119 protein-coding genes and 4 tRNA genes (1 of these 123 only partly in view) are annotated in these 108,488 nt (G+C 26.7%); 38 read left to right on the forward strand and 85 right to left on the reverse strand.

Annotated elements, in window-relative coordinates; all coding sequences use genetic code 11:
* The 3 genes in view from NY022_RS05285 to NY022_RS05295 are tightly spaced (at most 16 nt apart) and all read right to left on the reverse strand, a layout consistent with a single transcriptional unit that may run on beyond the window.
* Positions 1–1,489: the 5' portion of a UvrD-helicase domain-containing protein gene (locus NY022_RS05285; protein ID WP_267524165.1), read on the reverse strand. Its footprint begins 1,169 nt before the window's first position; only the first 1,489 of its 2,658 coding nucleotides appear in the window; its start codon is at positions 1,487–1,489; the stop codon falls past the left edge of the window.
* Positions 1,486–3,723 (reverse strand): PD-(D/E)XK nuclease family protein, encoded by a 2,238-nt coding sequence (locus NY022_RS05290; protein WP_267524167.1) that lies wholly within the window; start codon positions 3,721–3,723, stop codon positions 1,486–1,488. The genes NY022_RS05285 and NY022_RS05290 overlap by 4 nt, the downstream gene beginning before the upstream one ends.
* A gap of 16 nt (positions 3,724–3,739) precedes the next feature.
* Complete coding sequence (locus tag NY022_RS05295) at positions 3,740–4,570, reverse strand: universal stress protein (protein ID WP_267524169.1); 831 nt, start codon at positions 4,568–4,570, stop codon at positions 3,740–3,742.
* A 104-nt stretch (positions 4,571–4,674) separates the two neighbouring features.
* Between NY022_RS05295 and NY022_RS05300 the strand changes: the two genes are divergently transcribed.
* Positions 4,675–5,001, forward strand: a complete 327-nt coding sequence (locus tag NY022_RS05300; RefSeq protein ID WP_267524171.1) for a rhodanese-like domain-containing protein — start codon at positions 4,675–4,677, stop codon at positions 4,999–5,001.
* A gap of 16 nt (positions 5,002–5,017) precedes the next feature.
* Complete coding sequence (gene dcd / locus NY022_RS05305; protein WP_214116378.1) at positions 5,018–5,578, forward strand: dCTP deaminase; 561 nt, start codon at positions 5,018–5,020, stop codon at positions 5,576–5,578.
* A 381-nt stretch (positions 5,579–5,959) separates the two neighbouring features.
* Here dcd and trxB read toward each other — a convergent pair whose 3' ends face one another.
* The 16 genes from trxB to NY022_RS05385 all read right to left on the reverse strand — a co-directional run bounded on the left by trxB (position 5,960) and on the right by NY022_RS05385 (position 20,814).
* Positions 5,960–6,892, reverse strand: a complete 933-nt coding sequence (gene trxB / locus NY022_RS05310) for a thioredoxin-disulfide reductase (protein ID WP_267524174.1) — start codon at positions 6,890–6,892, stop codon at positions 5,960–5,962.
* Between the two features lie 71 nt (positions 6,893–6,963).
* Positions 6,964–9,705, reverse strand: coding sequence for a TadE/TadG family type IV pilus assembly protein (locus NY022_RS05315; protein WP_267524176.1), 2,742 nt, complete (start codon positions 9,703–9,705; stop codon positions 6,964–6,966).
* 1 nt (position 9,706) lies between these two features.
* Positions 9,707–10,237, reverse strand: coding sequence for a tight adherence pilus pseudopilin TadF (gene tadF / locus NY022_RS05320; RefSeq protein WP_267524178.1), 531 nt, complete (start codon positions 10,235–10,237; stop codon positions 9,707–9,709).
* The gene (locus NY022_RS05325) at positions 10,230–10,694 is read right to left on the reverse strand and encodes a TadE/TadG family type IV pilus assembly protein (protein ID WP_267524180.1); all 465 of its coding nucleotides are present in this window, start codon (positions 10,692–10,694) and stop codon (positions 10,230–10,232) included. Before NY022_RS05325 ends, tadF begins: the two co-directional genes overlap by 8 nt.
* Positions 10,675–11,415 carry a tetratricopeptide repeat protein gene (locus NY022_RS05330; protein WP_267524182.1) on the reverse strand — a complete coding sequence of 247 codons (741 nt, stop codon included), beginning with the start codon at positions 11,413–11,415 and terminating at the stop codon, positions 10,675–10,677. Before NY022_RS05330 ends, NY022_RS05325 begins: the two co-directional genes overlap by 20 nt.
* Positions 11,412–12,239, reverse strand: coding sequence for a type II secretion system F family protein (locus tag NY022_RS05335; RefSeq protein WP_267524184.1), 828 nt, complete (start codon positions 12,237–12,239; stop codon positions 11,412–11,414). The genes NY022_RS05330 and NY022_RS05335 overlap by 4 nt, the downstream gene beginning before the upstream one ends.
* On the reverse strand, positions 12,239–13,126 hold the full coding sequence (locus NY022_RS05340; RefSeq protein WP_267524186.1) for a type II secretion system F family protein: 888 nt from the start codon (positions 13,124–13,126) through the stop codon (positions 12,239–12,241). The genes NY022_RS05335 and NY022_RS05340 overlap by 1 nt, the downstream gene beginning before the upstream one ends.
* 1 nt (position 13,127) lies before the next feature.
* Complete coding sequence (locus NY022_RS05345; protein ID WP_267524188.1) at positions 13,128–14,414, reverse strand: CpaF family protein; 1,287 nt, start codon at positions 14,412–14,414, stop codon at positions 13,128–13,130.
* Positions 14,411–15,478: a hypothetical protein gene (locus NY022_RS05350; RefSeq protein ID WP_267524190.1), complete on the reverse strand. Its 1,068-nt coding sequence runs from the start codon at positions 15,476–15,478 to the stop codon at positions 14,411–14,413. Before NY022_RS05350 ends, NY022_RS05345 begins: the two co-directional genes overlap by 4 nt.
* Positions 15,479–15,488: 10 nt before the next feature.
* Positions 15,489–16,904 (reverse strand): type II and III secretion system protein family protein, encoded by a 1,416-nt coding sequence (locus tag NY022_RS05355; RefSeq protein ID WP_267524192.1) that lies wholly within the window; start codon positions 16,902–16,904, stop codon positions 15,489–15,491.
* Entirely contained in the window at positions 16,901–17,677 is a 777-nt protein-coding gene (locus NY022_RS05360; RefSeq protein WP_267524195.1) for a hypothetical protein, read from the reverse strand. The genes NY022_RS05355 and NY022_RS05360 overlap by 4 nt, the downstream gene beginning before the upstream one ends.
* A 2-nt stretch (positions 17,678–17,679) precedes the next feature.
* The gene (locus NY022_RS05365; RefSeq protein WP_267524197.1) at positions 17,680–18,099 is read right to left on the reverse strand and encodes a prepilin peptidase; all 420 of its coding nucleotides are present in this window, start codon (positions 18,097–18,099) and stop codon (positions 17,680–17,682) included.
* Complete coding sequence (locus NY022_RS05370; RefSeq protein WP_267524199.1) at positions 18,089–18,310, reverse strand: Flp family type IVb pilin; 222 nt, start codon at positions 18,308–18,310, stop codon at positions 18,089–18,091. The genes NY022_RS05365 and NY022_RS05370 overlap by 11 nt, the downstream gene beginning before the upstream one ends.
* Before the next feature lie 147 nt (positions 18,311–18,457).
* The gene (locus tag NY022_RS05375; protein WP_267524201.1) at positions 18,458–19,894 is read right to left on the reverse strand and encodes a phosphoethanolamine transferase; all 1,437 of its coding nucleotides are present in this window, start codon (positions 19,892–19,894) and stop codon (positions 18,458–18,460) included.
* Positions 19,854–20,111 (reverse strand): hypothetical protein, encoded by a 258-nt coding sequence (locus tag NY022_RS05380; RefSeq protein WP_267524202.1) that lies wholly within the window; start codon positions 20,109–20,111, stop codon positions 19,854–19,856. The genes NY022_RS05375 and NY022_RS05380 overlap by 41 nt, the downstream gene beginning before the upstream one ends.
* Entirely contained in the window at positions 20,101–20,814 is a 714-nt protein-coding gene (locus tag NY022_RS05385; protein WP_267524204.1) for a TerC family protein, read from the reverse strand. Before NY022_RS05385 ends, NY022_RS05380 begins: the two co-directional genes overlap by 11 nt.
* Positions 20,815–20,912: 98 nt before the next feature.
* On the opposite strand from NY022_RS05385, the gene aspA reads away from it, so the two are divergent.
* The 4 genes from aspA to NY022_RS05405 all read left to right on the forward strand — a co-directional run bounded on the left by aspA (position 20,913) and on the right by NY022_RS05405 (position 25,341).
* On the forward strand, positions 20,913–22,313 hold the full coding sequence (gene aspA, locus NY022_RS05390; protein ID WP_267524206.1) for an aspartate ammonia-lyase: 1,401 nt from the start codon (positions 20,913–20,915) through the stop codon (positions 22,311–22,313).
* Between the two features lie 140 nt (positions 22,314–22,453).
* Complete coding sequence (locus tag NY022_RS05395) at positions 22,454–22,711, forward strand: heavy-metal-associated domain-containing protein (RefSeq protein ID WP_267524208.1); 258 nt, start codon at positions 22,454–22,456, stop codon at positions 22,709–22,711.
* Positions 22,708–22,950, forward strand: a complete 243-nt coding sequence (locus NY022_RS05400) for a hypothetical protein (RefSeq protein ID WP_267524210.1) — start codon at positions 22,708–22,710, stop codon at positions 22,948–22,950. The genes NY022_RS05395 and NY022_RS05400 overlap by 4 nt, the downstream gene beginning before the upstream one ends.
* A gap of 33 nt (positions 22,951–22,983) precedes the next feature.
* Positions 22,984–25,341: a TonB-dependent receptor plug domain-containing protein gene (locus NY022_RS05405; protein WP_267524212.1), complete on the forward strand. Its 2,358-nt coding sequence runs from the start codon at positions 22,984–22,986 to the stop codon at positions 25,339–25,341.
* Between the two features lie 19 nt (positions 25,342–25,360).
* Here NY022_RS05405 and NY022_RS05410 read toward each other — a convergent pair whose 3' ends face one another.
* From NY022_RS05410 to NY022_RS05435, 6 genes are read right to left on the reverse strand one after another with little or no spacing between them, the layout of a single operon-like run.
* Entirely contained in the window at positions 25,361–27,196 is a 1,836-nt protein-coding gene (locus NY022_RS05410) for an aryl-sulfate sulfotransferase (protein WP_267524213.1), read from the reverse strand.
* A gap of 25 nt (positions 27,197–27,221) precedes the next feature.
* The gene (locus NY022_RS05415) at positions 27,222–29,060 is read right to left on the reverse strand and encodes an aryl-sulfate sulfotransferase (RefSeq protein ID WP_267524215.1); all 1,839 of its coding nucleotides are present in this window, start codon (positions 29,058–29,060) and stop codon (positions 27,222–27,224) included.
* Between the two features lie 39 nt (positions 29,061–29,099).
* Entirely contained in the window at positions 29,100–30,932 is a 1,833-nt protein-coding gene (locus tag NY022_RS05420) for an aryl-sulfate sulfotransferase (protein ID WP_267524217.1), read from the reverse strand.
* An 8-nt stretch (positions 30,933–30,940) separates the two neighbouring features.
* A complete protein-coding gene (gene dsbI, locus NY022_RS05425; protein ID WP_267524219.1) occupies positions 30,941–31,699 on the reverse strand; it encodes a protein-disulfide oxidoreductase DsbI in 759 nt (252 codons plus the stop codon).
* A gap of 11 nt (positions 31,700–31,710) precedes the next feature.
* A complete protein-coding gene (locus tag NY022_RS05430; protein WP_214116882.1) occupies positions 31,711–32,373 on the reverse strand; it encodes a thiol:disulfide interchange protein DsbA/DsbL in 663 nt (220 codons plus the stop codon).
* A 59-nt stretch (positions 32,374–32,432) separates the two neighbouring features.
* On the reverse strand, positions 32,433–33,143 hold the full coding sequence (locus tag NY022_RS05435) for a disulfide bond formation protein B (protein WP_267524222.1): 711 nt from the start codon (positions 33,141–33,143) through the stop codon (positions 32,433–32,435).
* A 72-nt stretch (positions 33,144–33,215) separates the two neighbouring features.
* Here NY022_RS05435 and NY022_RS05440 point away from each other — a divergent pair, with 72 nt between their 5' ends.
* The 4 genes from NY022_RS05440 (at position 33,216) to NY022_RS05455 (ending at position 35,624) form a co-directional block, all read left to right on the forward strand.
* A complete protein-coding gene (locus NY022_RS05440; protein WP_267524224.1) occupies positions 33,216–34,100 on the forward strand; it encodes a DMT family transporter in 885 nt (294 codons plus the stop codon).
* A 51-nt stretch (positions 34,101–34,151) separates the two neighbouring features.
* Positions 34,152–34,316 carry a hypothetical protein gene (locus tag NY022_RS05445; protein WP_267524226.1) on the forward strand — a complete coding sequence of 55 codons (165 nt, stop codon included), beginning with the start codon at positions 34,152–34,154 and terminating at the stop codon, positions 34,314–34,316.
* A 1-nt stretch (position 34,317) separates the two neighbouring features.
* A complete protein-coding gene (locus tag NY022_RS05450; protein ID WP_267524228.1) occupies positions 34,318–34,929 on the forward strand; it encodes a DUF5710 domain-containing protein in 612 nt (203 codons plus the stop codon).
* A 113-nt stretch (positions 34,930–35,042) separates the two neighbouring features.
* A complete protein-coding gene (locus NY022_RS05455) occupies positions 35,043–35,624 on the forward strand; it encodes a hypothetical protein (protein WP_267524230.1) in 582 nt (193 codons plus the stop codon).
* A gap of 237 nt (positions 35,625–35,861) precedes the next feature.
* Here the strand turns inward: NY022_RS05455 and NY022_RS05460 are convergent, their stop codons facing one another.
* Positions 35,862–36,401, reverse strand: a complete 540-nt coding sequence (locus NY022_RS05460) for a YagU family protein (protein WP_267524232.1) — start codon at positions 36,399–36,401, stop codon at positions 35,862–35,864.
* 160 nt (positions 36,402–36,561) lie between these two features.
* Between NY022_RS05460 and NY022_RS05465 the strand changes: the two genes are divergently transcribed.
* Positions 36,562–37,419 (forward strand): hypothetical protein, encoded by an 858-nt coding sequence (locus tag NY022_RS05465; RefSeq protein WP_267524234.1) that lies wholly within the window; start codon positions 36,562–36,564, stop codon positions 37,417–37,419.
* Between the two features lie 127 nt (positions 37,420–37,546).
* Here the strand turns inward: NY022_RS05465 and NY022_RS05470 are convergent, their stop codons facing one another.
* The 16 genes from NY022_RS05470 to NY022_RS05545 form a co-directional block, all read right to left on the reverse strand.
* Positions 37,547–38,515: an iron-sulfur cluster assembly scaffold protein gene (locus tag NY022_RS05470; RefSeq protein WP_267524236.1), complete on the reverse strand. Its 969-nt coding sequence runs from the start codon at positions 38,513–38,515 to the stop codon at positions 37,547–37,549.
* The gene (locus tag NY022_RS05475; protein WP_267524238.1) at positions 38,515–39,711 is read right to left on the reverse strand and encodes a NifS family cysteine desulfurase; all 1,197 of its coding nucleotides are present in this window, start codon (positions 39,709–39,711) and stop codon (positions 38,515–38,517) included. The genes NY022_RS05470 and NY022_RS05475 overlap by 1 nt, the downstream gene beginning before the upstream one ends.
* 94 nt (positions 39,712–39,805) lie before the next feature.
* Positions 39,806–41,050 carry a homoserine dehydrogenase gene (locus tag NY022_RS05480; RefSeq protein WP_267524240.1) on the reverse strand — a complete coding sequence of 415 codons (1,245 nt, stop codon included), beginning with the start codon at positions 41,048–41,050 and terminating at the stop codon, positions 39,806–39,808.
* Positions 41,050–41,844, reverse strand: coding sequence for a hypothetical protein (locus tag NY022_RS05485; RefSeq protein ID WP_267524243.1), 795 nt, complete (start codon positions 41,842–41,844; stop codon positions 41,050–41,052). The genes NY022_RS05480 and NY022_RS05485 overlap by 1 nt, the downstream gene beginning before the upstream one ends.
* Positions 41,844–42,764 (reverse strand): hypothetical protein, encoded by a 921-nt coding sequence (locus NY022_RS05490; protein ID WP_267524246.1) that lies wholly within the window; start codon positions 42,762–42,764, stop codon positions 41,844–41,846. The genes NY022_RS05485 and NY022_RS05490 overlap by 1 nt, the downstream gene beginning before the upstream one ends.
* Positions 42,757–43,443, reverse strand: a complete 687-nt coding sequence (locus tag NY022_RS05495) for a TrmH family RNA methyltransferase (protein ID WP_214116899.1) — start codon at positions 43,441–43,443, stop codon at positions 42,757–42,759. The genes NY022_RS05490 and NY022_RS05495 overlap by 8 nt, the downstream gene beginning before the upstream one ends.
* Positions 43,440–44,252: a 16S rRNA (cytidine(1402)-2'-O)-methyltransferase gene (rsmI, locus tag NY022_RS05500; protein WP_267524248.1), complete on the reverse strand. Its 813-nt coding sequence runs from the start codon at positions 44,250–44,252 to the stop codon at positions 43,440–43,442. The genes NY022_RS05495 and rsmI overlap by 4 nt, the downstream gene beginning before the upstream one ends.
* Positions 44,252–44,452 carry a 50S ribosomal protein L31 gene (rpmE, locus tag NY022_RS05505; protein ID WP_214116903.1) on the reverse strand — a complete coding sequence of 67 codons (201 nt, stop codon included), beginning with the start codon at positions 44,450–44,452 and terminating at the stop codon, positions 44,252–44,254. The genes rsmI and rpmE overlap by 1 nt, the downstream gene beginning before the upstream one ends.
* A 57-nt stretch (positions 44,453–44,509) precedes the next feature.
* Positions 44,510–45,169 carry a 16S rRNA (uracil(1498)-N(3))-methyltransferase gene (locus tag NY022_RS05510; RefSeq protein ID WP_267524251.1) on the reverse strand — a complete coding sequence of 220 codons (660 nt, stop codon included), beginning with the start codon at positions 45,167–45,169 and terminating at the stop codon, positions 44,510–44,512.
* Positions 45,153–45,542 carry a hypothetical protein gene (locus NY022_RS05515; RefSeq protein ID WP_214116907.1) on the reverse strand — a complete coding sequence of 130 codons (390 nt, stop codon included), beginning with the start codon at positions 45,540–45,542 and terminating at the stop codon, positions 45,153–45,155. Before NY022_RS05515 ends, NY022_RS05510 begins: the two co-directional genes overlap by 17 nt.
* 12 nt (positions 45,543–45,554) lie before the next feature.
* Complete coding sequence (locus tag NY022_RS05520) at positions 45,555–45,941, reverse strand: hypothetical protein (protein ID WP_267524253.1); 387 nt, start codon at positions 45,939–45,941, stop codon at positions 45,555–45,557.
* Positions 45,941–46,519 (reverse strand): 6-pyruvoyl trahydropterin synthase family protein, encoded by a 579-nt coding sequence (locus tag NY022_RS05525; RefSeq protein ID WP_214116911.1) that lies wholly within the window; start codon positions 46,517–46,519, stop codon positions 45,941–45,943. Before NY022_RS05525 ends, NY022_RS05520 begins: the two co-directional genes overlap by 1 nt.
* The gene (locus NY022_RS05530; RefSeq protein ID WP_267524256.1) at positions 46,516–47,247 is read right to left on the reverse strand and encodes a 7-carboxy-7-deazaguanine synthase QueE; all 732 of its coding nucleotides are present in this window, start codon (positions 47,245–47,247) and stop codon (positions 46,516–46,518) included. Before NY022_RS05530 ends, NY022_RS05525 begins: the two co-directional genes overlap by 4 nt.
* Positions 47,247–48,215 (reverse strand): GTP 3',8-cyclase MoaA, encoded by a 969-nt coding sequence (gene moaA, locus NY022_RS05535; RefSeq protein ID WP_267524258.1) that lies wholly within the window; start codon positions 48,213–48,215, stop codon positions 47,247–47,249. Before moaA ends, NY022_RS05530 begins: the two co-directional genes overlap by 1 nt.
* 9 nt (positions 48,216–48,224) lie before the next feature.
* Entirely contained in the window at positions 48,225–48,716 is a 492-nt protein-coding gene (locus tag NY022_RS05540) for a hypothetical protein (protein ID WP_267524260.1), read from the reverse strand.
* A 2-nt stretch (positions 48,717–48,718) separates the two neighbouring features.
* Positions 48,719–49,588: a UbiA-like polyprenyltransferase gene (locus tag NY022_RS05545; protein ID WP_267524262.1), complete on the reverse strand. Its 870-nt coding sequence runs from the start codon at positions 49,586–49,588 to the stop codon at positions 48,719–48,721.
* A gap of 62 nt (positions 49,589–49,650) precedes the next feature.
* On the opposite strand from NY022_RS05545, the gene miaA reads away from it, so the two are divergent.
* The gene (miaA, locus tag NY022_RS05550) at positions 49,651–50,526 is read left to right on the forward strand and encodes a tRNA (adenosine(37)-N6)-dimethylallyltransferase MiaA (RefSeq protein WP_267524264.1); all 876 of its coding nucleotides are present in this window, start codon (positions 49,651–49,653) and stop codon (positions 50,524–50,526) included.
* Positions 50,527–50,557: 31 nt separating this feature from the next.
* On the opposite strand, the gene NY022_RS05555 is transcribed toward miaA, so the two are convergent.
* The 11 genes from NY022_RS05555 to NY022_RS05605 all read right to left on the reverse strand — a co-directional run bounded on the left by NY022_RS05555 (position 50,558) and on the right by NY022_RS05605 (position 58,743).
* Complete coding sequence (locus tag NY022_RS05555; protein WP_267524266.1) at positions 50,558–51,079, reverse strand: hypothetical protein; 522 nt, start codon at positions 51,077–51,079, stop codon at positions 50,558–50,560.
* 485 nt (positions 51,080–51,564) lie between these two features.
* Complete coding sequence (locus NY022_RS05560; RefSeq protein WP_267524268.1) at positions 51,565–52,131, reverse strand: YceI family protein; 567 nt, start codon at positions 52,129–52,131, stop codon at positions 51,565–51,567.
* 103 nt (positions 52,132–52,234) lie between these two features.
* Positions 52,235–52,319 (reverse strand) — tRNA-Leu (locus NY022_RS05565).
* A gap of 4 nt (positions 52,320–52,323) precedes the next feature.
* Positions 52,324–52,400: transfer RNA gene (locus NY022_RS05570), tRNA-Arg, on the reverse strand.
* 56 nt (positions 52,401–52,456) lie between these two features.
* Positions 52,457–53,521 carry a GGDEF domain-containing protein gene (locus NY022_RS05575; RefSeq protein ID WP_267524270.1) on the reverse strand — a complete coding sequence of 355 codons (1,065 nt, stop codon included), beginning with the start codon at positions 53,519–53,521 and terminating at the stop codon, positions 52,457–52,459.
* On the reverse strand, positions 53,518–54,588 hold the full coding sequence (locus tag NY022_RS05580) for a GGDEF domain-containing protein (RefSeq protein ID WP_267524271.1): 1,071 nt from the start codon (positions 54,586–54,588) through the stop codon (positions 53,518–53,520). The genes NY022_RS05575 and NY022_RS05580 overlap by 4 nt, the downstream gene beginning before the upstream one ends.
* A complete protein-coding gene (locus NY022_RS05585; protein ID WP_267524274.1) occupies positions 54,581–55,663 on the reverse strand; it encodes a GGDEF domain-containing protein in 1,083 nt (360 codons plus the stop codon). The genes NY022_RS05580 and NY022_RS05585 overlap by 8 nt, the downstream gene beginning before the upstream one ends.
* A 1-nt stretch (position 55,664) precedes the next feature.
* Positions 55,665–56,729 carry a GGDEF domain-containing protein gene (locus NY022_RS05590; protein ID WP_267524275.1) on the reverse strand — a complete coding sequence of 355 codons (1,065 nt, stop codon included), beginning with the start codon at positions 56,727–56,729 and terminating at the stop codon, positions 55,665–55,667.
* 60 nt (positions 56,730–56,789) lie between these two features.
* A tRNA-Sec gene (locus NY022_RS05595) sits at positions 56,790–56,888 on the reverse strand.
* Positions 56,889–56,918: 30 nt separating this feature from the next.
* Complete coding sequence (locus NY022_RS05600) at positions 56,919–57,500, reverse strand: molybdenum cofactor guanylyltransferase (RefSeq protein WP_267524277.1); 582 nt, start codon at positions 57,498–57,500, stop codon at positions 56,919–56,921.
* Positions 57,490–58,743, reverse strand: coding sequence for a 3-isopropylmalate dehydratase large subunit (locus tag NY022_RS05605; RefSeq protein WP_267524280.1), 1,254 nt, complete (start codon positions 58,741–58,743; stop codon positions 57,490–57,492). Before NY022_RS05605 ends, NY022_RS05600 begins: the two co-directional genes overlap by 11 nt.
* 62 nt (positions 58,744–58,805) lie before the next feature.
* Here NY022_RS05605 and NY022_RS05610 point away from each other — a divergent pair, with 62 nt between their 5' ends.
* Genes NY022_RS05610 through NY022_RS05630 form a run of 5 tightly spaced genes read left to right on the forward strand, consistent with a single transcriptional unit; the run spans position 58,806 to position 63,496 of the window.
* A complete protein-coding gene (locus tag NY022_RS05610; protein ID WP_267524282.1) occupies positions 58,806–60,086 on the forward strand; it encodes an NFACT RNA binding domain-containing protein in 1,281 nt (426 codons plus the stop codon).
* Complete coding sequence (locus tag NY022_RS05615) at positions 60,083–60,397, forward strand: hypothetical protein (RefSeq protein WP_267524284.1); 315 nt, start codon at positions 60,083–60,085, stop codon at positions 60,395–60,397. The genes NY022_RS05610 and NY022_RS05615 overlap by 4 nt, the downstream gene beginning before the upstream one ends.
* A 9-nt stretch (positions 60,398–60,406) precedes the next feature.
* Positions 60,407–61,135: a phosphatidate cytidylyltransferase gene (locus NY022_RS05620; RefSeq protein ID WP_267524286.1), complete on the forward strand. Its 729-nt coding sequence runs from the start codon at positions 60,407–60,409 to the stop codon at positions 61,133–61,135.
* Between the two features lie 32 nt (positions 61,136–61,167).
* On the forward strand, positions 61,168–62,226 hold the full coding sequence (locus NY022_RS05625; protein WP_214119727.1) for a 1-deoxy-D-xylulose-5-phosphate reductoisomerase: 1,059 nt from the start codon (positions 61,168–61,170) through the stop codon (positions 62,224–62,226).
* Complete coding sequence (locus NY022_RS05630; protein ID WP_267524288.1) at positions 62,219–63,496, forward strand: M99 family carboxypeptidase catalytic domain-containing protein; 1,278 nt, start codon at positions 62,219–62,221, stop codon at positions 63,494–63,496. The genes NY022_RS05625 and NY022_RS05630 overlap by 8 nt, the downstream gene beginning before the upstream one ends.
* A gap of 10 nt (positions 63,497–63,506) precedes the next feature.
* Here NY022_RS05630 and NY022_RS05635 read toward each other — a convergent pair whose 3' ends face one another.
* The 16 genes from NY022_RS05635 to rpmJ all read right to left on the reverse strand — a co-directional run bounded on the left by NY022_RS05635 (position 63,507) and on the right by rpmJ (position 76,286).
* Positions 63,507–63,947: a hydrogenase maturation protease gene (locus tag NY022_RS05635; RefSeq protein ID WP_267524290.1), complete on the reverse strand. Its 441-nt coding sequence runs from the start codon at positions 63,945–63,947 to the stop codon at positions 63,507–63,509.
* Positions 63,947–64,294: a formate hydrogenlyase maturation HycH family protein gene (locus NY022_RS05640; RefSeq protein ID WP_267524291.1), complete on the reverse strand. Its 348-nt coding sequence runs from the start codon at positions 64,292–64,294 to the stop codon at positions 63,947–63,949. Before NY022_RS05640 ends, NY022_RS05635 begins: the two co-directional genes overlap by 1 nt.
* Position 64,295: 1 nt before the next feature.
* On the reverse strand, positions 64,296–65,102 hold the full coding sequence (locus tag NY022_RS05645; protein WP_267524293.1) for an NADH-quinone oxidoreductase subunit B family protein: 807 nt from the start codon (positions 65,100–65,102) through the stop codon (positions 64,296–64,298).
* Complete coding sequence (locus NY022_RS05650; RefSeq protein ID WP_267524294.1) at positions 65,099–65,629, reverse strand: formate hydrogenlyase complex iron-sulfur subunit; 531 nt, start codon at positions 65,627–65,629, stop codon at positions 65,099–65,101. The genes NY022_RS05645 and NY022_RS05650 overlap by 4 nt, the downstream gene beginning before the upstream one ends.
* A 3-nt stretch (positions 65,630–65,632) precedes the next feature.
* A complete protein-coding gene (locus NY022_RS05655) occupies positions 65,633–67,345 on the reverse strand; it encodes an NADH-quinone oxidoreductase subunit C (RefSeq protein WP_267524297.1) in 1,713 nt (570 codons plus the stop codon).
* A complete protein-coding gene (locus tag NY022_RS05660) occupies positions 67,342–68,820 on the reverse strand; it encodes a proton-conducting transporter membrane subunit (protein WP_267524299.1) in 1,479 nt (492 codons plus the stop codon). Before NY022_RS05660 ends, NY022_RS05655 begins: the two co-directional genes overlap by 4 nt.
* 1 nt (position 68,821) lies before the next feature.
* Positions 68,822–69,460 (reverse strand): hydrogenase 4 membrane subunit, encoded by a 639-nt coding sequence (hyfE, locus tag NY022_RS05665; RefSeq protein WP_267524301.1) that lies wholly within the window; start codon positions 69,458–69,460, stop codon positions 68,822–68,824.
* A 1-nt stretch (position 69,461) separates the two neighbouring features.
* Entirely contained in the window at positions 69,462–70,382 is a 921-nt protein-coding gene (locus tag NY022_RS05670; RefSeq protein WP_267524303.1) for a respiratory chain complex I subunit 1 family protein, read from the reverse strand.
* Positions 70,383–70,392: 10 nt separating this feature from the next.
* On the reverse strand, positions 70,393–72,327 hold the full coding sequence (locus NY022_RS05675; RefSeq protein WP_267524305.1) for a proton-conducting transporter membrane subunit: 1,935 nt from the start codon (positions 72,325–72,327) through the stop codon (positions 70,393–70,395).
* On the reverse strand, positions 72,327–72,869 hold the full coding sequence (locus NY022_RS05680; protein ID WP_267524307.1) for a 4Fe-4S dicluster domain-containing protein: 543 nt from the start codon (positions 72,867–72,869) through the stop codon (positions 72,327–72,329). The genes NY022_RS05675 and NY022_RS05680 overlap by 1 nt, the downstream gene beginning before the upstream one ends.
* A 499-nt stretch (positions 72,870–73,368) precedes the next feature.
* Positions 73,369–73,719: a 50S ribosomal protein L17 gene (gene rplQ / locus NY022_RS05685; protein ID WP_267524309.1), complete on the reverse strand. Its 351-nt coding sequence runs from the start codon at positions 73,717–73,719 to the stop codon at positions 73,369–73,371.
* Positions 73,716–74,732 (reverse strand): DNA-directed RNA polymerase subunit alpha, encoded by a 1,017-nt coding sequence (locus tag NY022_RS05690; protein WP_267524311.1) that lies wholly within the window; start codon positions 74,730–74,732, stop codon positions 73,716–73,718. The genes rplQ and NY022_RS05690 overlap by 4 nt, the downstream gene beginning before the upstream one ends.
* 13 nt (positions 74,733–74,745) lie before the next feature.
* Positions 74,746–75,372, reverse strand: coding sequence for a 30S ribosomal protein S4 (gene rpsD / locus NY022_RS05695; RefSeq protein ID WP_267524313.1), 627 nt, complete (start codon positions 75,370–75,372; stop codon positions 74,746–74,748).
* A 29-nt stretch (positions 75,373–75,401) separates the two neighbouring features.
* Entirely contained in the window at positions 75,402–75,794 is a 393-nt protein-coding gene (gene rpsK, locus NY022_RS05700) for a 30S ribosomal protein S11 (RefSeq protein ID WP_214117766.1), read from the reverse strand.
* A 9-nt stretch (positions 75,795–75,803) separates the two neighbouring features.
* A complete protein-coding gene (gene rpsM, locus NY022_RS05705; RefSeq protein WP_214117767.1) occupies positions 75,804–76,169 on the reverse strand; it encodes a 30S ribosomal protein S13 in 366 nt (121 codons plus the stop codon).
* 3 nt (positions 76,170–76,172) lie between these two features.
* Positions 76,173–76,286 carry a 50S ribosomal protein L36 gene (rpmJ, locus tag NY022_RS05710; RefSeq protein WP_214117768.1) on the reverse strand — a complete coding sequence of 38 codons (114 nt, stop codon included), beginning with the start codon at positions 76,284–76,286 and terminating at the stop codon, positions 76,173–76,175.
* A gap of 291 nt (positions 76,287–76,577) precedes the next feature.
* Between rpmJ and yedE the strand changes: the two genes are divergently transcribed.
* The 8 genes from yedE to NY022_RS05750 all read left to right on the forward strand — a co-directional run bounded on the left by yedE (position 76,578) and on the right by NY022_RS05750 (position 82,465).
* Positions 76,578–77,636, forward strand: a complete 1,059-nt coding sequence (yedE, locus tag NY022_RS05715; protein ID WP_267524318.1) for a YedE family putative selenium transporter — start codon at positions 76,578–76,580, stop codon at positions 77,634–77,636.
* Positions 77,633–77,845, forward strand: a complete 213-nt coding sequence (locus NY022_RS05720) for a sulfurtransferase TusA family protein (protein ID WP_267524320.1) — start codon at positions 77,633–77,635, stop codon at positions 77,843–77,845. The genes yedE and NY022_RS05720 overlap by 4 nt, the downstream gene beginning before the upstream one ends.
* Positions 77,838–78,962, forward strand: a complete 1,125-nt coding sequence (locus NY022_RS05725) for an aminotransferase class V-fold PLP-dependent enzyme (RefSeq protein WP_267524322.1) — start codon at positions 77,838–77,840, stop codon at positions 78,960–78,962. Before NY022_RS05720 ends, NY022_RS05725 begins: the two co-directional genes overlap by 8 nt.
* Positions 78,955–79,170 (forward strand): DUF3343 domain-containing protein, encoded by a 216-nt coding sequence (locus NY022_RS05730; RefSeq protein WP_267524324.1) that lies wholly within the window; start codon positions 78,955–78,957, stop codon positions 79,168–79,170. Before NY022_RS05725 ends, NY022_RS05730 begins: the two co-directional genes overlap by 8 nt.
* 369 nt (positions 79,171–79,539) lie before the next feature.
* On the forward strand, positions 79,540–81,213 hold the full coding sequence (locus tag NY022_RS05735) for a type IV secretory system conjugative DNA transfer family protein (protein WP_267524326.1): 1,674 nt from the start codon (positions 79,540–79,542) through the stop codon (positions 81,211–81,213).
* A 384-nt stretch (positions 81,214–81,597) separates the two neighbouring features.
* The gene (locus NY022_RS05740; RefSeq protein WP_267524328.1) at positions 81,598–81,795 is read left to right on the forward strand and encodes a hypothetical protein; all 198 of its coding nucleotides are present in this window, start codon (positions 81,598–81,600) and stop codon (positions 81,793–81,795) included.
* Positions 81,796–81,842: 47 nt separating this feature from the next.
* Entirely contained in the window at positions 81,843–82,301 is a 459-nt protein-coding gene (locus NY022_RS05745) for a hypothetical protein (RefSeq protein WP_267524329.1), read from the forward strand.
* A 2-nt stretch (positions 82,302–82,303) separates the two neighbouring features.
* Complete coding sequence (locus NY022_RS05750; protein WP_267524331.1) at positions 82,304–82,465, forward strand: hypothetical protein; 162 nt, start codon at positions 82,304–82,306, stop codon at positions 82,463–82,465.
* 340 nt (positions 82,466–82,805) lie between these two features.
* Here NY022_RS05750 and NY022_RS05755 read toward each other — a convergent pair whose 3' ends face one another.
* The 3 genes from NY022_RS05755 to infA form a co-directional block, all read right to left on the reverse strand.
* Positions 82,806–83,132, reverse strand: coding sequence for a hypothetical protein (locus NY022_RS05755; protein WP_267524333.1), 327 nt, complete (start codon positions 83,130–83,132; stop codon positions 82,806–82,808).
* 141 nt (positions 83,133–83,273) lie between these two features.
* Positions 83,274–83,933 (reverse strand): hypothetical protein, encoded by a 660-nt coding sequence (locus NY022_RS05760; protein ID WP_267524335.1) that lies wholly within the window; start codon positions 83,931–83,933, stop codon positions 83,274–83,276.
* Positions 83,934–84,027: 94 nt separating this feature from the next.
* On the reverse strand, positions 84,028–84,246 hold the full coding sequence (infA, locus tag NY022_RS05765; protein ID WP_214117771.1) for a translation initiation factor IF-1: 219 nt from the start codon (positions 84,244–84,246) through the stop codon (positions 84,028–84,030).
* Positions 84,247–84,363: 117 nt separating this feature from the next.
* On the opposite strand from infA, the gene NY022_RS05770 reads away from it, so the two are divergent.
* Genes NY022_RS05770 through NY022_RS05780 form a run of 3 tightly spaced genes read left to right on the forward strand, consistent with a single transcriptional unit; the run spans position 84,364 to position 85,951 of the window.
* Entirely contained in the window at positions 84,364–85,431 is a 1,068-nt protein-coding gene (locus NY022_RS05770) for a transglutaminase-like domain-containing protein (protein ID WP_214119553.1), read from the forward strand.
* The gene (locus NY022_RS05775) at positions 85,428–85,700 is read left to right on the forward strand and encodes a hypothetical protein (protein ID WP_267524338.1); all 273 of its coding nucleotides are present in this window, start codon (positions 85,428–85,430) and stop codon (positions 85,698–85,700) included. Before NY022_RS05770 ends, NY022_RS05775 begins: the two co-directional genes overlap by 4 nt.
* Positions 85,697–85,951 (forward strand): heavy-metal-associated domain-containing protein, encoded by a 255-nt coding sequence (locus NY022_RS05780; protein WP_214119551.1) that lies wholly within the window; start codon positions 85,697–85,699, stop codon positions 85,949–85,951. Before NY022_RS05775 ends, NY022_RS05780 begins: the two co-directional genes overlap by 4 nt.
* Positions 85,952–85,988: 37 nt before the next feature.
* On the opposite strand, the gene NY022_RS05785 is transcribed toward NY022_RS05780, so the two are convergent.
* Genes NY022_RS05785 through gltX form a run of 4 tightly spaced genes read right to left on the reverse strand, consistent with a single transcriptional unit; the run spans position 85,989 to position 89,613 of the window.
* The gene (locus NY022_RS05785) at positions 85,989–86,378 is read right to left on the reverse strand and encodes a rhodanese-like domain-containing protein (RefSeq protein ID WP_267524340.1); all 390 of its coding nucleotides are present in this window, start codon (positions 86,376–86,378) and stop codon (positions 85,989–85,991) included.
* A gap of 1 nt (position 86,379) precedes the next feature.
* Entirely contained in the window at positions 86,380–87,003 is a 624-nt protein-coding gene (gene upp, locus NY022_RS05790; protein WP_267524342.1) for a uracil phosphoribosyltransferase, read from the reverse strand.
* The gene (locus NY022_RS05795) at positions 86,990–88,237 is read right to left on the reverse strand and encodes a malic enzyme-like NAD(P)-binding protein (protein ID WP_267524344.1); all 1,248 of its coding nucleotides are present in this window, start codon (positions 88,235–88,237) and stop codon (positions 86,990–86,992) included. Before NY022_RS05795 ends, upp begins: the two co-directional genes overlap by 14 nt.
* Positions 88,237–89,613: a glutamate--tRNA ligase gene (gene gltX / locus NY022_RS05800; RefSeq protein WP_267524346.1), complete on the reverse strand. Its 1,377-nt coding sequence runs from the start codon at positions 89,611–89,613 to the stop codon at positions 88,237–88,239. Before gltX ends, NY022_RS05795 begins: the two co-directional genes overlap by 1 nt.
* 66 nt (positions 89,614–89,679) lie before the next feature.
* On the opposite strand from gltX, the gene NY022_RS05805 reads away from it, so the two are divergent.
* From NY022_RS05805 to NY022_RS05825, 5 genes are all read left to right on the forward strand, one after another.
* Positions 89,680–90,246 (forward strand): hypothetical protein, encoded by a 567-nt coding sequence (locus NY022_RS05805; protein ID WP_267524348.1) that lies wholly within the window; start codon positions 89,680–89,682, stop codon positions 90,244–90,246.
* A gap of 5 nt (positions 90,247–90,251) precedes the next feature.
* Positions 90,252–91,976, forward strand: coding sequence for a GGDEF domain-containing phosphodiesterase (locus NY022_RS05810; protein WP_267524350.1), 1,725 nt, complete (start codon positions 90,252–90,254; stop codon positions 91,974–91,976).
* Complete coding sequence (locus tag NY022_RS05815) at positions 91,973–93,178, forward strand: hypothetical protein (RefSeq protein WP_267524352.1); 1,206 nt, start codon at positions 91,973–91,975, stop codon at positions 93,176–93,178. Before NY022_RS05810 ends, NY022_RS05815 begins: the two co-directional genes overlap by 4 nt.
* 110 nt (positions 93,179–93,288) lie before the next feature.
* Positions 93,289–93,363: transfer RNA gene (locus NY022_RS05820), tRNA-Glu, on the forward strand.
* 88 nt (positions 93,364–93,451) lie between these two features.
* On the forward strand, positions 93,452–94,651 hold the full coding sequence (locus tag NY022_RS05825; RefSeq protein WP_267524354.1) for a uracil-xanthine permease family protein: 1,200 nt from the start codon (positions 93,452–93,454) through the stop codon (positions 94,649–94,651).
* Here NY022_RS05825 and NY022_RS05830 read toward each other — a convergent pair.
* The 7 genes from NY022_RS05830 to NY022_RS05860 are packed head-to-tail and all read right to left on the reverse strand — an operon-like array spanning position 94,638 to position 101,906.
* Positions 94,638–95,405, reverse strand: a complete 768-nt coding sequence (locus NY022_RS05830; protein WP_267524355.1) for a dipeptide/oligopeptide/nickel ABC transporter ATP-binding protein — start codon at positions 95,403–95,405, stop codon at positions 94,638–94,640. The two genes, NY022_RS05825 and NY022_RS05830, sit on opposite strands and share 14 nt — an antisense overlap.
* Positions 95,398–96,123, reverse strand: a complete 726-nt coding sequence (locus tag NY022_RS05835; RefSeq protein WP_214118843.1) for an ABC transporter ATP-binding protein — start codon at positions 96,121–96,123, stop codon at positions 95,398–95,400. Before NY022_RS05835 ends, NY022_RS05830 begins: the two co-directional genes overlap by 8 nt.
* Positions 96,116–96,937 carry a nickel ABC transporter permease subunit NikC gene (nikC, locus tag NY022_RS05840; protein ID WP_214118841.1) on the reverse strand — a complete coding sequence of 274 codons (822 nt, stop codon included), beginning with the start codon at positions 96,935–96,937 and terminating at the stop codon, positions 96,116–96,118. The genes NY022_RS05835 and nikC overlap by 8 nt, the downstream gene beginning before the upstream one ends.
* Complete coding sequence (locus tag NY022_RS05845) at positions 96,930–97,859, reverse strand: ABC transporter permease subunit (RefSeq protein ID WP_267524358.1); 930 nt, start codon at positions 97,857–97,859, stop codon at positions 96,930–96,932. Before NY022_RS05845 ends, nikC begins: the two co-directional genes overlap by 8 nt.
* Before the next feature lies 1 nt (position 97,860).
* Entirely contained in the window at positions 97,861–99,396 is a 1,536-nt protein-coding gene (gene nikA, locus NY022_RS05850; protein ID WP_239802936.1) for a nickel ABC transporter substrate-binding protein, read from the reverse strand.
* Positions 99,393–100,925, reverse strand: coding sequence for a nickel ABC transporter substrate-binding protein (gene nikA, locus NY022_RS05855; protein ID WP_267524360.1), 1,533 nt, complete (start codon positions 100,923–100,925; stop codon positions 99,393–99,395). Before nikA (NY022_RS05855) ends, nikA (NY022_RS05850) begins: the two co-directional genes overlap by 4 nt.
* A 9-nt stretch (positions 100,926–100,934) precedes the next feature.
* Entirely contained in the window at positions 100,935–101,906 is a 972-nt protein-coding gene (locus NY022_RS05860) for a cation diffusion facilitator family transporter (RefSeq protein WP_267524362.1), read from the reverse strand.
* Positions 101,907–102,024: 118 nt separating this feature from the next.
* Here NY022_RS05860 and NY022_RS05865 point away from each other — a divergent pair, with 118 nt between their 5' ends.
* The 5 genes from NY022_RS05865 to NY022_RS05885 all read left to right on the forward strand — a co-directional run bounded on the left by NY022_RS05865 (position 102,025) and on the right by NY022_RS05885 (position 105,632).
* Positions 102,025–102,402, forward strand: coding sequence for a winged helix-turn-helix transcriptional regulator (locus NY022_RS05865; protein WP_250325158.1), 378 nt, complete (start codon positions 102,025–102,027; stop codon positions 102,400–102,402).
* Positions 102,403–102,461: 59 nt separating this feature from the next.
* Entirely contained in the window at positions 102,462–103,244 is a 783-nt protein-coding gene (locus NY022_RS05870) for an MBL fold metallo-hydrolase (protein WP_267524366.1), read from the forward strand.
* A 10-nt stretch (positions 103,245–103,254) separates the two neighbouring features.
* Complete coding sequence (locus NY022_RS05875) at positions 103,255–103,443, forward strand: heavy metal transport/detoxification protein (protein ID WP_214120494.1); 189 nt, start codon at positions 103,255–103,257, stop codon at positions 103,441–103,443.
* Entirely contained in the window at positions 103,440–105,383 is a 1,944-nt protein-coding gene (locus NY022_RS05880; RefSeq protein ID WP_267524369.1) for a heavy metal translocating P-type ATPase, read from the forward strand. The genes NY022_RS05875 and NY022_RS05880 overlap by 4 nt, the downstream gene beginning before the upstream one ends.
* Positions 105,384–105,476: 93 nt before the next feature.
* Positions 105,477–105,632 carry a hypothetical protein gene (locus NY022_RS05885; RefSeq protein WP_267524371.1) on the forward strand — a complete coding sequence of 52 codons (156 nt, stop codon included), beginning with the start codon at positions 105,477–105,479 and terminating at the stop codon, positions 105,630–105,632.
* A 120-nt stretch (positions 105,633–105,752) separates the two neighbouring features.
* On the opposite strand, the gene NY022_RS05890 is transcribed toward NY022_RS05885, so the two are convergent.
* On the reverse strand, positions 105,753–106,271 hold the full coding sequence (locus NY022_RS05890; RefSeq protein ID WP_267524373.1) for a hypothetical protein: 519 nt from the start codon (positions 106,269–106,271) through the stop codon (positions 105,753–105,755).
* 1,262 nt (positions 106,272–107,533) lie between these two features.
* The gene (locus NY022_RS05895; RefSeq protein WP_267524375.1) at positions 107,534–108,343 is read right to left on the reverse strand and encodes a phage minor head protein; all 810 of its coding nucleotides are present in this window, start codon (positions 108,341–108,343) and stop codon (positions 107,534–107,536) included.
* Positions 108,344–108,488: the final 145 nt, after the last annotated feature.

Below are 108,488 nucleotides of genomic sequence, written 5' to 3' on the forward strand. Positions count from 1 at the left end.
TTATTTTTTCAACTAATGTAATATTATTATTAGTATTAATATCTAGTCCTTTAGAACTTAAAAATTCTGATAAAAAATTTAAATATTTATTTTCTCTTACTAGGATACAAATATCTTCTAGCTTAACTCCATTTTTTAATAAACTAACGATTTTTTTATAAGTATCTACTAAATAATCATCACTTATTATTTTACTTACCCTGCCTTGCTCTTTACTAGCTACTAATTGATTAGTATAAACACCATTAGGATAAATTTCTTTAAAATTTTTATTTACAAATTCTACTATTGCTATTTTACTACGATAATTAGTGTCTAAATTTTTTAAAGTAATATTTAAACTAGGATTTTTATAAAATAGGTCAAAAACTTCTTGTTTAGCACCTCTAAAAGTATAAATTGATTGCTTTTTATCACCAACATAAAAAAAGCTTTTTAATCTATTGTCAATGCCAATACCTGATACTATTTCTTCTACTATAGGTTTAATTATTTCATATTGTATAATAGAAGTATCCTGAAATTCATCTATTAATAAATGATTTAAATTTGAATTCAAACGAAAATAAAATAAATCTTTTAAGTCATTATTTTGTAATATTTTATGTACATAAAGCGCCACATCACCAAAACTTAGTATATTATTTTTTTGATGATATTGTTTTGCTATATTTACAAATTTATCCAAATATTTAAAACATAATTTTAATTGTTGGTATTCTAAATAAGCATAATGATGAGATATAGCTTTTATTAATTTTTCATAAGCATTTTTAAAAACATCTGAATTATTCATAGCTTTTTCAGTTGTTTTTTTGCCATAAATTTTTGAGTTTAATAATGAATCAATATCACAAATTTCATTCAACCATTCAGTAATTTTCTTATCATTATAACTCATCAAATCGTATTTAATATCATTATAAATTTTCATCAAATCTATATCATTTACTACATTTAATTCATATTCACCAGTATAATTCAAATATAGATTATAAAGCCATGATAAAAAATTATCCAAATTCATATTTAAATTTTTTAAATTTTTTACTATCTCTAAAGCTTCATCACGAGTTAAACTTTTTAAAAATTCATCATTTAATTTAATAAAATTAGTTTGTTCATAATCTACACTAAGACCTTCATAAGTAGCAAATAATCTTAAAATTTTAGAAAAAAAACTATCAAATGTATAAATTCTAAGCTCTTCTTCTAAAAAATTTTTTCTTTTTGTATCTCTAATCTTGATAATTTCATCTTGACTAATATTTATTATTTTTTCTAATTCTTCTAGTTCAGCTTTTTTTTCATGTAAATTTAAAAATACATTAGTAATACGCTCTTTCATCTCATTTACAGCTTTTTTTGTAAATGTTAAAGCTACAATATCATTTATATTAGCACCACCTAAAAAAAGTGCTAAATAACGAACACTTAACATAAATGTTTTGCCACTTCCAGCACTAGCTTGCAATGCTATATGTTTCATTTAAATTCCTTTTTATCTTTTTTATTAATTATCAAATAAAAATATCCATAAGCTTTTTCTGGATTGTTTTTAATAAAATCATTTTGTTTTATATCAGCAATTTCTTCTTCAATTTTTTCTATATATTTATCAATATCTTTTACTTCTAACTTTACACCCTGAGTACTTTTAAGATACAACAAAATAGCCTTTTTATTAGTATCATTGAGAATATAATTATAAAAAGCTAATTGTTTTTCATTATTCTTAGTATCGCTTGTCTTGTTTTTATTTTTATAATCAATTAAGTAGTTATCGCCTAACCTATCAACATAGCCTATTAGATTAATATCACCTATTGTTCTAGTAATCTTAGCTTCACATTTTGCACTCGCACAACAATCTTTAATTGTGTAAAAAATAGTATCCAAATTATCATAAATTAATGCAAACTCAATAGGGCTTAAAATATTTATAAAATTATCTTCAAAATCTTTTTTAAATTTATTTAAATCATCAAAACTAGACAATTCTAAAAATTTATGAATCATAGACCCAACATCAGCTGCGTTCATTGATTTTAAAGATTTCGGTTCTTTTAATTTTTCAATATATTTTAAGTAATATTCATATGATGAATTTTCATAAGTGCTAAGTCTTGAATAACTAAGTTCTTCATCAAAAAAATTATGATTTTTTATTTTTTCATCATCTAATTCTAATAAATTATCATTAGGTAAAATAGAATTTTTATCAATTTGTAAATAAGAATTTAAAAGTCCAACCTTATCTACACTTATATGATTAGTTTTATAATCTTTTAAAAATCTAGCTGGGGATTTTTCTTCGTTTTCAAGATATAAAACATAAACATTTTCACAATTAAATAATTCTTTATAATAATGCCTTTGTAAATTTTCTCTATCTTCATAACTTATCATTCCTGCTTTTTTTCTAACAACATTATTTAAAAACATTTCGCTAACACTTCTTTTAGGGACTAAATCATCATTAAAATCAAGAACAATAACTAAATCAAATTTTTGCCCTCTCGTTTCAAGCAAACCTACTACACTAACGCTGCCACCATCAGTGTGCGAAACTTTTATATTTTCAACATCCAATAAAGTTATAATATCGCTAGGACTTAGATTAAATTCTTTATTTAAAATTTCTATATCAAATAAACGATTATTTAAAATTTCTTTAACCTCATCGTTATTACTAAGAGATAAAATTTGTTCTTTAAATTTAGAAAAATCACTAAAATTAAGTTTAATATCACCAGTTTTTAATATTTTTTCTTGTATTTTATTAATAGAATTTTCATATTTCTCATCACATAAAATAGCATTTAATTTCTGTGAAACCTCATTATTCTTTATACCACTTGCTATGTTTAAATAATTTTTAATATCCAAAGCTTTTAAAGCACTAGATACACTTTCATCAGGTAAAACCACTGCTATATTTTTACCATCAGCATAAAATTTTGAAAGCAAATGCAAAGTATAAATATATTGATAAATAGGACTTGAAAAAGAAACCGTATTAATATAATCATTATATTTTAATGGTGTATTTTTCAAAATCTGCCAAGAATTATCTTTGTAAATTAAAGTATAAGTTTGATTAATTAGTAAATCTAATTTAAACGACTTTTTCATCAAAGACTTATTAAATTCACTAACATTTATAATTATCATTACTTCGCAAAATTTAGATATTTCTTCAAAAAATTCTAATTCATATTTTTTTAAAAATCCATTTAGATAAAATGTAATCTTATAATATTGACTTATTAAAAATTTATTTATCTTATATTTTTCTAAGGTTATTTCATCATACAAATTCATATTTTGTAATTCTTTTTTATAGTTTTTAAAACATTCTTCTAAAATATCTAAATATTCATCAAAAAAACTATAAGTATCACTCAATCTTAAATCATTTATACTAACCTTTTCGCTATTTAACTCTGCAAAAAATGAAAATAAATATTCTTTATTTTTTAAAAAATTTAAAAAATCATTAGAAAATTTTAACTTTTCATAATTTTTAGTTTTATTACAAGCTTTACTCATAGCTATGATTTGCTCTATTTCACTAGCTTTTTTACAATCACTTATAGCAAAATCATTAAAAAAATCATTAATACTAATAGTATTAGCAAAAAATCTACTATCTTCTAAGGATTCAATGTATTCTTTAATTTGTCTTAAATTTGAAAATATTACAAGTTCTTTTTTTACCATAAAATATCCGTTCTAATCATTTAAAAATAAATAATGGCAATGTTGACTTTTTAATAATTTCATTAGTAAATGAACCAAAAAATAAATGCATTAGCTTTGAGCTAGAATATGCACCCATAGCAATAACATCACTATTATTTTTCGTAGCATAATCTAATAAATCTTGAGGAGTAGTCTTATTTATAATATCTAATTTAACCTCTTTATTAAATTTATCAAACAATTTTTTACCACTTAATAAAATTTCTTGAGATTTTAAATTATCTTTTCCTAAATGCAATAATGTTCTTTCAGCATTTATAAATAAAGGATGATGCAAGCTTTTTTCTAATGCTTTATTTAAATTTTCACTTCCATCATAAGCAAATAAAACTTTTTCAATAGGTTTAAATTCTTTATTTGCAATCATTACAGGAATATTAACACTTTTAATCAATTCCTTAGTATGAATGCCACTTTCACTTTCTCCAAATTTACCTACTATTAAAAGTTTATAATCTTTTTCAACTTCACTAACTAAATCAGCTAAATCTCCTTTTAAATGCAAAGAATTTGTAGCAATACCTAATCTACTACAATAATGTTCATACCTTTTTAATAATTCCTTACCATTTTTAAATGCCTTTTTTTCTTGTCTTTCTTCTTCATCTAATAATTTTTCTATAAGTTCATAATGAACTTCAAAATGAATCCCACCAGACAAATCAGGAATAATATCACTTGAAGGCTCTAATGCATGTAACAATGTAATATCAGCATTTAAAAGTTTTGCAAAATGAATTGCCGCATCACAAATACCTATACTATTAATAGAATTATCTACACAAGCTAAAATACAATTTTTCATCAACTCTCCTTTAGTTAATTATAACTTTTTGTGTTATACAATGTAAAATAAAATTTTTAATTTAAATTTTATTGTTATTATTATTAAAATTTTAAAGGAATTATATGAATGTAGATATTAGTGCTGAAAAAGTTGATTTTTCAAAACATAAAATAATTGATATTAGAACTGATGAAGAACATAATGTAGCATATTTAGAAAATAGTATCTTATATCCTATGGATTTTAATAATTTAACTCAAAAAGATATTGACATTTTTTTAGATAAATTTAAAAATGATGAAAATTTAGTAATAATGTGTAGAAGTGGTGCTAGAAGTGCTATGCTATGTGATATTATAAATAAAGATAAAATAATTATAAAAAATCTATATGGTGGTATTATTGCTATGGCAAAATTACACCCTAATAAAATAATTTATAAAAATTAAACTATAAGGAATATGAATGGGACTAAAAAGTGATGCTTGGATAAAAGAAATGGCATTAAAACACGAAATGATAACTCCATTTTGTGAAGAGAATGTAGGTAAAAATGTGGTTAGCTATGGACTTTCTAGTTATGGGTATGATATTCGTGTTGGGCGTGAGTTTAAAATATTTACAAATGTAAATAGCACTATGATTGACCCTAAGGATTTTAATGATAAAAATGTAGTTGATTTCGTAGGTGATGAGTGTATTGTTCCTGCGAATTCATTTGCACTTGCAAGAACGGTTGAATATTTTAAAATGCCAAGAGATGTATTAGCAATTTGTCTTGGTAAAAGCACATATGCAAGATGTGGAATTATTGTAAATGTTACACCTTTTGAGCCTGGATTTTGCGGTCATATTACAATAGAAATTAGCAACACCACTCCACTACCTGCAAAAATATATGCAAATGAAGGTATAGCTCAAGTGTTATTTTTACAAGGTGATGAGCCTTGCATTACTTCTTATGCTGATAAAAAAGGTAAATATCAAAATCAAACAGGCATAACTCTTCCAAAAGTTTTAAAGTAGAAAATACTACTTTAAAACTAAAATCAATTTTAAATTAATATATTAAATTTTAAAAATACAAAGTATTTTTAATAAACATATAAAAATCAATAAAGTAATGTTAAAAAAAATAAAAAATTATATTTTTTTAAACTTTTTTCATTTAAATAAAAATATTTGCAATTTTAATTATAAACTAATAAGAACCTATTATTTTATTGATAAAACAATACTTAAATTTAATTACTTACACTTTTAAAATCATTTATAAAAACATAATAAAATTTTGTTTAACTAAATAAAATCATTTTCTAAATTATAAAATTAATTTTTACTGATTTTTAATTAATAAATCCAATAATATTAAAATTTATATTTAAAGTAGCACTTAGCTACTTTAAATCAATGTTTGCTCTCTAAATATGAAATTACGCCTAAAGCAGCGTTAGCACCATCAGCCGCAGCACAAACAACTTGTCTTGGAGCATCTACTCTTAAATCTCCTGCAGCAAACAAGCCTTCAACACTCGTTCTCATTTTTAAATCAACCTTAACAGCATCTCCTACCATTTCGCATAAAAATGAGCCATCAGTTTGTTTTAATACTTCATTTCTTACATCAAGTCCTACGAAAGTAAATATCCCTGGAACTGCTAAATCTTTTTTGCTACCATCATTAAATACTATTTTAACGCCTGTAACTCCAGCATTATCTCCTACTACTTCTTCTACTTTAGCGTTTAAAATGAACTCAATTTTTTCATTTTTCTTAGCTCTTTCAACGGTTGATGGAGCTGCACGAAAACCTTCTCTTCTGTGGATTAAATATACTTTAGAGCATAGATTAGCTAGATAAAGTGCTTCTTCAAGTGCGGTATCTCCGCCACCTAAAACTGCAACTTCTTTTTTTCTATAAAACGCACCATCGCAAGTTGCACATGTGCTAACTCCACGACCAAAAAATTCATTTTCGCCTACAAAACCAGCTTTTTTAGGAGCTGCTCCTGTGCAAACTATAACAGCTTTAGCATCTTCGCTTGAATTATCAGAGAAAATTATTTTAAAATTCTCGCCATTTTTTTCAACTCTAATTACTTCTTTTTGCTCAATTTTTAGACCAAATCTAGTGCTTTGCTCACTCCAAGGTGCCATAAAGCTAATTCCATCCATTACGGTTGCAACGCCTGGGTAATTCTCCATCTCACTTGAGCTTGTAATTTGTCCACCTGGCATAAATTTTTCATACATTACAACATTTTTAAGCCCACCACGAGTTGCATATAATCCCGCACTAAGACCAGCAGGGCCACCACCAATAATAGCTAAATCTAACATTTTATCTCCTAATTAATAATTTTTATTATTTAATAATAACTTTATTAAGTTAATAAAAATTTAAATCTCTACTATTTATATATAATATTTCCATAAGGATTATTAAATACAGAACTATTAATTTCATACATTAATTCATCCACTGTATTTCCTATTAAAATATTATTTGTACATTGAGACCAAACTTCCTTATATTTACTTTCATTTATTATTCTACCTTCATCTTTTGATAGACCTAAAGTAATTGCATAAATTTCTGCATTCTTACCAGTAATTTGCTTAATACCATTTTTTAATCTTTGACATAATCCTGCTTTAAAAAGTGCATAATCATTATCGCTTGCTGCTGATGAAAAAACTAATATTTTCACATTTGGATTATTGCTTTTTGATTTTGTAGCCATTAAAGAAGCCCTAATAAGTCCAACACTTGCATAATCTTTATTTAAAGGAGTTGCTACATCATAAAAACCTTTATCAATTTTAAACGGTATTTCATTTAAAATATCAATTTCTTTTATATCACTTAGAGTTTGGATTTTTAAAGGTTTTATTTCAACAAATTTCATAGCATTTGCTATTGTTTGCTGAGTAACTCCACCTAATAAAAATGCCATATAGCTATTTCCTAAGGCCTTGCCCTTGAAATCAAAATTAGCGTTTAAATCGCTTTCTGCGTCTTTATATTTTCTAAAAGCTTCATTTTTTAAGCTTTCAAGCTTTGCAATCAATTCATTATTTAATTCTACTCTTAAAATATCACTACCTCTTAAAAAATTATTTGTATTTTTTAAATTTTCTAATTCGTGCATTTTTATAGACAATTCTTTTCTAACATCATTTCTTTGTTTAGCATGACTTTTTTTAGGCTCTTGTGAAAAATCACAAGTTTCTGGATTTTCTGCAGCCGACCTTGGGTCATCACAAAATTTATAAGGAAATATATCAAGTGAATTAAATTTTCTTTGCAATTCTCTAACTTCTTTTGTAAGCTCTTTTATCTTTTCTGGTAAAATTCCACCTATAGTAAGCTTTGGTGCTTCTTCTGGGTATGTAGGAGCTATTATTGTTTTAAATTCTTCTATGTTAGCAAAATTTATCTTAGCTTTTTTAGACTCTTCAAAAACCTTACCTTCCTTACCATCTATAGCATCTTCTAAAGCATAGTAATAATCCTCATATTCATCTTCCCAATTATCTGCAATATATTCATATATTCTTTTTACATCATTGATAAAATCTTTTTTAGTATCATAAAGTTTTGGCATTGATAAATTAGAACACTCTTTAAGAGATTGTTTTATATAATCTATGGCTTTTATAAAATTATCCTTTGCTTTATCTAACTCGTTATTTGTTATATTATCATTATAATCTTCAAATAATGTATAACCATTGATATCAACTTTGCCACAATTTTCTAATTCTGTATATCCATCCCATTCATCATCATCACCTTTTATATATTTATTATAATAAATATCATAAATTTTCAATGCATATACTTTATTAAAGTCATCTTTAGAATTATTATCAACATTTACATTATTAGTTAAAATATTTTTAGCAATACTTAAAGCTTCTAAATAACTTTGATATTTTCCTTCTTCTATTTGCATTATCCTAGCTATTTGTATAATTTCATCATTTGTAGCATTAATTAAAAGTTTATCAACTTTATGATTATATAGCCTAAGAATCATACTTTCATTTTCATCAAAAGCATTGTTTATGGTATTTTCTATCCTAGTTTTATCTTTTTTAAATTCGCCTTCGTTTAAGCCTGGTTTTTGATTATCGTATCCTAAATCAAATGTTTTAATGGCATCTTCAATATCTTTTTTAGAATAATTTTGCAATCTTTCATTATTTAAATCAAGTGCAAATTTTCTAAGTAAAAAATCTCCTGCAAATTCATTTGTAAAAATTTTAGTATCAATATCTAAAGCCTTTAAACGATTTAAAACTAAAGTTTCAAACTTTGAATTTGCATGATTTAATATACTTTTTGGATAAAACCTAGAGAACAAATCAACCTTTTTAAACTCATTTGGGACATAAATATCCATTGGGTCAATATAATAATATGCGTTTTCATATTCGCTTTTTGTTAGCCCATCGTTTCTATCTACAATAGTTTTTTCATCTAGATCCTTACCATTTACCATCACGACATTAGAATAAGGTACAAAACCAAAATATTGTTTATTTTGACTATCGTATTCTTTGGCAGTTTTAATTATATTTGCAATCATTGTTTGTGTTGCATCAATTATTTCTGCTTTTCCTAAAGGTGGATTACAAACTCCATATTTAATTAGCTTTTTATTATCTTCATTACAAAGATTTTTTAAAGTAGAATTTAAAAGCGTACTATTTTCTGCTCCTGACTTTCCGAAAGATATGGCAAAAATATAATCAGTATCGCTAATTTTACTAGATGGTTGCATTCCGTAAATGCCTTTAGTGCTTATACTTATATCATCTGCTGATATAAATTTATTAAAAATACCATTATTTGTAATATCTGCTGTGACTTTTGTAATCCCATCAATTTGCTTTATTTGTATATTTGATACATTTTTATCACTTCCTAAATATTCACTCACTAATATTTTTACTCTATCTTCTAAATTCTCTTCATTAGTGGCACTTAAAAAACTAGCCTCTCTTAAAGCATCTTGTAATCTTGAATGATTTTTAAGCGTCATGCTTAAATCATAAGCAATTACACAAAGTGCAAATATAAAAGGCAAAATTATTGCTACACTAATTAACGCAAAACCTTGTTTTTCTAATATAAATTTAGTCATTTTATCTTCCATATACTACCGAACTTGCAAGTGGTTCTAACTTTTTTAAATTAATGCCTCTAATAGGCATAAATAAGTCATTGTTTTTAGTGCATAAAGTAACTCTATAAAGACTAGTATAATTTTCAAATTTATTAACAAAATTTATTTTGCTTATATCTTTTAAATTACTATTATTTACACATTCTACTTCACCTCTTTTATAGTTTTTGTAATTAAAATCATCATTTTTATTAGGCTCTAAACTTTCTACTACTAATCCTAATTCTTTATTTAAAGTCTTTTCATTTAAAACCAATGCAATACTATATAAATTATCTATATCACTCTCTTTTAATAATGTCTTATTGTATAAATTTGTTCTTTCCCTAATAATTCCTGCTAATGAATAACTTATTTTCTCCAATGAATTTTGAGTTTTAATAAGCTTTCCTATATCAGAACTAAGTACTAAAAAAATTACAAAAAACATCAACATAAAACTAACTTCTATACTTACACTTGCTACTTTATTTCTTAAAAAACTACTCATCATTTTTCCAATTTAATTCATTAAAATAAGCTAATTTACTTTTAAGAATTTTATTTTTTTCTATCCAATTAAATAAAAAAATAGTCCTTACTCTATATGTAAGTTCATATAAATTTATTATGCTTTCATCATTATTTGACTCACATTTTTCTTTACTTAATTCGTTTAAATCATTGCAATACGCTATGCTTATATCAAAACTTCCATCGGTTAAGAAAAATCCTATTTTTTGTCTTTGTCTATCTAATTCTTCTTTATATTTTTTTAAATAATTTTCTTTATAAGAAAAACTTGAAGCATAGGCTGCTGCTTGGCTATTTACATAATCAATCGCAACACTAGTATAAACTAACAATAAAACCTCAACCAAAATCGTAACAAATACTAAAAAAGGAAAAAGCAGCATAGCGGTTTCTATCGCTGCTATGCCTTTAATATCATTTAGAAAATTTTTCATTTGTATTTATTTGCTTAATATTTATTAATAATTTTTTTGGCTCTTTAGCTAAATTTTCTCTTTTTATTATTTCAATAGCTTCACTATCTCTATTAAGTTTAGCTAGTGCAAAAACTAAATTATTAATAATTTTTAAATTCTTATAATTTCTATTGTATAAAGGTAATAAATAATCAACTCCAATAGCATAATTACCTTCTGATATTTCTAATAAACCTAAATTATTATTTACTATTTCATCAGCTAAAAATAATGATTTTGCTTTTAGAAAAGCTATTTTTGCATCTTCGTATTTATTTTGCTTTGCCTTTACTATACCTATTACATTATAAGCTTCTGGATTTTTTGGATTTAGATTAATACTTGTTATAGCATCATTTAAGGCTTCATTATAATTTTCTTTATAATCTTCAATTTTTGCTTTGAGTAAAAATGCTTTATAGTTTTTACCATCTTGCAATAATGGCTTTAAATAATAAAGTGATGAATCAAAATCATTTATATCGTAATAATTTAAGGCTAGTGCAATTCTTGTTTCTGGGGTGTCCTTTTTTTGTAATTTTTCTTTATTGATTTTAATTAAATCATCATAATTTTTAATAGCTGTATAAATCTTTTCTTTGGTTAAAGTATCATCTAAAATATCTTGTTTTGATTTTAAAGTAGCTTGACAACCTGTAAAAATAAAAATTGATAAAAATAAAACTGTTAATTTTTTCATAAAATTCCTCCTAATACTCTCATTACTCCTGGTGCAGCGATTACTATAATCACTGGAAACATAAAAAATAAAATAAGTGGAACACTCATTTTAGCTGATAATTTACCTATGGCTTCTTCTGTTTGAAGCAAGGTACTTTCTCTAATTTCAGCACTTAAACTCATCAAACTTTCATAAATTCCACTTCCATATTTAACACTTTGTTTTAATGTAGAACACATCATTGATATTTCACGACTAGGCAATTCATTTTGCAAATCATTTAATGCAGCTTCAAGCCCATTTACATTCATTTTGATAATTAATTTACTTAAAAAAGGTGCGAAAGCTTCATTTAATGAAGTAATACTGCCTTCTAAAAATTTAATGGCATTTTCAATACTCATTCCAGATTGCACACAAACTGCTAATAAATCTACAAACATAGGAATATCAGCACCTATTTTTCTAATCCTTGATTCAATGATAAATTGCTGTAAATAGCTTGGTGCAATAATTACTAATATAAAAATAAAAATTCCTAAAGCCGATAATGTATTTTGAGAGATTTTTAATAATCCACTTGTTTTTAAAATATAAAAAATCATAAAAATACTAAATGCAAAAAATACTTTTAAAACCACATTAGAATCAATTTTTCTTAAATAATATAAAGTTTTATCGCTCTTTTCAAAAATATCATAAACATTAGTTGTATTTATAAATTCGCTAAAACCTGTATTATTTACAACCAAACTATATTTTTTCATAGTATTTTTTTTATTTATTGCATAAAACATCAAAAATACTCCAAAAATCATTGATAAAATATAAAAACTTTGCATTATATTTTCCTCATCAAATACATAATCATAAGAATTCCAACCAACTCGCTACCTAAAAAATAATATAAAATATAACGACCTTTTTCATCGTATAAAATAAAATCAAAATTTTCAGGGCTTATAAATTTGGTTAAAAATAAAAATACAAACGGTATAGCCGCTGTTATTTTTGCACTCATTCTAACTTCACTTGTCATTGCTTCTTTTTTCTTTTCCATTGCCTTAGCTTTTGTTCCTGAAGTGGCTAATCTGCTTAAAATTTCTTTCAGTCTTGCACCACTATTAAGGCTTACTAAAAGTGAAGTTAAGAAAAAATAATAATTTTTAAAAGGTAGTCTTTTATAACTAGCCTCAAAAACTTTTTGTGTATCATCTCCGATAGCAAGTGCTTTTACTATTATTTTAAGCTCGGTTCTTAAAACTCCTGAAATTACATTAGAGCAATCTTGTAAAGCTTGATTTACATTGCTACCAGCACTAATTGCTCCGTTTAAAACTACTAAAAGCTCTGGAAAATTCTTATCAAAATCATCTTTTATTTGTTTGAAAGCTAATTTATTTATAAAATAAATTCCAAATACACAAGAAGCAAAAAACACAATAATTACATTTAGATTTAAGAATGTTTTATTTATAAATAACAAAACACACACAATTACAACAAAAATTATGAGATTTTTTCTATTTAATCCAGTATTTTTATCATAAATATTTCTAAATATAAACGCTAGATTTGCATTTATATTTAATTTCTTTTGTTTTTGAGTGTTTTTAGCTAAATCACTTTTTAAGAATTTATTTCCGTATATTTTAAGCCTTGATTTACCTAAACCAAAATATAAAAGATAAAAGCCAAAAAGCAGTGTTAAAATAAATATATTTTCCATTTTAAGCCCCCACTATTTCATCTAAATAATCTTTTATATTAAACATAATCGCATTATTTGCAATTACAGAATCTTCTCTTAATCCATAAAATTCATAATCGCCTATGATTTTATCTTTTTCATCTCTATAAGGTCTTGGCTTAAATTTATAAATAGGATAAAGGCTAGTTATTCCATTATCATTAATCTTTCCTATTTCGGCTATTTCTATAACCCTTCTTGAACCATCATTTAATCTTGCAATTTGCACTATTACATCAACAGCACTTGCCACATTGTAACGAATTGCTGAAATTGGCAAATCAAACCCGCTCATCATAACTAAGTTTTCAAGTCTGCTAAGTGCATCTTGTGGGCTATTTGCGTGTAGGGTTGTCATTGAGCCATCATGCCCTGTATTCATAGCTTGAAGCATTTCAAATGCTTCACCACCTCTACACTCACCCACAATTATTCTATCAGGTCTCATTCTAAGAGCATTTATTACTAAATCCCTCATACTAACTTGCCCACTTTGCTCAACTCCTGCCATTCTAGTTTCTAGTCTTACTAAATGTGGTTGCATTAATTTAAGCTCGGCTGCATCTTCAAGAGTAACAATTCTTTCATCATTGCTAATATGCTGTGAAAGTGCGTTTAAAAGAGTAGTTTTACCACTACCGGTTCCACCAGAAACAATTATATTGCATCTTGAATATGTAATTAATGATAAAAATTTTGCCATCTCTAGCGTCATTGAGCCACCGATTGCTAATTCTTCTAGTGTTTTTGAACTTTTATTAAATTTTCTAATAGATATGCTAGTCCCATCAAGTGCAATAGGACTAATTACCACATTTAAACGGCTTCCATCAGGAAGTCTTGAATCAACGAGTGGCTGAGCTTCGTCAACCCTTCTTCCCATTTTAGCTACCATTCTTTTTGCAATATCTGTTAGTTGGTTATTGTCTAGAAACTCTAAATTACTTTTTTGTAATTTTCCACCTTTTTCTACATAAATATTATTAGGGCCATTTACTAAAATATCACTTACACTATCATCTTCCATTAATTCTCTTAAAGGTCCAAGTCCCATAATTTCATCTGTAATTAACTCGGCAATATATGAAAAATCCTTAGGAGATAGGTATTTTTTATTTGTAATGCTTACTTTTTTTACTAAAGTTGAAATCTCTTTTAATAAAAGTTGCCTATCGGTAGCTAATTCTTCAATCTTATCTAAATCAATAATAGCTAAAGTCTGTTCTCTAATAAATCTAATTTCTTGTTTAAAAGCTACATTATTCATATTTTTCTCTTAAATAAACTTAAAGGTTTTTCTTTTATACCAATTACTAGATTTACTAGACTTGATATTGCTTTATTGATTTTTGAAGCACCATTGTTTTTTACTTCTTTTATGCCAGATTTAAATGGAATTATTAAATCAATTTTTCTTTTTAATAACTCTTCAATATCTCCTATGCTAAGAGTTTTTATAGGGCTTAATTCGTTTAAAACTAAAATAATTCTTTTAGCTCCTTGATTTACGCTAAGTAAAAAATCATTAGTTTCTAATACTTCTTTGGTTTTTTTAATTGATGCTAGTTCTTTATTTATTACTAAAACTACACAATCAGAATTTGATAGAGTAAGCTCTATATTTTCTTTGCTCGCATTATAAATACCTTGGTCATATACCATAAAGTTAATTTTATGCTCTGAGTATTTATTAAATCCTACGAAATTATCTTCAAGTGATTCTTTATATAAACATATTCCTTTATCTTGAAAATATTCTGTATTAAAACTAATATCTGAAAATAAATCTATATTAAAAGAACTATTTGCACCTTGCAAAAGTAATGTTTTATTACAAAACCTATCATAAATATTTTTTGCTAGTAAATACGCTATAAAAGAAGTACCTATGCCACCTTTAGTTCCTAAAACACTAATTTGAATAGAGCTAAAACTTACCTTATTATAATTATGGTCTTCAAGTTCGTAAAATATCTCATTAAATTGTGTTTCGTAATGCAAATATCTTAAACCTTTATTCAAAAATTCCTGTCTAATTACAATAGAGTCATTATCTGCAAAAATAATGCAATTAATATCTCTAGGTAAAATTGTACTTAGTATTTTTATACTTTCTTTTATATCTTTAATCACACCTAAATCAATTATAATAGCTACTAAATTATTGTCCAAATCTTTAGTGTGTATATCTTTATAATCTTTAAGTAAAATTTTTACATCTAAACCTTTAATGCTCAAATGCTCTTTTATATTTTTTATTCTAATATCATTTAAAGAAATTAATAAAATTGATTTTTTTATAATTTTTTCATTTTTATTCTTAAAAAACATTATTTTCTCCTTATTTTATAAAACCAATATTAGAAATAAATTCATTTAACTCAGTTTCTTTTAAAACAGAACTTTGAATATTGTTGATATTAAGCAAAGATCCAACTAAAGTTTTTTTATGGATACTTGGCACTTGAACATATTCTTGTGCAACTGGCTTTGTAAGACTTATAGTCATTACTACTAAAAGCTCTGTTTTTGACCTAGTTTTTGAATTTTTCTTAAATGCTCCACCTAAAATTGGTATATCTCCAAGCCCGGCAATACCCCTTAGATTTTCAATATCACGCTCATCAATAAGCCCACCTAATATAAAACTATCCCCATCGGCAAGCTCTACTACACTTTGGGTTCTTCTTTTTTTGATATTTGCCGTGCTTGTAGTTTTACCTTCAACTACACTTGCAATATCACTTACTTCTTGAGCTATATTTAAAACTATCCTATCTTTGCTATAAACTTTAGGCTGAACTGTAAGCGAAATACCATAATCAATAGGAGTTTGAGGATTAATTTCTGTAACACCATTACTTGCTATTGTCATTCCTGTCGGAGTATATTGAGAAGTTACTTGAAATGTAGCACTCTCGCCACTAATAACTGAAATATTTGGTTGTGCTAAAATTCTAGCTACATTTTCATCTTTTATGGCATCAATAATTGATGTAATTCCTATTGTTTTAAGATTAGAAGATAAAGAATGTAATTGTGAATTAACAATTGGAATTTCAAAATGCCCATTATTAAAATCAATTCCTAATTTTTCTACAATTGATTTTTCTACATCTGCAATTATAAGTTTTACATTTACTTGCTTTGGGGCTAATACTTCTAAATCATCTACTAATCCATCAATGGTTATTTTTTCTAAAAAATCTAAATTTTCACTACCATCTCTTGTAATATCTACACCTGTATTTGAAGTTTTAGAAATATTTTGTTTTTTAATTTTATCAGATTTTATATTTAATCCTAAAGCCGTTGCTGCTGTTAAATAAGCCTTATCTCTACTTTCTAAATTAGGCACTACCCCACTTATAATATAGCCTTTTTTTGAACTTGAATTACCATTTTCTTCTATAGATAATTTTTCAAGTTTTATTTTTGAATCAGGATTTTGCCTTTCAATTAATCTTGCAATTTTTACTAAATTTGGACTTTCCGTATCAATATTAGCACTTATATTTAAAATTATGTTATCACCATTTTCACCAAAAGCTTTAATTTCAGCATATCCATTTGCCTTTGAAAAAACAGCTAAAGTTGTAAAATTAATAACTTGATAATCAAGAACTTTTGGCTCACTTGCAAATACTGTTGAAATTTTTTCTTTAGTATTGAAAACCTTTGATTCACCTGGTTTTAATGTCAAATAACTTGCATTTAATAATGTTAAACAACAAAATAAAAATATAATAATTCTCATTTACCATCTCCTCTTAATTCTTTTACATGTTCTTTTACCAATATTTTTTCAGCAGAAAAACTTTCTTTACTATTTTTATCAGCAGGAAAAATATAAAAATGCCCTAAATTTTCTATAGCATAGATAGTTTTAACATCATTTGCACTCATTTGTAAAATTACTTGATTTTCTCCATTTGAATTATTTTTATTTAAAATTCTTTTATCTTTAAAAAATAATACTAGATTAATTAAGTTTGCATTTTCTTTATTTGCTTTATTTAAATTATCACTTCTTGTAACAATGCCTGAATCTTGACTTTTTGTTTTCTCTTCATATTTAAAATAAACATCAACATTCTCTCCTTTTTTAATATCTTTTAATATATTAATTTCACGTTCATTCAAATTAAATATAAATGCTAACTCACCATCTACTGATATATCAAGTGAATCGTCTAAAATGCCACCTTTTAATAAATCTTCATATCTTAAAATACTTTTTGCATTTAAATCTTTATTTAAAGAAAAACCACCGTTAATAATAAAATCTATATTTTTATCAATAATTAAAGAATCTTTTAAGTAATCAATATTTAATTCTTTATTTTCAACCTTTATATCACCATTTTTTAAAATTTCTCCTTTTTTAATATCTTTTGATAATACTAAAACACTATGTATTTCTTTTTTAACTTTATTATCATTAGATGTATTTTGCTTTTGATTAATAATCCCAAAACTAGAGATTACAATAATCATTATTGATAAAATAATAATTAACTTTGAATTCATAATCAACCTTTAAAATATAGTTCATAAAAAATAATTATATGGCTAGTAGCTATTGCTGGGGCATAAGGAACGCTTTTATTTTTAAAAAATAGCAAAACAAATATCCCAATAAAACAGCCAAAAACCGACATTAAAAATAAAAAATCAATCAAATTTTCTTCCCTAACGCAAAGCAAATAAACGCAAATAAGCTTTACATCAGCAGCTCCAAAAAACTTAATTTTCCATAATAAAAAGCCCACTAATAAAGCATATAAACTAAATTTATAATTTAATTCATACTCAAATAAAAATGAGGCAACTACACACAAAACTAAAGCAATCAAAACTTGATAATTGCTAACTTCTCTTTTTTTAAAATCTGTAAAAAAAATAGTAATCAAAAGTAAGATAAACCCACCTAAAATTATATTATTTGCCACTTTCTTCCTTGGTTATTGTAAGGGCATCTTGAATACTTTTAAATGAATCTTTTATCTTGCTTATAAGACCATCGTCACCACTACCTAAAACCAAAAATAACATTGCAGAAATTGCAACAGCAATAAGTGCATATTCAATAGCAGTAACACCTTTAGTGTCCTTAATAAAAACTAAAAATTTACAATATGTTTTAATAATAAATTGATTCATATTTTATCCTTAAAATGAGATTTAAAGTTTCTATTTTATTTTTATAAACTAAATTTAATCTTAAAATCATTATCAAAATAAAAAATTTTAATTATTATTATTTTTATTAAAATTTAATATTTTTTTTATTATATATTTATTTAAAACTTAGTCATAATTTAATTCATTTGAAAATATTCTTTTTCTTTCTTTATCATATTTATCATTAATAATACTACGACTCAATTCAAATTCTTTTGTATCAATATCTGCAATATCACAAATTAAATGTATTAAATCATCGCTCATAAAAGGTAAATCTTTAGCTTTATTTAAATCTTTTAATAGTTTTTTATGATTTTCTTCAAAAGAATTTGAATAAAGGATTATAAAAGGTATTTCGGCAGTAATTTTATCTAAAATATGCCCTAAAACAGATTTGCTTTTATCATCATATAAGCTTTCAGCATGGTCGCTTAAATAAATTATCAAACTATCATCATTTTTAAATATATCATAAATATTTTGAATTATATAATCAGTATAAAGTATGGAATTATAATATTCTGCTATGCTTTTTTTATCGCTTATATTAGTTTTAATATCGCTTTCATTAAATTTTGCAAATTCTTTAGGATAGCGTTTTTTATAATTTCCGTGATTTCCTAAAAGATGAATTACTATGAAATTATTATCACTTAATTTTAGGTTTTTAATAATAGGCAATAAAACCCCATCATATTTTGCATAACTTAAAGTATCGCTAGAGCTCATATATTTATTTGTAAAATAAGAAAAATCACTCATAATACCAACACTAGCGGCATTATTTCCCCATTCGCTAATATAGTCTTGATTAGATATCCAAAAGGTTTTGTAATTTGCTAATTTGAATAAATTAATAATGTCTAAATTCTCATAAAATTTTCTTTCACTTAAATTATCTAAATTAGCAAAATTAAGTAATACACTCATTACTGGATTTGTAGAAGCATAAGGGGCAATAACATCAGAATAAATTATTTTATTTTTTATATTTATTAGATTAGGTGTGGTGTTTAATCCTTGCCCGTAGTCTTGATAAGCACTTCTTCTTGAGCTTTCTCCTATTATTAAAACTATATTTTTTATGTTTTCATTAGCTTTTAATTTTTCGTGATTATTAGCAATTTTTAAATAACTCTCTTGCATTATTTTAGAATTAATCAAAATATCATCTGTATAAATTAATTCTTTATTAAATTTAATAAAAGGAATATTTATATATCTACTAAAATCATATTTAATAGCTCTTCTTAAATCATTCCCAAAGCAAACTACAAATATTAAAATAATAAAAGCTATGTTTAATTTGTTATTTATCTTTATATTTATTTTAATTTTTAATAAAATTAAAGCCACAATCATAAAAATTAAAATTCCAAAGAATTTAAAATTAATATATATTGATACAAACTCAATACTTTCAGCCATATTTGTATTTAAAAATGCTTCTAAGAAACTTGGATTTAAAAAATTATTAAAATTAATTACTAAAAAAGATTGAATAAAGATTACAAAGAAATTATAAATTATTAAAAATCTTAAAATCCACCCCCCCCCCATAAGGGATTTTAGATTTTAGAATATAGATTAGAAAATATACAAATAAGATTATAAAAATTAGTGTAACTGAAGTAGATTTTATATATTTTAAATCTTGAATAATTCCTTGATTTATATTCTTATTAGAAAACAACACTAAGCAAAAAATATTGCTTAGTGTAAAATATAAAAATATTCCAAAATGCTTTAAAACAAATTCAGTAAAATTATTCTTCATCTTTAGCCTTTTTTAAAATATTTAAAATAGTTGCGATTAGCGAAAAACCAAGTGCTGAATAAATATAAGCTTTATCTACATGAAGTCCTAAACCTTCAACAATTAAAACTCCACCTACAAGTACTAAAAATAACAATGCAAGCATTTTAAGCTCATAAAATCTATCAACAATATCACTAATAAATTTAGAAGCAAACATCATAAATAAAACGGCAATTATCACAGCTGTTACCATTATTGACAAATCATTAGCAATTCCTACAGCAGTAATTACACTATCTAGCGAAAATACTATATCAATTAAAGCTATTTCAATTATCACAATAAAAAAATTTGCACTTGCTTTAAATTCTTTTTCTTCATGTTCATCTTTATACATTTCAAAAATTTCTTTTATAGATTTAAAAACTAAAAATATACCACCACCTAATAAAACTAAATCTCTTCCACTAATTTCATTACCAAATACAATAAATAAAGGTTTAGTAAGTTTAGTAAGCCAAAAAATACTAAATAAAAGTGCTATACGAGTTAACATAGCAAAACCAAGACCTAGAATTCGCCCACGATTTTGCAAATGTTTAGGTAACTTAGATACTAATATAGTTAAAAATATGATATTATCGATACCTAATACAATTTCAAGCAATGTTAAAGTTAAAAAACTAAGCCATCCCTCAATAGAAAACAACCATTCAAACATAAATATCCTTAATTAATTTTTAGTTATAAACTTATCCTATAATATTAATTGAAAAAATTAACAAATTTATCCTAAATAAAAGGATTAAAGGAGATTTAATGAGAAAAGAACACGATTTTATTGGTGAACTAGAAATTGCTGATAATTGTTATTACGGTGTACAAACATTAAGGGCTGTACAAAATTTTGATATCTCAGGAAAACGCATTAAAGATTTTCCAAGGTTTATTACTTCTTTTGCTAAAGTAAAAAAAGCAGCTGCATTAGCAAATCACGAACTAAAATTAATTAGTGATGAAATTAAAAATGCTATTTGTTTTGCTTGTGATGAATTAATAGCTGGAAAATATCAAGACCAATTTATTGTAGATATGATTCAAGGTGGTGCAGGAACTTCTACAAATATGAATGCAAATGAAGTTATAGCAAATATAGCACTTGAATATATGGGGCATAAAAAAGGTGAATATGAATATTGTCATCCAAACGACCATGTAAATTTATCTCAAAGCACAAATGATGCATATCCAACAAGTATTCGTGTAGCTTTATATGATTATTTAGGCGATTTAATGGATGCTATGGAGTATCTTAGAAAATCTTATGAAAAAAAAGCAATTGAATTTAAAGATATTATAAAAATGGGTAGAACCCAGCTTCAAGATGCCGTTCCTATGACTTTAGGGAGAGAATTTCAAACATTTGCTGCTATGATAGGTGCTGATATAAAAAGAGTAAATAGTGCTAGAGAACAAATCTTAGAAGTAAATTTAGGTGCTACTGCTATTGGAACTGGAATTAATTCTCACCCTAATTATCCACCAATAGTCGCTAAATATTTACAACAAATTACAGGTGCAAATTTCGTAATAGCAGATGATTTAATAGAAGCTACTCAAGATACAAGTGCATTTGTTCAAATTAGTGGGGTTTTAAAAAGAGTTTCAACAAAACTTAGCAAAGTTTGCAATGACTTAAGATTACTTTCTAGTGGTCCAAAATGTGGCTTAAATGAAATTAACTTACCAAAAATGCAACCAGGCTCATCAATTATGCCAGGTAAGGTAAATCCAGTTATCCCTGAAGTGGTAAATCAAGTATGCTATTATGTAATCGGTGCTGATGTTAGCGTTACTTTAGCTTGCGAGGGCGGACAATTACAATTAAATGTATTTGAACCACTTGCAGCATATAGTTTATTACATAGTATTTGTATGCTAGAGCGTGCTATGAAAACATTAGCTGATAAATGTATAGATGGAATCACGGCTAATAAAGAAATTTGTGAAAATTTCGTAATGAATAGCGTTGGAATTGTAACCGCACTAAATCCTTATATAGGCTATGAAAATAGTGCAAGTATTGCAAAAGTTGCACTAAAAACTGGTGCAAGAGTTTATGATTTAGTTTTAGAGCGTAAATTAATGGATAAAGAAAAACTTGATAAGATTTTAAGCCCTGAATTTATGCTTAAACCTCATATGGGCGAAGTGAAATAATATTTAAAAAATGCTAAATTTCAATGCTGAAATTTAGCATTTTAATTACACTGATTTATTCTTATTAAAAATAAAATTCTTTATCAATATTTACTAATAATATACTAAAATTAAAAAATTATTAATTTTAAGGAGTAATTATGAAAAAAGTATTTTTCTTAACTTTCATTGCAAATTTCTTATTTGCTGATGTTACCTACATATTAAATGTCAAAAATATGGGTTGTGGTGGTTGTGCTAAAAAAATTATAGCTGCAACTGAAAATATAGCTAAGGTAAAAGATTATAAACCTGATTTTAAAACGAAAGATTTAATTTTAACTTTTGGCGAAGATGTTGATATAAAAGAGATTGTTGCAAAAATAAATGAAGCAGGTTATAAGGCTATACAACAATGAAAGCGTTAATAATAACGCTTTTTGCTATAAATTTATATGCGAATACTTATTATATAAAAGATATGGCTTGTGAGGTTTGTGTAGATTTTATTAGTTTTTGTGCTAATAAAATTACTAAAAACTATAATGTAAATTTAAATAATAAAACTTTAATTATTAATGATAAAAAATATGATGAAAAAAAATTGCTAAAGTGCCTTGAAAAAGAAGGTTATAAAGCGACATTAAAATTAAATTAATTTATAATAAAACATTGGATTGGCAGGGGTAATTTGAAATTTTATAAAATATACATACTTGTATCACTTAGTTTAAATGCTGTAACTTTAGATGAAATTCATATATATGATAATAGTTTAAATACCGATTACATAGGATTTTCTAGCACACTTTACAATAAAGAATATATAAATAATCAAAATAAAATAAATCATAGCTTAGATGAACTTTTAAAAAAACATACAAATATAAGAGTAAGTGTAGATAAAAATACCACTAATTCATATTCGTTAAAACCAGAGGATTTTTCTATAAATGGAGCAAAAACTTATCAAAATCAAATGTATGTAGATGGTATAAATATTACAAGCACAATAGCTCCTAATAGATATAAATATCTATATAAAAATGTATGGTTTAATCCATCTTTAGGCTCTTACGGACTAAATATTGATTCATCATTACTTGAAAATTTAAATGTGCATGATAGTTTTGTAAGTGCTAGTTACGGAGGATTTTTAGGTGGAGTAATTGATGGAAAAATAAAAAATCCAACAAAAAAACCTAGTGGAGCAATTAATATGTCTTATACAACACAAGAAAACGCTTTCATTGATGAAAAAATTAGACAAAATTATTCTACAGGATATGGATACCAAGATTTTAGCAATTATTATAAAAGATATTTAAGTGCTGATTTTAGTTCTTATTTAAATGATACTTTTGGTTTTTTATTTTTTGTGAGTGATAATTATTCTAAAGCAAAAGTAAAAAAGAAAGATATTTATACCATTGATAGCGTAAGCGAAAGAACTAATACTATATTATTAAAAACTCAAAAAGACTATGAAAATCATACACTATATTCAGTATTTTTATATAATCCTATGAGTGTTAAACAATTTCAAGAAGGCGTAATTAATTCTAATATGAATGTAAAATATGGTGGTTATAGCATTGCTTTTAATTTAGAAAGTAATTTAAAAAATTTACAAATAAATCAACATTTATCATTTTTAAAATCTAATTCATCAAGAATTTATGATAACAAAGTGCAATACCAACTCATTTTGCCATCAGGAGCAAAACAAAGCTATGGTGGATTAGGTGATACATTACAAAAAGAAAAAAGCTATCAATATAAAATTGATTTAAAAACAAATGAATTTAAAGCTAAAAATCTAACATATGATTTTAATTTTGGTTTTGAATTTATTAAAAACCAAGGAGAAATAAATAGAATAAGCCCTTATACAAGATATGAAAATCCAACTCCTTTACAAAATAATTTAAACTGTAAACTAAATGATAAAAGCTGTATAAATAATCAATATTTTCAATACTATGAAACACATTATGCAAATAGTAAAAAATATATAAATAATTATGGTGTATTTATTGAAGGGAATGCAAATTATGATAATTTTAGGTTAAGACTTGGATTAAGGGGTGATTATGATAGTTTAAGTAAAAAATTTAATCTAGCACCTAGAAGTGGAGTAGAATATTATTTAAGCGACAATCAGGCTTTAGGATTTGGTTTTAATAAATATTTTGATAAAGGACTTTTAACATATTTACTTTTTGATGATTATTTTAGTGGATATGAGGAATATACAAGAACTAGTTATGATGATACTTGGGTGCTTAAAAACAAATGGAAAAAAGATAGAGTATTTAAAGGACTTAAAAGCCCTTATGCTAACGAATTTAGCGTTTATTATAACGCCGAATTTAATTATTTTAAAATGCTTTTAAAATATGTTAAACGTAAAACTTATAACGAAATTTATTCATCAAGTCAAAAAGATTTAGGCTTAGAAAACATTGATGGAGTTGAGAATAATTATAGCGTTTATCACAATGATAAAAAAACAAATAGTGATATTATAAGCCTTAATTTATCTAGTAGTAAGCCATTAAATATTTTTAATACTCAAAATTATTTTGATTTAAACCTTAGTTATATACATAAAACTGGTAGTACGATGGAATATTCTAGCAATAAAGGCTATGATATTATATATCATAATAAAATCATTAAATCTAGTGAATTACCATTTATTTATGAACCATTTACAGCAAATCTAACCCATACTTTAATTTATAATAATTTTAAATTAAATAATTATTTTACATTTCATTCAAGTTCTAATAATCTTTTTAATACATATGATAATGCATTAAAAAAACGAATATATAGCGATATTAGACTTAAACATTACTACACTTGGGATTTAGGATTAAGCTATATAAAAAAATTAAAAAATAATCAATTAATTGCAAATTTCAATATAAGCAACATAACAAATTCTAAAAATACAATAGGAGTATTTAATTGTAACAATGAAGTATGTTTTAATTATGATAATAGTAGAACATATAATTTTAATATATCTTATATATTTTAAGCCCAAAATGGGCTTAAAATTATTTACTAAGTGCTTTGCCTAAATCAAACGGCCACGCTTGATAACCAGTCGCATCTTTAATTTGCATTTCAACACTTGGTTCTTTTGCTCCATATTTAAATTCCATTAAATAAGGGCTTGGAGCTGATAACCACGCACCTTTTGCCATATCAAAATCACCTCCAGCAGTTGCTGAATAAACTGATATTGATTTTTTATCAGAATTATATTTGGTAATAGAAGTAACTGGACTATACCAACTATTTCCACGCTCTTTTCCATATTCCCAAACTTGTTCAACGCTCATTTTTTTCTCATCTATTTTATAAACAACTGCACGAGAGTATTTATCAGTTGGAAACGCAGGTTGTTCCATACCACGACTATCTCCATTATCAAAAACTGTTATATAAGTAATACCTTTTTTACTCATTTCATTAATAATATAAGCTGTGTGCTGAGTCCAAGTGAAGTCAAATCCGCCTTCAGGATTTTCATATCCTGGGCATTTACTATATTCATCATCACACTCAATTTTTTTACCTTTATTATCCACAGGTTGTAATAAGTATTTTTTAAACTCATCTTTCCAACCTTTATGAGCACCTAAAATCCATTTGATTTTTTTATCACGACCAATTTTTACAACTGCATTTTGATGGCGAGATGAAATAATAATACTATCATCAATTTTATCATAACTTACGCTATTTACATGAGCCCAGTTTCTACCAGCACCACTTCCTACTATATCTCCAAATTTATCACTACTATCAAGTTTAGATATATCATCTGAACTTAAAGTTTGTCCTGCTTTATTAGCGTCAACATTTAGACATACCGCACCTTGGTCTAATACTTTTAATGCTATATCTCTATATGGATCAAGTATTTCGTATAATCTCCAATCATCAACCACATTACCATCTCTATCAATTTCTACAATAACATCTCTTACCGTTCTTACATGTTTGCCGTCAGGACGAATTGCATCAGCACTTGCAACTCTTAAAAAATAATTACCATTTGAAGCTATATCTAATTGATGAGAATAATCTACATAATTAGCAGGTAAGCGACGATTGAAAATCTCTCTTCCCATTATGTCGTATTTTGCATATCTTTGACCATATCCCCAAACTAAAGCACCATCACTATCTTGTTGGAAACCCATCATAACACCAGATTTATACTGTTGGTCAAAATCATATATAGGATTTGCAAACATATACCAACGAACATCGCCAGCTGTATCTAAAATATAATTTTCTGGATAATAATTCCACTCAAGAGCGCCTCCAGTTGGATTATTCCAAACAACTCTAGCTGCTTGTCCACCTTTTTTATCAATATTATTAACAAAATATAATCTATCTTTAAATTCATTATCAACTTTTTTTACTTCTACATTTGAAAAGAATGCACCTTTTTTAAATTTAGTTCCACTAGGCTCTACATAAATAGCTGCTGCATATAATTTATATTCTTCGTTTTCTATTCTTTCACTTTTACCATTTGCTTCTTTTGTATAGCTAACCTTAACCGTATTATAATAATCAGGATATAGTCCAAAAACTGGAATTCCACCGTGAGTTAATAAAAATTTATTAGCAACATTATATTTTAGAGGAACTCCATTTTCCTTAGGAACAATTTCAACACTAACATCACTTAATTTATAACCACCATTTTTAATAACTGCTGTAAGGGGAGCGATTTTGTAAGGATTCATTATTACTTCGCCTATCTTACCTTGCTTTTCATGGTCAATAGCTGCTCCACTAGCACCACCTATAGCATAAGCACTTGTTGAAAGAATTGCAGCTGCTGCAAACCAACTTAAAATTTTATTCATATTTTTCTCCTTTAATTTTTTAATTTTATTTAAACGCTTTTTCTAAGCTAACAGGCATCGCTTGATAACCAATTCCTGTTCCTGTAAATTGAATTTGAACTGATGGAGTTTTACTTCCCCATTTAAATTCATCAATCTCTGGCTTTGGCTCACCTATAGCCTTACCAGCACTTAAATCAAATGCCATTCCAGCAGTTGCACTATAAGTTACTATAGAATCTGTATCTTTATAATACTCAGTAAGCGATGTAACAGGGCTATACCACTCATTTCCACGCTCTTTTCCATATTCCCACACTTGCTCAACTGTCATATTTTTTTGGTCTATTTTATAAACTACAGCACGAGAATATTTATCTGTTGAAAAAGCAGGTTGTTCTATACCCCTAGCATCACCATTATCAAATGCACTTATATAAATATATCTTTTGTCTGATTTTGAATCAATTCTCCAACCTGTATGCTGTGTCCATGTAAAGTCAAATCCACCTTCAGAATTTTCGTATCCTGGACATTTACTATATTCATCATCACAAACAATTTTTTTACCTTTGCTATCAACAGGTTGTAATAAAGCTGCTTTAAATTTATCATTCCAACCTTTATGAGCACCTAAAATCCATTTTACCTTTTTATCACGGCCAATTTTAATAATAGCACTTTGATGGCGAGATGAGATTATGATGCTATCATCAGTTGGGTCATAATCAACACTATTTACATGGGCCCAATTACGACCAACACCAGTTCCTGCTATATCTCCAAATTTATCACTACTATCAAGTTTTGCTAACTCTTCATCACTTATAGTTTGTCCTGCTTTACTAGCATCAACATTTAAACATACTGCACCTTGGTCTAATGCTTTTATCACATTACTTCTATATGGATCTAAAATTTCAAAAAGTTTCCAATCATCAACAACATTACCATGTTCATCAACCTCAACTATCACATCACGAACTGTTCTTACACTTTTTCCATCTGGTCTTAATGCATGAGCTGAAGCAACCCTTAATAAATAATGTCCATTTTGCATATTATCAACAGCGTGAGATGCATCAATATAATTTAGTGGTAGTTGTCTATTAAACACTTCTTTACCCATCAAATCATATTTTGCATATCTTTGTCCAAAACTAAAAGAAAACGCACCATCTGTATTTTGATGAAAACCCATCATAATACCACGATTATATATGTTATTCCAATCCATAAGTTTATCAGCATCAAAATACCATCTAATCTCACCTTTAGTATCAATTATAAATGCATTTGAACTTTCATCCCATTCCATAGCACCACCTACTGGATTATTCCAAACTGATTTTGAACTGTGTGCTGCTATTTTTCCCGGAGCATTATTTACTAAATAAAGTCTATTTGCAAATTCAGGTTCAACTTTTAATACTTTCACACTTTCAAAAGGAACACCTCTTTGCATGGCACTACCACTAGGTGTCATATTTACACCCGAAGTAGTTATTTTATAAATTTCATCTACAACTTTTTCAACCTTATCATTTATTTTTTTTGTATAACTTACCTTAACAGTATTTTGATAATTAGGATAAAGCCCAAAAACAGGAATGCCCCCATAAGTCTTAGCTCTTTGAGAATCAACTTGATATTTAATAATTTGTCCATTTTCTTTTGGAACTATCGTTACTTCAATATCACTTAATTCATAACCGCCATTCATAATAACAGCTGTTAATGGAGAATATCCATAAGGATTTAAATTTACAGCTCCTAATTTACCTTGAACATACCAATCAATCTTAGCACCACTAGCACCACCTATAGCATAAGCACTTGTTGAAAGAATTGCAGCTGCTGCAAATAAACTCAATACCTTTTTCATTTTAATCTCCTTTAAAAAATTAATACATTAACAATTACATTACTTAAATGCTTCATCTATATGAATAGGATAAGCACGATAACCTATAGTTCCACCCATATTTTTAAATCTTAATTCAAATAGCACTTCTTTTGTCTTATAATCAACTTCATTTAAAATTGGCTCAGTTACACCTGTTTTTGTAAGTAATTTTCCTAAACCTGCAGTAGCTGAATACATAAATACTGAATTTGTTTTTGGAAAATACTCAGTTATAGAAGTTATAGGGCTATACCAATCAAATCCCCTTTCTTTACCATATTCCCATACTTGCTCAACTGTCATTTTTTTCTCATTAATTTTATATATTACGCCACGAGAATATTTATCTGTTGGAAATGCAGGTTGTTCCATACCTCTAGTATCTCCATTATCAAATACGCTAACATAAACTTCATCTTTATTTGACATACTTGGAATTACATATGCAGTATGTTGTGTCCAAGACCAATCAAAACCACCTTCAGTATTTTCATATCCAGGACATTTACTATAACCATCATCGCATTCAATTTTTCTACCCTTACTATCAACTGGCTGTAGTAAATATTTTTTAAATTCATCACCCCAACCTTTATGAGCACTCAATATCCATTTTATTTTCTTATCTCTACCTAGTTTTACAACTGCACTTTGATGGCGAATTGATAAAACAACACTATCATCTCTTTTATCATAATTTGCACTATTAATATGAGCCCAATTACGACCAACTCCAACGCCTGTAACATCACCAAATGGAGAATTTTTATCTTCTAAATCTTCCTTAGATGCAACCTTTCCAGCTTTTTGCTCATCCACATTTAGACACACTGCACCTTGATCAAGTACTAACAAATTTGTATCTCTATAAGGATCTAAAATATCATAAGTCTTCCATTCATCTAATACATTGCCATTAGAGTCTAGCTCTATAATAACATCACGAACACTTCTTACATTTTTACCATCTTTTCGTTTTTGATCACCACTTGCAACTCTAAGTATATATGTGCCTTTATCTGTTTCTTCTATGTGATGAGAAAAATCAACATAACCTAATGGTAAGCGACGATTAAAGATTTCTCTACCCATTAAATCATATTTCATATATCTTTGTCCCATTCCCCAAAGTAAATTACCATCTTTGGTTTGAACAAAACCCATCATATTACCTTTTTTATAAATATTATTTGGATCTCTAATTTCATCAGTTTTTAAATACCATCTAATATCCCCATTTGTATCTACCATCCATACATAAGGTTCTAAGTCCCACTCCATAGCACCGCCTGATGGATGATTCCAAACAGCTTCACCGCTATTTGGTAGTGATGCACGAATTATGTGATTAATTAAATAAAGATTATTTTTAAACTTATCATCAGATTTTTTAACAACTTCAGCATTTGGTAATATACCAGCTTGATTTGTGCCTGTTCCTAAATTATAAACTGGTGGAGCATAAATTTTATATTCTTCATTAATTTTTTCTGCATTTTCTTTACCTACACTTCTAGTATAACTTACCTTCACAGTATTTACATAATCAGGATAAAGTCCAAAAACAGGTATTCCACCATGAGTTAAAATATCTTTATTGCTAGGATTATATGAAATTGTTATACCACCATTTTCTTTACCAACAACACTAACACTAACATCTTTTATATCATAACCACCATTTTTAATAACAGCTGTAAGTGGAGCGATTTTATAAGGATTCATCATAACAGCACCAATTTGCCCAACCGCTTTATAACTAACTGGACCACTAGCACCACCAATAGCATAGGCTTGAGTTGAAAATATAGCTGCACCTAAAGCTAAACTCATTAATAATTTACTTTTCATAATAACTCCTAAATTCCAGCTGCCATTGAAGCAATTTTTGCTGCTTTAATAGCATTTCCACTAAAAAATAAAATCAAAGTAATAGCTATTACAATAATAGCACCAATTTTTGCACATTTGCAAGGTTTTGATATAAAGCCTATAAACATTGCTAAAAGTGCAACAAAACAACATACAAAGCATAATAAACATGCAATTGCCATATTCATAAAATGCAAACTAGGTATTAAATACCAACCTTGCGAATAAAATCCATCTTCAAAATCGCCCGCTTCAGTTCCTACGAAAAATTGTTGAAAAGAACTTAAAGTAGCATAAGCATCTTCAGGCACGATAGGATTATCAAGACCACATTCTCCAGTAGGTAAAAACCAACCTGGTGCTAATTCGTGTAAAGGCAATGCAAAAGGATATATTGGAATTTCTCTACAACCTTGCACTCCACCAAAAGCATTTGCATTATGCACTGCTTCGTGAATTTCATTTAAAGTTATACAAAATCCAAAACCTATTAAACAACCATAAAAACCTAAAGTATATCCAATAATTCTAGTTAGTTGATGTGGATAAACAGCTGCTATTATGCCACCTATTGCCATTACTATCATTGCATATCTAATATATACGCATTGTTCGCAAGGCTGCATATATAAATAATCTTGAAAGAAATAATGTGCTACACAAGTAAGACCTAGTGTAACAATAACCATTAATATCCATAAAAGCCTACCTTCTTGTAGGCTTGTTAATTTATTAAGAAGCTTCATAGCAAAACTCCTTACATACTAAGTAATTCTTTAATAACCTCAACTAAAGCTTCAGGCGAGCCAATTTTTGAAATATTTACTTCATATTTTCCATTAACTACAAAACCTGGAGTTCCGAAATTTTTTGAAATAGGGTCAGCGATTTCATAAGAAGCAATGATTTCTTGAGCCTTAGGAGTAGCTAAAAACTCATCTAATTTTGCTTTATCAATTCCTAAAGCTTTTAGACCTGTTTCATAAAATTTATCTGGCTCAGCACCATTTCCCCATCTTTGATTTTTCTTAAAATAAGCTGAAAAATAAGCATCACTTACTTTATGGTGTAAGCTATGTGCGTCAGCAACTTTTCTTCCTGCTTTTTCATCTTCATTTTGTGCATAAGCTAAAACTTCAGCAGCTTGCTTGCCATAATCTCCCATAGTTTTTACTAATAAATATCCAACTTTTACATCAGGGAATGCAGCTTGGATTTTTTCCATAGTTTTTGCTTTATGATGTGAATAGCAATGTGTGCATCTATAAGACCATACTTCATAAACTGAATTTTGAGCATTTGGGATAGGAGTGCTTAATGTAATGTATTCATTACCTTCGCTTAAAGCAAATAAATTACCCCCCCCCATTAGCATAGTAGCTAAAACCAATGAACTTGAAACTTTTTTTAAGACTTTCATCTTAATCTCCTTAAATTAAAATTATATTTTTATTTTAATATTGTAATCTTAATTATTTATTAATATTTTGTGATGTTTCCGATAATAATCAATGCTATACTAAGTGATAAAATTAAGATAGAATATAAAATTTTTTTATCTTCAAAACTCATTATAAAATTAATAAATAAAATCAAAATTATCACAAAATTTACACTAAAAATAATAAAACAAGCCTTTGCCATATTTATAAATTTAAAACTAGGGATTAAATACCAGCCATTAGAATATAACCCATCTTTATAAGCATTATCACTTGTTCCTATAAAAAATTCTTGAATTTTATCTAATTTCACACTCTCTATAACATAAGGGCTATCAATCCCGCACAATCCTTCAGGGGTGAAAAAACTAGGAAAATATTTTTCTAAATGTAAATTAAAAGGAAATTTAGGATTCAAAAAACAATTTGGTGCATTTGAAAATAAATCATCGCTATTTACAGCATTGTGAATCAAATTTAAAATATAAGAGTAATAAAAACCCATAAAAATTGAATAAAAAATTAAAATAAAAGATATAAATTGAATAATTTTTTTAGGACTTATAAAAATAATTAAAGCTGAAAAACTTAATAAAAGCATAACAAATCTTATATAAACACAATATTCACATGGACGCATATATAAATAATTCTGAAAAAAATAATGTGAAAACATAACTAAAGAAAACATAAAAGCAAAAATTAAAAACCAAATTAATTGAAAGTTATTAAAATATTTGAAATTCATAAAAATCCTTCAAAAAAAATACAAAATTATAATTTAACTATATAATCTAATAACTAACTATAAGGGAGAAAAATGAGTAATAATCAAGGTGCTATTTTAGTAATATTTAGTGGAATATTTTGGGGTTTTAATGGACCTTGTATAGAATTTCTAACACAAATTAATCATGTAAATTTAGATGCAATAATAGCTTATAGGTTCTTAATAGCTGGGACTTTAATGCTAATGTTAGGGTATTATAAAAATTTATTTACAACTAAGATTTTTAAAAATAAAAAACACCTAATTAGTTTAATAAGTTTTACAATTTTTGGGATATTCTTTTCTCAATATTTTTATTTTTACGGCGTTATGCTTAGCAACTCAGCCATCGCTACTATAATACAATTTAGTGCACCAGTTTTTATAATATTAATAGTATGTTATGAAGAAAAAAGAATACCTACAATTAAAGAATTTTTAGCCTTTATTTTAGTATTTTTAGGAGCTTTTTTGCTTGTAACCAACGGACATTTAGATAAAATTTTAATCACTCCTTTTGCATTGCTAATGTGCATTCTATCAATGGTAGGCTTTGTTGCTAACTCAATCATACCAAGAAAAATAAACACTATATATTCTCCTATTTTTGTGCTTGGAATTTCAATGAGTATTTGTGGGATAGTATTTTTTGTAAGTAAAGGTGTTTGGGATATAGAAGTTACTTTAAATTTACAAATTTTACTTGCTTTTTTTACAATTTTACTTTTTGGAACAATGTTTCCATTTATTTTCTACATGACAGGAGTAAATAAAATAGGAGCAGCAAAAAGCACTATTTTATCATCATCAGTGCCAATAGTAGCGACTCTAATTTCACATTTTTGGCTTAAAACTAGTTTAGGGTATATACAAATTTTAGGATTTTTATTAATTTTTATAGCTATTTTAATAACAATTATAAAAAAATTAAGCTAAATAATTAACAAAATAAAATAAAATCATAAAAATTATTAAAAGGAATTTTATATGGATTTTTTAGATTCACTAAAACAAATAAAAACTGACATAGTTGAGAACGAAAAACTTCAAGCTGAAAAAAAAAGATTAGAAGAAATCGCACAAAAAGAAAAAGCTTTGCAAGATGAATTTATAGATATGATGAAAGATTGTGGAGTAAAAGAAATAAAATAATATGCTTTTATTAGATGTTAATTATAACGAAAAAGATGAGGCTAAAAAATTAGGTGCTAGATGGAATCCAGAATTAAAAAAATGGTATGTAAATGATAGAAAAGATTATCATAAATTCATAAAATTTATTAATGGTAATATTATTATAATTGATAATTTATATCTTATTGAAGGCAAACAAAACTGCTTTAAATGTGGTAAAGAAACAAGAGTAATTGGCTTTGGGATTGATAAATATATAAATATAGATGATGATTATATAAATTTTTCTAATGATGATGATATCCATATAGTCGGTGCTATTGAGCCTATACCTGAAAAATTAATAAAATATATTCAAGAAAAATATAATTATAAAATGCGATTTTCAAAAACTACACAAACAAGCAATATGAGTAATTGCTGTGATAATTGTGATATTTTACAAGGTAATTTTTTTCTTTTTAATGAGGTTGATAGTCCATTTTTCATAACTTCAATAGATGATGTTAAAAGATTAAAAATTTATAAAATAACACTGGATAACGATATAACAATAAATGCAGATTATAGCTATGCTAATTATGATTTTATGTTTAAAAAATATGGAAATATTATTGAATTAAAATTATAATCATTTATCTACAAATATTATAAAACAATAATTATAAAAACTTTAAAAACACATTTACAAACCAAAAAATATTCTTAAATAATGATATGATATGAAAAAACAATGGAGTTTAAATGTTTAAGAAACTTGGATTATCACTTATGTTAGTTTCATTATTAAATGCTGGATTATTTGATATGTTTCATAAAGATAAAATACCAAAAACTCCCATATATACTTTATTTGATTTAAGCAAAAAAGGATCTAAAATTGAAATAATCTTTAAGCCACAAAGAAAAGATATAGGAGAGCGTTTAGGGTTTTATGTTTTTTATCCTTTAAGATTTAGATATGGTGAAATTGGTAAGGATTTTTACTTAGTTGATTTATATGATAAAAAAATAGAAGATAATATACGAGATAATCCTTATTATCCATTTGCACTTGATATTAAAATATATGAGCTTACTAAAGATGGTGATGAGATATTAGTATTTGATAAAGTTGCTACACCAAATGAAAAGACAAAGGCAAATGGCTATAGGGTTATGGATATTAAAGGCGAAGATGTTTCTGTAGCCGAAAGATATCTTAGACTTTATTTTATACCTGAGAATAAAACATATAAAGCAGTCATTACAAATCTAATAGATGATGATAATATAAGGGGTGATTTTACAAAATTTGCAATTACAGTAGATAGAACAAAACATTAATAAGGAGAAATTATGAGCAAATACACTTTAACAGTTAAGATAGCAAAAGCTGGTAAATAGTAAATTTTATAAATAAAATCATGCTATTTAAAAATACAAAATAAAATTACAGTTCAAAAAACTACTAAGACAACGCATTTGTATATTAATATTTATAAAAATTTATCTTAAATTTTAATTTATTATTAAACTACATGATTTAAAAAATTTATTTTAATTATTTACAAGCATATCTAATTAAGATATGCTTATATCAGGTGATTTTGTAATTCTATTTCTTATATCTCTTCTTACTATTTCCATTCCCCATAGCCATACAATATGTCCAAATATTTCTGATAAATGTTCATCAAATGGAATTTGTGATAAAGGTGGAACTTGTGCTATTAAAGGCATTACAATTACATGCGCGAATAAATATACGAAGAATCCAAATACAGCACCTTGCCACATTTTAATACGAGGCCAAATTTCTGCAATCATACAATACATAACACCAAATACAATTGAAAATCCAACATGAACAATGAAAATTGATAAAGGCATATCCATACCTGAAAACATATAAGTAAAATCAGTAGGCATACCAATTTGTTCTAAAAATATTTTAGGTGGAGTTGTTCTTTCTAATGCATCAAGAGGCCAAACAAAATTAGGATTTCTTGGTGGAAATGGCACTTCCCAGCCCCATTTAACAATAGCACCGAATATTCCAGCTAGAATTCCAATCCAAAAAGATAAAGCCAAACGCCTATCGCTAGGTTTTGTAAAAGTCATAAAATCTCCTTAAAAATAAATTGAAAAGGCGTGAATTATAATTATAAAAATTAATATATAGTAATTGCAATTACATATTTATTAACTATCAATTATTACAAATTAATAGTATAAATTTAAATAAGCAACTAAAACATTTTGCAAGTTATAAAGGGTAAATTTGAATATAAATAATTTAAAAGATTATAAAATAAAAAACGATTATTTATATAGCTTAGAGCTTATTAGATTGTTTTATGATTATTTTATGATTTTTTTTATAGTTAGCATTATTATTTTTCTTTTAGATAAAGCAGGTGTATTATTTACTATTCAAGACCCAACAACTAGCGAGATGATAAAGCAAGATAAGTTATTGTTTGTTTTGCCGTTTTTTATTTATGCACTTCTTGAATGTTTTATTAATAGACCGATAAAAAGACTAAGATTTGTTAAAAATAATGATTTTTACATTAGTGTAGATAATGAAAATATATATTTTGAAACCTACGAAATAGATGATATCGGTGTTTTAGGTATAGGTAAAAGCTTTAAAAAAGTAACAGCAATTATAGATAAAAATGATATAGTTTTTAGGTTAAAAACCAAGCGTCCAGTATTGAGTTATTCTTTCATATTTGAGTATGAAATGTTTAAAACACAAAATGAAGAAGATAAAAGCTGGACTTATAGAATGGATGAACCTATTCTTAAAATACTTTATTCTCCTTTTCATTTTGTATTTTTTATAATAAATGTTTTAGTTAGTTATATTATTTTGATTAGTCAAAACGGCATAAAACTTAAAACCTATACAATATATCAAACTAAAACTAAGCTAGTTTCATTGCCTTTTGTTGATGATTTATCGGTTTATTTTTTATATACAGAATATAGAAGAAATTCAGCTGCTATTAGCAAAGGTGGTTATGAATTAGATAACAAAAAAGACATACAACCACTAGGCGAAAAATACATAGAAAAACAAAAAAATAAAATTGAAAAGATTTTAAGAAATAAAAATAATATTAATATTTAAAATATAGTATCCATAAATGTAATTTAATGAAAAAATTTTAAAATCAACATATAAATTTAATAAAAAATCTATAAAAATAATTTTTTACTTAAAATTTAGATAGGAATAAAATTTCCTATCTATAAATTTACACTGGAATTACTCTAATGTTTGGACTAAGATTTTCTTGAAGAACGTTTTCAATAGCATACAATGTCCCAGTGCTTCCACTAGAACAGCCACTACATGCGCCTAGATATCTAATATATAAATCGCACATTCCATCGCTACTTTTTTGAATATCAATTACTTCTAAATCTCCACCATCCATATGTAGCATTGGGCGAATTTCAGTATCTAATAATTCTTCAACTGCTTTAATTTGTTTTACAACGGTTAAATCATCAAAATTATCACTTAAATTAGCTTTTTTCAAGCGTTCTTTATCCATTTCAGCTCTAGTTTCAGCCAATATATCAACCAAATAATACTCTCTTTTTTCATGACCACCAGGTCTTACACAAGATTTGCAAAAGCCACCTGCTTTAGTATATTGAGTAATTTGCTCAACTGATTTTAAATCATTTAATTTTATTACTTCTTTAATAGTTTTTAGGCTTACTCTAGCACATTCACAAACTATAATCTCATCTTCAAAATCTTCAGGGTTAATACCTTTATATTGAGCTGCTGCAGCTTTTATAACATCATACGCCATTACACTGCAGTGCATTTTTTGAGGTGGAACTGCAGGAGTATCAGGATTATCACGCATTGCAAATTCCACATCTATATTTGTAATTTTTACAGCTTCATCAACACTTTTACCTATACAAAGTCCTGCCATTGTATCACTACTAGCAATTGCAGTCCCACAGCCAAAGCTTTTAAATTTTGCGTCCTTAATAATATTAGTATCTTCATCTACTAACCAATAAAGCCTAACAGCATCGCCACAACTTTCAGCTCCAAAATCTGCAACTATTAATCTTGTATTAGTAGCTTTTGCGTCTTCTTCTGTAAGCTCACCCATATGAATTGGATTATTCATTAAATCTTGAACTTTTTGTGAGTATTCATCCCAAATTGAACCACTTATTAAATTATTTTTTGCCATTATTTATCCTTTTTAAGCCAGCTTGGAGAATAAGCGTAAGTGCTAGAAATTGCTCTTAAACGCTTAGCTGCTGCTTTAATTTGTTCTGCTGCGTAATCAATTTCACTTTCTGTATTAAAACGACTAAGGCTTAATCTTAAAGCCGTATGAGCTAAATCAGCGTGAGCTCCTATTGCTTCTAAAATAGGATTACTTTCAAGTGCCTCTGATGCACAAGCACTTCCTGTACTTGCTGCAATTCCAGCCTTATTTAAATCCCATAGCATCGCTTCACCTTCAACACCCTTAATACTTGCTAAAATAGTATTAGGGACCCTATTTATTCTATTTCCTACTACACTAACATCAGGAATTGTTAAAATCTCATCTTCTAATTTATCTCTTAATCTTCTTATATGAGAATTTTCGTAATCAAGCATTAAATTAGCAAGTCTTAACGCTTCTGCCATTCCAACTATTCCAGCTACATTTAATGTCCCACTTCTACGACCACCCATATGCTCTCCGCCGTGAAGTAATGAAGTAAGTTTTAAACCTTGTTTTATATAAAGACCACCAACGCCTTTTGGCCCGTGGAATTTGTGTGCTGAAAATGACGCAAAATCAACTCCTGCACTTCTAAAATCAACTTTTATTTTACCAACTGCTTGGGTTGCATCAGTGTGAAATAAAGCTCCGTGCTCATGTGCAACTTGAGCTAATTCTTTAATAGGGAAAATCATTCCTGTTTCATTGTTCGCCCACATAACATTCACAAGTGCTGTTTTATCGCTTATTACAGCTGCTAAATCACTAAGATTACAGGTTCCTTGACTATTTACAGGTAATTTTGTTATTTTTACACCTAATTTTACTCTAAGAAACTCTAATGCTGATGATACTGCTGGGTGTTCTACACCACTTGTTATAATTTCATTCTTTTCTTTATTTAAAATTTCATCAAAATAAACGCCTTTTATAACCCAATTTATACTCTCAGTAGCACAGGAGGTGATGATAATATCATCAAAATCACTAGCACCTAAACCACTATAAAGTTTATTTAAAGCATCATTTAACGCTTTATGTGTAGCTTGACCATAGCGATGAAGTGAATTTGGATTACCATAATTTTCTTGTAAAAAAGGTTTCATCAAATCAAAAACTGCTGGGTCTATCATAGTAGTAGCGTTATTATCTAAATAAATTTCTTTCATAACCTTTCCTTTTTTTATAAAGCTTTCTATCTATTTTTAAAATGGGATAAAAATTATCTTTTATAAATAATAGTCCAAAATGATAAATGAATCATTATTCTTCTATTCTTATTAAATTTATATCACCTTTTACAAAATCTTGAGATTTTAATTCTTGTAAAACCTTTTTTATTTGCTTTTCATTTGCCATATGAGTAGTTATAAAAATAACTCTACTTTGATTTTTAGATGGGCGTTGCATTAAACTATCTATACTAATTTCATTATTACTCATAAGACTAGTAATTTCTTTTAAAACACCTATCTTATCATCTACAATCAATCTTAAATAATATTTAGTACAAATTTCATCAATATTTACTAAATTAAGTCTAGGACAAGTTTTATAACCTAACATTTTTCTATTTTTAATATCTACAATTTCCATCAAATCACTTAAAACAGCACTAGCTGTTTGTATACCACCAGCACCTGCTCCATAATACAAACTATCACCCAATGCGTTATCTTTTACTAAAATAGCATTCATAGAATTGCTAACATTAGCTAAAATACTACCTTTATCTATCATCGTAGGATTAACTCTTAATTCTACATTATCGCCATCTTGCTTAGCTATAGCTAATAACTTTATACAATAATCAAATTCTTTAGCAAAATAAAAATCATCATTACTAATCTTATCAATTCCTTGAACCAAAATATCTTCAGGTTTTATATTAACTCCATATGCAAGACTTGCTAAAATGGTTAGTTTATGTGCTGCGTCCATTCCATTAATATCTAATGTAGGATCAGCCTCTGCATAGCCTAATTCTTGAGCTTGTTTTAAAGCTATTTCATAACTTAAGCCTTCATTTTGCATTTTTGTAAGAATATAATTTGAAGTGCCATTTAATATACCTTTAATATTTATAAATTTATTTGCACTTAAACCTTCTTTAATAATTTTAATAATAGGCACACCGCCAGCAACACTTGCTTCATAGCCAAAATATTGATTAGGCTTTAGCATATTTTCAATATCATAACGATAATAAGCAAGTAAAGCTTTATTAGCTGTTATTACATGTTTTCCTTTTTCAAGAGCTTTTTTAATACACTCATAAGCAAATGTAGTCCCGCCCATTAATTCACAAACTACATCACAATCACTATTTAAAATATCTTCAAAATTACTTGTTTGAGTATAAGGACAATCATCCTTTTTTGACTTTACATATACTAAATTTATATCTAATTTATCACCAAATCTATTTTTAATAATATCAGAATTTTTTTCAATCAAAGCCGCAACACCTCTTGCAACTGTCCCATATCCTAATAATGCTATTTTCATTACTGCACCCCTATTTTCATTCCTAATTTAATATGCTCTAATGTATATTTATCACCAACTAAAATATATTCACAATATTTAGGTATTTCTAGTGATAAATTTCTTGTATTATCATCGCTGTAATATGATTTAATTAAATTTAAATTTTTATCTAAAAATTCAATCTTAGGATACCATAAAGTATTTAAACCTATATCAAAATTTATTTTAGAAGCTGATACTACCTTAATAAAATAAGGGTCTAATGGTTTTGTTAATTCTAATTCATCACCACTATTTAAAACTAAACTAGAATTAATTTTTGCATTTGAAAAATCTAACCTATATATAAAATCACCATCATCTTTATGAACATCAATAATTCTAATTCCCATTTTATAAAATGCATCATATAATGCACCAGAATCTATATTAAATTTTGAATCTATCTTAAATGCTATACTTATCTCATCATAATTTTTAATATATTCACTAATCAAATAATAATTAATTCCTATTTGTTCATAGGCTAATACAATGGATTTTAAAAATATTTCAGGTTTTGCATTAGCTATAAATTTAACCTGCATATTTTTAACCTTAGAATAAGAGTATGCGATAAGTGAATTCATTTTTAAAATTTGATTTATAGCTTTAATATCAGGTTTGCCATCTTTTATATAAGAACCATCAGGAAACAATAATCTAAGTTTTGCATCCTTGCTACTATCATTTACCAATTTTGAAGCAATTTCATACGATGAATTAGAATAAGCAAATATAGATAATAAAAATAAAAATAATAACTTTTTCATTATTTAGCCTTTTCAATCTTGCTATATTCTTTTTTAGTTAAAAATTTAACTTCACCATCTTTAAATAAAATATATCTAGCATTATCATTTGTAGGTAATTCTATATTATTACCATCTAAATCCAAAGTAAATAAATGATTACCAACAAGTATTAATACATCTTCTTCAAAAACTATGCCCTTATCAACCATATAATTTTTACTTTCTTTAGTGGATAAATTTATAACATTTACCCAACTTTTATTAAATGGTGTAAAACCTAATTTATGTTTTATAACTTCTTCTTTATTATCATCAACGTCTTTTTTTATCTCATTAATTTGCAAACTAATAGAATTAGCATCAATAGGCTTCATTTCATTTGTATTATTATTTACATTAGATTCATTCTCATTTTTTGTATTTTCATCATTAATATTAACCTCGCTATTAGTATCAGGTAATTCATTAGATACTTCTTCAACAACTTGATTTTGAATAGGTTCAATATTAGGTATTTCATTAGAAATTTGATTGTTTTCAATATTTTCTACGGTTATACTCTCATTATTTTGCATATAATTTAAATAATAAAAAAAACCACCACCAATTATTATAATAGCTATTAAAAAATAAATTAAATAAGTCGTATAATTCACCTTATCATTAATAGAATTATAACTAACCAATTTAGGTTTTACTCTAAGTCCTTTTTCACCTTCTACAAAATTATTTAATTTATAATCATTAAATGCCTTCAACCAATCTTCAAAATTTATATTATACTCACGTTCTAATATTTTTAAATTCATTGTTATATTTGCATTTTTTAATTTCTCAAAATCTCTTTCTATAATAGCTTTCAATAAAACCTCATCTAAATGCGTTTTATTAACAATTTCCTTTAAACTAAAACTTTTTAAATAATCTACTTCATTCATTTATCATCCTATCGCCTAAAATAGCAAAAGCATTACTAACATTTAGGCTATCAAAATTATTTTTCATAGTAATTTTTACTTCTTCATTACAAGATTTAATAATCTTAGAACTAAGTCCATTACCTTCGCTACCCATAACTAAAACCGATTTTGTAGCATATTTTATTTTATTATGCTCTTTAGCGTTTTCTGAATTATTTGCAGCATAAAAGCTAAAACCAACTTGCTTAAATTCATTAACCAAGCTTAAAATATCCTTAGTAAATGCTAATTTTAATTCAAGTAAAGCACCAGCACTAGAACGCATAACTGCTTCTATATTAATATTATTTCCTGAATGAATAATCCCATCAAACCCTAAAGCATAAGCACTTCTAGCAATTGAACCTATATTTCCAACATCGCTTAATTCGTGCAATAAAACAATTTTTTCAAATTTTTTAAACTCATTTATATTTGCTAATTCGTATTCGCTAACTTTTGCTAAATAGCCTTGATGATTTCCACCCTTTGCCATTGCTTGAGCTTTAATAAAATCTAACTTATGGATTTTTTTGCCTAATTTTGTAATTTGTCTAAAGCTATCTTTATCTAAATCTTTTGCTAAATATATTTCTTCTATTTTTTCAGGATGTTTTGTAATATAGTGCATTAGCACTTGTTTGCCGTAAATTATCATTTTTCACTCTTTAATAAATTTTCATAATTTTGTTTTGGGCTAAGCCCATTTAATTTACTCAATAATTTCGCTTTATCTTTTAAACTTATATTAAGATTTAAAATATCTTGAGAATTTATATTAGAATTTGAAATAGAATTTTCATTATTTATAACCACTACCCATTCGCCTTTTAAATTCTCATTTTTTAAAATATTTGCTAGATTTTTAGCAGTATCTTTATAGGTTTTTTCATACATTTTTGATATTTCTTTAATTAAAAATAATTCTTTATCTTCATCAATTTTTGCAATATCTAAGACTAAATCCAAAATCCTTGTAGGGGCTTCATATATAATAGTTGGATAGCTTTGATTTAGAGCATTTTCTATTTGAGCTTGACGATTTTTTTTGATATTTAAAAATCCTAAAAATATAAATTCCTTATCAGAAAACCCACTTGCAACAAGTGCAGTAATAGCAGCATTTACACCAGGCAAAACACTATATTTTATATCATTTTCTTGAGCATATTTTACTAGTGAAATTCCAGGATCACTTATGCAAGGCATACCTGCATCACTCAAATAAGCTATATTTTTAGAAAAATCAATTTTAGAAAAATCAAAATCTTTTTCATTGTGTGAATGTAGTGATATGAAATTATTTATATTAAATTCTATAATATATTTACTACTTAATAAATTAAGTAAAGCCTTACAAACTCGCACATCTTCACAAAAAATTAACTCGCAAACTTGTAAGACTTCTAAAGCACGATATGAAATATCGCCTAGATTTCCTATTGGTGTAGGAACAAAATAAAGCATTATTGCATTGAATATTTTTTCTTAAACTTCTCAACTCTACCTGCAGCATCTACGATTTTTTCACTTCCTGTGAAAAATGGATGACAACTTGAGCATATATCTACTCTTAATTCTTCTTTATTTGATTTAGTTACAAAAGTATTTCCACAAGCACAAGTTACAGTGCATTTTTTATAATCTGGATGAATGTCTTTTTTCATAATATTTTCCTTTTTGGCATAAATAAAGCTGTGATTGTATCTTAAATTACATTAAATCTACATTAAAATTTTTGAACTTATGCTTATAATGGCTGTTTTTGCTTTTAAAATATTTGTAATTTTTAGACCTTGAGTTTTAAATAAATTCCTTTCTTTTTCACTAAAACCACCTTCAGGGCCAATTACATATAAACAATCTTTATTAAACTCGCATAAATCATTTTTATTAAAATCAATTAAAACAAAATCATTATAAAGTTTTTTAAGTTCGGCTAAATTATTTAAAATTGTGATTTTTAAAATATCAGCCCTAGCACATTGTGAGCTTGAATTATGCAAAATCTTTTCAAGTTTAGCTAGTTTTTTATCATCAAATTTATAAGATTTTTGAGAAAAATCTGTATAAACTAAAAATAATTCTTCTAATCCTAATTCATTTAAATAAGGTGCAATTTCAAAAATACTATCAATTTCTATCATAGCAAGTGCAATTTTTACACCACTTTTATTTGCTTTAAATTCACATTGTTCTAGCATTTTTAAAATGATTTTATTTCTTTGTATAAATATTATTTCATATTTATACAAAAACCCATCTAATCTGCTAATATTTACTATATTTCCTATTTGTTCTCGTCTAGCTTTAAAATGAGATACTAATTCACTATCTAAAACAATTTCTTCACTACCTGCTAAATCATTAAAATAATAAAACATTGTTAAATCCTGCAATTAAAATAGCAAATAATTTTATTAGCTCTAAAAATAAACTTAATTTTTTAAATTTTAAATATTCTTTGCTTTTTCTATATTTTTTAAATTTAATAAATTGAAATATAGAAATTCCTAAAATTAAAATAACAGCAAATAGCATTAAAAATCTAAAATCATTAAAGCCTTTCATAGCTTCAATAATAATGCCTGTAAAAAACACACAAACAATTATCGTATAATAAGCAGGCAAAAGCACTCTAATTCTAAAAATATATTTATGAATGTCCTTTAAATATTGTGAAAAAACAAAATATAAAAGTTCTAAAATTATTAAAATATATACAAAAAACAAATGCACACTTATAAAATCACTCATTAAAAACTCCGATTAAAATAATAAAGAATTTGTAACACCAGCAAATATAATTAAAAATATTTTTAATATCTCAAAAACAATACTGAATAATTTAAAATTAAAACTTTTTTTTGCTTTTTTTATCTTATTAAAAATTACAAGCTGTCTAATGCTAAGATAAAAAATCAAAATCCAACTTAAAAATAAAAAAACCTTAAAATTAAAAAATGCCTTAGTAGCTTCAATAAACATACCACTTAATAATACCAAAACTAAGGCTATAATTTGTATTGGACTAATAATTGAAATTCTTGAAATAAATTTATTAATATCCTTACAACATTGAGAAATAAACAAATAAGAAAATTCTAAAGCTACCAAGCAATACACAAAAAACATATGAATGCCAACAATACTCATTAAACTTCCTTTGGATTTATAAAAATCTCATTATTTTTAATTTTTTCAAATAAATTTATATCACTAAAATCTTCTAAAATTGCCTTAGAAAAAGTTATTTCATTTAAATTAATTCTAGGCTCATCATTATAAAAAGCATCATCATATTCACATTCAGCCCAGCCTGTTCTAGTCTCATTTAGTCTGATTTTATCTACTCTTACATTCTCATCATTGTGCATTTTTGAATTTTGTAAAATCTTAGAAATTAATATAAAAAACACTATGCTAAGATTTTCTGCACTGATATTACAAGGTAGCTCAACCCACCTAGCTGAATGCTTTTTAATATCATTTACATACTCTAAATCATCGTATTTATAAACACAAGTGCTATGGTCAAACGCATCTATTATTTGCTTAATATTTCCTTTTAAAAGCCCGAAATCATAAACCATTCCCGCTTTATCAAGAGTATTTGCATATAAAATTAATTCTAATTTATAAGAATGTCCGTGAATGCTAGTTTTACATCTTTTTGAACTACAAAACCTAACTATATGAGCATTTTCAAACTCAAATAATTTACCTATTCTCATACACCCTCCAAATCATCATAAATTCTAATATGTATCCTATCTGTATAATTAAAGCCATTTTTAATAGCAAATTCTAAAACGCTCTTAGCATTCGCTCTTAATTCATCATTAGTAGCACCCTTTGGCATTAGATAAAAATTAGCGTCTTTATAAGCATTTCTTAATTCAAATAATTCTTGATTATCTTCTAAATCCGCTTTATCTAAAACGATTTTAAAAAACGCTTGTTTTGATAGCTTTAAAATTGAATTAATTGCTTCATAATTTATTCTTTTTTCCTTTGGCATTTTGCTATTTGCAAGTTTTACTCCCATTGCAAAATAACAATTTTTATAAAAATCATATTCTTTTAAACAAATACTAGCATTAGTCTCAAATTGCACTAAATATTCATTTTTTACCAAATACTCTAAAAGCTCTATAAATTTAGGATTTTCTTGATGAATTAAAGGCTCTCCACCAGTAATTACTATCATAGGTTTATAGCTAAATGAGTTTAATTTATTGATTATATTTTCTAATTTAAATTCCTTATACTCATCGCTAAATTCATTAGTATAAACAGCTCTTAAAGTATCGCAACCAATTAATGTTTTATTATTTTTGCTCTTAACAACTCCAAATCCATAGCAAGAGAAATTGCACCCCGCAAAACGGATAAAATAAGCAAGTCTTCCTGCAAATATTCCTTCACCTTGAATACTTAAAAATTCTTCAACTAATTTCATCATCCACCCGTTTGTGAAAACGACCTAGCAGAGCTTTTATTATCTTCTTCGCTCCATTTATTTTTCTCAGGTTTGTTTTCTAAAACCGTATTTAAAATCTCTAAAGCCTTATTAATATCTTTATTTCTTAAAGCCTTTTTAATACTCATAGCTTCATCAAAATAAAGGCAAGGTATCAAAAATCCTTCCGCACTAAGTCTTAAACGATTGCAGCTATCACAAAAATCGTGCTTGTGTGGATTAATCACACCAAACACATAATCTAACTCATCAATTTTATATAAACTAGCAGGAGAATTTGGCTCTTTCTCAAGTGCATTTATGCTAAATCTTTGCTTGATTTTATCTAATATTTCAGCTTCTCTTAATCCACATAATTGTCCGTAAGCGTGTTCGTTTTCCATAAATTCAATAAATCTTATTTGAATATTTTTATCTTTGCAAAACATAATCAAATCAATTAATTCATCTTCATTAATACCCTTTAAAGGAACGCAATTAATCTTTACTTTTAACCCTACTTTTAAGGCTTCTTCTATACCTTCTAAAACTTCTTTTAAAATATCTTTTTGAGAGATTAATTTTGCTCTTTGTGGCACTAAAGTATCAAGAGATACATTTATTCTTACAAGTCCTGCTGCTTTTAATTTTGCCGCTTGTTCTTTTAATAAAAATCCATTAGTTGTAAGTGCTAAATCCAAATCGCTCTTATAATCAATTAGCATTTTTATGAATTTATCCAAATCAGCTCTTACAAGTGGTTCTCCACCAGTTAAACGGATTTTATCTACACCCTTATCCATACATAATTTTGCAAATAAAAATAATTCTTCATAGCTTAATAAATTTTCTTTAGGAACCCAATTAAAAGGAACTTTTGGCATACAATAAAGACAACGGAAATTACATCTTTGAGTAAGTGAAATTCTTAAATAATTTATCCTTCTTCCATACGAATCAATTAACATCAAATACCTTTACAAACTTCTTAAAATTAAATTTATAGCTTGTGGACTTTTATTTAACATTGATGAAATTTCATCTACACTTTTTCCTTCACTAAATAATTGCACGATTTGTTTTCTATCATCATCTAAATTATTTTTACTCTCTATTGTTTCACTATTTTCTACTCTATTATCATGAGTTTTACGAGATTCTTTTATATTTTCTTGAATAGCCCTTAAAATATCATTGATTTTATGCATCCTTTCATCAATAATATTATGAATTAAAGGCTCGTAACTTTGCTTTACATACAAACTTACTTGTCTATTTTGTTCTAATTGAATTTCTTTCAATATTTCTAATTTTTCTTTTATTTCATGCATATCTTTAAGATTTGAATCTACAGCTTTTAATACACCGTTTAATCTATCATCTAAATCTTTATTAGAGACTCTAACATAAATAAAAATAAAAATAACAAAAACTATAAAAACCAAATAAATTAAAACATCAATTCCCATAATTATCCTTTATAATTTAATGTATCTATAATATAAAATATCAAAAACACTATGCTAACAATAGCGTTTATATCAAAAAAAGCTCTTTTGATTTTTTCTGTATTTTTTCTCACTATAAAATGCTCTATTATTAATAAAATTCCTACGATTATCAATCCTAAAAATCCATAAAATCCAGCATTTACACTAACTAAAAAAACAAACCAAAACAAAAATGCAATCAAATGAAAAATCGCAGCTATAAATAAAGTAGCCGTTTTACCAAAACAAGATGGTATGGAAAATAAATTATTTGCTTTATCAAATTCTAAATCTTGCAAAGCATACAAACAATCAAACCCAGCAGTCCAAAAACAAACCGCAAAACATAAAGCAATAGAATAAGCACTAATAGAATTTGTAAGCACAATTTCACCTGCTACACAAGCAAATCCTAAAGATAAGCCTAAAATAATATGAGCTAAATAAGAAAATCTCTTAAATAAAGAATAAGAACCAAGTAAAGCTAAGGCAAAAAAGCTAAGATAAAAGCAAGTAGTATTTATAAAATACGCTAAAAGCACGAAAATTACAGCATTTGCGATTATAAATAAAACCAAATTCCCACGCCCTACTCTACCATCTACACTAGGACGATTTTTTGTCCTTTCGTTTAAAATATCAATATCAGCATCAAGTAATCTATTAAGTGCCATTGCGTAATTTCTAGCACAAACAGCACAAAAAATAGCTAAGATAAAATTAAGCCATATATCACCATAATCTAACCCATTTATATTAATAGCCGCTATCATAGAGATTAACAAAAATGGCAAGGCAAAAATACTATGTTTAAATACAATTAACTCTAAAATATTTTTTATTTTATTCATAATCTTTCTTTCATTTTTTTAAAACAAGTTTATAATATTAAAATTAAATTTAAGGAATAGATATGAAAAAAATTGCTCTCATAGGAACAACTGCAAGTGGCAAAACAAACCTAGCTCATAAACTTGCTAAAGCTTCAAATTCTATAATTTTAAGCCTTGATAGTTTATGTCTTTATAAAGAATTAAATATTATAAATGCCAAGCCAGATAATCAAATGCTAGAAGAGATTAAATACTTTGGAATAAATCTAATTAGCGTAAATGAAAATTATAATGTAGGGCTTTATTTTGATGAATACAAAAAGGCTTTAGAATTTGCAAAAAATAATGAAAAAAATCTAATCATAACAGGTGGAAGTGGATTTTATCTAAAAGCAATGCTTGATGGATTAAGCCCTAAAATTAATGATATTAATCATAACTTAAGCCTTGATGAAATCTATAATCTAATGCTAAAAATTGATAAAAACTCAAACATATCAGCAAATGATACTTATAGGCTAAATAAATGGTATAGCATTTATAAAAGCACAAATGAAATTCCTAGCCTTTGGCTAAAAGCAAATACTCAAGAAGCACTTATTAAAGAGCTTAAAATATACGATATTTTATGGGATAAAGATATTTTAAACGAAAGAATTAGGCTAAGGACTAAACAAATGCTTAGCTTAAATGCTTATGATGAAGTTATAAATTTATATAAGATTTATGGTGATACAAAAGCATTAAACTCTATTGGAGCTAAAGAAATAATTGATTGTTTTAATCAAAAAATATCTAAAGATGAATTAGAAGATTTAATCACAATTCACACAAGACAACTAGCAAAAAGACAAAGAACTTTTAATAAAAAATTTAATGCAAAAATATTTAATATAAAAAGCGAAGAAGATTTGCAAAACGCATATGAAAGTATTCTAATCTATCTAAAATCTTAGATAAATTAGAATTTGTTATTAAAATCTAAATTTAAAACAAACTACCTAATAAAGCAGCTAAGAAACCAAATAATAAAAATACAAAGAAGAATTGAACAACTATTAAAATTACTACACCAATCACGCAAGGAGCACATAAATTATCTGTATTTATCCCTAAGTCTAATTTATTTACAAATTTCTTTAGTAAAAAATAATAATGAAATTTACCAAAAACAAAAATACTAGCACAAAAAATTAAAATAGATAATATTACAGTAAATGAAAACATAGCAATAACCATAGAATAAGCAATGCTAATCAACCAAGCCATCCAAAGTCTTCTATAAACAAATGCATAACCAGTAAAAATTCCAGCCACCCAATTAAACGGTAATTGCATAAAATCATATGCTAAAACTTTTTCTTGCACTTGCCCTTGTTTAAGTAAATTTAACATAATAGCTACATTCTCATCACCATCTGATGCACCTAAAAACTTAGCTACTTTTTCTTTTAAAGCTGCCTCGTCCTTTAGTAATTCACTCGATTTCTCACCTAAAAAAATATTCATAATAATCCTTTAAAATAAATTTAGTGGTAAGCATTTTACCCCCCCCCCCAGCTTAATTTTATATTAAATTTAAATTATTTTAAATAAAAAATAAATGATTAAACATAAAATTTAAAATACATATCATTTTTATAATATTGATTATCTATGTTTTTAGTAAGAAGCATAATATTTATAATTATAAAATTAATTTTTTTATTCATAAATATTTTATTAACTATACTTTATAAACTAGTATTTAAAGTAAATATTATATATATTTTAATAAAATTAAAATTTTTAATATAAAGATAATAAAAATTGTAAGAGCGTTAATTTTTCACTTTTTATTTTATAATATTATTTTTTATTGTCATAATTTTATTTATAAAAATTAAAAATAATCACTAGATATACCCAAAAGAATAAAAACTATTGTAATTAATACAATAATAAAAATAAAATTTACAAAATAAGCTCTAATTAAATTAGAGCTTTATAAATAATTATTTTTTGTTAGCTTCAGCAAAAACTTTAACTTCTATTTTGTCGCCAACTATTTTATCGCTAGTTTCTTTAGCTACATTATAATCAGTTCTTAATAAATCAAGTTCTAATTCAAAACCTAATTTTGTTTTGCCATCAAATGTAGCAACACCAGTAATATCTACATCAAAAGCAACTTTTTTTGATACACCGTTTATTGTTAAAGTTCCGTGCATAACGCCTTCATCATCACTTTTTTTCTCATAATTTTCCATAACGAAAGTTAATTGTGGATTTTTTTCCATATTTAAAAAATCAGCACTTTTTACATGTTCATCTCTTTTAGAATTATTTGTATCTAAACTAGCTACATCTACACTTGCATTAAATACTTTAAATACTTTATTTTCTTCATCAAAATCAATATTTGCATCAAAATTTTTAAAATTACCTTTAGTATTACTTACTAACATATGTTTTACTTTAAATTCAACACTTGTATGTGGCTTATCTAATAAAAATTCGCTAGCACTTAAGCCTGTAAAAAGTAATGAGCTTAACACTACAGAACATAAAATTTTTTTCATAAAATCTCCTTCAATAAAAATGAAAAAGAATTGTAATCAATATTACATTTATTGTCAATAAAAAAAGTTAATAAGATAATTATTATCCTAAAAGAATTTAAAGTGGTGCGGATGAGAGGACTTGAACCTCCACGCATCGCTGCACCAGATCCTAAGTCTGGCGTGTCTGCCAATTTCACCACATCCGCTAAGTGGTACGCCCAAGAGGATTCGAACCTCTGACCTACGGCTTAGAAGGCCGTTGCTCTATCCAGCTGAGCTATGAACGCACTAATAAAAATAAAACCTGTATCATATCTTATTAAAATTAAATTTAGCTTAAAAATTATTTTTTAACAATTCTATTTCTACCTAAATTTTTTGCTTGATATAAACACTCATCAACTTTTGTAATATATTCATCTAAAATATTACTAGCAAAATTTTGCCCAATATATAAAGCACCTATACTAACACTTGATTTTATATTTAATTCTAATATAGCATTTTGCTCATATTCTATTCTAAATTCTTCACAAATTTTAATAAATTTTTCTTGACTAATTTTATATGAAAAAATTAAAAATTCTTCTCCACCCCAGCGACAAATAAAATCTGTATATTCTCTAAATTTTTTAAGCATTAAATTAGCACAAAGTTTTAAAACTTCATCACCAGCACTATGACCATAAGTATCATTAACTCTTTTAAAATAATCAATATCCACTATTGCTAAATTTACATTATTTTTAACATCCAAATCTTCAATATTTTCTATAAAATACCAACGATTTTTAAGACCTGTTAAATAATCTATATTTGCACTTTTATCTAGATAATTTATTAATGCTTCTTTACTTTCTAATTCTTCTAATCTTTTAACTCTTAACATATTTGACATTAAAATAAAACAAATACCAACAATGCTACCATGTAAAACATTTGATATAAATTTAACATCAGCATTAAATATATTAATTTTATATCCCAAAGAATAATCATTTATAGAAAATAAATACATCACAACTACATTATAAATACATCCAAAAAAAGCAACTAAATAATTTACCCACCACTTCTCATCAGCTGATAAATAACAATATGTAATAATAGGAAGTGTAAAATATGTAAAACCATATCCCCATCCAAAATAATACAAAGATGAAGTTGTATAAATTAACCCTACTAAGAAAATCATATGGACACAAAATCCCATTTTTTCTTTTTTAACAAATATCAAAGATATTAAATTAAAACATGCAAGAGTTAAATTCACTAAAAATAAATATGGGTAATCATTAAGCAACATAAAAATAGCCATAAAAATATGAAAGAAAATAAAACCTGTAACTATCTGTCTTATTTGATTTAAACTATATAATATATTACTTCTTTTTAAAATAGATATCATATTTGTCCTAGTAATATTAATTCAACTCTATTTTTGCCTGACTTTTTACCATTATAAAGTGCTGTATCAGCTTGAGATAACATATAATCTATACTTTCAACTCTTAGAGCATAACATATACCAAATGTAATAGTAGCCTTCTTAGAATTGTACCCATCGCTATGAATATAATTTGAAAAATCATTTTTTATATCATTGATTAATTTTTCAACTTCTTCAACATTCATACCTGTTAAAAATATTAAAAATTCTTCGCCACCCCATCTTGATACATAAGAATTTTTAATATCACTAATTTTATTTTTAATTATATTAGCAGTATTTTTTAAAACTATATCACCGTATATATGCCCATACATATCATTAATATTTTTAAAATTATCAATATCACCCAACACTAAAACCATAGACCTTATTTTATCTTTTTGAAAATAATCATAATATTTAGATAAAATTTCATTCATTGCTTTGCGATTTAAAATTTTCGTTAAATAATCATAATCTACTTTAGCTTGTAATTTTGATTTTTCTTCATCTAATATTTTTGATTGATTTTTTTTATTATCACTTACGGCAATAGAATAAAAAATTACAATAAATGCAATTGCAAAAATATTTACAAAATATACTAAAAGCATATACTTGCTATCATAATTTGGTATATCTTTTGTAAGATAAAAAACTACTATTAATAAAATTATTTCTATAATACCTATAATAAATGGATATTTAGAAGTTTTAAAATTATGCACATAGCCTAATGATAAAATAGCTATAAAAACATTTAAAAAACCATATCCTTGGCCAACTATATAAGTACAACCTGCACAAGAAATTAGAATTGCAAAATGTGTAAAATATACACCTAAGTTATAAAATCTTTTAGATAATATTATAAAAAAAGCAACAATTAAATTTACAATAAATTCAATAAATTTAAATTTTGCCATAGTTTCTATGTCTATAAAATAAAAAATAAGAAAATAAATAAAATGAGTAACAACTAATAAAACCATAGTAACATTTACTAATGATTTTATATTATTTAATTGTTTTAACTCATACATTGCAACTTATTACTTTTCTTTCTATTCTATTTCGTCCTGAGTTCTTAGCCAAATATAATAATTTATCAACTTCTTTCATATAATTATCAAAATTATCGTAAGAAAAACAACCGTCAATATGCATACATCCTATACTTACGCTTACATTTAATTCTTCTATAGCAAACTTTTTATTTGATAATTCTTGCCTAAATTCTTCACAAACATTATAAAAAACATCAATATTGCTAGAGTGCGCAAATATTAAAAATTCTTCACCGCCCCAACGCGAAATCATATCAGTATATTTTGAAAACCTTTCATTTATCAATATAGCTACTGTTTTTAAAACCTCATCACCAACATTATGACCATAAGTATCATTAACTTTTTTAAAGAAATCTATATCAACAAGTGCAAAATGTATTGGCTGATGATTATTAATAAATTTAATTCTTTCCATAAAAGCCCATCTATTAAGCAAATGGGTTAATGGGTCAGTTGATGCACTAACTCTTAGTAACTCATTTATATTTTCTCTAATAATAATTGCTCTATTTTTTCTAACCTTTAAAAAATAAACAACAAAAATCATAATAACACACACAATAAAAGAATGAGTTATATAAAAAACAACATTAAAATTCATAGAATTAATATAAAATATATTATTTAATGAGTATTTTTTAAATTCCATAAAAAAATATAATAACTCAAAAATAAGCATCTCTAATATTGCTATAGAATAAATTAATTTTCTACTTTGTATTTTGCCAACATAACAAAATGCTATACAAGGTATTATAAAATATTGAGCCCCAAAACTCCACCCAAAATAAAAAACCATAAAAATAGCATATAAAATACATACAATATGTAAAGAAAAAATTATAGAATTTATCTGGTGTGTCAATATTTGTCTATAAGAATAAGCATAAATTAGAGCTAGCGAACTATTAACACAGGCTGGAAAAATATGATTATTATACAACATTAAAACAGCTAATAAAAAATATACAAATGTAAAAATTAATAAAATAAATTTACCAATCCTACCAGCTACTTCTATATCATCGTTTTCTAAGAAACTTCCCATTTTAACCTAACTTTACTACTTTTACCCTATTTTTACCTAAATATTTAGCATTATACAATGCTGAATCAGCTTTAGTTATTAATAAATCCTTTAAAGTTTCACTCTGAGCGTAACTTATCCCTATAGAAACAGTTATATTTGATTCGTTTAAATTATCGGAATTGTTTAACTTTTCAATAATTGCTCTACTTTCTTCTAATAATTCAATAGCGTAATTATAATCATAATTTACAAATAAAATTACAAATTCCTCACCACCCCAACGAGATATAAATACATTTTTTAAATTTTTATATTGATTAATTAGTGATTGCGATACATTTTTTAAAACAATATCACCAAAATGATGTCCATAAGTATCATTTAAAATTTTAAAATTATCTAAATCAGCAATTGCAAAAATTAAAGAACTATTTTTCTTATCATTCAATTTTTTTATATTTTCATCTAATACATCATTCATTGCCCTACGATTTAATAATGAAGTTAAGTAGTCATATTCTGATTTATACTTTAAAAATTCTTTTTTATCATCTAATCTCTTTAAAATTCTTTCATTTTCTTTGTCGCTTAGCCATATATAAATTAAAACAGTAATAACCATAAAAAAGAAATTTGCTATATTTATATAGTGCATATAAGGATTTGGATAGTTAGGTTTATCTTTAGTAATCCATAACATAATAAAAAACATTAAAGTTTCAAATATACAAATTGCCAATGGAACAAATAAATTATTAAAATTTTGTATATATGCTAACGATAATAAAAGAACTATTATCATAGAAAAGCCATATCCCCAACCTAAATGATAGGTTGAATAACAGCAAGAAAACAATATATCAAAATGTGCAAAAAGCATGGTAAGTGTATAACATCTATTTTTAAATAAAACAAAATATCCTAATATTAAAGCCAAAATTATTTGTATAATAGAAGGCGGTATCAAAAAATAAATTTCAGTTATAAAAAAAGCAAATGTATATATCAAATGCACAAAAAATATAATAACAATGGTAAATTTTATAATTATTTCAAAATTATCTACTTTTTTGATTTTTTCCATTATACACCTTAGTTTAAAGGACTTATTTTATCATATTTCACTGAACTTTAGTTTAAAACTTGGCTAGAGAGTGAAGGAATCGAACCCCCCGCAGAATAGTCAACTACCCCACCACAAGATTTGAAGTCTTAGGGCTACACCAGTAGGCCAAACTCTCCATAAAAAAGGCTTAGTTATAGCATAAAATGTTTAATATCTATAACTTTTAATAAACTTTTCAAAATCACTTTTTGTATTCATATTTAAAAAAATATTATCATTTTTAAAGTTTAAAGTAATTGCACCTGACTTTATAAAAAAATCTTTGATTTTGCAATTTTCATCTAATTCATCTAAATATTTTAAATCGCTCATCTTATAAAAACCACATAAAAAATGAGTTTTGATACTTTTTGCCACTACTGAACTTTTATATCTTTTATGTTTATAAAAAAGTCTTTTTATAGAGCTTTTATTAATTTTTACAAAATCAACTGCAATTACAAAAACAGAATTTGAATTAGGAATTTTAATATTTTTAAAAGTCTTTAAACCATTAATTGGATGAAAATATTCATAATTATCTTTTAAAAATTTACATTTTAAATCACTTGGCTTAGTCTTAGCACAAAAATATATTTCATTAAATAAAGGCTGCAATTTTTCATATAAATAATTAATCAGGCTAATTTCACGCTTTTTATAATTAAAGCGTAAATTAGCCTTATCTTGCCCCATTCTACTTGATTTTCCACCACCTAAAATTAGGCAAACGCTATTTTTAAAGCTCATCAGGAGAACAAATATATCCTTTAATTGCACTAGCAGCCGCAATTGCACTATTTGCAAGATAAACTTCTGAAGTTCTCGCACCCATACGACCTACGAAATTTCTATTCGTAGTTGATATACAACGCTCTCCATCAGCTAAAATCCCCATATACCCACCTAAACAAGCACCACAAGTTGGATTACTTACAACTGCACCAGCACTAGCAAATATATCCATTAAGCCTTCTTTTTGAGCTTGTAAAGCAATTTTGGTTGTAGCTGGAGTAATTATCATTCTTACATCTGAATGAACTTTTTTATCTTTTAAAATACTCGCTGCAATTCTTAAATCACTTAGCCTTCCATTTGTGCATGAGCCTACAAATGCTTGGTCAATTTTTACCTTTTCACTTACAGCTTGTTTTATACTTTTACCATTACTTGGTAAGAACGGATATGCTACAACAGGGTCAAGCTTGTCTAAATCAATCTCAATTACTCTTTCATAAACAGCATTTGGCAAATGGCTAAACTCAACGCCTTTTCTCTTTAAATCAACCGAGTTTAAAAACTCTCTTGTAACATTATCAACAGCACAAATTCCATTCTTTGCACCTGCTTCAATCGCCATATTACATAAACTAAAACGGCTATCCATATCAAGCTCTTCAATTCCAAAAAACTCTAATGATTTATATAAAGCCCCATCAACGCCTAAAATTCTAATAATTTCTAAAATTAAATCTTTTCCATAAACCCAAGGCTTTAATTTTCCACGAAATTGCACTTTAATAGCACTTGGCACTTTAAACCAGTTTTTACCTGTTATCATTGCATACGCTAAATCAGTGCTTCCCATTCCAGTAGCAAATGCTCCTAAAGCTCCGTGCGTACAGGTATGACTATCCGCTCCAATTATTACATCACCTGGACTAATAAGTCCATTTTCAGGTAAAAGTGCATGTTCAATACCCATATTTTTTTCATCAAAAAGATATTTTAAATTATGTTCTTTTGCAAAATCTCTACTAATTTTTGCTTGATTTGCACTTAAAATATCTTTTGCAGGAATATAGTGGTCAAGCACAATTGCAAAACCATCAGGATTAGCTAATCTTGTAGCACCACTTTTTTTAAATTGTTTAATAGAAATTGGAGTTGTAATATCATTTCCTATTACCATATCAATAGGACAATCAATAATCTCACCTGCTCTTACTTCTTTTCCTATATGATGAGCAAATATTTGTTCTGTTAAAGTCATAGATTTCCCTTTTTTTCTAATTTTATTAATTTTAGCCGTTAAAATTAATAAAAGGATTAAAAATGAATTATTATGATTTAGTGCAAATTAAAGATTATTTAAAGCAATATAAAAAGATAAATCGTGCATATAGAATAAATGATAATTGCTTATGTATTGAGTTTAAAGATAAATTATATTTTGATTTAACCAAGGGCAAAAGTGCAATTTATAGTGGTAATTTATATGCTAAAGATTATACTAGTCCATTTGATTTACAGCTTAAAAAAATGCTTTTTAACGCAAGTATTTTAGATATTAAAGTGCCTATAAATAATAGGATTTTAGAGTTTAAACTAGCCTTAGCTCACGCTTATAAAAAAATGGAATTTTATTTAATACTTGAGTTTTCAGGAAAATTTACAAATGCACTAATCTTAGATGATAAAAGAAATATAATAAGTGCCTTAAGATACGGCAAAAACAATCTTAGAGATATTTTACAAAATGAACCTTACATAGATTTAGAACCTACAAAAATCACTGAAAAAAATATAAAAATTGAAGATTTTAAAGTTTATTTCGCAAATATTTTTGCAAGTCTTCAAAACGAGAAATTAAACTCATTAAAAGCTCAAAAAATAATGGAAAATGATAAAAAAATTGAAAAATTAGAGCTTTTAATAAATTCTTTAGAAGATGAAGAATTACTAAACAAAAAAGCACTTTATGAATACGCAAAAGGCGATGCACTAAAAGAAAACTTATATAAAATAAAAGATTACGAAAGAGAATTTGAAATAGGAATTTATAAATATTCTTTAATCAATTCTGCAAAATATGAGCTAAATAATATTTATAAAAACGCTAAAAAATTAAGCCAAAAAGCAAAAAATATAAGCATAGAAAAAGATAATCTAAACGAAAAAATAAATGCTTTAAATAGCCTAAAACAAGCAATAATTTGCACAAAAGATGAAGTATTTTTACGCTCATTATTCGCAAAAAACAATAAAAAAGGCAAAACCCAGCAAAATCCAAACATATTAAATTTTTATGTAAATGATTACAAAATTAGCGTAGGACTTAATGAAAACGCTAATGAATATTTGCTAAAAAATAGCAAAAAAGATGATTTATGGTTTCATTTAAAGGATTTAAAAGGCTCTCATGTAATAATTTCAAGCAACAAAAAAAGCTATGATATAGATTTAATCTATCATGCTGCAAGTCTTTGTGCTTGTTATTCTGGTAAAAAAGAAGGTAATTTTTTAGTAGATTTTACAAAAAGAGCAAATGTAAAAATTATTGAAAAAGCATTCGTTAATTATGTTAATTACGATACTATAAAGGTTTTTTTATGAGTGTAAATAATATTGGAAATATAAATTATATAAATCAAAATCAAGGCGTAGCGATTGATAATCACGCAAAACATAATGCAAAAATGTTTGCTGATGAGCAAATTACTTTAGTTACGCCAGAAGTTAATGTAATAGAAGAAAGTAGCGAAAGCTCAAAAACAAACACAAATCTTGATGATGAAAAATCATATCAAGATGAACGCCCTAAAAAAGAGCATAAAAGAGCTAATTTTTTCGGTGTTATGATAGAAGAAGATGAAGAAATTGAAGAAATAAAAGAAAGCGATAGGCTTTTTGATAAACTTGTTTAAGGAGTATTTATGTTGAATGAAAAAATAAAAACAGGCTTAATTTTTGCAATAATTGCAGTAATTTTTCTAGCGATAAATTCTTATTATTTATGGCTAATAATATTTTTATTGGCTAGTGGCATTGGATATTTTGAAGCTTGTAAATTATTTGATACTAAAAATAATTATTTAATTTTAGCTTTAGGATTGATATTAGGAATTTATACTCAAATGCCTGTGGTTTCTATGATTTTTGCTATTTTAGTTCTTGCTTCTTTTTTAGCATACAAACAAGGAGATTTAAAAGAAATTCTACCATTTATTTATGCAGGAATTGGAATTAGCTTTATTTTTGAAACTTATATTAGATTTGAATTAAGTGGCTTTATTTGGCTACTTTTAAGCGTTGTTTTATGTGATAGTTTTGCTTATTTTGTAGGTAAAAAATATGGAAAAACTAGCTTTAGCCCAAGTTCTCCTAATAAGACTTTAGAAGGAGTAATCGGTGGAATTATCATTAGCACAATAATTTCAAGCATTTATGCTAGTTTTGTTTATAGTGAGATTGGCTTTTTTGGAGTTTTATTTTTATCATTTTTAATGGCATTTTTTGCTGTATTTGGAGATTTATTTGAAAGCTATTTAAAACGCTTAGCGAAGGTTAAAGATAGTGGGGAGCTTTTCCCTGGACATGGCGGAGTATTAGATAGAGTTGATGCTTTGATTTTTGCTAGTATTATTATGGTGGTATTCTTATGAGCTTTACTATAAATCCAACAAAACCTGAAATTATAAGCGTATTTGGTTCAACTGGTTCAATCGGCGTTAATGCTTTAAAAATAATAAAACAAGCTGATATTAAATTAGAGTGCATTAGTGCTTATAAAAACTATGAATTATTAAACGAACAAATAAAAATGTTTAATCCTAAAATAGTCTTAGCAAGTGATGAAATACTAGATAAAGTAAATCATTCTAATAAATACTCAATAAAAGACGCTGCATTTATAATGCAAGATTTAAAAAGCGATGGAATTATCAATGCAATAGTAGGATTTGCAGGGCTTAAAATATCTTTACAAACTCAAGAATTAGATAAAAAACTCTTTTTAGCAAATAAAGAAAGCTTGGTTGTGGCTGGAAAATTTCTTGATACTTTTAATATCTCTCCTATTGATAGCGAACATAGTGCATTAGCAGCACTTTTAAGGGGTATTAAACACCCTAAAAAGCTCACAATTACTGCTAGTGGTGGGGCATTTTTTAAATACAATGAAGTTGCAAATCTAAAAGCAAACGAAGCCTTAAAACACCCTAATTGGGATATGGGGGCAAAAATCACAATAGATAGTGCAACAATGACAAATAAGCTTTATGAATTAATAGAAGCAAAACATTTATATCCTAATTTAGAATTAGACGCAATCATAGAGCCAAGCTCAAGTATTCACGCATTTTGCGAAAGTATTAATGGCTCAATGAGTGCTTATTTTAGCGTGCCTGATATGAAGCTTAGCATTGCAAATGCACTCTTAGGTGAGAGTGATTTTGCTGCTTGTGAATATTTTGATATTTTAAAACTTGCTAAATTAGAATTCTTTGAGATAAATCCTAATAAATACCCTATTTTCAAACTAAAAGATGAGCTATTAAATAATCCTGATTTAGGTGTTATTATCAATGCTGCTAATGAAGAATTTGTATATAAATATTTAAAAGATGAATGTAAATTCTATGATATTAGCGACGCAGTATTTAAGGCTTTAGATAAATTTGCTGATAGTAAAATAAATACTATTGATGATGTGTTTAGTGTAGATAAAATGGTAAGAGAGTTTTTGAATGCTTAAGATATTTTTAACATTTTTAAGTCTTAATTTATTTGCTTTAAATTTTACTATAAACACTTTAGGAGAATGTGAAAAAGTTTGTGATAATACCGTTTTGATTTTTGGCGGTATTCAAGGAGATGAGCCAGGTGGTTTTCACGCTGCTAGCTTATTAATCACGGATTATAAAATCACTAAAGGAAAAGTAATTGTCGTGCCAAATCTTGCATTTGATTCAATAATTGCTAGAAGTCGTGGAGAATTTGGAGATTTAAATCGCAAATTTGCAGAACTTAGCGAAGATGACCCTGATTATTACACAGTTGAATTAATCAAAAAAATAATAACTTTACCTGAAGTAAAACTCATAATAAATCTTCACGATGGTAGTGGATATTATTCTCCAAAATACATAAATAAAGATAAAAATCCATCTAAATGGGGAAATTCTTGTATAATTGACCAAGATGAAATTAATGCAAAATACGGTAAATTAAACGAAATAGCCAGTGCTACATGTGAGGTTATTAATCAAAATTTATTAAACAAAATTCACACATATAATCTTAAAAACACAAACACAGCAAAAGGTGACAAAGAAATGCTAAAAAGTCTTACATACTATGCTATAACGCAAGGTAAAGCTGCCTATGCAAATGAAGCTAGCAAAAATCTCTTAACCCACGAAAGAGCGTATTATCATTTACTTGCGATTGAAAATTACCTAAAAGCAGCTGGAGTTGAATTTGAGCGTGATTTTGAATTAAAACCAAATGAAGTAAAAAATGCTATAGAAAAGGCTATATTAGTAAAACTTGATAATAGATTTTTATTATATTTACATAACGCAAGGCCTGTAATTAATTATATACCGATTAAACTACCATTTAAATATAATGCTAGTAATGAATTAACTGCAATTTTTCCAAATAAAGATAAAAAAAGTTTTTCTATACAATACGGCAATCGTTTTCAAACAAAATTATTACTAGAAAAAAATGTAGAATATAGTGATATTACTGATAAATTAGAATTAATTGTAGATGATAAAGAGATAAATACAAAATTTGCAAAAATCATAAAAGTGAAAAACTATTTTCTAATCAAAAATAAAGAGAATGTAAGAATAAATGTAATAGGCTACAACACAAAAGGAAGTGAATACAATATAAAAATAAGTCTTAAAAATATGCAAAAACAATACTCAATTGATAAAGCAGGTAAGATTTATAGGGTTGAAGCTTACGAGGATAAAAAATTTATAGGTGCTATTTTAGTTAAATTTATATAATTCTTAAATTTTAAACAAAACTAAGTAAATTTTTAAATTTAACAATAGCACTTTCTAACGATTTTTTACCGTTTTTACTTATCTTTCTTTGTATTCCTAAAATATTTTTCTCATCTACAAAAATAGCTAAATATAATATTTTTTTACAACTTTGTTCTAAGTATTTTGCCATTATATTAAGAGGTATTGCATGAGTAGATGTAGGTGTAATAGTAGCTAAATCGCTTACAAATTCGGCTCCATTTTTATGTTCTAAATCAATAGCTGCATCAACTATTATAAGAATATCACTTAATATATTTTGAATTTCAAAAAAACAATCTTCAGGAGTATCGTATCCAAAAAATACATTAATATTTGGGAATTTTTTTTGTATATATTTACCAAACAAAATCCCCAAATAATCATCACCTCTTAATCTATTTCCAACACACAATATAGATATTTTCACTACTTAAGCCTCAAAACTAAATAAGAACCTTTTAAATCTTTCAAAATTTCTTTTAAAGGACATTCACACATATCACTTAATAATTTTTTAATATGTTCAATTCTTATTTCTATCTCAAAATAACGGCTTAAATTTCCAATTTTTAGCCTTGTGTATTCCCCTGAGTTATCCAAAATTTCTTTATACTCTTCATTGCTAAATTCAGCAACTTTTTCGGTAAAATCAATAGTGCCAATACCATGTCCTACATAGGTTGAAAAGATTTTCACCTGTTCTAAAACTTGTGGCAATTCTTCGCCTTTTTCTGCATCAATATGTCTTTGAGTTAATTTCCAAACTTCTATCATTTTATAACCATCTAATATTTTCTACATCTATTAATTGTTCATCATTAACTTTAACATATTTAGCATAAACATCATTATGTAAAATTCCTAAACATTCCTTATATCTTGGGTCGTTTTCATTTTTTATCTCGCCAAGTATTACTTCTTTTGCTAAATCTGGATTTTTAGGATTTTCACAAGTTTTTAAAGCATTCATATATTTATCATAAAGTTTCCTACCAAATAAATAACTCATTAAATTTTTTGATAAAGCTAATAATTCTTTTTCAAAAAACACATTGTCAATTATGCTTTTTTCTAAATTTAATTCTAGTTCCCCTTCAACCTTGCTATCAACCTTTGAAATTTTTTGCTCTAAAATTCCTATCCCCATAGCAAGTCCATAAATTATACTAGCTGGGTGTGGAGGACAGCCAGGAACATAAACATCAATAGGAATAATACCTTCAAGCCCTCCATGAACACTATAACAATCATGAAATATCCCACCACTAGAACTACAAGCACCAGTAGCTACTATTATTTTAGGATCCGGTGCTGCTTCATATGCTCTTAATAAAGGATAATACATTTGCCTTGTAACAGGACCTGAAACCACTATAATATCAGCATGTCTAGGACTAGCAACTAATTTAAAACCAAAACGCTCAGGATCCCACATAGGAGTAATAGCTGCAAAAATTTCAATCTCGCAACCATTGCAACTTCCCGCATCAATTCTATACACACTAAAACTTCTTTTTATATTTTTTAAATGTTTTATTTTTTCTTCTAAGGTATTAGCCTTTACAATCTCATCATGTATCATAATATCTCCTTAGCTTCAGTTTCTAATGACAAAATAGCTTTTTTACTTTTACATTCAGGACAAAGATTTACATAAAATTTAGCGTTTTTTATTCTTTCTTCACTCAAATTTGATAACTCTAGTTTCCTTAATGTATAACTTATTAATCTTTTAGTGCTATATAATTTACCACACTCAGCACAGCTAGCCATATCCATTTCACCCCTTTGTATAAGAGCACTTTTATCAAATTTAGCTGCTAATTCATATTCAGTACTAAGCCTGATAGCACCAGTAGGGCATACCTCATCACATCTAGCACAAAAAATACACCTACCACAATCAAATTCCCACACCACCTTAGTATCAACAGCCTTTACACTTATTGCATTAGGAGGACATGCAACCGAACATGCAGCACAACCTATACATAAATCAAATTTATATTTTGGTTGCCCCCTGTATGTTTCTGGTACTAAATATGGCTCTAACGGATATTTACAAGTTTCTAAACCATATTTATCAGTTATATCAATTAATTTCATCATGGCTTAATCCTTTTTCCTACAAATTGCTTTCAAATCTTTTTCTGTTAAAATTTTACTTTCTTTATTTTTTATATCAGTGATAATCACTCTTTCAGTACATGAAAAACAAGGGTCTAAACTACATACAATAAGAGCTGCATCAGCTACCGAATTGCCCCTTAATTGATATCTTAAACTAGGCCAATTTGCATAAGTTGATGCTCTTGCTCTCCATCTATAAACCTTTTGTGAGCCGCCTTGCATAATCCAATGGGTTGTATCTCCTCTTGGTGCTTCAACATAGCCCATAGCATATTTTCCTGCTTGTATATTTACATTTGCTTTTATACTTAAATTTCCACTAGGCATTAATTCAAAGCATTGTCTTATGATATGTATAGAAGATTTTAAATCTTGATATCTTACATATATTCTAGCAAAAACATCTCCACCTTCGCCAATAGATGGGGTAAATTCAATTTTTTTATAAAAATCATATGGATGGTCAATTCTATAATCACGCATAATACCAGAACCTCTCATATTAGGACCTACTGGTGAAAAATCACGGGCAATTTGTTGGTCTAATACCCCAACTCCTTTCCATCTTTTTACTTGCCTTTTATCATCCATTATAGCATCCCAAATTTCATTTACTTGAATTTCAATATTTGCTAAAGTTTCTAAAGACTGCTTTATTTCATTACCTGTCATATCTCGTCTTAATCCACCAATAATTACATTGCCATAAGTTTTTCTACCACCTGTTACAAGTTGAGCTAATTGCATTGTATATTCACGAATTTTAAATATGTGCATAAACGCTGTATAATTTCCTGTAGCTTCACAAGCAAGTCCTATATTTAATAAAAGTGAGTGTAATCTTTCAATTTCTGAGCAAACTATCCTTAAAGCCTGTGCTCTTTGCGGAATTTCAATACCACCAGCACGTTCTGCTGCTTCTATACAAGCGATTGAATGTGCATAACCACAAATTCCACAAATTCTCTCAGCTAAAAATCCCATCTGGTCATAATTCATTCTATTTTCGGCTAATTTTTCCATACCTCTGTGTATGTAAAATAATCTATAATCAGCATCTACTATAGTATCACCATCACAAAATAACCTAAAATGCCCTGGCTCTTCATTCCTAATATGCATAGGTCCTAGTGGGATATTAATTAAATCTCCATCTGGTTCATTAAATGTAAATTCAGGTTCATTTTCTGGATTTGTTATCTCTGGTCTAAAACGATAATCCATAGCATCTTTTCTAAGCGGAAATAAATCATTTGGCCAGTCATCACTTAACATTAATCTTCTTTTATCAGGTAAACCTTCAGCAACAAGTCCAAACATATCATAAACTTCCCTTTCATACCACACACATGCAGGAACATATGGAGTAACACTAGGATAAGTCATTTCTTTAGGTGGAATTAATGTTTTAACGGTAATAAAACATTTCTCTTCATTAGGTATTATCGGGTCATTAGGTAATTTAGAACCCTCTACTGAAAGAACATAATATAAAGCATAATTTTTATTAATACTTCTTTCATCATTACCTATCATACTAGTAAGATATGCTCCTATATCATAATATATATATTTAACAACTGCTGGTAAATCATTTCTATCAACTAATATAGTAAGTTGTTCTTCATGCTCTCTAGTAGTTTCTAAAATATTAAATTTTTCTTCTATTAATTTTATAAATTTATCGCCTCTCATATCTTTCCTCCTGTAATAATTCTAGCACTTTCATCTAGTAAATATGTAAAACTAGAAAAATTATAAATACCAAATAATATTATTAATATCGCTAAAGCTATCAATGGTAAATTTTCAATAAAAGTCATCTCTTTATTATATTTTACTTCTCCAACAACCTTACCAAAACTTGATAAGAAAAAGTGTGAAAAATCGGCTATAAATATAACTAATAACGCTATAGCAAAAAGAGCTATTGATAAATACTGACCACTCATAATACCAGCTTTAAAAATATTAAATTCACTAAAAAATATAGCAAAACCAGGAACACCGACTAAAGAACAAATTGAAATTCCAAATAACACTGTCGTTACAGGTGCTATATAAACCATACCGCCCATTTTAAACATATCTTTTGTTCCATAAATTCTTTCAATATTACCAGTTACGCAAAAAGCTAACGCCTTAGTAAAACTATGTGCTAAACAGTGAAATAATGCGGCAAATACTCCTAAAAACGAACCTATTCCTAGACCAACCGCAATAACCCCCATGTGAACTATAGAATGATACGCAAACATTCTTTTAACATCATGCTGAGTAATTAAAAAATATCCTGATACAAATAAAGTTAAAATTCCACTTATAATCATTACATCTTGAACAAAATCAAAACCAACAGCATTACCAACTATAGCATAAAATCTAATTAAAGCAAGCATTGCACATTTTAACAATATACCTGATAATAAAGATGATGTAGGTGCTGGTCCTTGTGCATGTACATCAGGCAACCAAGTATGAGTAGGTACTAAACCTGCCTTAGTTCCATATCCTATTAATGCGAAAATAAATACGAGTTTTAGTGCATCTTTGTTTAAATTACTAGCATTATCTAATAATTTTGAAAACAACATAGCATCACTACTTAAACTAAAACTATGATAACTTGATGAATATAATAACACTGTAGCAAACAATGCAAACGCCAAACCTATAGAACAAAGAACTATATATTTATAGCCACTTTCAGTTGATTTTTTGTCATTATTTATAGCTACTAAGAATACAGATGCTAATGTAGTTGCTTCAACTGCAGCCCAAAGTAAAGCCATATTATTAACAACGCAACTTAATGTCATTGTAAAAACAAAAATATAACTAAGAGAATAATAATGTCTTATTCTTTTTATAGTAAAAGTTCCTTTTTCTAACTGCCATTTTAAATAACTAGTAGAATAAAGATTTGTAAAAAATCCAGTAATTGCTATTAAAATTAAAAATATAGCTCCTATTGAATCTATTGCTAAGATTTCATTAAATTCACTCATAGTTCCATTTTTAATTACTAAATATACAAAATACAATATAAATATTGAATTAATTAAATTTAAAATTATATGCATAAAATTTAATTTCTTTAAATCATTAGGCATAAAAAACATTAAAATACCGCAAAATACTTGGATTATTAATAAGTGTAAAATTTGCATATTAACCCCTTAAATTAGTAGCCTTAGAAGTATCTACGCTACCATAACTTTTATAAAATCTAATTGCTAAAACCCCCATAATAACTACGGCAAAAATAGCATCAGTTAAAATTCCAAGCTCTACTATTTCATGAGCATCATATGCTAATAAAGCCATAGTTAAATGAATACCATTTTCAAATAAGCAATAAGATAAAATTTGTTTGATAAATGAATTTCTTAATATAAATCCAAAAATACCTACCATAAAAATAAAACCTGACGCAACAAGTGCTAATGGTATATTAATTAAAGCAAACTCTTTAAAAACATTATAAAGCCCCATTGAAACTGCTAAAGAAAAAGATACCGCAATTACAGGAGAAACGAAAAATCCAGCTACTGGCTCATCTTCACTTACTAAATTTAATTTTTTTATAAGATAAAACATAGCAATAGGAACAAATAAAACCTTTGTAAATATTCCAACTATTGATAATGTGAGTAATTCTTTTATACCAGTTTGCATATAAATCGTAAAAAATGTGGCAACCAATAATGTTGCACAAATTTGATATGCTAATACACTTTTTTTATAGTTTCTTAATCCAAAAGCAGCTAATGCTGATATCATCATACATACAGTTAAAATTTCTAACATTTTAAACTCCTACTACAAATAAAATCGCTGAAAAAATTGCTATTGATGATGCAAAAGCAACACTTTGTTTTACCATTGAAGTAATCTTAAATCTAGGGCTAAAGTTATCTATAAAAATTCCTAAAATATATAAAGCACTAGCCTCTAAAATAAAAACTATCATTGCTAAAACAGGATTAGAAAAATTCCAAGGTTCAAATAATACTAAGAAAAATCCTATAACACAGAATTGTTTTATTATTAAGCTAAGCTGAACTAATGCTAAATCTCTACCTGAATATTCACTTAATAATCCTTCTTGTAATTCTTCATGAGCTTCAGCAAAATCATAAGGTTTTCTACCCGATTCTATATACATAGCCCATAAAAATGCTATAGAAGCCACAGCAAAACTAGAAACCATATATCCATAATCACCATTTAAAACATTAGATTTAATTTCTAAAAATGAACTAGTTCCGCATGCAAACATAATTACACACAAAGAAAGTATAACAATCGGTTCAACATAAATTCCTAAAAGCATTTCCCTACTTGAACCAACTCCAGCAAATGGACTACCACTATCATATCCGCCTAAGGCAAAAACTAATCTAAAAAATGCATCTAAATATAAAAATATAAATATATCAGAATAGCCATACATAAACGAATTTAGACCGTAAGTTATAGGCAATGTTAAAAATATTGCTAAAGATATTGTTAGCAATATATGTGGAACAAATTTATATAAAGGATTAGCATGTGTTGGCATAGTCCTTGATCTATTAAAAAGCTTTGCTAAATCCCTGTAAGTTTGCCATATTGGTGGTCCAATTCTTGCTTGATATTTTGCACGAATTTTTCTTGCTATACCATCAATTAATGGTGCTATCATCAAAAGTGCTAAAAGCTGAAATAATATTAAAACTACATCACTCATAACATTCTCCTTATAATAAATAATAAGATACTACAAACATAAGACATAAATAAACAACTATATATAAAGCATATATATTTGTATATCCATTTTGAATAGGACTTAATTTGTTAGCTATTTTTAAATTTAAATTAATTAATGGTACATAAATCTTATCCCAAAAAATCTCTTTTACAATTATTTCATATTTAGATTTTGTAAAATATCCATCATCGCTAAATTTGGTTTCATGCCTATAAAAAAACGATAAGATTCTTCTTAAATCTCCAGTAAATGGAGTAGATGAAATTTGCATTTTAGGACTATACTTAAATCCAGTTGCCCATGGTTTTGTGTACCTTACTGGATTTTTATTAATTTTAGCGAACATTAAAGCAATAAATACTAATAACAAAATAGCAATTAAAATAATTGTAACAATAGGCATACTAACCAAATATTCTTCGCTATATTCAACATTAATAATACTACTACACAATATAATTATTTTATTTATTACAAAACCTGAAAAAATACCAAAACAAATAGATAATATTGCTAAAACATAAAGTGGGATAATTGTAAAAATACCACCTTCTTTTGCTTTGCTATGGATTTCTTCATTTCTTTGCTCACCTAAGAATATACCTCCATATAATTTTACAAAAGTCATAATAGCAAGGCTACCAGCTACTCCGATACTAAGCAATGCTAAAACCATCATTAATCTAGCTATAACATCACCTTTACTAGCACTAATAATTATTCCTTTAAATAAAACCCACTCACTCATAAAGCCACTTAAAGGTGGAATAACACTAATAGCCATTGCACCTATTAAAAAAGCATAAGATATTAAAGGCATTTTTTTATGTAATCCACCTAATTTATTTATATCACTTGTTCCAACAGTTGAATTTACAGCTCCTGCTGCAAAAAATAATAAAGATTTAAATACTGAATGGTTAAGACTATGAAATAGTGCTGCTAAGAAACCCATTATAGAAATAGTTGTGTTTTGAATCGCTAAACCATAAAGACCTACGCCTATAGCAATTAATATTATTCCTATGTTTTCTATTGAACTATAACCTATAGCTTTTTTATAATTATTTTCAATTACTCCATATAAAATACCAAGAACAGCACTAATCATTCCTAAAATAATTATCGTGTATGCCATACTTGCACTAATATTAAGATATAAAGTAAATTTAATAATACCAAATATGGCAACTTTACCCATAACAGCACTCATTAAAGCAACGCTATTATATGGAGCTATATTGTATGCAAATGGAAGCCACGCATGAAGAGGAAAAATCCCAGCTTTACTACCAAAACCTAATACTAATAATAAAAAGCATATATAATTTAAACTTTGAGTAAGATTTATATTTTTAAAATCACTAAAATATATTGACTCTGCACTACTTGACATAATTAATAATGCTATTACCATTAAAAATGCTCCAAACTGAGCTACGCCTATATAAACTAAAACAGCCTTTAAAATATCTTTACTATTATCATTAAAATATAAAAATAGTGCTGATAAAATAGTCATAACCTCCCATAAAAGTATAAAAGAAAACACATTATTAGAAAGAATGACCAAAAACATAGATAAAATAAAAAAATTATATAAACTAGCAAACACTGCTAAATTTACATTTTTATTTTTTAAATAATCCAATGAATAAATAGAACCGAAACTGGTTATTAAAGAAACTATTGTTAAGAAAAAATTTTCTAAATTATTAGCTTCAAAATTAGTTTCAAATAATAAATTTGTAGGTAAAACAAAAATATGTTGATTGTATAAACCTAATACAAAAAATAAACAAGATACCAAACCTAATAAAAAAGCACCACCAAAACCAATAAATTTCGCAATATTTTGAAATTTATAAGACAATAAACAAAATATCCCAAGTAACAAATAAAGACACAATATACAACCCATTATTGTCCTCCTAATTTAGCTATAAAATCACTAACATCTACTTTTAATTTTTTGCCAAAAACATGCTCTTTATTAGACTTAATGAAAATCAAAGCTCCTTTAGGACAAATATCTACACAGGCAGGATTACCAGCACATGTATCACATTTTACAGCTATAGATTTTCTACCGATCACACTTTCATATCCTAAGCTATCACTATTATTTTCTTTAATAGATGGAATATTTTCAGCATCTATTCTAATAGCACCATAAGGACATGCAATAGTACACAACTTACAACCTATACAAGTATTCTCACTAAGACTTACTATCCCATTTTTAAGCTGTAAAGTAGCTGTTGGGCATACATTAGCACAAGGTGCATCATCACATTGTCTACATTGATTAGGCATGTGCATATTGTCTAGCTCAAGTACTATTAGACGATTTTTGTCTAATTTTCCTCGTTTATAAGCACTTTTTATACAGGCTTTCTCACAAGCCTTACAGGCTATACATAAACTAGGATTACAAATCACATAATCATGAATTTTTCCCATTATAAAACCTCGCTTAATTTAAATAATTAATTTATTATAATAAATATTAGATTAAAAATATATATTTTTTAAAAAAAAATTATTAAATATTATTAAATTTTTTATTAAAAAAAATTATAAATTAACATTAGTAGAATATTGAAAATTATTAAAAAAACCTACAAGATGATTATTTTACTTATATAAAAAAATAATTTATAATATAAATTTATAATAACACATATCATTTGATAAATAAAAAAATATATATAATATGTAACAAATAGTAACAACTATATACATTAAATAAAGAATATGAATTATATTGCAATTATAATATTAATTTGTTTTTATCAAATTTATTTAATCAAATATAATAATTCTTTAATTTTATAATTAATACATCCTTAACTATATTTGTAATAAATTACAAATTAAAAACCATACTCTATTAAAAATTAAAAAATTATGAAATCAAAATATAGTAATAAAATAAATTGAGTGCATAAGCACTCAATTTTCATACTAGCTCAATATAAGCTAGAGTAGCTGCATCACCACGGCGAGTTTTTGTTTTAATAATTCTTGTATAGCCACCATTTCTTTCTTTATAATTTGGTGCTATTTCATTTACTAATTTATTTGTACATTCTTTATCTTGTAAAGCTGCAAATACTGCTCTATGTGCGTTAAAATCTCCAACTCTTGCACGAGTTATTAATCTTTCAATATAAGATCTTAATTCTTTAGCTTTTTCTACAGTTGTTTCAATTTTGCCACTTTTAATAATAGCAATACTTAAATTCTTTAGTAAAGCCGCACGATGAGAACTAGTACGTCCTAACTTCCTATATCCATGTCCATGTCTCATTTATTATCCTTTGTTAGCTTTATTTCATTTATTTTTTCAATTAACTTATCCTTATAAGAATCTATAACACTACCTCCTATAGGATAACCAATTTCTCTCATAGCGTTAGTAATTTCATCAACAGATTTTTTACCAACATTTTTTAAATTATTAATATCATGTTCACTCATTAACGCTAATTCACCTATGTATTCTATATTAGCATTTTCTAATCCATTACTACTTCTAACACTAAGACCTAATTCTTTAACACTTTTTAATAAAGGTCCTAAATCTATTTCTTCTACTTGTTCTTCGCCAAAAGTTTTAGGACTAGTAGTTGTGATTTTATTAAATACTGACATTTGCTGATACATAGATTCTAAAGCATTTTTAAAAGCATCAACAGGGCTAATTTGCCCATCAGTAGTGATTTCAAAAACAATCTTCTCGTAATCAGGATTATCTTCATGTAAAACATTTTCAATCCTATATATTGAATTTCTTACAGGATTAAAAAACGCATCTAGTGCTATAAAACCACTTTCAGTTCTTTCCCTTAACTCTTCACTAGCAACATAACCAATGCCTTTTTCTATGATAAGGGTAAAATCCAATTCAGTATCTTCATTTATAGTAGCAATGTAGTTATCAGGGTTAACAACTTCAATTACATTATTGGCTAAATCACTACCTTTAATTTCTCTAGGCCCTTTGAAGCTAAAACTTATCTCTTCTCTTTTACTATCTTCGTTTTTAATCTTAAAACGCATATTTTTAATATTGATAATAAACAAAGAAATATCTTCTAACATACCTCTTTTACTATCAAATTCATGACTTACTCCATCAATTTTAATAGCAGTTGCTGCATAGCCTATAGCACTTAAACATAAAAGCCTTTGTAATGGATGTGCCAAAGTAATAGCAAAACCAATTTCAAAAGGCCAAGCATTTATACGTGCTTTATTCTCGCCTAAACTTTCAATTGTAAATTCAGTTGGCATATGAGCTGTTGTAACTACTTTTCTCATTTGCTACTCCTTATTACTTAGAGTATAGCTCTACTATGAATCTTTCCTCAACAGGAATGACAACTTCTTCTCTCTCAGGTTTTCTTGTGAAAATTCCATATTTTTTATCTTTTTCAACATCAACCCACTCAACAATACCTGTTTGATTTGTAAGTTCAACTGCTCTTACTATTTGAGGATTGTTTTTGCTTTTTTCTACAACTTCAATTTTAGCGCCTGGTAATACTCTATAACTTGGAACATCTACTCTTTTACCATTTACTAAAATATGTCCGTGAGTTACAAGTTGTCTTGCAAAACGGCGAGTTGTAGCAAAGCCCATTCTATAAACAACATTATCAAGTCTTTGTTCTAAGAATTGAATTAAAATAGAACCTGTATTTCCATCTTTTCTAGCAGCTTCATTAAATAAACTTCTAAATTGCTTTTCGCTTACACCATACATAAATTTAGCTTTTTGCTTTTCTCTTAATTGTAAACCGTATTCGCTAATTTTACCTCTTCTTTGACCATGCTGACCTGGTGCATAAGGTCTTTTATCTAAAGCACTCTTACCAGCTAGTCTTCTTTCACCCTTCATTGCAAGGCTAACGCCTAATCTTCTTTCAATTTTCTCTACTGGTCCAGTATATCTTGCCATACTATTTCTCCTATATTCCTATACTTATATTATACACGACGGCGTTTTGGTGGTCTGCAACCATTATGTGCTAATGGTGTAATATCTTTTAAGAAAGTAACTTTAATACCTTCAACTGCACCAACACTCTTAACAGCAGTTTCTCTACCGCTACCAGGACCTTGAACACGAATACCAACTTCTTTAATTCCGTGTTCTTTAGCTTTATTTAAAGCATCTTCAACCGCTTGTTGAGCAGCAAATGGAGTTGATTTTTTAGAACCTTTAAATCCTAAACCACCTGCACTACTCCATGCAATTGCATTTCCCATTTCATCTGTAACTGTTACCATTGTATTGTTAAAAGTTGCACTAATATATACTACACCTTTAGCAATATTCTTTTTAACTACTTTTTTCTTAACTACTTTTCTCTTAGCCATTATCTATCCTTACGCTTTTGCACCAACGGTTTTTCTCTTACCTTTGCGAGTTCTAGCATTTGTTTTAGTTTTTTGACCACGCACTGGTAAACCTTTTCTATGTCTTAAACCACGATATGAACCTAAATCCATTAAAGCTTTAATGTCCATAGCAACTTGTTTTCTTAAATCACCCTCAACTAAATAATGTTCTTGGATTTCTTTACGAATATTTGCTGCTTCATCTTCGCTTAATTCATATACACGCTTGTTTGGATCTATTCCAACTGCTGCTAAAATTTTGCGTGAAGTAAATAAACCTATACCATAGATATAAGTTAAGCCATATTCAATTCTTTTTTTCTTTGGTAAATCAACACCTGCAATACGAGCCATACCTTATCCTTGTCTTTGTTTGTGTTTTGGATTTTCGCAAATAATACGAACAACGCCTTTTCTCATAACGACTTTACATTTGTCGCACATTTTCTTAACAGATGGTCTTACTTTCATCTTGTCTCCTAAAAAATAATTTGCTTTCCACTTTTTTACAATCTGCATTTTTAGGTATCACGAATTACCAACTAATATTTAAATGGTGGAAAATTCACTCAAATATTACTTCTTCACACAGATAAATTGCAAAAAGTTAGGATAATATCAAAATAACATTAATATAACATTAAACAAAATAATTTCTATGAATTTAAAATAAATAGATAGAATAAAGATTATTAGGCTTAAGTATTAAGCACGACACATTCATTACAAGCTGTCGTTATAAAATCATTTGAAAGGTTTATTATGAAATTAGCGTTATTGCCTATATTGGCTGGGGCTTGTTTTGGAATTTTAGCTCCTGTCTTGGTGTATTTTGGAAACCCTGCAAATATGGGGGTTTGTGCTGCGTGTTTTACTAGAGATATTGCTGGAGCTTTAGGGCTTCATAATGCTAGTATAGTTAAATATATAAGACCTGAGATTATTGGGCTTGTTTTAGGTGCATTTTTAAGTGCATTTTTAGCTAAAGAATATCGTCCTAGAATGGGTTCAAGTCCTATAATTAGATTTTTCTTAGGTGTATTTGCAATGATTGGCGCTTTAGTGTTCTTAGGATGTCCTTGGAGAATGTTTTTAAGACTTAGTGCTGGGGACCTAAGTGCTATTGCTGGGCTTTTTGGTTTTCTCGCTGGAATTTGGGTTGCTGTAATATTTTTAAAAAAAGGTTTTAGTTTAGGAAGAAATTATATAAGCTCAAATATAAATGGCTACATTTTTATATTATTTGCCTTAATTTTATTGATACTTTTAGTACTTAAAACTAATACTGATTTTAAATTTATAGACTTTTCTGCTAAAGGTCCAGGTTCATTACATGCTCCTATTTTAATCTCACTTGTTGTTGGAATTTTCTTAGGATTTTTATTTCAAAAAAGTAGATTTTGTTCAGTTGGTGCAATTAGAGATATGATAATTTTAAAAGATAGTCATTTATTACAAGGACTAATAGCATTAATTGTATTTGCTATAATCACAAATTTAATTTTTGGATTTACAAAAATTGGATTTAACGAACAACCTATAGCACATAATGATTTTATTTGGAACTTCTTAGGAATGTTTTTATCAGGTCTTGCTTTTACATTTGCTGGAGGTTGTCCTGGAAGACAATTAGTATTAGCTGGAGAAGGTGATAGCGATGCTGGTATTTTTGTATTAGGTTTACTTTTTGGTGCAGCTTTTGCACATAATTTTGCACTTGCTAGTTCGGGTGCAGGAATAGGTGAAAACGCTCCTATTGCAGTAATTTTAGGAATAGTTTTTTGTATTTTTATAGGAATATTTGCAAGGAATAAAAGATGATTGAATTAGATGTAAGAGGACTTAACTGTCCTGAACCAGTAATAATGCTCAAAAATCTTATAGATAATGGTGAAAAAAATATAAAAGTAATAACTAGCTATGGGGCAAGTGCAAGTAATATTGAAAGGCTTATAAAAAATAGCAAATATAAAATAATTGCAAAAGTAGAAAATGAAAATGATATAATATTTAAAATACAAAATGGATAAATATTATTATTTTGATAACGCTTCAAGCTCATATCCAAAAGCTCCTAATATAATGGATTTTACAGGTCTTGTAAATCCTAGTAAGGGCGCTTATGATATGAGTTTTGATACAGCTAGGATTGTTTTTAAAACTAGAAAAAAACTAGCAAATTTATTTGGCTTAAAAGACATTAGAAGAGTTATTTTTACAAGTGGAGCAACTCATAGCATAAATATAGTTTTAAATGGACTTTTAAAGCAAAATGATATTGTAGTTATTACAAATTATGAACATAATGCTGTTTTTAGAACTTTAAATCATCTTAAAGCTAAACTTAATTTAGAGCTTAGAATAATTCCTTGCGAAAGTGATTTTAGCCTTGATTTAAAAGTTGCTTATGATATGCTAAAAGGCGCAAAATTACTCATAAGCACCCATGTAAATAATGTCTGTGGTAAAATGGCAAATGTTGATGAGCTAAGTGAATTAGCTAAAATTAATAAAACATTTTTTATGCTTGATGCTGCACAAAGTGTAGGCACAATTACTATGAATGATATTATGAATAAAGTTGATTTTTTATGTTTTAGTGCCCATAAAGGATTATTATCTTTAAGTGGCTTAGGAGGACTTTTAATAAACGATGATTTTGATATAAATTTGCTTGAACCTTTAATTTATGGCGGGACAAGTAGTTTTAGCGATAGTGAAAAAATGCCAGAATTTTTACCCGATAAATACGAAGCTGGGAGCTTAAATTACCACGCCATAGCATCACTTTTTAATAGTATTGATTATATAGAACAAATAGGAATAGAAAATATTTATCAAAAAAACCTTGAATTAAGAGAATATTTTTTAGCAAATGCTAAAGGTATCATAATACACGATATAAAAAACTCCATTAATAATGTTTCAATTCTTTTTAAAAATATAGACATAAGCAAGGCTACTGATAAGCTAAATAAAGATTATAAAATATGCGTTAGAAGTGGGCTTCATTGCTCTATTTTAACTCATAAACTCTTAGGCACTTTTAGTAAAGGTGGAAGCATTAGAATTGCTTTTGGAGTGCATAATAATTTAGATGAAACTAAGTATTTAATAAAGGCTTTAGAGGAGATTAGTAATGATTAAGGCTTATATTTTAGTGCATACTAGTGCTTGTGCTTTTATGAGTGAAGAAGTGTTAAATAAGGCTAAGATTTATAATAAATTAGTCTCAACGCCAAGGGAATTTTCAAGCGATTGCGGAATGAGTGTTTATGTAGAATGTCCTAATGTTGATGAAATTTCACAAATTTTAAACGAAAACAAAATAGAACATATAATAAAAATTATTTAATTAAAATAATATTTTAAATTAATATTTAACTAAAATAATTATTTATTAAATAATTAAAATAAAAATATTTAATTTGTACTTATATTAGTTCTGATATTTAATCGTATATAAAATAATAAATAAAAAATACGATAAAAATTTACTTACAACAATTTAAAATTATTAACTTCATACCTTATTTTATATAAGAATAATTAAATAATAATTTATTATAAAAAGAAATAAAATAATTATTTTTTCTTTTTATAATATTTTTTATGTTTTTATAATAGTAAAAATAAATAAAATTTTAATTTTTATCTTAAATTCATTGATTATTAACTAAAATTAACTTATTATTAATAATAAATTAAAAATTAAGGAGTTAAAATGTTAATAAATACTATAGGATTTTTAAATAATAATGAAAACAAAAATACAGACAATAACTTTTCAACCTTTAAAGAAAATGCAATAATTCCTTGTGAATTTACAAATTCAATATGTTTTGGACAAACTGGTTGTGGAAAAACAAGTAGCTTTGTCCTACCTAACATAAAAAACAGATTAGAATTAAACCACAACCTAATAGTATTCGATTACAAAGGAAATTTATACGAACAAGTTATGTTTTTGTCACAAGATAGATTTAATGATATAAAATTACTTGGCTACCCATTAGGATGCAAATTTAACTTGCTAAAAGAATTAAATGACAAAGATTTTGATTTAATTTTTATTGATGAATCAAAAATGGACTACTGGGCAAAATCAGCAAAGGCACTTTTTATGGCATTAAAAGACTTAATTGAATTAACTATTAAATTTAAAAATGAAAAATTCTATAAAAATTTTAACGATTTTAATCTACCAAAAGAACTAAGCTTTAACACAATTTATCAATATTTAAACACAAAAGAAATTTCAAAATTATGCAGTTTTTGTAAAGATTATATTTTAAGCGTTCATTTAGGAACAAAAATAGGTTTGAAAAATGATTACAATATATTTTTAGCTAATAAAATTTATAAAAGTTGTGAATTTTTAGAGCCATTTACTGACGAAAACTTAGAGAGTACAAGTAGTAGTACGGGTAATAAAGGTGTTATTGAATGCTGTGCTAACTATATAAAAGATTTAGCAATGAATGAAAGTATCAACAATGACAAGGGCTGTTTAAGAGATTTACTTTCACAAAATTTTATATTTATAATAAATTGCTCTTATCTTACAAATAATATAAATATGATTTTAAATAAATGTATTTTTAATATTCTTAAAGAAATTAAAAACAAAAAACCAACAAGCATATTCTTAGATGAAGCACATAAAATAATTGATAAAAATAGCATTCCTGAAGTTAGCGTGTGTAGAGAATTTAAAGTAGAATATTTTTTCTCAACACAAAATAAGAATCAGTTAATTACATTATTAGGTAACACTGCAAGTGATGCTTTATTGCAAAATATAGCTCGTCAAATTTCATTTTATGATAATTCAGATGATAATTATAAATATTTAAAAACTTTTGAATTTAAAATAACTGAAAATTCTAAAGATTTTGATGATGAAATTCATACAGCAAAACATATTTTTATAAATGAAAATATTTGTAACGAGATGAATTCTAAATATTATGAAATGATTTTAAAAAACAATAATGATTATATTTTAGTGGATGAAAACGGAAAAAAATATAATAAAAATATAGTGATAAAACAAAAAAATAACAATAATATAAATGAAATTTTAATATTAAAAAACGAAAAATCAATCTTAGGCTATATTTTTAACAAAAAAGAAAATCAAGAAAATAAAAAACAATGTCTAACATTTATTGAAAAAAATATAAAAAATAGTAATTTCACTGCATCAAAATATTTAGCAGAATGTAGATGCAAAAAAGAACCAGAAATATTAGACAAGACAAGATATAAATTTGATCAAAAAACGCTTGATGAAACTAGAAAAGAAATGAGTCACTACATTGATGACTATTATGATAACATTGACTTTGTAGAAAATTATTGCGACCTAGATAATAATTTTGATGATGAATATTGATTTAGCACCAAAAAGTGCTAAATTATTTAAGGATTTTTTATTTTTTTACTATAAGAAAAAATAACTAATAAGATATATCACAATTATTACTCTATTAAATTCTATTACCATATTAAAATAACTTGATCTAACTATATTTATTATATATTTTTAGTAAACTCAAACTCTAAAAAAATTTTAAAATGATTACTGAATGAATATTTATGTGAAATATCCCAATATAAACAAAGTTTCAAAAATACTAGATAAAAATAAAATAGAGCATATTATAAAAATTATTTAATTACAGATTTAAATTCTAAGAAAATTTTATTTTATATTAAAATATAATTGACTATTTGTTTAACTTGGGGGGGGGGGTATAATCACTCAAAAGGAGAACTAATGAGTGAATTATCAACAAACGAAAACAAATATGAATTATTTAAAGGCGTTGCTTTAAGTGATAACTATGAAATAGTAGGTTATGATTTAGTTTATTTAAGTGAAATTGAAATTATTTCTATATCTAAAGAAGACTATAAAGATGCTGAAAAAAATCTAAAAGCATTGGCAAATTTTTTGGTTTTAATTGTGTTCTAAAAGTTACTAAAGAGCAATATACAGATAATACAAGCACGACCGGTATAATGGATACAAAAGGAACTATGAAAGCTAGTCCAAATCCTTTTGAAATTTCAAGAAATTATGTTGTCAAAACAGCTTCTACTATAAAATCCATTACAAAAACAAACAATGTATTTACAATTAAAGGTTTGTTAGGTATTATCGGCAAACCAAATCCAAATGCAAATACTTTAAAAATAATTTTTAAAGAAAAAGAAAAAATATATTTAGAATGTATAGATACAGCAAGAAATATTTATTATGCAAATTTACATATAAAAAATATAGAACAAAAACTCTCAATATTTCCGATGAATATCTTTGCAAATTTTACAAGAGCAGGACTTGTTAAAAATCATGTAGAAACATTGGTTAAATATGAAAATTCTTTAAAAGAATTGCTTGATAGATACGGTAAAGATTTTGTAACAATTTATAAAATATGTTCTAAAAATGTAACAATAAAACACATGGGAGAGTAAAAATGCAAGAAAATATAACAAACAAAACAGGTGATTTTGCAATGGCTTTTGATTTAATGATAGAAAATAACGATTATAATTTTAGTGAAGAAAATATAATAAAATATATCAATCTAATAGAACAACCAAAACCGATTGTAAATTTTCTAATAAAGAAAAAATAATATTAGTAATCTCAACTATCTTATGCTTTACACCACTTGGTTTTATTGTACTGCCAATAATACTAATCTATTTATAAAAAATTTAATAAATAGATTTGATTGTTTATAATTTAAATCTTTGGAGAGCATAAGAGAGAACAGGTGTTAAATTAAGCGAATATTTATAATAAATTAGTCTCAACGCCAAGATAACTCTCAAATGATGCAAAATAAGTGTTTAAGTAGAATGCCCTAATATAAGTGAAGTTTCAAAAATACTAGATAAAAATAAAATAGAGCATATTATAAAAATAATCTAATTACGGATTCAAATTCCACTTGGAATTTAAATCACTATTGATTAAAATTTAATTTTATGCTTTAGATATTTTTTATAGACTATTATTTCTATAATAATCAAGAAAATAAAAATCCCGAAATTATCAAACATATCATTCTTCGTTTCACCAACAAACACCCACCAAGCTATACCACTAAATATAACAGCTACTGGGTATAAAATAAAGATATAATTTATTTTTTTAATTATATTTAGTTTTACATTTTTTATTAATCTCATATTATTTGATACTTCTAAATCACTTCCGTAAGCCATTTTATGAAATGCTATAGCATATTCACCTTGTTTAAAATCATAAAAATTATTTATTATTTCTACAGTTCTCATTTATGCTCCTATATGTTTAATACTTGCTTTTGATGTGGCTTTATAAATAGCTATCATTTCATCACCATATTTTTTAGCAAGGTCTTTTAGTTTTAATTCATTTGCGCATAAAATATTTACTTCTTTATTTCTTTTTATTTTTTAAGGCAAATAAAATGATAAAAAAGCTATACCTAAAAAACAGAACAAAATAATATGTAACATAAAAAATCCAACATTAAACCCAACAATAGCAGCTGTTATAATTGCTAAAAAAGTACCAATAATAATACTTGGAATAACCCAAATATCATGCTCTATTCCTTCTAATATACAATTTGCCTCGTAAATAGGCTGAGTAGTGCTTTGGCATTCATAAACTATATTTGCTCTTTCTAAAATAGCGTTTAAATTTAGACTTTCTCCATTAGGATTTGGCTTACCTATGATTGCTAAAGTGCCTTTTATTCTAAAATTATTATTTACTTTAGTTTCTGTATTGATTGTAGACCTTGATTTATAAGAGTTAGAAAAAACACCAACAACCCTACCCTCTGTATGCATAGTCCCTGATGTTTGCATACTATCAGTATAGCTATCTCTTACTATATTTAAAACACAATTAAAACCTAAATAACTAGCTAGATTTTTTAATGACTTTTCTGCATCTTCATAGTTAATTGTGGATTTTGCAGTTATTTCTATTTCACTCATATAAATTAAACCATATTGAGTAACGTCGTTATTATTAACTAACAAAACGCCTTTAAACAAATCATATTTGTTTTCATTTTGATTTTCGTTTGTAGTTAAATCACTCATTTTATCTCCTTTGGAGTGATTATACCCCCCCCCAAGATAAATGAATGGTAAATAAAAAATAATTTAGAAATTTAGCACCATAAAAAGTGCTAAATTATTTGTGTCTATAAGTAATGCGTCCTTTATCAAGACTATAAGGAGTTAGCTCAACTCTTACTCTATCTCCTGGCATAATTTTAATATAGTGCATTCTCATTTTACCCGCAATGTGGCATAAAATTACGTGTTTGTTATCAAGCTCAACTTTAAAAGTTGCATTTGGTAAAGCTTCAATAACTTCGCCGTCAATTTCTATTACATCATCTTTAGCCATAATTTTCCTTTGTAAAAATGTAAAGGTCAATAATAACATAAAAACCATTAAAAAACTAAATTTATTATTAAATAAAATAATTTAAAATAAAAGTTTATTTCACACAAGGATAAAGTTATGAAAAGAAGAACATTTTTAACTTTATCGTCTGCAGTTGCAGCAAACACTTTACTAAGTGCGAATGAAACACCTTTAGTAAATAATACTCAAGCAACAAAAGACGATAGTAAAGAATACATTGTAAGCTTAAAACATAATTTAAGCGAATTAGGCGAAGTTAGCAAAATATGGCTTCCATTACCAAAATCACGCTCATATCAATACCTTACAAGTGATATTGTAAATAGTGGAAATTACAATGAAATTTATTTAAGTGATTTTGAAACTAATAGTTTATATGCAAGTTTTTCTAATGTAAAAGCTGAATTAATAACACAATTTAGCATTAAAACTCACGATAGAATTACTGATTTTTCTAAAGTTAATTTTAATGAAAACGAGAAATTAGACGAAAGTATCGCACAATATTTAAAACCAAGCGAACATATTTTTACTAGTGGAATAGTAAAAGAATATGCACTAAAAATTACAAAAGGTATAAAAGGCGATTTAGAAAAAGCAAAAGCTATTTATGATTGGGTAGCACTTAATTTTACTCGTGATGAGAGCGTAATTGGGTGTGGAATTGGTGATGCTAAGGCTATTTTAGAAAGTAAAAAACTTTATGGCAAATGCACTGATATTAGCTCTGTTTTTGTAGCACTTTTAAGAAGTATTAATATTCCTGCTAGAGAGTGCTTTGGAATTCGTTTAGGTGCGAGTAGATTTTATGCTGCAATGGGTAGTAAAGAAAATATAACAAAAGCTCAACATTGTAGGGCGGAGTTTTATCTAAAAGGCTATGGGTGGATTCCTTGCGATCCTGCTGATGTAGCTAAAGTTAAATTATCTTTAAACCTAGATAATAATGATAGTGGGATACAAAAATTAAGAGAATTTCAATTCGGCAATTGGGAAATGTGTTGGTGCGAGTTTAATACTAAAAGAGATTTCGTGCTAATTCCACGCCCAGCTCAAGCACCGCTTAATAATTTTGGCTATGTATATGCTGAAGTTGATTCAAATACTATTGATTATTATTCACCTAATGAATTTGTATATGAATACACTTCAAAACAAATATGAAAAAATATTTAATATCAATGTTTATCTTAGCTATTAGCTCTAGCCTTTGTTGTGTTGGAGCTATTAGTTTTTTGATATTTGGAGTAAGCCTTGTTAATTTTGATTTTTTAGCACCTTTTAGAGTATATTTAGGGATTGCAACCTGCATTTTATATTGCATATTTGTCTATAAAAAACTAAATCAAAAAAATAAAATCAGATTATTTTTAATAGGACTTGCATTATTATTTATCATATTTTATCCTGAAATTATAGGAGCAATGATTTGAAAAAAATATTATTGTTAAGCTTATTTTTAAGTGTTTTAAATGCTTATGAATACACTTTAGAAATTCCTAAAATACATTGTCCATTATGCACGGCAATTGTTAGAAAGGCACTACTAAAAATTGATGGAGTAAATAAAGTAAATGTTAGTTTAGAAAATAAAACAGCGATAATTAAAAGCGATAAAGAACTTAACGAAAGCATAATAAATCAAGCACTTTTTAATACAGGCTATCAAGGAATACTTAAATAAATCCTATTTTAAAAAGAATTTAAAATAGGATTAAAAATTAATTTTGATATGGAACTAATTTAATATCTGTCTTTAATAATTCGTTCATTCCACCATCAAGATTTATTATATTAGTAAAGCCGTTTTGCTCAAGCATTTTAGTTACCATTGCACTTCTTTTGCCACTTTTACACATAATTGCTATCTTGCTGTCCTTTGCAAAATTTTTATTAACTTCGTTTAAAAATTCCGGATTTATACTTCCATCTTCATTTAAATATGTAATCAGTTTTGCACCATTTACAACGCCTGTTTCAGCATACTCTTTCGGCATTCTAACATCAATTAAATTCTCATTATTTGAAAAATCAAATTCGCTAATTTTCACATTAGTTACATCAGCATTTAAAAATCCAAATAAACCTAAAAACATTAATAATTTTTTCATATTAATCCTTTAAAGTATTAAAAATTCTATCACCAGCATCACCAAGACCTGGGATAATATAGCCTTTTTCATTCAGCCCTTTATCCAAACAAGCAGTAATTAATGCTACATCTGGATGCTTTGCTTTCATTTTACTAACCGCCTCAGGTGCCGCTATTATACTAGCAAAAATTATTTTTTTTACGCCTACTTTTTTTAATCTATCAACAGCTGCAATAGCACTTCCGCCTGTTGCAAACATAGGGTCAATTATAATTGCGGTTTTATTTTGCATATCTTGTGGGTATTTTTCAAAGAAAAATTCAGGCTCAAGCGTTTCTTCATTGCGTTGAATGCCTAAAAATCCCACGCTAGCCTTACCTAATAAATCAAGTGCAATATCACTCATACCAAGTGCAGCCCTTAAAATAGGCACTATTACAATATCATCACTGATAACTTCGCACTCACAAGGCATAAGTGGAGTTTGAACCTCCACTTTTTCTGTGCTTAAAAATTCACAAGCTTCATAAATCACAAATCCGCTAAGCTTTTTTATATGCTCACGGAATTCTCTACAAGATGTATTTTTATCTCTAATTTTCGCTAAATATGTTGATACTAATTTATTTTTAATTACTTTCATTTGAAAGTCTTTCAAAATAAGCCTTATCATCAAATTCTTTTATACCAGCTAAACCCTCATCAAACGCCGCTTTAGCAACTGCTGTACTAACCCACGCTCTAACACGCTCATCAAATGGTTTTGGTATTATTAAATCTCTTCCGTATTTTAAGTCTTTGCCATATAATTTTTTAGTTTTTTCGCTAACTTCAAGACGTCCTAATTCGCTAATAGCTCTAGCGGCTGCAAGTTTCATTCCTGAACTAATTTTAGTAGCATGAACATCTAATGCTCCACGGAAAATATATGGAAAGCCTAAAACATTATTGATTTGGTTGTCATAATCGCTTCTTCCAGTAGCTACGATAACATCTGAACGAATTCTTTTTGCATCATCTGGAATGATTTCTGGGTCAGGGTTTGCTAAAGCAAATACTATTGGGTCTTTTGCCATTGATTTTAACATAGTTTCAGTTAGCATTCCTGCTTTACTAAGTCCTAAGAAAACATCAGCACCTTTCATAATTTCTTCAAGTGTATTTTCTTCACATTCTCTTACTAATTCTAATTTATATTTATTTAAATCAGTTCTACGAGTATTGATAACACCTTTTGTATCAACTAAATAAATATTTTTTACACCTAAATCTTTATAAATTTTAGCACAAGCAATACCAGCTGCGCCAGCACCACAAACAACTACTTTTAAATCTTCTAATTTTTTACCTATTAAATCACAAGCATTAATAAGACCTGCTGCACTAATAATAGCTGTTCCGTGTTGGTCGTCGTGCATTACAGGAATACCTAAATCTTGTAATCTTTGTTCAATTTCAAAACATTTTGGTGCTTGAATATCTTCAAGATTAATTCCACCAAATGTAGGTGCTATTGCACGAACAGTTTTAATAATCTCTTCTGTATCTTGAGTTTCTAGCTCTATATCAAACGCATCTACACCTGCAAACTTTTTAAATAGACAACATTTTCCTTCCATAACAGGTTTTCCAGCAATACCACCAATATTTCCAAGTCCAAGCACAGCTGAACCATCACTAATAACTGCAACTAAATTTCTTTTACTAGTATATTTATAAGCTAAACTAGCATCTTTTGCTATTTCCTCGCAAGGATATGCAACACCTGGTGAATACGCTAAACTTAAACTTGAATACTCACTCATAGGAGTCTTAATCTCGGTTCCTAATTTACCACCTATATGATACCTTAAAGCATCTTCTCTTAAATTTGCCATTATATCTCCTTTAAAAATTTGTTAAATCTTTTTATTATTTCTTCTATTCCTAAAAATTCCATCATAGCATAAATACTAGGACTAATTGTTGTTCCTGTTAGTGCTAATCTTATTAATTGTGCTATGTCTTTTATCTTAGCATTATTATTCACTAAAAATTCTTTAGTGTTATTTTCATACTCAGCCTCACTATTTGCTGGTTTTAAATTTTCTATAAATTTAATAAATAAAGCTTTACTATTATCATTTACAAACTTAGTAACTCCACTTTCTTCGTAAGAATTTGGCTCGTTTATAATAATTTTTGCACTATTTATCAAATCTATTAAAGTCTTAGCTCTTTCCCTTAACATTGTTAATAAGAATGAATAATTCTTAACACTTGAAAAATCAAATCCTAAATCTTTACAAGCATTTACTAATCTTTCATCGCTAACGCTTTTTATATAATGAGCATTAATCCATTCTAATTTTTGTGCATTATATGTGCTTGCACCTTTGCTAACATTATCAAATGTAAAGCATTCTTTCATTTCTTGCATTGAAAATATTTCTTGGTCTTTGTTTGAAAACCCTAATCTTAATAAGAAATTTAGTAAAGCTTCAGGCAAATATCCTAAAGCCTTATATTCCATAACATCGGTTGCTCCGTGTCTTTTGCTAAGTTTTTTGCCATCTTCTCCATTTATCATAGCTAAATGATAAAAATTAGGAACCTTAAAGCCTAAAGCTTCATAAATTATTATTTGTTTTGGAGTATTTGAAAGATGGTCATCTCCACGAACAACATCAGTTACACCCATTAAAGCATCATCAACAACCACTACGAAATTATAAGTAGGAGTGCCATCAGCACGAGCTATTACAAAATCATCTAAAATATCAGCAGCGTTAAATCTAATTTCGCCCTTTACTCCATCATTTACTATTATTTCTCCATCAAGCGGTGCTTTAATCCTTACAACTGGTTTAATTCCTTCTGGTGGAGTGCCTTTAAAATCTCTGTATCTTCCATCATATTTAGGGCGTTCTTTTCTAGCTTCTTGCTCTGCTCTTAATGAGTTTAACTCATATTCACTCATATAACAATAATAAGCATTGCCACTATCAAGTAATTTTTGAATATATTCTTTATAAATATCTAATCTTTTACTTTGGTAAGTAATTTCCCCATCTACTTCTAAATCAACCCATTTAAAAGCTTCTAAAATAGCTTTGGTTGCTTCTTCGCTATTTCTTGCCATATCTGTATCTTCAATACGAAGAATAAATTTACCATTATTTCTTTTAGCGTAAAGATAAGAAAAAAGTGCTGTTCTTAATCCACCAATATGTAAAAACCCTGTCGGAGAGGGTGCAAATCTAGTTATTATCACTATATTGACCTTTTGTGAAATTTTTATTGTTATAATCCCATAAAATTACTTCTTAAAGGTTAATAAATGAAAAAAGTTTTTATACTACTATGTATAGCAAAATTTCTAAGTGCTGAACCAGTAGCAGCCATAATAGCAAGCGTAAATAACGAACCAATAACATCACTTGATATATTAACTTTATCACAAAATATGAATATATCTGAAAGTGAAGCATTGCAAGCTTTAATTCAAAATAAACTATGTGTTGCTTTAGCTAAAAAATTTCAATTAGGTGTAAATTCCCTAGAGATAAACGAGGAATTATCAAAAATTGCAGCAAAAAATAATGTAAGTTTAGATACATTTTTAAATAGTTATAAAGACCAAGTAGAAATTCTAAAAGAAAATATCAAAGAAAGTATATTAAAAAATAAATTATTTGATTTAATCGCACAAAATTACTCAAAAGATGTGAGTGAAGAAGAAATGTTAAGATTTTATAACCTTAATAAAGATAAAATGAATAATAATGATTTTGATAGCGTTAAAAATCAAATTAAGTCATACTTAATCAATGTAAACGCTCAAGAAGCTATAAAAACATATATGGAAAAAGAAGAGGCAAAGGCAAATATTAAAATATTGAGATAGAGGCTATGAAAGCAAGATCAGTTTTATCATATTCTTTTAAAAAAATTTTAATTGCAACTTTTATAATAATTGAACTTGCTGGATTTTTCTTTAGCACATATAGATATATAAGTGAAACTAAAAGAATACATAAGCACCATATAACTCACAAAATAAGTAAAGAAAGTTTAAATATTAGGCTGAATGAAAATCGTAAAGATAGCTTTTTACAATTTAGTTTATTTTCATTATTTTTAGGAATTGCCGGTCTAAGTAGCTATTTTTTATACCAAAAACAACTAAAAAAAGTAGAAAAAGACTTTGAAATCTTTACAAATAATATTAGCTCATCAATGATAACGCACACTCCATTAAATTTAGAAAATATTAATTACATAGAATTAAAAAATATTGCAAAATCTTTAAACAATGTATTATTAGAAATTTATAATAAAGACAATTACAACTCATTAACTAAAATGCCTAACAAATCAAAATTTTTAAAAGATATATTAAAATTAAAAAATGAAACAGAACTTCCAATTATAATAGCTTATATATATTTAAAGGATTATGAGAATTTATTAAAAAGCAGGAGTTTTGAATTAGTTGATAAGGTAATAATAGAATTAGCTAATAGATTTTCTAATTTTGCTACAACAATATCTAATTCTAAAGTAGCTAAGATTAGTGGAAATGGTGATTTTTTATTAGCTTTTACTTGTACTGATATAAACAATGCCCTTGATGATATGGCAATTAAACTAAAAGAATGTTTTAGTGAAAGTATAAATTTCGGAAGTGATGGAATATATGAACAGCAAATAGGTATAGGTTTTAGCATTTTAGATAACGAAAATTATTCAACATTAATTGATAATACATATAAAGCTGCATTATTAGCTAGTTTAAATAAAAATAAAAATTATTGTAATTTTTCATTAGAATTAGCAAAACAAATAAAAGACGATACAAAATTAGAAATAGATTTAAAAAAAGCTATTGAAAATAAAGATTTAGAAGTATTTTACCAAGCAAAAATCGGAGCAAATGATAATTTAGTAAAAGGTGCAGAAGCATTAATTCGCTGGAAAAGAGATAATAAATTTGAAAATACAGAAAGATTTATAAAAATTGCAGAAAAAAGTGATTTAATATTAAAAATAGAAAAATTTGTAATATCTTGCGTGCATAAAGACCAATTATTTTTACAAAACAAAGGAATTTTTATACCAATTAGCGTAAATATTTCAGCTAGACACTTGCAAAATAATCAAATTATTAAATTTTTACAAACAAATTCTAAAAAATATAATATAAATGAAAAATATATAGAAATAGAAATTACTGAAAGATATGGGTTAAATGATGATAGTGCTTGTGTATTAAATGATATTAAAAATTGTGGATATATGATTAGTATTGATGATTTTGGTAAAGATTATAGCTCACTTTCATATATCAATAGCCTACCAATAGATACAATTAAAATTGATAAGAGTTTTGTAGATGGATTAAAAGCACCAAAAAATGAAATTATGAATAAAAATTCAATGGCAATTATTGAAGGAATTATTAAAATAGCAAAATCAATGAATAAAAAAACAACAGCAGAAGGTGTAGAAACAATAGAACAAATAAACTATTTAAAACAAATAGGCTGTGATGAATTACAAGGATTTTATTTTTACAAAGGTGCTTGTCCTATTAATGAATTTTATAATTTTTACAAAGATAAATTCACAGTATGAAAATCCACATAGATTTTGACACATATTTTGTTAGTGTTGAAAGAATTTATAATCAGAATTTAAATAATATCCCATGTGCCATATTTACTGGATATGATGAAAATTTCTTTAATAATAAAATTAATTTTAATGAATGTGATATTGCCTTCATGAATAATTTAGAATCAAAACAATCACAACAAAAAATTGATTATAGACATTTAACTATAATTGCACTTTCAAACGAAGCGAAAAAATTTGGAATTAAAGTCGGGGACAAAGCAAATAATGCATTAATAAAATGCCCTGAGCTAAAACTAATACAATCAAATATAAATTTATACAAAAATACAAGTAAAAAAGTAAAAATATTTTTACAAAGTAAAATTCCAATATTAGAACAATTTAGCATTGATGAATTTTTTGGAGATTTAGATGGTTTCAAAAAAGATAATGAAGTTTTAGAATACGCGCAATACTTACAAAATGAGCTAATTACTAAATTTAAATTGCCTGCTAGTATAGGTATATCAAAAAGCAAATGGAGTGCAAAATTACTTACTGATTTAGCAAAGCCATTCGGAATTTATTATGAAACTGATATAAATAAAGTAATAAATGGGCTTGATATTTCATATTTTCCAGGTATAGGTAAAAAAATGCAAAATCACTTAAGAATATACGGAATTAATACATTGGATAAAGTAATATCAAATCCAAATATATTAAATAAATATGGAAAATATGGTCAAAAATTACTACTAAGAATACAAGGTATAGACAATGAAGAAGTATTAGAAAAAAGAAATATTAAAAGCCATGGAATATCTAAAAATTTTAAACCTATAGATGATATACAAGAATTAACTAGAAGAGTAAAAATACTATCTAGATATTTATGTATATGGATTAGCAAAAAACAATTACATCCTAAAAAATTAATATTAGAAATAAAATTTGAAAATAAAACAATAAATCATTCAGAATATCTAAGCCAACCTTTTTATGAAAAAAATTTAATTGCTACAGCTTTAAAAAGTTTTCAAATATTAATAAAAAAAATAAATTTTAAAGTTCATTATATAGGCTTAAATGTATACAATTTAGAAGAAAACTATAGCGAATCATTATTTAACCCAAAAGAAAAAGAATATAAATTAAATAAAACTATAAACAATTTAAGAGAAAAATTCGGCATAGAATGTATAAAATATATAGAATAAGTGTTAAAAAAATATTTTTATAAAAAAAATTAATTTTTTTTTATTTTTTAAGTTTAATTTAAGTTTTTTAACATATAATGTCGGCTTTAAATTACAAAAAAACTTAAAAAGGCCCATTCGTCTAGCGGTTAGGACATCGCCCTTTCACGGCGGTAACACGAGTTCGAGTCTCGTATGGGTCACCAATCCTCCTTTATGTTTATTTAATTTATAAAAATCCTTTTTTACCTTACCCCTGTGAGATAATAACTCAAAATAAAAAAGGATTTTTTTATGATTAAAGACGCGATATCTGGACTTCAGATTTTATTCGTAGCCTTTGGTGCAATGGTATTAGTTCCTTTACTTACCGGACTAAATCCTGCAATGGCTCTTTTAGGTGCTGGGTGCGGAACGATTATTTTTCAAATTATTACGAAATTTAAAGTTCCTATCTATCTTGGCTCATCATTTGCATTCATAACCCCTATAATTTATTCTATGAAAGAATGGGGAATTAATTCAACTATGTTTGCTTTGTTTTGCACAGGATTTGTTTATTTTATCTTTGCTGCAATTATCAAAACAAAAGGCGAGAGTTTTATTAGCAAACTTTTTCCCGCAGTTGTAATTGGCCCTGTAATCATCGTAATAGGTCTTAGCGTTGCTGTAAGTGCAGCTGGAATGGCTATGGGTATGAGTGGCTCAACTCAAGTAATTGATAAAGATATAGCTTTAATGCTTTCTACTTTTTCATTCTTAGTTACTATTGTAATTGCTATTTTTGGCTCAAAAATGTTTAAATTAGTTCCTATTTTAATAGGTGCTATTTGTGGATATATTTTAGCCTTTATTTTAGGCTATGTTGATACTAGTGCAATTAAAGCTGCATCTTGGTTTGCAATACCACATTTTGAAACACCTAGCATTAATTTTAGTGCAGCAATTTTTATGATACCTGTTGCAATTGCTCCTGTAATTGAGCATATTGGTGCAGTTATGGCAATAGGTGCAGTAACTAAAAAAGATTACACAAAAGACCCAGGTCTTCATAGAACTTTAAGCGGAGATGGTGTTGGAGTTTGTGTTGCAGGTTTAATAGGTGGTCCTCCAGTTACAACTTATTCAGAAGTTACAGGTGCAATAATGATTACAAAAAACGCACAAGTAAAAATTATGACTTGGGCTGCAATATTTGCAATATTACTTGCATTTGTGGGTAAATTTAATGCTATTTTACAATCAATTCCATTGCCTGTAATGGGTGGAGTTATGATACTTTTATTTGGAACAATTGCTAGTCTTGGAATTAAAACCTTAGTTGATGCTAAAATAGATTTAACTAATAATAAAAATTTAGTTATCGTTAGCTCGACTTTAATAGTTGGAGTAGGTGGATTAATAGCTGATTTTGGAATGATTAGCTTTGCAGGAGTTGGCTTAAGTGCCTTACTTGCAATTATTTTAAATTTAATTTTGCCTAATAAAAATTAAAATCTTTTGGGTAAGGACTTAACACGCTATTTTGTAATTCCTTACCTATATCACTAAATAATTCTAAATCCTTGCATACTTTTTTGCTCTCAATTACCTTGCCTTTATCAAGGACTAAAACCTCATCACAAAATAATTTTATAATCCTTAAATCATGAGTTATTACGATATAGCTTAAATCCTTTTGAAGATTTTTTAAAGTCTTTAAAATCTTTGCTTGAATTAATACATCTAATGAACTTGTAGCTTCATCTAAAATAAGTATTTTTGGCTTAATTGAAATAGCTCTTGCTATGCTTAGCCTTTGTAATTGTCCCCCACTTAGCATTGAGCATTTTTTATCTAATAAGTCTTGATTTAATTCTAATAATTCTAAGCATTCTAAGGCTCTTTTTTTAATCTCGCTTTTGCTAAAAGTGGTAAGATTTTCTAAAGGTTCAATCAAGGCTTCATAAACGCTAAAATCAGGGTTAAAAGATGCTCTTGAATCTTGAAATACTATTTGAATTAATTTTTTATACTCTTTATTATCTTGTATTTTTACATTGTTTAAAAATACATTTCCAGAATTTGCTTTGTAAATATTAGCAATGATTTTTGCTAAAGTGCTTTTGCCACTTCCACTAATTCCTAAAATACCTAAAGAATTATTCTCATCTAAATTAAAGCTAACTCCATTTAAAACTTGAGTATATTTATCGCTAAATAAATTTGAGTTTTTATATGAATATGAGATATTTTCTACCTTAAGCATTGCTAACTCCGTATAATGATAAATGTGAATTAATTAATTCTTTTGTTATATTTGCTTGTGGGTTTTTAAATATATCAATACAAGTTGCTTCTTCAACAATCCTTGCATTATCCATAACATAAACATAATCAGCAAGTCTTGCAACCACTCCAAAATCATGAGTTATCAACAATATCCCTATTTTGCTTGATATTTCTTCTAATATATCTAAAACTGCAGCTTGAGAAATCAAATCCAAATCACTCGTAGGCTCATCAGCTATTATAAATTTTGCACGAGATACTAAGGCTAAAGCTATCATAATTCTTTGAAGCATTCCGCCACTGCATTCGTGTGGATAAAGATTTAAAACGCTTTCGTTCAATTTAACTTTATTTAAAATCTCTTTTATATATTCATTATCAATTTTTAAATTCCTTGCCTTTAAAGTCTCATAAAAGCAGTTTTTGATACTAAATAAAGGATTAAAAGCTGTTCTTGGATTTTGCATAATACAAGCAATATTTTGCTTTGAATTATCATCTAAACAAATACTCCCGCTAAGCTTTAAATTATTTGCTACATATCCCATAATAGCTGTTGCTATTAGGCTTTTTCCACTTCCACTAAGCCCTAATAAAGCCGTGATTTTTCCACTTTGTATATTCATACTAACATTATTTACTAAGGCTGTATCTTTATAAAATATATTTAAATTTTTTACTATTATTTTATCCATGACTTTCAACTTGTATTAAATTTTCAAATTTATCTCTTAAAATATCGCCTAATAAATTAAAAGCAATAATTACAATTAACATAGCAATTCCAGGATATAAAATAAGCTCATAATGAGTTAAAATATAATCTTTTGTTTCAGCTATCATTATCCCCCATTCAGCCTGTGGTGCTTTTACCCCAAGCCCAAGCAAACTAAGACCTGAAATATGCAGCATTATATGCCCCAAATCAAGTGTGCTTAATACCAGTAGCTGCATACAAATAGGCTTTGCAAAATGCTTTTTAAAAATCTTAAAATTACTAGCTCCACAAGTTTTGCTAATTAATACATATTCAGTATTTTTTAACTTTAAAACAATACTTCTAATAATCCTTGCATACCAAGCCCAGTGAGTTAAAGCAATGGCTATAATTATATTTAATAAACCAGTTCCTAAAATCCCTACGAAAAATAAAGCCAAAACAATAGTAGGAAAGCATAAAAATATATCACAAATTCTCATTAAAAAATTATCAATTTTATTATTTGAAAATCCAGCTATAAAACCCACACTAACGCCTAAAACTATTATTATAATAATGGTTGAAAAGGTAGCTAGAATTGAAATATAAGCACCTTCTAAAATCCTTGAGAAAATATCTCTTCCTAAATGATCAGTCCCAAAAATATGTAATAATGAATTACTAGCAAATTTATTCGCTAAATTAATCTCATTTGCACTATAAGGTGCATAATATTTACCAAATAAAGCAAGTAAGATTATAAAAGCACATAAAAAATACACAAAATATTCATAAATTTTCTTACTCATATCTAATCCTTGGGTCAATTATCGCATATAAAATATCAGTGATTAAATTAATTAAAATAAACACAAAACACATCATCATACTAAAAGCTTGAATTACAGGATAATCACTATAATAAATAGCACTTACAGCATAACGACCAACTCCAGGATAAGCAAAAATATTTTCAATCACCAAAGCCCCACCAAAAAGTTCAGCTATATGCATACCAAAAGCAGTTATTAAAGGTAGTAAAGAATTAAATAAAATATGTTTTGAATATATCTTATACTTTCCTACGCCACGCATTTTTGCATAAGCTATAAATCTTTCATTACAAGCTTGTAAAAAATTAATCCTAATAAATCTAGCATTAATAGCAATTGACATAAAAGATATTGCTAATGCAGGCATTATTAAATGATTAATCCCACCTATGCCAAAAGGAGGCAATAAATTAAGCTCAACAGAAAAAAATAAAATAAATAATAAACCAAGCCAAAAACTAGGAGTGCTAACACCTAAAAATGAAAAAATTCTTACAAAATAATCAAAAAAATGATTTTTATAAATTGCAGAAAACACCCCAAAAGGAATAGAGATTATAAAGGTTATAAGCAAGGCAAATAATGTTAGCTTTAAAGTATTTCCTAAGTATTCAAACAAATCAGGTGCAATTTTACGATTAGTAAAATAAGATGTCCCAAAATCTAATTGCAAGGCGTTTTTTATCCAAACTATATATTGAGTAATTATTGGCTCATTTAAGCCTAGCATAATTCTTGTATGCTCTATCGCTTCATCAGTCGGTGCTATCCCACTAACTTGCAAATAATTCATAACAGCATCAGTTCCATTAAGTCTAATTAATAAAAAAATAAAAATTGATGCTAAAAACAAGCAAATAATGGCATATAAAGTTCTTTTTAATATGAATTTTTTCATACTACTCCTTAATTTCTATATCATCAAAAGGAATTTCATATTTTAAAATACTCGTTTTAACTCCTTTTAATTTAGGACTTGCAACGCATATATTTGTATGGTATACAATAGGAATATATACCGCTTCATCGTGTAAGATTGTAAGTATTTCTTTAGCTAGTTTAGATTTTTCATCTTTATTCATTGTTTTAGATAATTTTTCTATATTTTCATCAATTAGTGGTTTTTGCTTTAATCCAATTTGAGCCATATAATCAGCGTGAGCTGGTGCAACCATAGAAGCCATAAAAATTTCAGGCTCATAAGGAGCTCCCCAAGTAGCATTAAAGATTAATTCAAATTCCCCATTTCTATGTCTTTTATAAAATATAGTGCTTTCATTAGCTTGTAAGATTAGATTAATTCCTATTTCTTTTAAATTCGCTTGTAATACTTCTGATATAGCCTTTTGCTCTGCATTAATTCCTATATAAGAAATCACTATATCTAATCTTTTGCCATCTTTTTCTAAAAAGCCATTTTTAAATTCCCAACCATTATCAAGTAATAATTGCTTAGCTTTTTTAGGATTATATTCGTATGCACTTCTATCAATTTTGCCATTTGGCACATTATCATCATAGAAAAAATCAGCCTTTGGTCTTGTCCCATAAAAAACATATTTGCTAATTTCATCTTTATTAATAGCCATATTAATAGCCTTTCTTACATTAATATCATTTGTTGGATATTTTGCTGTATTTTGTGCTATTAAAATAGTGCTAAGTGGCTTTGAAATTAGCGTTTGATAATCGCTTTTTTGCAAGTTTATAAAATCTTCTAAGCTAATTTCTCCATCAGTATAAATATAATCAATTTCTTTTGTTTTTAGAGCTATTACTTTTGAGCTTGGATCAGGGATTATTTTACATACTATGCTATCAATTTTAGCTTTTTCGCCCCAATAATTTTCGTTTTTAACAAACTTATCATAAACGCCTAATTTAGTATCAACAAATTTCCATTTACCTGTGCCAATTGGTGCTTTTATACCATCTTTTGTATTATTATCAATCATAGCACTTGGAGCTATAAATCTAAAAGGACGAATAAGACTAAGTTCTCTTAAAGTAGGTTCATAAATATGTTTTAAATGAAGCTTTACTTCATAATCATTAACCACTTCAAGATAATCAAAAGCCCTTACAAGTGCAAAAGAAATATGCCTTTGTTTATTAGCAAAAATTGCATCAAAATTAAGCTTTACCGCATTTGCATTAAAGTCTTCTCCGTTAGAAAACTTAACTCCTTTTCTAAGATAAAAAGTATATACCAAACCATCTTCGCTAATCTCCCAAGAAGTAGCTAGACTAGGTATTATTTGATTATCTTGCGAGTATGAGACAAATCCTTCATAAACCATATTTTGAGCAAACATTTCATTTGGAGAATACAAATGTGGGTTTAGTTCTCCTACATTTTTAGAAGTAGCTACTTTTAGCTCACTTGAATTTAAAAAACTAATTAATAAAATAAATACAAAAAATAATTTTTTCATTTTAACTCCTTTATAGTTTCAAATGGCACCCTATAACCTATAATACTCCCATTTACATTGTCAAATTTTTTACTTACAATGCCTTTATTAGTATTAAATATAATAGGTATATAAACAGCCTCATCATGTAATATTTCCAATACTTCTTTTACCAACTTTGCCTTTTCATTTGCATTTGTAGATGCACTAATTTTGTCAATATTGCTATCTATCAATGCCTTTTCTTTAAGTCCACTTTGTGCTATAAAATCTGCATGTGCTGGAACTTTAAATGAAGCCATAAAAATCTCAGGTTCATAAGGAGCTCCCCAAGTAGAGTGAAAAATCATATCAAATTCAGCTGTTTTTTGGCGTTTATAAAACGCACTCATTTCATCAGCATGAATATTAATCTTAATACCGACCTTTTTAAGCTGAGCTTGAATAACTTCTGATATTGCTTTTTGCTCTGAGTCGTTTCCTATATAAAATAAATTTAACTCAAGAGTTTTTCCATCTTTTTCAAAAATTTTATTTTTATTCAGCTTATAACCACTATCACTCAAAAGCTTTTGAGCTTGTTTTATATCAAATTTATATGGTTTTTTATCAATTTTAGCATTTGGCACATCATCAGGATATAAAAAATCTGCTTTTGGTTGAGTTTTATAATAAACATATTCACTAATGGCATCTTTATCAATAGCCATATTTAAAGCAATTCTTACATTTTTATCCTTTGTAAAACCAGAAGTAGAATTGAGTGCTATTAAGGTAGTATTTATTGGTTTTGTTATAATTGTTTGAAAATTTTTATCTTTTCGAAAATCTAAAAACGAATCAAGGTTTATGGTTGAATTAAGATATGATGGATTTCCGTAAATATAATCAACCTCACCTGTCTTAAGAGCTATAACCCTAGTATTTGCATCTGGTAAAACCTTGCATAATATCTCATCTAAAAATGGCTTTTTACCCCAATAATTTTCATTTCTTACAAACTTATCAAATTCTCCTAATTTTGACTTTTCAATAATCCATTTACCAGTACCTATAGCACCTGTTTTATTTTGCAACGAACTTAAAGACTGAAACCTATATGGTCTTACAAGACTTAATTCTCTTAAAGTAGATTCATAAGTGTGGTTTAAAATAAGCCTTATTGTATAATCATCAACTATTTCAACTCTGCTCAATACACCCATAAAAGCCGACCAACTATGAGCATTCTTATTTTTTACAAGTGCATCAAAATTTGCTTTTACAACATTTGCATTAAAGTCTTCTCCGTTAGAAAACTTAACTCCTTTTCTAAGATAAAAAGTATATACTAAACCATCTTCGCTAATCTCCCATGAAGTTGCTAAAGAAGGGATTATTTTACTATCTTCAGAAAAATCAACTAAACCTTCAAATACCATATCTTGTGCAAACATTTCTCCACTATAACCATGTGGATTTAAATCTCCTACATTATTCGGTATTGCAAAACTAATACTATCTGAAAACAATACACTTACTAAACTAAATACAAAAAATAATTTTTTCATTTTAATCCTTTATATTGTTTCTGGCTGAATAGTAATATGATGTATATTAAACTTATTTTTAAGTAAAGCATTAAGCTTTTGTAAAACACTTTTAAACTCATTTAAATCATCTAAGATTATATGAGCTGTTAGTATATGATAATCTTGAGATATTGAATGAATGTGTATATCGTGAATATCTTTTATATTTAAATCTTGCTTTAATATAAATTCTTTTACTTCACTAATCTCAATGAATGAGCTCTCAAGTAAAATATCTAAGCTTTGTTTAAATAATGATATAGACCACTTAGCAATTACTAAAGCTATTAATAAAGCTAGTATTGAATCAATAAAATAAAAATCAGTATAATAAACAATAATCCCACCAATAATAATTGCAACAGAACTAAGTAAATCACTTAGCATATGAATTAGACTTGATTTAATATTTAAATTACTTGTATCAGCTTTCATTAATAATAAAGCACTAATTATATTTGCTACAAGTCCAAAGCAAGATACTATAAGCATAGTCTTTATATCTATTTTACTTGGGTTTAATAGTTTTTCAATAGCTTCATAGATAATAAATATAGTAAATATAGCTATCATAATAGCATTTATAAAAGCAGCTATTATTTCACTTCTATAATATCCATAAGTTTTTTTACTATCTTGTTTATTAATAAATATTAGTGCAATAAAACTTATTATCAATGCAAAAGCGTGTGTTATCATATGAAGTGCATCACTAATTAATGCTAAAGAATTAGCTAAATACCCATAAATTAATTCAGCAAACATTACTACAAAAGTTACTATAAAGCTTAATAATAATGCTTTTTTATTCTTAGTAAAATCATAAGAATGAGTATGAGAATGGTCGTGATGTTCGTGTGAATGATTATGGGAGTGGTTATGGTGTGAGTGATTACAAGAATGATTGCTTGAATGTTGTTTTATTGGTTTATGAATTAAGTCTTGATAGGTGCAAGTCATTGTTTTTCCTTTAAATTTAGTTTTAGGATAACTTTATTCCTTTTTAATTTTTATAATTATAATTCGTATTTAATTAAATGTAAATTACTTACGAATTTGTAAGTATAAAGGAGTTTTTATGCAAATAAATATGAATAATGTAACCTGTCCTTTGCAAGTAGCTGCAAATATGATAAATGGAAAATGGAAAAGCATAATCATTTTTCAATTAAGTTTAGGTAATTCTTCTTTATCAAAATTACAAAAAGATATAATTGGAATTAGTCAAAAAATGCTTCTTGAACACTTAAATCAATTAAGAGAAAATGGCTTAGTAGATAAAATAACTTATGATGGCTATCCGCTAAAAGTAGAATATTTTTTAACAAATCGTGGAAAGCAAATGTTAAAAGCTATTATTATTTTTCAAGAAATAGGCATTGAAGTTTTAAAAGAAAAGAAATTATTTAATGCTTTAAATGAAAAAAGCTTATCATACATACGAAAAAGTAAGTAATTTACAATTATTTTTAAAAAAGATAATATCTATCCTTTAATTTAATTTAAGGAGATTTTATGAATACAAAAGTTCAATTAATTAGAAGCGCTTGTGTAAAAATCACTATAAATAATGTGTGTTTTTTAATAGACCCTATGTTGGCACCAAAAGGCACTTATGAAGGTTTTGCAAATACTTATAATTCACATTTAAGAAATCCTTTAGTGGATTTGCCATTTAGTTTTGAAGAAATTATAAATGATGTAAATGCTGTAATAATTACTCATAATCATTTAGACCATATAGATGAATATACCTGTAAAAAATTAGATAAAAATATTAAAGTTTTCGTTCAAGATAATCAAGATTATAATTATTTTAAAGATTTAGGATTTAAAAATCTTGAGATTTTAAGCGATACTTTAGAATTTCAAGGAGTAAAACTAACAAAAACTAAAGCAAAACACGGAAGCGAAGAAATATATAAAAACGAAGAATTAGCAAGGCTTTTAGGTGATACTATGGGAGTTATTTTTAGTGCAAAAGATAGTAAAAGTGTTTATTTAATAGGAGATAGTGTTTTAACAAAAGATGTTGAAAATACTTTAAAACAAAATTATGATATTGTTATTGTAAATGCTGGAAATGCTATGGTTTTAGGATTTGATGATAGTATTATTATGAATGAAAACGATATTAAAAATATTGCTAAAATATCAACTAGTAAAATAATAGCCGTTCATTTAGAAGCTATTAATCATTGTATTTTAACTAGAAAAGCTTTAAAAGAATTTGTAAATAAGAATAATTTAAACGATAGAGTTTTAATCCCAGATGATGGGGAAAGCTACATTTTTTAAAGGAGATAAAATGAAAAAATATGAGATTTTTAATGTAAATTGCAATCATTGTGTAAATAAGATAAAAAATGCTTTAGAAGAAGATTTTGGAACAATTAATTTTAGTGATGATTTAAAATATATTTTTATAAATGCGAATAAAGAAGAATTTGAAGATGAGCTTTTAGAATTAGGATTTAGATTAGGTAAATTAGTATGAAAAATATAAGGCTTTTTATTAACGGAATGCATTGTGTAAATTGTGCTAATTCAATCAAACAAGAAGCCTTAAAATTAGGCGTAATAGATGCAAGGGTTGATTTTATCAATAAATTTGGAGAATTTAGTGTAAATGATGATTTTGATAGTGAAAAGCTAATTTTTGCTATCAAAAAACTAGGCTTTGAAGTAAGCTTAGAAAAAATAAATGCAAAAAATACTTATGAAGGCATTAGGCTAATTTTTTTAGCGATTTTTAGTGTTTTAACTTTTATTGATTTTAGCTTTTTATTCTCTTGTGTTTTTGCAAGTTTGGCTATTTTACTTTCGCTTGATTTTTATAAAAGAGTAATATTTCATAAAAGCTATGGAATGGATTTACTTGTAGTGCTTGGAATTAGCATTAATTATTTTTATTCATTTTTTAGTATTCATCATCATTTCTTTTTTGAAAGCACTTTTGTCTGCTTTGTGATTAGGCTTGGAAAATTTATTGAAAATAAAGCAAAAGCTAAAGCAAATTCTTTAATCACACCAAGCAAAATCCCTACAATAACCCTAGCAAACAATAAAATAATAAAAGCAAATCAAATAAGTAAAGATGATGAGCTACTTATTAAAAACGGCGAAGAAATCTTAGTAGATGGAATATGTCTAAATGAAGCCTTAATTGATGAGAGCGTTATTAGTGGAGAAAGCTTTAGTCTAAGCAAAAAAATAGGAGAATTAGTCTATGCAGGTAGCATTAATAAGGGCGAATTATTAAAGATAAAAGCAACTAGCACTTATTATGAAAGCTCACTTGAAAAGCTTAAAGATGAAGCAATGAAAGCTAATAATAAGGATTTAAAAGCCTTTAAATTAGTTGATAAGATTAGCAAATATTTTGTATTAATAATTTGTATAATTGCTAGCATTACAGGACTTGCTTGGTATTTTATAGATTCTTCTAAGGTGTTTTTTTATGTTAGTAGTGTGTTGTTAATCTCGTGTCCATGTGCCTTAGGACTTGCAATTCCTATGGTAATAGTAATTTGTATTAATTTATGCTTTAAAGAAGGAATAATTTTAAAAAATCCAGAGCTAATTAACTCAATAAAAGATATAGAATGCTTTGTTTTTGATAAAACAGGCACACTTACAAATTCCGTGCAAAAAATATCACACGATTTAAACGAAGCTGATTTTAGGCTAATTGCAAGTATTGAAAATACTCAAAATCACCCAATAGCTAAGAGTATTACGAATAATTTTACTGATTTTTTAGATTTAAATGGAACTTGTGCTTTAAAGGATAATTCTTTAATTTATACTGATGAGAATTTAAAAGTAGAAATAAAACCTTGCGAAAATGAGTTTTTATGCTATAAAAATGATTTATATCTAGGCAAAATTACTTTAGAAAACGAAATTAATGAAAATGCAAAAGAATTAATTAGCTTTTTAAAATCACTCAATAAAAGAATAATAATAATTAGCGGAGATAGTAAAGAAAGAGTAGAAAATCTAGCAAACAAACTAGAAATTAGCGAATATTATTTTAGAGTTACACCTGAAAATAAAGCTGCGATAATAAAGAGTTTAAACGCAAAAAGCGTATTTATTGGGGACGGGGCTAATGATATTAAGGCATTAAGAACGGCTAATTTTGGCATATCATTTAGCAACGCAAATGCAATTGCTAAAAATAAAGCCGATGCGATATTGCTAAAAAATGATTTGATTAAAATCATAAAACTTTTTGAGATTTTTGATAAAGCTTATAGTAAGATTAAGCAAAATTTATTCATATCGTTTTTTTATAATTTCATAGGAATTGCTCTAGCTTGTGGGGTTTTTAGCGAGATTAATTTGCATTTAAATCCTGCACTTTGTGCTATGCTTATGAGTATTTCATCGCTTGTTGTGGTGTTTAATTCTTTGCTTTTGTTTAGAAAATAAAATCAAATTCAAATTATTCTTAATTTAAATTTGATTTTTTATTTATATAAAGCAAATAACATTAACAGTTTAGTGCTTTTAATTTACGAAATTATGGATAAAATGGTAAAACATACTAGAATGATGGCGGTAGCTAGTTTTATAAGTAAATTTACTTATAAAGCTGGTGGAATGAGAAACCCAATAACTGAGAGTATTGTAAAAGATAATATTAATACAGACCATAAGCTCACACTAGAAATAGTTTAATCAACGATAAAAATAAAATCATGGCAAATTTCTTTACTCGTGGGGCATTACTTGCCTTGCTTGGTGGAAGAAAATCAGAAGTAGCTATGAAACTTTATGGCTTTTAATCTTGTTGGTGGATTATTTCCACCAACTATCTAATTCTTTATAATTTTCACAAGCTAATTTATAACCACTATCACAAGAAATCTTATAATACTTTAAAGCTTGTTTTTTATCTTTTTTATCTTTAGTATCAGCGTATAATAATTTATAATGTTTTCCTACCATAATGCAATATTTATTATTTAATTCACAAGATTTTACATAATAATCAAATTCTTTTTTTTCATCACTGAAAATAATTTGATTTTTTGGAGAATACTTAGAATAAAATTTAGCCAAAATCAAACAAGACTTAGCACTTTGTAACTCATCGCAACCTTTAAAAGCTACTTCAGCACTCTCTTTTGATTTTAAATAATCACTACTATCATATTTTTTATAATCCAAATAATTCTCACAAGATTTAGCATTGTTTTCTTTGATACATTCATCATATAATCTTGCTTGTGTGTAATTTAGTGTGGGCTCAGTATCATAAATCCCCCTAGCATTAATTTGTAATGCTAATATGAATAATAACAATAATTTTTTCATATAATCCTCCCTTATTTTTAAGATTTTGTTATATTTTAACATATTAGCTTTAGACTAAAAATAGCATAATTTTAATATAAAATAGAGTTTTTATAACATCTTTAATTTATTTTTAATTAATTTTGGTTTTTACATTTCTATATTTTTAAATAATTTAAAGAAGAAAATAAAAAAAACTACAACTATCACCAAGACTTATGTAATAACTCTAAAATTTTTTAAAACATAGTATGAAAATCTACAACTATTTCATAAATATTTTTAGTTATTTGTTTATAATTTTTTAACTTCTTTTTCAAGTCTTATAACTTTAATTGATAAAGTTAAAACGCTAACCGATAAAGCAAGTATTAAAACACTTGTAATCATTTTTTCTCCTTTTTATGTTAAAAATATCAAGGGTAAAACGATAATAAAGGGCTTTCGCCCTTTTTTCTAACGCTTGGCGTTTTTTGCTTGTAAGATTGCAACCACTAGCAAAATTATCGCACTTATTAGATTGATGAAAGCTTTTCATTTTGCTCTTTACTTTCTGTTTTAAAATTTACTTTATAACAATATCTGTTTTTTATCAATACAATCATTTAAAAATATGTTTATAAATCTATAAAATACACCCTTTTTCTATATCATATCTTCAAACAATCAATTATGTCTTTTTAAATTTTTATCCACATACGGATTTCTTATAACATTATAAAAATTAAACTACCAAGGATATGATGAATTTATTAGAGTGTTTTATTTCCAACAACGATAATAAACAAATATTATTTAACAAAAAACTTAAAAACCAGCAAAGCTAAAAGAACAAGGCATAATAAACGATGATAAATTTACACAAATGAAAGCCAAGCTTATTGCTAAAATGTGATTTGACAAATAAATTTAAATGAGTTAAAATGCCATACAAGAAATGTTATGTGTTTATGGTATCATCGTTATGGGGCAACGGGTCATTGGCTGTAAACACTCAGCCCTCCTTTCTTACTTCTTATAAATTTGACAAGTAATGCAAAATCCACTAAAATATCACAATAACTACTATCAAGTAGAGATTTAAGACAAATGCGGCGAGTCCTCTTTATCTCGTTACTGAGCCGCTAGTAGTTATTTTTTATAGATTATTTTACCTTGAGTTAAAATATCATTTAGGTAATCCTCTCTATCGCTTAAAAACATAGTTTTATTATTTATCACATCGCCTTTTTGATTTACTACCATTACTAAAGCTTTTTTTATATTATCATCATAAAACCATTTTATATATGTTTTTTTTTGATGACTGACTTATCAAATCTAGGGTCTAATTCTTGACTTAGTCTAATCTCATCAGGGTCATTTAATAATTTTGGAAAATAATCAATGTATAAATGACGATTGTTCTTTTTAATTTTTGGAGCATTTTTCTTTTTATCCATAAAAAACATATCATCAAGCCTTATTACATCACCTATCTTATCAACTAATAATTCTCCTTTTTTAGCATTAAATCTTTCATAAACTTTATTTAAAGCCTCTTCATCGCTAAGATTTTCATAGCTTGGATTTTTTGGTAATTTATCAAGACTAAAACTTAGCTCAAGGTTTACATTATTACTTACACCAATCCTTTTATCATACGCAAATTGCTCGTCTGCTATATTTGGTGGATTTATCATTATTTTATATTTTCTTGCTTCTTTTTCACTAATTGGTATTACATAACATTTGCAATTATAGTCATTTGGTGGGTAATTTATCAGCCACCAAGCATCATCTTTATGGATTGCAACATTATGCATTTTAGAATGACTACTTCTACTTGTGCTAAGCTTTGCTGATTTGTAAAGCCAATATGTTTTATAAGTGTAGTTCATCATCACTTTTGCACGGCTTAGGTTATAAGCTCTTTGCATATTTGTTGTATAGATTGTTTTAAGTCTTGTTGAGTTTATATTTATTGCTCTTACTTCGCCTGTGAGTGGATTTACAATGTCTTTTTGTCCGTACCAGCCTTTATCACTTAAAGTAGCTTTTAAACCCTTTTTAAATTCATTAAATCCTACGCCATCTTTTTGAGCCTTTAACAAGCTTTCATGAATACCATCTAAAATATCTATTTTTATAATCTCATACTAAAAAACATAATTAAGCAAATTATTTAAAGTAAAGGTTTTAAAAAGGCTAACCAATAAATAGTTTTTAAAGTAATAAATGAATATAATAATAAAAAAA

The sequence above is a fragment of the Campylobacter sp. MG1 genome (assembly GCF_026616895.1).
GTDB lineage: Bacteria > Campylobacterota > Campylobacteria > Campylobacterales > Campylobacteraceae > Campylobacter_E.

Excerpts from the sequence above, each read along its gene's own strand:
- NY022_RS05515 (WP_214116907.1), bottom strand. The coding sequence starts at position 45,542 with ATGAGTGATTTTATAAGTGTGCATTTGTTTTTTGTATATATTTTAATA.
- NY022_RS05495 (WP_214116899.1), bottom strand. The coding sequence starts at position 43,443 with ATGATAATTTACGGCAAACAAGTGCTAATGCACTATATTACAAAACAT.
- NY022_RS05555 (WP_267524266.1), bottom strand. The coding sequence starts at position 51,079 with ATGAATATTTTTTTAGGTGAGAAATCGAGTGAATTACTAAAGGACGAG.
- NY022_RS05350 (WP_267524190.1), bottom strand. The coding sequence starts at position 15,478 with ATGTTTTTTAAGAATAAAAATGAAAAAATTATAAAAAAATCAATTTTA.
- NY022_RS05300 (WP_267524171.1), top strand. The coding sequence starts at position 4,675 with ATGAATGTAGATATTAGTGCTGAAAAAGTTGATTTTTCAAAACATAAA.
- NY022_RS05880 (WP_267524369.1), top strand. The coding sequence starts at position 103,440 with ATGAAAAATATAAGGCTTTTTATTAACGGAATGCATTGTGTAAATTGT.
- NY022_RS05460 (WP_267524232.1), bottom strand. The coding sequence starts at position 36,401 with ATGACTTTTACAAAACCTAGCGATAGGCGTTTGGCTTTATCTTTTTGG.
- aspA (WP_267524206.1), top strand. The coding sequence starts at position 20,913 with ATGAGAAAAGAACACGATTTTATTGGTGAACTAGAAATTGCTGATAAT.
- NY022_RS05510 (WP_267524251.1), bottom strand. The coding sequence starts at position 45,169 with ATGTTTTATTATTTTAATGATTTAGCAGGTAGTGAAGAAATTGTTTTA.
- NY022_RS05860 (WP_267524362.1), bottom strand. The coding sequence starts at position 101,906 with ATGACTTGCACCTATCAAGACTTAATTCATAAACCAATAAAACAACAT.
- NY022_RS05845 (WP_267524358.1), bottom strand. The coding sequence starts at position 97,859 with ATGAAAAAATTCATATTAAAAAGAACTTTATATGCCATTATTTGCTTG.
- NY022_RS05645 (WP_267524293.1), bottom strand. The coding sequence starts at position 65,102 with ATGATACATGATGAGATTGTAAAGGCTAATACCTTAGAAGAAAAAATA.
- NY022_RS05750 (WP_267524331.1), top strand. The coding sequence starts at position 82,304 with ATGCAAGAAAATATAACAAACAAAACAGGTGATTTTGCAATGGCTTTT.
- NY022_RS05605 (WP_267524280.1), bottom strand. The coding sequence starts at position 58,743 with ATGACTTTAACAGAACAAATATTTGCTCATCATATAGGAAAAGAAGTA.
- nikA (WP_267524360.1), bottom strand. The coding sequence starts at position 100,925 with ATGAAAAAATTATTTTTTGTATTTAGTTTAGTAAGTGTATTGTTTTCA.
- rplQ (WP_267524309.1), bottom strand. The coding sequence starts at position 73,719 with ATGAGACATGGACATGGATATAGGAAGTTAGGACGTACTAGTTCTCAT.
- rpsD (WP_267524313.1), bottom strand. The coding sequence starts at position 75,372 with ATGGCAAGATATACTGGACCAGTAGAGAAAATTGAAAGAAGATTAGGC.
- NY022_RS05690 (WP_267524311.1), bottom strand. The coding sequence starts at position 74,732 with ATGAGAAAAGTAGTTACAACAGCTCATATGCCAACTGAATTTACAATT.
- NY022_RS05650 (WP_267524294.1), bottom strand. The coding sequence starts at position 65,629 with ATGATGAAATTAATTGATATAACTGATAAATATGGTTTAGAAACTTGT.
- hyfE (WP_267524301.1), bottom strand. The coding sequence starts at position 69,460 with ATGTTAGAAATTTTAACTGTATGTATGATGATATCAGCATTAGCTGCT.
- dcd (WP_214116378.1), top strand. The coding sequence starts at position 5,018 with ATGGGACTAAAAAGTGATGCTTGGATAAAAGAAATGGCATTAAAACAC.
- moaA (WP_267524258.1), bottom strand. The coding sequence starts at position 48,215 with ATGTTAATTGATTCGTATGGAAGAAGGATAAATTATTTAAGAATTTCA.
- NY022_RS05805 (WP_267524348.1), top strand. The coding sequence starts at position 89,680 with ATGAAAAAAGTTTTTATACTACTATGTATAGCAAAATTTCTAAGTGCT.
- NY022_RS05630 (WP_267524288.1), top strand. The coding sequence starts at position 62,219 with ATGCTTAAGATATTTTTAACATTTTTAAGTCTTAATTTATTTGCTTTA.
- NY022_RS05355 (WP_267524192.1), bottom strand. The coding sequence starts at position 16,904 with ATGAGAATTATTATATTTTTATTTTGTTGTTTAACATTATTAAATGCA.
- NY022_RS05770 (WP_214119553.1), top strand. The coding sequence starts at position 84,364 with ATGAAAAGAAGAACATTTTTAACTTTATCGTCTGCAGTTGCAGCAAAC.
- NY022_RS05835 (WP_214118843.1), bottom strand. The coding sequence starts at position 96,123 with ATGGATAAAATAATAGTAAAAAATTTAAATATATTTTATAAAGATACA.
- NY022_RS05890 (WP_267524373.1), bottom strand. The coding sequence starts at position 106,271 with ATGAAAAAATTATTGTTATTATTCATATTAGCATTACAAATTAATGCT.
- upp (WP_267524342.1), bottom strand. The coding sequence starts at position 87,003 with ATGAAAGTAATTAAAAATAAATTAGTATCAACATATTTAGCGAAAATT.
- NY022_RS05640 (WP_267524291.1), bottom strand. The coding sequence starts at position 64,294 with ATGATAGAAGTTTGGAAATTAACTCAAAGACATATTGATGCAGAAAAA.
- NY022_RS05380 (WP_267524202.1), bottom strand. The coding sequence starts at position 20,111 with ATGAAGAATAATTTTACTGAATTTGTTTTAAAGCATTTTGGAATATTT.
- NY022_RS05440 (WP_267524224.1), top strand. The coding sequence starts at position 33,216 with ATGAGTAATAATCAAGGTGCTATTTTAGTAATATTTAGTGGAATATTT.
- NY022_RS05825 (WP_267524354.1), top strand. The coding sequence starts at position 93,452 with ATGATTAAAGACGCGATATCTGGACTTCAGATTTTATTCGTAGCCTTT.
- NY022_RS05340 (WP_267524186.1), bottom strand. The coding sequence starts at position 13,126 with ATGGAAAATATATTTATTTTAACACTGCTTTTTGGCTTTTATCTTTTA.
- NY022_RS05400 (WP_267524210.1), top strand. The coding sequence starts at position 22,708 with ATGAAAGCGTTAATAATAACGCTTTTTGCTATAAATTTATATGCGAAT.
- NY022_RS05370 (WP_267524199.1), bottom strand. The coding sequence starts at position 18,310 with ATGAATCAATTTATTATTAAAACATATTGTAAATTTTTAGTTTTTATT.
- NY022_RS05545 (WP_267524262.1), bottom strand. The coding sequence starts at position 49,588 with ATGAATAAAATAAAAAATATTTTAGAGTTAATTGTATTTAAACATAGT.
- NY022_RS05315 (WP_267524176.1), bottom strand. The coding sequence starts at position 9,705 with ATGACTAAATTTATATTAGAAAAACAAGGTTTTGCGTTAATTAGTGTA.
- NY022_RS05870 (WP_267524366.1), top strand. The coding sequence starts at position 102,462 with ATGAATACAAAAGTTCAATTAATTAGAAGCGCTTGTGTAAAAATCACT.
- nikA (WP_239802936.1), bottom strand. The coding sequence starts at position 99,396 with ATGAAAAAATTATTTTTTGTATTTATTTTATTAATTAGTTTTTTAAAT.
- NY022_RS05410 (WP_267524213.1), bottom strand. The coding sequence starts at position 27,196 with ATGAATAAAATTTTAAGTTGGTTTGCAGCAGCTGCAATTCTTTCAACA.
- rsmI (WP_267524248.1), bottom strand. The coding sequence starts at position 44,252 with ATGCTTTATTTTGTTCCTACACCAATAGGAAATCTAGGCGATATTTCA.
- NY022_RS05345 (WP_267524188.1), bottom strand. The coding sequence starts at position 14,414 with ATGAATAATGTAGCTTTTAAACAAGAAATTAGATTTATTAGAGAACAG.
- NY022_RS05520 (WP_267524253.1), bottom strand. The coding sequence starts at position 45,941 with ATGAGTATTGTTGGCATTCATATGTTTTTTGTGTATTGCTTGGTAGCT.
- NY022_RS05435 (WP_267524222.1), bottom strand. The coding sequence starts at position 33,143 with ATGAATTTCAAATATTTTAATAACTTTCAATTAATTTGGTTTTTAATT.
- miaA (WP_267524264.1), top strand. The coding sequence starts at position 49,651 with ATGAAAAAAATTGCTCTCATAGGAACAACTGCAAGTGGCAAAACAAAC.
- NY022_RS05680 (WP_267524307.1), bottom strand. The coding sequence starts at position 72,869 with ATGGGAAAAATTCATGATTATGTGATTTGTAATCCTAGTTTATGTATA.
- NY022_RS05675 (WP_267524305.1), bottom strand. The coding sequence starts at position 72,327 with ATGGGTTGTATATTGTGTCTTTATTTGTTACTTGGGATATTTTGTTTA.
- NY022_RS05360 (WP_267524195.1), bottom strand. The coding sequence starts at position 17,677 with ATGAATTCAAAGTTAATTATTATTTTATCAATAATGATTATTGTAATC.
- tadF (WP_267524178.1), bottom strand. The coding sequence starts at position 10,237 with ATGAGTAGTTTTTTAAGAAATAAAGTAGCAAGTGTAAGTATAGAAGTT.
- NY022_RS05660 (WP_267524299.1), bottom strand. The coding sequence starts at position 68,820 with ATGCAAATTTTACACTTATTAATAATCCAAGTATTTTGCGGTATTTTA.
- NY022_RS05755 (WP_267524333.1), bottom strand. The coding sequence starts at position 83,132 with ATGAGAACTGTAGAAATAATAAATAATTTTTATGATTTTAAACAAGGT.
- NY022_RS05445 (WP_267524226.1), top strand. The coding sequence starts at position 34,152 with ATGGATTTTTTAGATTCACTAAAACAAATAAAAACTGACATAGTTGAG.
- NY022_RS05415 (WP_267524215.1), bottom strand. The coding sequence starts at position 29,060 with ATGAAAAAGGTATTGAGTTTATTTGCAGCAGCTGCAATTCTTTCAACA.
- NY022_RS05295 (WP_267524169.1), bottom strand. The coding sequence starts at position 4,570 with ATGAAAAATTGTATTTTAGCTTGTGTAGATAATTCTATTAATAGTATA.
- NY022_RS05375 (WP_267524201.1), bottom strand. The coding sequence starts at position 19,894 with ATGGGGGGGGGGTGGATTTTAAGATTTTTAATAATTTATAATTTCTTT.
- NY022_RS05600 (WP_267524277.1), bottom strand. The coding sequence starts at position 57,500 with ATGAGCTTTAAAAATAGCGTTTGCCTAATTTTAGGTGGTGGAAAATCA.
- NY022_RS05335 (WP_267524184.1), bottom strand. The coding sequence starts at position 12,239 with ATGCAAAGTTTTTATATTTTATCAATGATTTTTGGAGTATTTTTGATG.
- NY022_RS05810 (WP_267524350.1), top strand. The coding sequence starts at position 90,252 with ATGAAAGCAAGATCAGTTTTATCATATTCTTTTAAAAAAATTTTAATT.
- NY022_RS05785 (WP_267524340.1), bottom strand. The coding sequence starts at position 86,378 with ATGAAAAAATTATTAATGTTTTTAGGTTTATTTGGATTTTTAAATGCT.
- NY022_RS05580 (WP_267524271.1), bottom strand. The coding sequence starts at position 54,588 with ATGTATGAGTTAAAACAATTAAATAATATAAAATCATTAGTAAATGTT.
- NY022_RS05590 (WP_267524275.1), bottom strand. The coding sequence starts at position 56,729 with ATGGAAAAAATCAAAAAAGTAGATAATTTTGAAATAATTATAAAATTT.
- NY022_RS05575 (WP_267524270.1), bottom strand. The coding sequence starts at position 53,521 with ATGATATCTATTTTAAAAAGAAGTAATATATTATATAGTTTAAATCAA.
- trxB (WP_267524174.1), bottom strand. The coding sequence starts at position 6,892 with ATGTTAGATTTAGCTATTATTGGTGGTGGCCCTGCTGGTCTTAGTGCG.
- NY022_RS05730 (WP_267524324.1), top strand. The coding sequence starts at position 78,955 with ATGATTAAGGCTTATATTTTAGTGCATACTAGTGCTTGTGCTTTTATG.
- NY022_RS05725 (WP_267524322.1), top strand. The coding sequence starts at position 77,838 with ATGGATAAATATTATTATTTTGATAACGCTTCAAGCTCATATCCAAAA.
- NY022_RS05470 (WP_267524236.1), bottom strand. The coding sequence starts at position 38,515 with ATGGCAAAAAATAATTTAATAAGTGGTTCAATTTGGGATGAATACTCA.
- NY022_RS05560 (WP_267524268.1), bottom strand. The coding sequence starts at position 52,131 with ATGAAAAAAATTTTATGTTCTGTAGTGTTAAGCTCATTACTTTTTACA.
- NY022_RS05875 (WP_214120494.1), top strand. The coding sequence starts at position 103,255 with ATGAAAAAATATGAGATTTTTAATGTAAATTGCAATCATTGTGTAAAT.
- NY022_RS05885 (WP_267524371.1), top strand. The coding sequence starts at position 105,477 with ATGGATAAAATGGTAAAACATACTAGAATGATGGCGGTAGCTAGTTTT.
- NY022_RS05760 (WP_267524335.1), bottom strand. The coding sequence starts at position 83,933 with ATGAGTGATTTAACTACAAACGAAAATCAAAATGAAAACAAATATGAT.
- NY022_RS05815 (WP_267524352.1), top strand. The coding sequence starts at position 91,973 with ATGAAAATCCACATAGATTTTGACACATATTTTGTTAGTGTTGAAAGA.
- NY022_RS05480 (WP_267524240.1), bottom strand. The coding sequence starts at position 41,050 with ATGAAAATAGCATTATTAGGATATGGGACAGTTGCAAGAGGTGTTGCG.
- NY022_RS05490 (WP_267524246.1), bottom strand. The coding sequence starts at position 42,764 with ATGAATGAAGTAGATTATTTAAAAAGTTTTAGTTTAAAGGAAATTGTT.
- NY022_RS05330 (WP_267524182.1), bottom strand. The coding sequence starts at position 11,415 with ATGAAAAAATTAACAGTTTTATTTTTATCAATTTTTATTTTTACAGGT.
- NY022_RS05395 (WP_267524208.1), top strand. The coding sequence starts at position 22,454 with ATGAAAAAAGTATTTTTCTTAACTTTCATTGCAAATTTCTTATTTGCT.
- NY022_RS05830 (WP_267524355.1), bottom strand. The coding sequence starts at position 95,405 with ATGCTTAAGGTAGAAAATATCTCATATTCATATAAAAACTCAAATTTA.
- NY022_RS05795 (WP_267524344.1), bottom strand. The coding sequence starts at position 88,237 with ATGGCAAATTTAAGAGAAGATGCTTTAAGGTATCATATAGGTGGTAAA.
- NY022_RS05290 (WP_267524167.1), bottom strand. The coding sequence starts at position 3,723 with ATGGTAAAAAAAGAACTTGTAATATTTTCAAATTTAAGACAAATTAAA.
- NY022_RS05485 (WP_267524243.1), bottom strand. The coding sequence starts at position 41,844 with ATGAAAAAGTTATTATTTTTATTTTTATTATCTATATTTGCTTATTCT.
- NY022_RS05475 (WP_267524238.1), bottom strand. The coding sequence starts at position 39,711 with ATGAAAGAAATTTATTTAGATAATAACGCTACTACTATGATAGACCCA.
- NY022_RS05385 (WP_267524204.1), bottom strand. The coding sequence starts at position 20,814 with ATGTTTGAATGGTTGTTTTCTATTGAGGGATGGCTTAGTTTTTTAACT.
- infA (WP_214117771.1), bottom strand. The coding sequence starts at position 84,246 with ATGGCTAAAGATGATGTAATAGAAATTGACGGCGAAGTTATTGAAGCT.
- NY022_RS05585 (WP_267524274.1), bottom strand. The coding sequence starts at position 55,663 with ATGGGAAGTTTCTTAGAAAACGATGATATAGAAGTAGCTGGTAGGATT.
- NY022_RS05865 (WP_250325158.1), top strand. The coding sequence starts at position 102,025 with ATGCAAATAAATATGAATAATGTAACCTGTCCTTTGCAAGTAGCTGCA.
- NY022_RS05525 (WP_214116911.1), bottom strand. The coding sequence starts at position 46,519 with ATGAGAATAGGTAAATTATTTGAGTTTGAAAATGCTCATATAGTTAGG.
- rpmJ (WP_214117768.1), bottom strand. The coding sequence starts at position 76,286 with ATGAAAGTAAGACCATCTGTTAAGAAAATGTGCGACAAATGTAAAGTC.
- NY022_RS05420 (WP_267524217.1), bottom strand. The coding sequence starts at position 30,932 with ATGAAAAGTAAATTATTAATGAGTTTAGCTTTAGGTGCAGCTATATTT.
- rpmE (WP_214116903.1), bottom strand. The coding sequence starts at position 44,452 with ATGAAAAAAGACATTCATCCAGATTATAAAAAATGCACTGTAACTTGT.
- nikC (WP_214118841.1), bottom strand. The coding sequence starts at position 96,937 with ATGAGTAAGAAAATTTATGAATATTTTGTGTATTTTTTATGTGCTTTT.
- NY022_RS05455 (WP_267524230.1), top strand. The coding sequence starts at position 35,043 with ATGTTTAAGAAACTTGGATTATCACTTATGTTAGTTTCATTATTAAAT.
- NY022_RS05735 (WP_267524326.1), top strand. The coding sequence starts at position 79,540 with ATGTTAATAAATACTATAGGATTTTTAAATAATAATGAAAACAAAAAT.
- NY022_RS05620 (WP_267524286.1), top strand. The coding sequence starts at position 60,407 with ATGTTGAATGAAAAAATAAAAACAGGCTTAATTTTTGCAATAATTGCA.
- NY022_RS05540 (WP_267524260.1), bottom strand. The coding sequence starts at position 48,716 with ATGGGAATTGATGTTTTAATTTATTTGGTTTTTATAGTTTTTGTTATT.
- NY022_RS05610 (WP_267524282.1), top strand. The coding sequence starts at position 58,806 with ATGAATTATTATGATTTAGTGCAAATTAAAGATTATTTAAAGCAATAT.
- NY022_RS05745 (WP_267524329.1), top strand. The coding sequence starts at position 81,843 with ATGGATACAAAAGGAACTATGAAAGCTAGTCCAAATCCTTTTGAAATT.
- NY022_RS05720 (WP_267524320.1), top strand. The coding sequence starts at position 77,633 with ATGATTGAATTAGATGTAAGAGGACTTAACTGTCCTGAACCAGTAATA.
- NY022_RS05655 (WP_267524297.1), bottom strand. The coding sequence starts at position 67,345 with ATGAGAGGCGATAAATTTATAAAATTAATAGAAGAAAAATTTAATATT.
- NY022_RS05450 (WP_267524228.1), top strand. The coding sequence starts at position 34,318 with ATGCTTTTATTAGATGTTAATTATAACGAAAAAGATGAGGCTAAAAAA.
- yedE (WP_267524318.1), top strand. The coding sequence starts at position 76,578 with ATGAAATTAGCGTTATTGCCTATATTGGCTGGGGCTTGTTTTGGAATT.
- dsbI (WP_267524219.1), bottom strand. The coding sequence starts at position 31,699 with ATGAAGCTTCTTAATAAATTAACAAGCCTACAAGAAGGTAGGCTTTTA.
- NY022_RS05530 (WP_267524256.1), bottom strand. The coding sequence starts at position 47,247 with ATGAAATTAGTTGAAGAATTTTTAAGTATTCAAGGTGAAGGAATATTT.
- NY022_RS05615 (WP_267524284.1), top strand. The coding sequence starts at position 60,083 with ATGAGTGTAAATAATATTGGAAATATAAATTATATAAATCAAAATCAA.
- NY022_RS05325 (WP_267524180.1), bottom strand. The coding sequence starts at position 10,694 with ATGAAAAATTTTCTAAATGATATTAAAGGCATAGCAGCGATAGAAACC.
- NY022_RS05775 (WP_267524338.1), top strand. The coding sequence starts at position 85,428 with ATGAAAAAATATTTAATATCAATGTTTATCTTAGCTATTAGCTCTAGC.
- NY022_RS05740 (WP_267524328.1), top strand. The coding sequence starts at position 81,598 with ATGAGTGAATTATCAACAAACGAAAACAAATATGAATTATTTAAAGGC.
- NY022_RS05670 (WP_267524303.1), bottom strand. The coding sequence starts at position 70,382 with ATGAGTGATGTAGTTTTAATATTATTTCAGCTTTTAGCACTTTTGATG.
- rpsM (WP_214117767.1), bottom strand. The coding sequence starts at position 76,169 with ATGGCTCGTATTGCAGGTGTTGATTTACCAAAGAAAAAAAGAATTGAA.
- rpsK (WP_214117766.1), bottom strand. The coding sequence starts at position 75,794 with ATGGCTAAGAGAAAAGTAGTTAAGAAAAAAGTAGTTAAAAAGAATATT.
- NY022_RS05430 (WP_214116882.1), bottom strand. The coding sequence starts at position 32,373 with ATGAAAGTCTTAAAAAAAGTTTCAAGTTCATTGGTTTTAGCTACTATG.